83 protein-coding genes, 1 other RNA gene, 2 pseudogenes and 1 riboswitch (2 of these 87 running past the window's edge) are annotated in these 114,797 nt (G+C 74.0%); of the genes and pseudogenes, 46 read left to right on the top strand and 40 right to left on the bottom strand.

Annotated elements, in window-relative coordinates; all coding sequences use genetic code 11:
• On the bottom strand, positions 1–1,028 hold the 5' portion of the coding sequence (gene metH / locus WMF24_RS31155) for a methionine synthase (protein ID WP_437731055.1). Its footprint begins 2,725 nt before the window's first position; 1,028 of the gene's 3,753 nt are visible here — the first part of the coding sequence; the start codon lies at positions 1,026–1,028; its stop codon lies beyond the left edge, outside the window.
• Positions 1,025–2,098 (bottom strand): metalloregulator ArsR/SmtB family transcription factor, encoded by a 1,074-nt coding sequence (locus WMF24_RS31150; protein ID WP_437731054.1) that lies wholly within the window; start codon positions 2,096–2,098, stop codon positions 1,025–1,027. Before WMF24_RS31150 ends, metH begins: the two co-directional genes overlap by 4 nt.
• A gap of 432 nt (positions 2,099–2,530) precedes the next feature.
• Between WMF24_RS31150 and erpA the strand changes: the two genes are divergently transcribed.
• Both erpA and WMF24_RS31140 read left to right on the top strand, forming a co-directional pair.
• The gene (gene erpA, locus WMF24_RS31145; protein ID WP_012238498.1) at positions 2,531–2,854 is read left to right on the top strand and encodes an iron-sulfur cluster insertion protein ErpA; all 324 of its coding nucleotides are present in this window, start codon (positions 2,531–2,533) and stop codon (positions 2,852–2,854) included.
• 447 nt (positions 2,855–3,301) lie between these two features.
• Positions 3,302–4,153 carry a sigma-70 family RNA polymerase sigma factor gene (locus WMF24_RS31140; protein ID WP_061609350.1) on the top strand — a complete coding sequence of 284 codons (852 nt, stop codon included), beginning with the start codon at positions 3,302–3,304 and terminating at the stop codon, positions 4,151–4,153.
• Between the two features lie 66 nt (positions 4,154–4,219).
• On the opposite strand, the gene rnpB is transcribed toward WMF24_RS31140, so the two are convergent.
• Positions 4,220–4,684: RNase P RNA component class A (rnpB, locus tag WMF24_RS31135), an RNA gene on the bottom strand.
• 646 nt (positions 4,685–5,330) lie between these two features.
• Entirely contained in the window at positions 5,331–6,194 is an 864-nt protein-coding gene (proC, locus tag WMF24_RS31130) for a pyrroline-5-carboxylate reductase (protein WP_437731053.1), read from the bottom strand.
• A gap of 302 nt (positions 6,195–6,496) precedes the next feature.
• On the opposite strand from proC, the gene WMF24_RS31125 reads away from it, so the two are divergent.
• Positions 6,497–7,975 carry a Do family serine endopeptidase gene (locus tag WMF24_RS31125; protein WP_437731052.1) on the top strand — a complete coding sequence of 493 codons (1,479 nt, stop codon included), beginning with the start codon at positions 6,497–6,499 and terminating at the stop codon, positions 7,973–7,975.
• A gap of 51 nt (positions 7,976–8,026) precedes the next feature.
• On the opposite strand, the gene WMF24_RS31120 is transcribed toward WMF24_RS31125, so the two are convergent.
• Positions 8,027–9,283, bottom strand: coding sequence for a lysylphosphatidylglycerol synthase transmembrane domain-containing protein (locus tag WMF24_RS31120; RefSeq protein ID WP_437731051.1), 1,257 nt, complete (start codon positions 9,281–9,283; stop codon positions 8,027–8,029).
• Positions 9,284–9,654: 371 nt separating this feature from the next.
• Here WMF24_RS31120 and WMF24_RS31115 point away from each other — a divergent pair, with 371 nt between their 5' ends.
• Together WMF24_RS31115 and WMF24_RS31110 are read left to right on the top strand one after the other, a co-directional pair.
• On the top strand, positions 9,655–10,779 hold the full coding sequence (locus WMF24_RS31115; RefSeq protein ID WP_437731050.1) for a 6-phosphofructokinase: 1,125 nt from the start codon (positions 9,655–9,657) through the stop codon (positions 10,777–10,779).
• Between the two features lie 207 nt (positions 10,780–10,986).
• A complete protein-coding gene (locus WMF24_RS31110; RefSeq protein ID WP_437731049.1) occupies positions 10,987–14,301 on the top strand; it encodes a response regulator in 3,315 nt (1,104 codons plus the stop codon).
• A gap of 167 nt (positions 14,302–14,468) precedes the next feature.
• Here the strand turns inward: WMF24_RS31110 and WMF24_RS31105 are convergent, their stop codons facing one another.
• Together WMF24_RS31105 and WMF24_RS31100 are read right to left on the bottom strand one after the other, a co-directional pair.
• Positions 14,469–14,933: a cytidine deaminase gene (locus WMF24_RS31105; RefSeq protein ID WP_437731048.1), complete on the bottom strand. Its 465-nt coding sequence runs from the start codon at positions 14,931–14,933 to the stop codon at positions 14,469–14,471.
• Complete coding sequence (locus WMF24_RS31100) at positions 14,930–15,781, bottom strand: purine-nucleoside phosphorylase (RefSeq protein WP_437731047.1); 852 nt, start codon at positions 15,779–15,781, stop codon at positions 14,930–14,932. The genes WMF24_RS31105 and WMF24_RS31100 overlap by 4 nt, the downstream gene beginning before the upstream one ends.
• Positions 15,782–15,882: 101 nt before the next feature.
• Between WMF24_RS31100 and WMF24_RS31095 the strand changes: the two genes are divergently transcribed.
• The 3 genes from WMF24_RS31095 (at position 15,883) to WMF24_RS31085 (ending at position 18,972) form a co-directional block, all read left to right on the top strand.
• A complete protein-coding gene (locus tag WMF24_RS31095; RefSeq protein WP_437731046.1) occupies positions 15,883–16,269 on the top strand; it encodes a hypothetical protein in 387 nt (128 codons plus the stop codon).
• Between the two features lie 436 nt (positions 16,270–16,705).
• Positions 16,706–17,647, top strand: a complete 942-nt coding sequence (locus WMF24_RS31090) for an RNA polymerase sigma factor (protein WP_437731045.1) — start codon at positions 16,706–16,708, stop codon at positions 17,645–17,647.
• Positions 17,644–18,972, top strand: a complete 1,329-nt coding sequence (locus WMF24_RS31085; RefSeq protein WP_437731044.1) for a FecR family protein — start codon at positions 17,644–17,646, stop codon at positions 18,970–18,972. Before WMF24_RS31090 ends, WMF24_RS31085 begins: the two co-directional genes overlap by 4 nt.
• A gap of 43 nt (positions 18,973–19,015) precedes the next feature.
• On the opposite strand, the gene WMF24_RS31080 is transcribed toward WMF24_RS31085, so the two are convergent.
• Positions 19,016–19,321 (bottom strand): PilZ domain-containing protein, encoded by a 306-nt coding sequence (locus WMF24_RS31080; RefSeq protein ID WP_437731043.1) that lies wholly within the window; start codon positions 19,319–19,321, stop codon positions 19,016–19,018.
• Between the two features lie 73 nt (positions 19,322–19,394).
• On the opposite strand from WMF24_RS31080, the gene WMF24_RS31075 reads away from it, so the two are divergent.
• Positions 19,395–20,540 carry a hypothetical protein gene (locus WMF24_RS31075; RefSeq protein ID WP_437731042.1) on the top strand — a complete coding sequence of 382 codons (1,146 nt, stop codon included), beginning with the start codon at positions 19,395–19,397 and terminating at the stop codon, positions 20,538–20,540.
• Between the two features lie 177 nt (positions 20,541–20,717).
• On the opposite strand, the gene WMF24_RS31070 is transcribed toward WMF24_RS31075, so the two are convergent.
• The 3 genes from WMF24_RS31070 to WMF24_RS31060 all read right to left on the bottom strand — a co-directional run bounded on the left by WMF24_RS31070 (position 20,718) and on the right by WMF24_RS31060 (position 24,168).
• Positions 20,718–21,281: a hemerythrin domain-containing protein gene (locus tag WMF24_RS31070; protein WP_437731041.1), complete on the bottom strand. Its 564-nt coding sequence runs from the start codon at positions 21,279–21,281 to the stop codon at positions 20,718–20,720.
• A 179-nt stretch (positions 21,282–21,460) separates the two neighbouring features.
• On the bottom strand, positions 21,461–23,704 hold the full coding sequence (locus WMF24_RS31065) for a hypothetical protein (protein ID WP_437731040.1): 2,244 nt from the start codon (positions 23,702–23,704) through the stop codon (positions 21,461–21,463).
• A 59-nt stretch (positions 23,705–23,763) separates the two neighbouring features.
• The gene (locus WMF24_RS31060) at positions 23,764–24,168 is read right to left on the bottom strand and encodes a PilZ domain-containing protein (protein WP_437731039.1); all 405 of its coding nucleotides are present in this window, start codon (positions 24,166–24,168) and stop codon (positions 23,764–23,766) included.
• A 48-nt stretch (positions 24,169–24,216) separates the two neighbouring features.
• Between WMF24_RS31060 and WMF24_RS31055 the strand changes: the two genes are divergently transcribed.
• The 3 genes from WMF24_RS31055 to WMF24_RS31045 all read left to right on the top strand — a co-directional run bounded on the left by WMF24_RS31055 (position 24,217) and on the right by WMF24_RS31045 (position 28,056).
• Complete coding sequence (locus WMF24_RS31055) at positions 24,217–25,956, top strand: class I adenylate-forming enzyme family protein (RefSeq protein WP_437731038.1); 1,740 nt, start codon at positions 24,217–24,219, stop codon at positions 25,954–25,956.
• 52 nt (positions 25,957–26,008) lie between these two features.
• Positions 26,009–27,109, top strand: coding sequence for a molecular chaperone DnaJ (dnaJ, locus tag WMF24_RS31050; RefSeq protein WP_437731037.1), 1,101 nt, complete (start codon positions 26,009–26,011; stop codon positions 27,107–27,109).
• A 101-nt stretch (positions 27,110–27,210) separates the two neighbouring features.
• On the top strand, positions 27,211–28,056 hold the full coding sequence (locus tag WMF24_RS31045) for a pyruvate, water dikinase regulatory protein (RefSeq protein ID WP_437731036.1): 846 nt from the start codon (positions 27,211–27,213) through the stop codon (positions 28,054–28,056).
• A 245-nt stretch (positions 28,057–28,301) separates the two neighbouring features.
• Here the strand turns inward: WMF24_RS31045 and WMF24_RS31040 are convergent, their stop codons facing one another.
• Positions 28,302–29,222, bottom strand: coding sequence for an MBL fold metallo-hydrolase (locus WMF24_RS31040; protein ID WP_437731035.1), 921 nt, complete (start codon positions 29,220–29,222; stop codon positions 28,302–28,304).
• A gap of 34 nt (positions 29,223–29,256) precedes the next feature.
• Positions 29,257–30,117, bottom strand: a complete 861-nt coding sequence (larE, locus tag WMF24_RS31035) for an ATP-dependent sacrificial sulfur transferase LarE (RefSeq protein ID WP_437731034.1) — start codon at positions 30,115–30,117, stop codon at positions 29,257–29,259.
• A gap of 166 nt (positions 30,118–30,283) precedes the next feature.
• On the opposite strand from larE, the gene WMF24_RS31030 reads away from it, so the two are divergent.
• Positions 30,284–31,099, top strand: a complete 816-nt coding sequence (locus tag WMF24_RS31030; protein WP_437731033.1) for an OmpA family protein — start codon at positions 30,284–30,286, stop codon at positions 31,097–31,099.
• Positions 31,100–31,207: 108 nt separating this feature from the next.
• Here the strand turns inward: WMF24_RS31030 and WMF24_RS31025 are convergent, their stop codons facing one another.
• Entirely contained in the window at positions 31,208–33,655 is a 2,448-nt protein-coding gene (locus WMF24_RS31025) for a fused MFS/spermidine synthase (RefSeq protein WP_437731032.1), read from the bottom strand.
• Between the two features lie 218 nt (positions 33,656–33,873).
• Between WMF24_RS31025 and WMF24_RS31020 the strand changes: the two genes are divergently transcribed.
• The 3 genes from WMF24_RS31020 to WMF24_RS31010 are packed head-to-tail and all read left to right on the top strand — an operon-like array spanning position 33,874 to position 37,495.
• Positions 33,874–35,472, top strand: a complete 1,599-nt coding sequence (locus tag WMF24_RS31020) for an ABC transporter ATP-binding protein (RefSeq protein WP_437731031.1) — start codon at positions 33,874–33,876, stop codon at positions 35,470–35,472.
• The gene (locus WMF24_RS31015) at positions 35,469–36,596 is read left to right on the top strand and encodes an ABC transporter permease (RefSeq protein WP_437731030.1); all 1,128 of its coding nucleotides are present in this window, start codon (positions 35,469–35,471) and stop codon (positions 36,594–36,596) included. The genes WMF24_RS31020 and WMF24_RS31015 overlap by 4 nt, the downstream gene beginning before the upstream one ends.
• The gene (locus WMF24_RS31010) at positions 36,593–37,495 is read left to right on the top strand and encodes an ABC transporter permease subunit (RefSeq protein WP_437731029.1); all 903 of its coding nucleotides are present in this window, start codon (positions 36,593–36,595) and stop codon (positions 37,493–37,495) included. Before WMF24_RS31015 ends, WMF24_RS31010 begins: the two co-directional genes overlap by 4 nt.
• A 34-nt stretch (positions 37,496–37,529) precedes the next feature.
• Here WMF24_RS31010 and WMF24_RS31005 read toward each other — a convergent pair whose 3' ends face one another.
• Positions 37,530–38,126 carry a Uma2 family endonuclease gene (locus WMF24_RS31005; protein ID WP_437731028.1) on the bottom strand — a complete coding sequence of 199 codons (597 nt, stop codon included), beginning with the start codon at positions 38,124–38,126 and terminating at the stop codon, positions 37,530–37,532.
• Between the two features lie 66 nt (positions 38,127–38,192).
• Complete coding sequence (locus WMF24_RS31000) at positions 38,193–38,723, bottom strand: hypothetical protein (RefSeq protein WP_437731027.1); 531 nt, start codon at positions 38,721–38,723, stop codon at positions 38,193–38,195.
• Between the two features lie 107 nt (positions 38,724–38,830).
• Between WMF24_RS31000 and WMF24_RS30995 the strand changes: the two genes are divergently transcribed.
• Positions 38,831–40,087: a M14 family metallopeptidase gene (locus WMF24_RS30995; RefSeq protein ID WP_437731026.1), complete on the top strand. Its 1,257-nt coding sequence runs from the start codon at positions 38,831–38,833 to the stop codon at positions 40,085–40,087.
• Between the two features lie 63 nt (positions 40,088–40,150).
• Here WMF24_RS30995 and WMF24_RS30990 read toward each other — a convergent pair whose 3' ends face one another.
• From WMF24_RS30990 to WMF24_RS30980, 3 genes are all read right to left on the bottom strand, one after another.
• Positions 40,151–41,362: an MFS transporter gene (locus WMF24_RS30990; protein ID WP_437731025.1), complete on the bottom strand. Its 1,212-nt coding sequence runs from the start codon at positions 41,360–41,362 to the stop codon at positions 40,151–40,153.
• Positions 41,363–41,672: 310 nt separating this feature from the next.
• Positions 41,673–42,266, bottom strand: a complete 594-nt coding sequence (locus WMF24_RS30985) for an N-acetyltransferase family protein (RefSeq protein ID WP_437731024.1) — start codon at positions 42,264–42,266, stop codon at positions 41,673–41,675.
• 259 nt (positions 42,267–42,525) lie between these two features.
• Positions 42,526–47,514 (bottom strand): hypothetical protein, encoded by a 4,989-nt coding sequence (locus WMF24_RS30980; protein ID WP_437731023.1) that lies wholly within the window; start codon positions 47,512–47,514, stop codon positions 42,526–42,528.
• Positions 47,515–48,077: 563 nt separating this feature from the next.
• On the opposite strand from WMF24_RS30980, the gene WMF24_RS30975 reads away from it, so the two are divergent.
• A complete protein-coding gene (locus WMF24_RS30975; protein ID WP_437731022.1) occupies positions 48,078–50,183 on the top strand; it encodes a protein kinase domain-containing protein in 2,106 nt (701 codons plus the stop codon).
• 15 nt (positions 50,184–50,198) lie between these two features.
• Here WMF24_RS30975 and WMF24_RS30970 read toward each other — a convergent pair whose 3' ends face one another.
• Positions 50,199–51,308, bottom strand: coding sequence for a THUMP domain-containing class I SAM-dependent RNA methyltransferase (locus tag WMF24_RS30970; protein ID WP_437731021.1), 1,110 nt, complete (start codon positions 51,306–51,308; stop codon positions 50,199–50,201).
• A 315-nt stretch (positions 51,309–51,623) separates the two neighbouring features.
• Here WMF24_RS30970 and WMF24_RS30965 point away from each other — a divergent pair, with 315 nt between their 5' ends.
• From WMF24_RS30965 to WMF24_RS30935, 7 genes are all read left to right on the top strand, one after another.
• Complete coding sequence (locus tag WMF24_RS30965; RefSeq protein WP_437731020.1) at positions 51,624–51,977, top strand: SPW repeat domain-containing protein; 354 nt, start codon at positions 51,624–51,626, stop codon at positions 51,975–51,977.
• 155 nt (positions 51,978–52,132) lie between these two features.
• Complete coding sequence (locus tag WMF24_RS30960; RefSeq protein WP_437731019.1) at positions 52,133–52,873, top strand: pyridoxine 5'-phosphate synthase; 741 nt, start codon at positions 52,133–52,135, stop codon at positions 52,871–52,873.
• Positions 52,874–53,451: 578 nt separating this feature from the next.
• Positions 53,452–53,518: riboswitch (guanidine-III (ykkC-III) riboswitch) on the top strand.
• 22 nt (positions 53,519–53,540) lie between these two features.
• Positions 53,541–53,858 carry a quaternary ammonium compound efflux SMR transporter SugE gene (gene sugE, locus WMF24_RS30955; RefSeq protein WP_437731018.1) on the top strand — a complete coding sequence of 106 codons (318 nt, stop codon included), beginning with the start codon at positions 53,541–53,543 and terminating at the stop codon, positions 53,856–53,858.
• A gap of 87 nt (positions 53,859–53,945) precedes the next feature.
• Positions 53,946–54,971 (top strand): dipeptidase, encoded by a 1,026-nt coding sequence (locus WMF24_RS30950; protein ID WP_437731017.1) that lies wholly within the window; start codon positions 53,946–53,948, stop codon positions 54,969–54,971.
• 81 nt (positions 54,972–55,052) lie between these two features.
• Positions 55,053–55,817, top strand: coding sequence for a class I SAM-dependent methyltransferase (locus WMF24_RS30945; RefSeq protein WP_437731016.1), 765 nt, complete (start codon positions 55,053–55,055; stop codon positions 55,815–55,817).
• Positions 55,818–55,943: 126 nt separating this feature from the next.
• Entirely contained in the window at positions 55,944–57,200 is a 1,257-nt protein-coding gene (locus tag WMF24_RS30940) for an NAD(P)/FAD-dependent oxidoreductase (protein ID WP_437731015.1), read from the top strand.
• A gap of 14 nt (positions 57,201–57,214) precedes the next feature.
• A complete protein-coding gene (locus WMF24_RS30935) occupies positions 57,215–58,861 on the top strand; it encodes a protein kinase domain-containing protein (RefSeq protein WP_437731014.1) in 1,647 nt (548 codons plus the stop codon).
• A 222-nt stretch (positions 58,862–59,083) separates the two neighbouring features.
• Here WMF24_RS30935 and WMF24_RS30930 read toward each other — a convergent pair whose 3' ends face one another.
• From WMF24_RS30930 to WMF24_RS30920, 3 genes are read right to left on the bottom strand one after another with little or no spacing between them, the layout of a single operon-like run.
• Positions 59,084–59,941 carry a hypothetical protein gene (locus tag WMF24_RS30930; RefSeq protein ID WP_437731013.1) on the bottom strand — a complete coding sequence of 286 codons (858 nt, stop codon included), beginning with the start codon at positions 59,939–59,941 and terminating at the stop codon, positions 59,084–59,086.
• Positions 59,938–60,858, bottom strand: a complete 921-nt coding sequence (locus WMF24_RS30925; RefSeq protein ID WP_437731012.1) for a hypothetical protein — start codon at positions 60,856–60,858, stop codon at positions 59,938–59,940. Before WMF24_RS30925 ends, WMF24_RS30930 begins: the two co-directional genes overlap by 4 nt.
• Before the next feature lie 48 nt (positions 60,859–60,906).
• Entirely contained in the window at positions 60,907–63,075 is a 2,169-nt protein-coding gene (locus WMF24_RS30920; RefSeq protein ID WP_437731011.1) for a TonB-dependent receptor, read from the bottom strand.
• Between the two features lie 286 nt (positions 63,076–63,361).
• Here WMF24_RS30920 and WMF24_RS30915 point away from each other — a divergent pair, with 286 nt between their 5' ends.
• From WMF24_RS30915 to WMF24_RS30905, 3 genes are read left to right on the top strand one after another with little or no spacing between them, the layout of a single operon-like run.
• The gene (locus WMF24_RS30915; protein ID WP_437731010.1) at positions 63,362–64,306 is read left to right on the top strand and encodes an MbnP family copper-binding protein; all 945 of its coding nucleotides are present in this window, start codon (positions 63,362–63,364) and stop codon (positions 64,304–64,306) included.
• Positions 64,307–64,311: 5 nt separating this feature from the next.
• A complete protein-coding gene (locus WMF24_RS30910) occupies positions 64,312–65,571 on the top strand; it encodes an MbnH family di-heme enzyme (protein ID WP_437731009.1) in 1,260 nt (419 codons plus the stop codon).
• A gap of 11 nt (positions 65,572–65,582) precedes the next feature.
• Positions 65,583–66,254, top strand: coding sequence for a hypothetical protein (locus tag WMF24_RS30905; RefSeq protein ID WP_437731008.1), 672 nt, complete (start codon positions 65,583–65,585; stop codon positions 66,252–66,254).
• Positions 66,255–66,331: 77 nt separating this feature from the next.
• On the opposite strand, the gene WMF24_RS30900 is transcribed toward WMF24_RS30905, so the two are convergent.
• Complete coding sequence (locus WMF24_RS30900; RefSeq protein WP_437731007.1) at positions 66,332–67,321, bottom strand: hypothetical protein; 990 nt, start codon at positions 67,319–67,321, stop codon at positions 66,332–66,334.
• Between the two features lie 165 nt (positions 67,322–67,486).
• Here WMF24_RS30900 and WMF24_RS30895 point away from each other — a divergent pair, with 165 nt between their 5' ends.
• From WMF24_RS30895 to WMF24_RS30875, 5 genes are read left to right on the top strand one after another with little or no spacing between them, the layout of a single operon-like run.
• Positions 67,487–68,077, top strand: a complete 591-nt coding sequence (locus WMF24_RS30895) for a hypothetical protein (protein WP_437731006.1) — start codon at positions 67,487–67,489, stop codon at positions 68,075–68,077.
• Between the two features lie 54 nt (positions 68,078–68,131).
• Positions 68,132–69,910 (top strand): OmpA family protein, encoded by a 1,779-nt coding sequence (locus WMF24_RS30890; RefSeq protein WP_437731005.1) that lies wholly within the window; start codon positions 68,132–68,134, stop codon positions 69,908–69,910.
• A gap of 3 nt (positions 69,911–69,913) precedes the next feature.
• Positions 69,914–70,435: a Rab family GTPase gene (locus tag WMF24_RS30885; RefSeq protein WP_437731004.1), complete on the top strand. Its 522-nt coding sequence runs from the start codon at positions 69,914–69,916 to the stop codon at positions 70,433–70,435.
• Positions 70,435–71,601: a sensor histidine kinase gene (locus tag WMF24_RS30880; RefSeq protein WP_437731003.1), complete on the top strand. Its 1,167-nt coding sequence runs from the start codon at positions 70,435–70,437 to the stop codon at positions 71,599–71,601. Before WMF24_RS30885 ends, WMF24_RS30880 begins: the two co-directional genes overlap by 1 nt.
• A gap of 4 nt (positions 71,602–71,605) precedes the next feature.
• Positions 71,606–72,364 carry a response regulator gene (locus WMF24_RS30875; RefSeq protein ID WP_437731002.1) on the top strand — a complete coding sequence of 253 codons (759 nt, stop codon included), beginning with the start codon at positions 71,606–71,608 and terminating at the stop codon, positions 72,362–72,364.
• A gap of 108 nt (positions 72,365–72,472) precedes the next feature.
• Here WMF24_RS30875 and WMF24_RS30870 read toward each other — a convergent pair whose 3' ends face one another.
• The 8 genes from WMF24_RS30870 to WMF24_RS30835 all read right to left on the bottom strand — a co-directional run bounded on the left by WMF24_RS30870 (position 72,473) and on the right by WMF24_RS30835 (position 88,420).
• On the bottom strand, positions 72,473–73,207 hold the full coding sequence (locus WMF24_RS30870) for a high-affinity nickel-transport family protein (RefSeq protein WP_437731001.1): 735 nt from the start codon (positions 73,205–73,207) through the stop codon (positions 72,473–72,475).
• Between the two features lie 331 nt (positions 73,208–73,538).
• Positions 73,539–73,874, bottom strand: coding sequence for a hypothetical protein (locus WMF24_RS30865; RefSeq protein WP_437731000.1), 336 nt, complete (start codon positions 73,872–73,874; stop codon positions 73,539–73,541).
• A 60-nt stretch (positions 73,875–73,934) separates the two neighbouring features.
• Positions 73,935–76,655: a vWA domain-containing protein gene (locus tag WMF24_RS30860; RefSeq protein ID WP_437730999.1), complete on the bottom strand. Its 2,721-nt coding sequence runs from the start codon at positions 76,653–76,655 to the stop codon at positions 73,935–73,937.
• Positions 76,656–76,956: 301 nt separating this feature from the next.
• A complete protein-coding gene (locus tag WMF24_RS30855) occupies positions 76,957–80,601 on the bottom strand; it encodes a S8 family serine peptidase (protein WP_437730998.1) in 3,645 nt (1,214 codons plus the stop codon).
• Positions 80,602–80,784: 183 nt separating this feature from the next.
• Positions 80,785–82,314: a hypothetical protein gene (locus WMF24_RS30850; RefSeq protein WP_437730997.1), complete on the bottom strand. Its 1,530-nt coding sequence runs from the start codon at positions 82,312–82,314 to the stop codon at positions 80,785–80,787.
• An 8-nt stretch (positions 82,315–82,322) separates the two neighbouring features.
• Entirely contained in the window at positions 82,323–85,055 is a 2,733-nt protein-coding gene (locus tag WMF24_RS30845) for a TonB-dependent receptor domain-containing protein (protein ID WP_437730996.1), read from the bottom strand.
• Positions 85,056–85,162: 107 nt separating this feature from the next.
• Complete coding sequence (locus WMF24_RS30840) at positions 85,163–86,884, bottom strand: serine/threonine protein kinase (protein ID WP_437730995.1); 1,722 nt, start codon at positions 86,882–86,884, stop codon at positions 85,163–85,165.
• A 369-nt stretch (positions 86,885–87,253) separates the two neighbouring features.
• Positions 87,254–88,420 carry a hypothetical protein gene (locus tag WMF24_RS30835; RefSeq protein WP_437730994.1) on the bottom strand — a complete coding sequence of 389 codons (1,167 nt, stop codon included), beginning with the start codon at positions 88,418–88,420 and terminating at the stop codon, positions 87,254–87,256.
• 388 nt (positions 88,421–88,808) lie between these two features.
• On the opposite strand from WMF24_RS30835, the gene WMF24_RS30830 reads away from it, so the two are divergent.
• From WMF24_RS30830 to WMF24_RS30820, 3 genes are read left to right on the top strand one after another with little or no spacing between them, the layout of a single operon-like run.
• Positions 88,809–90,494: a protein kinase domain-containing protein gene (locus WMF24_RS30830; RefSeq protein WP_437630815.1), complete on the top strand. Its 1,686-nt coding sequence runs from the start codon at positions 88,809–88,811 to the stop codon at positions 90,492–90,494.
• 15 nt (positions 90,495–90,509) lie between these two features.
• Positions 90,510–91,142 carry a hypothetical protein gene (locus tag WMF24_RS30825; RefSeq protein ID WP_437730993.1) on the top strand — a complete coding sequence of 211 codons (633 nt, stop codon included), beginning with the start codon at positions 90,510–90,512 and terminating at the stop codon, positions 91,140–91,142.
• Between the two features lie 12 nt (positions 91,143–91,154).
• Positions 91,155–92,966, top strand: a complete 1,812-nt coding sequence (locus tag WMF24_RS30820; protein ID WP_437730992.1) for a hypothetical protein — start codon at positions 91,155–91,157, stop codon at positions 92,964–92,966.
• Here the strand turns inward: WMF24_RS30820 and WMF24_RS30815 are convergent.
• Entirely contained in the window at positions 92,923–93,942 is a 1,020-nt protein-coding gene (locus tag WMF24_RS30815; RefSeq protein WP_437730991.1) for an FG-GAP repeat domain-containing protein, read from the bottom strand. The two genes, WMF24_RS30820 and WMF24_RS30815, sit on opposite strands and share 44 nt — an antisense overlap.
• 61 nt (positions 93,943–94,003) lie before the next feature.
• Between WMF24_RS30815 and WMF24_RS30810 the strand changes: the two genes are divergently transcribed.
• From WMF24_RS30810 to rbfA, 7 genes are all read left to right on the top strand, one after another.
• On the top strand, positions 94,004–95,188 hold the full coding sequence (locus tag WMF24_RS30810) for a phosphoglycerate dehydrogenase (protein ID WP_437730990.1): 1,185 nt from the start codon (positions 94,004–94,006) through the stop codon (positions 95,186–95,188).
• A 335-nt stretch (positions 95,189–95,523) separates the two neighbouring features.
• Entirely contained in the window at positions 95,524–96,129 is a 606-nt protein-coding gene (rimP, locus tag WMF24_RS30805) for a ribosome maturation factor RimP (protein WP_437730989.1), read from the top strand.
• Positions 96,130–96,159: 30 nt separating this feature from the next.
• A complete protein-coding gene (gene nusA / locus WMF24_RS30800; RefSeq protein WP_437730988.1) occupies positions 96,160–97,803 on the top strand; it encodes a transcription termination factor NusA in 1,644 nt (547 codons plus the stop codon).
• 32 nt (positions 97,804–97,835) lie between these two features.
• Complete coding sequence (locus WMF24_RS30795; RefSeq protein ID WP_437730987.1) at positions 97,836–98,828, top strand: DUF448 domain-containing protein; 993 nt, start codon at positions 97,836–97,838, stop codon at positions 98,826–98,828.
• A 15-nt stretch (positions 98,829–98,843) separates the two neighbouring features.
• Positions 98,844–102,026 (top strand): translation initiation factor IF-2, encoded by a 3,183-nt coding sequence (infB, locus tag WMF24_RS30790; RefSeq protein ID WP_437730986.1) that lies wholly within the window; start codon positions 98,844–98,846, stop codon positions 102,024–102,026.
• Positions 102,027–102,035: 9 nt separating this feature from the next.
• The gene (locus WMF24_RS30785) at positions 102,036–102,431 is read left to right on the top strand and encodes a DUF503 domain-containing protein (RefSeq protein ID WP_437730985.1); all 396 of its coding nucleotides are present in this window, start codon (positions 102,036–102,038) and stop codon (positions 102,429–102,431) included.
• Positions 102,428–102,802, top strand: coding sequence for a 30S ribosome-binding factor RbfA (gene rbfA, locus WMF24_RS30780; protein ID WP_437730984.1), 375 nt, complete (start codon positions 102,428–102,430; stop codon positions 102,800–102,802). Before WMF24_RS30785 ends, rbfA begins: the two co-directional genes overlap by 4 nt.
• 286 nt (positions 102,803–103,088) lie before the next feature.
• Here rbfA and aat read toward each other — a convergent pair whose 3' ends face one another.
• From aat to WMF24_RS30760, 4 genes are all read right to left on the bottom strand, one after another.
• Positions 103,089–103,811, bottom strand: a complete 723-nt coding sequence (gene aat / locus WMF24_RS30775) for a leucyl/phenylalanyl-tRNA--protein transferase (RefSeq protein ID WP_437730983.1) — start codon at positions 103,809–103,811, stop codon at positions 103,089–103,091.
• 62 nt (positions 103,812–103,873) lie between these two features.
• Entirely contained in the window at positions 103,874–104,875 is a 1,002-nt protein-coding gene (locus WMF24_RS30770) for a glycosyltransferase (RefSeq protein ID WP_437730982.1), read from the bottom strand.
• 165 nt (positions 104,876–105,040) lie between these two features.
• Positions 105,041–105,805 carry a hypothetical protein gene (locus tag WMF24_RS30765; protein ID WP_437730981.1) on the bottom strand — a complete coding sequence of 255 codons (765 nt, stop codon included), beginning with the start codon at positions 105,803–105,805 and terminating at the stop codon, positions 105,041–105,043.
• 87 nt (positions 105,806–105,892) lie between these two features.
• A complete protein-coding gene (locus WMF24_RS30760) occupies positions 105,893–108,823 on the bottom strand; it encodes a carboxypeptidase regulatory-like domain-containing protein (protein WP_437730980.1) in 2,931 nt (976 codons plus the stop codon).
• Positions 108,824–109,164: 341 nt separating this feature from the next.
• Between WMF24_RS30760 and WMF24_RS30755 the strand changes: the two are divergent.
• From WMF24_RS30755 to WMF24_RS30745, 3 genes and pseudogenes are all read left to right on the top strand, one after another.
• Positions 109,165–110,169 (top strand): annotated as a pseudogene (locus tag WMF24_RS30755) (sigma-54-dependent transcriptional regulator); the annotation flags it as partial.
• A 348-nt stretch (positions 110,170–110,517) separates the two neighbouring features.
• Positions 110,518–110,661: pseudogene (locus WMF24_RS30750) on the top strand (hypothetical protein); the annotation flags it as partial.
• Positions 110,658–111,656 carry an ATP-binding cassette domain-containing protein gene (locus tag WMF24_RS30745; protein WP_437730979.1) on the top strand — a complete coding sequence of 333 codons (999 nt, stop codon included), beginning with the start codon at positions 110,658–110,660 and terminating at the stop codon, positions 111,654–111,656. The pseudogene WMF24_RS30750 and the gene WMF24_RS30745, both read left to right, overlap by 4 nt.
• 36 nt (positions 111,657–111,692) lie before the next feature.
• Here WMF24_RS30745 and glmM read toward each other — a convergent pair whose 3' ends face one another.
• The 3 genes from glmM to WMF24_RS30730 form a co-directional block, all read right to left on the bottom strand.
• On the bottom strand, positions 111,693–113,135 hold the full coding sequence (glmM, locus tag WMF24_RS30740) for a phosphoglucosamine mutase (RefSeq protein ID WP_437730978.1): 1,443 nt from the start codon (positions 113,133–113,135) through the stop codon (positions 111,693–111,695).
• Positions 113,136–113,282: 147 nt separating this feature from the next.
• Positions 113,283–114,338 carry an SDR family NAD(P)-dependent oxidoreductase gene (locus tag WMF24_RS30735; RefSeq protein WP_437730977.1) on the bottom strand — a complete coding sequence of 352 codons (1,056 nt, stop codon included), beginning with the start codon at positions 114,336–114,338 and terminating at the stop codon, positions 113,283–113,285.
• Between the two features lie 165 nt (positions 114,339–114,503).
• Positions 114,504–114,797, bottom strand: partial view of a bifunctional folylpolyglutamate synthase/dihydrofolate synthase gene (locus WMF24_RS30730; protein WP_437730976.1) — the end only. 1,023 nt of this gene lie beyond the right edge of the window; the window shows 294 of its 1,317 coding nt (coding positions 1,024–1,317); its start codon lies beyond the right edge, outside the window — the gene reads right to left on this strand; the stop codon is at positions 114,504–114,506.

Below are 114,797 nucleotides of genomic sequence, written 5' to 3'. Positions count from 1 at the left end.
CCGAAGCCGTCGCGCTCCGTGGGCACCGGCCGCGGCCTGAGCCGCGCCGTCGCCCGGGCGATCGCGCGGATGTGGTCCGGCGTCGTCCCGCAGCAGCCGCCCACGATGTTCACGAGCCCGCCCTCCGCGAACTCCGCGAGCAGCCGCGACGTCGTCTCCGGGAGCTCGTCGTACTCGCCGAACGCGTTCGGCAGGCCCGCGTTCGGGTAGCAGCTCACCCGCGCCCGCGCGAGCTTGGCGAGGTCCACGAGGTAGGGCCGCATGTCGGCCGCGCCGAGGGCGCAGTTGAGGCCGACGCTGAGCGGCTTCGCGTGCTCCACGCTCGTCCAGAACGCGTCGATCGTCTGGCCGGCGAGCGTCCTGCCGCTCCGGTCGGTGATCGTCACGCTGAGCATGACGGGCAGGCGCCGCCCCTTCTCCGCGAAGATCTCCTCCATCGCGACGAGGCACGCCTTCATGTTCAGCGTGTCGAGGAACGTCTCCGCGAGGAGCACGTCGACCCCGCCGTCGACGAGCCCGCGCACCTGCTCGGCGAACGCGCGCCGCAGCTCGTCGAACGTGACAGCGCGGAACGACGGGTCGCTCACGCTCGGCGAGATCGACAGCGTCTTCGGCGTCGGCCCCATCGACCCCGCGACGAAGCGCGGCTTGTCGGGCGTGCGCGCCGTCCACGCGTCGGCCGCCTTCCGCGCGACCTGCGCGGCCGTCAGGTTGATCTCGTAGGCGAGCGACTCCAGCCGGTAGTCCGCCTGGGCGATCGAGGTGCCCGTGAAGGTGTTCGTCTCGATGATGTCGGCGCCGGCCTCGAGGTACGCGCCGTGGATCTCCGAGATGACGTCCGGCCTCGTCAGCACGAGCAGATCGCTGTTGCCCTTGAGGTCGATCGCGTGGTCGCGGAAGCGCTCGCCGCGGTAGTCGGCCTCGCCCAGACGGTAGCGCTGGATCATCGTGCCCATCGCCCCGTCGAGGCACAGGATCCGGCTGTCGAGGATCTCTTCGATGCGCGCGGGGCGTTCGCTTCCGTTCATGGCTCTGCTCTTCTCCTGGGCTTCTTTACCGTGGGGGCTGCGGCCGCGGCGCCGCCGTTCTGCGGGGCGGGCTGCGCGGCCCGGGATTCCTTGTCGCCGGCCTCGCGGGCCTGCGTGGAGCGCGTGGCCGCGGCCACACCCTTCTTGCTTGCGTGGACCGAGATCACCTCGAAGTGAGGCGGGCGCTTCTCGCGCGAGGTCACGTCGCACGCGTCCACGTCGAGGCCCGCGTCCGCGAGCATGGCCTCGAGCTCGCGCGGCTCGAAGCCGAAACGCACGTGGCTGTACGTGACCGCCGCGAGCTCGTGCCGGTGCGTCTTCAGCGTCACGCCCGCGAGCGCGCCGCCCGGCCTGAGCACGCGGGCGGCCTCCGCGAGCGCGCGGGCGGGCGAGCGGGCGAAGGTCAGGCAGTTCATCAGCATCACCTGGTCGAACGACGCCGCCTCGAACGGCAGCTCGTGCATGTCGCCGCGCGCGAAGCGGACGTTGCCGAGCCGCTCGAGCCGCCGCCGGGCCGCCTCGATCACGGTCTCGCTCGCGTCGAGGCACGTCATGGTGCGGCACCGCGGCGCGACGAGCTCGGCTAGCGCGCCGTCGCCGGAGGCCACGTCGAGCACGTCGCCGAGCGACATCAGCCCGAGCAGCCCGCGCAGCGACGCCTCCCACGTCCGCCCCGGCGAGTAGTGCCGTTCCATGCGCCCGGCCACCGAGTCGGCCCAGCTCGCCCCGCCGGCGCGCGCCCGCACGACCTCGCGGACGCGCTCGCGGTCCTGCTCGATCAGCGGGTCTTCCGTCGTCGCCTCGAGCACCGCCCAGACCCGCCGCGCCTCCTCGGGCATCGCGCCGCGGCTCAGCGTGTAGAAGGACGACGCCCCGTCGCGCCGGTCCTTGACGAGGCCGGCCTCCCGCAGCTTGCCGAGGTGCGTGGAGACCCGGGACTGCGCGAGCTGCGTGACGTCGGTGATCTCGGCGACCGTCAGCTCCTCGCGGCCGAGCAGCGCCAGCAGGCGGACGCGGGTGGGGTCGCCGAGGAGTCGGAGGAGCTCGGTGGTGGCGCTGAGATCGGGCAACGGATATCTCCCAATCCGGATGAGCGGATGGCAGCCTGGCGGTCCCGTCGCCGGGCGTCAAGGGCTGCCTGTGGGCCGGCGTGATCGGCCGCCTCTGCCGTGAGCGAGCCGCCTCGTCGGGCGGCGCCCGGTCCCACACGGCCTCGCCGGTCCGATCGCCGGACCCTCGCTCCCCGACGAGCCTCTCGGCAGCGCCCGACCCCGGGCTTTCAGCGCGCCGGACGGCCGATCCGGGCGGTGCCGTACTCCGCTCGGGCTGAGGCACTGGCGGACATCGCTGGCGGTGCGTATCTTTGGCTAGCCCTGAGCACCCCACCCCAGGGCACGGCCGGCCGGGCTCACGCAGGGTCGACCTTCGACCCGCGGAGTGAGCGCCCCTCGGGAAAGAACCCGCTGACCCCCGCCGGACAAAGCACGCAGAGGAGATTCAGGATGATCACGATCACGCAGAAGGCAGCCGAGAAGGTGATGGAGATCGCGACGGCGGAGGAACTGCTGGGGCAGGGGCTGCGCCTGCGCGTCGTGGGCGGCGGGTGCGCGGGCTTCTCGTACGACCTCTACTTCGAGGACAAGCCCACGGAGTTCGACGAGGAGTTCGAGGACCGAGGAATCAAGCTCTACATCGACCCGTTGAGCTTCCAGTACCTGGACGGCACCGAGATCGACTACGTGGAGGGCCTCCACGGCTCGGGCTTCAAGTTCAGCAACCCGTCGGTGAAGAGCACCTGCGGTTGCGGCTCGTCGTTCTCCGTCTGATCCGGCGCTCGCCGGTTCCTCCGGTTCCGTTCGTTCCCCTGGGACCTCGCTTCCGTCCTGGCTCGCTCCGGCCTTTGCCGGAGCGGCCGACGTGAGATGCACACGGGCAGCCTGAGCGCTTCCGCCCGGAGCATCCGGATCTTCCCGGCTCTCTAGCCCATCCTTTTTGCCTCGGTGCTCGCGCGGGCGAGCCTGGGCCCCCGTGCGCCAAGGGTTCCCAGCCACGGTGTACAAGCTGCCCGCCCGGGGCGGCATGCCAACTGCATCGCAGTCTTGGTGGGCTGCTCCCTTCTGAATCTCGAACCAACCGCGCCGTCGGCAAGTGCCGGCGGGGCGATCAACGCGATCGAGGTCCGTCGCAAGGCGGCCTCGAGAGCAGGAGTCGAGGTCCGGCGCAGGCCGGCCTCATCAATTGAACCGGGGTCTTCGGACCTCGAAGGAAACCCTGTGCAAACGTCCCGAGATCAGGCCAGCGCGGTTTCGCGCTACATCACGCATGTTCGGCAGATCCCGGAGCTGTCGCGCGAGGAAGAGGTCGAGCTCGCTCGACGGTGGCGGGACCACGGCGACGAGCAGGCCGCGGCCGCGCTCGCGCTCGCGAACCTGAGGCATGTTGTCTCGATCGCGATCAGCTACCGGCGTTACGGAATTCCGCTCTCCGACCTCATCGCCGAGGGGAACTTCGGGATCGTCCACGCGATCCGCAAGTACGACCCCGATCGTGGAAATCGCTTCGTGACCTACGCGGCCTACTGGATCCGGGCGTACATCCTGAACCACGTCATCCACTCCTGGAGCCTCGTGGGCGTGGGCTCGGGTCCGCTCCGCTCGAAGATGTTCTTCCGGCTGCGGCGGGAGCGGGCGCGCATCGCCGGCCTCGTGGGCGAGGGGGAGGAGGGCGACCGCCTGCTGGCCGAGAAGTTCGGCGCGCCCGCGGAGAAGGTGCTGGAGATGGCCCACCGGCTGGAGGCCCGGGACGTCTCGCTCGACACGAAGGTGTTCGAGGACGGCGCCCGGTCGCTCGTCGACACGCTGCCGGCGGACGACCAGGACCAGGAGGAGCGCTTCTCCCGCGCCGAGGAGGGGGCGCTGCTCCGCGAGCGGCTCACCCAGGCGGTGGAGAACCTCGACCCGCGCGAGCGGTACATCGTCGAGACCCGGATGATGGCGGATCCGGAGGAAGAGCTGTCGCTCGCGGAGATCGGGCGCCGCCTTGGCGTGTCGCGCGAGCGGGCGCGGCAGCTCGAGGCGCGCGCCAAGAAGAAGCTGCGCGACCGACTCCAGCCGCTGGCGGCGTAGCGCCTTGCCACACGTGAGCGCCGGCCGAGCACAAAAGCACGGAGCCCCGCCGGGGCGGGGCTCCGTGGTCGCAGGGGACGTAAGCCGAGTTCTGTCGCGCGGGGGGTCGCCCCCCTCGCGCTGGCGATCATTCCTCTAGGGCGCGCGTCGCCACGCGCCTCAAGCAGCCAACCCGGAGGCCTGGGGCGGGCAGCCCTTGCCGCGACGGCTGTCGCCGCCGCGGACGCCTCCCTACGCGGCCTTGCTCCAGGTGGGGTTTGCCGTGCCGCCCTTGTTGCCAAGGGCGCGGTGGGCTCTTACCCCGCCGTTTCACCCTTGCCGCGCGGCGCGCCGGCGGCGGCTCGGAGCGCTGCCCTCGCGGGCAGGAGGCTCCTCGCCCTCGCGAGGCGCGCGGCGCGGCGGTCTGTTCTCTGTGGCACTTTCCTCGAGATCGCTCTCACCGGGCGTTACCCGGCACCCTGCCCTGCGGAGCTCGGACTTTCCTCCCGCGCCCGGGTTTCCCCGGCCGCCGGCGATCGCCTGTCCCGCTGCGACGTCGCGAACATAGCGAAGCGCTGGCCGATCGCCAACACCTCCGCGCGGGCGCGGCGCTGCGCTGGCGCGCGCTACGCCGGCCCGCGGGCGCTCGCTGCCGGCGAGCGGCGCGAGCGGGCGGTGTGCGACGGAGGCCGAAGAGGCGGCCTCCGGGGTGGAGCATCCCGCCGGCCCTGCCGGCCTCATGGCGCTGGAGCGGTCTCCCTCTCGTGGCGTTCTGTGACACCTGTGGCAATTCGCCCGGCCACGCACCGAGTGAATCACGCAGCGCACGACCCTCGTTCGGGCTCCTGGCGGACCTGCGGTATCGTCCCCGACGTCACTGGCGCCGTGTCGGACGCACGCGTCCCTGCCTCAGCGCTCCTCCGCGCTTCGCCTCACCGGCGACAAGGCATCTCTCCGTCAGGCCGAGAACCGGTATCGTGCCATGCGCCACGCGCTGTTCGGTTCATGCCGCCTGGCGGCGGCGAATTGCGCTCATGCCAGCTAGAATAAGGATCCGGTTGAGCGAGCGAGAGATGAACCGTCAAGACGCGAAGGACGCCAAGAAGAAGACAATGGCTTGGCGTCTTTGACGTCTTTGGCGTCTTGGCGGTTCCAAGTTCTGCTCGTTTGAGGCGGGTTCAACCCGTTTGTTGCTCTGTCAGCCGCCGCCGCGGCGGAGCTTCTGCGCCATCTGGGCGCCCAGCTCGGCGGAGCGGTTGGACGCGGCCTCGACCGCGTCGATCAGCGTGCGCCGGAGGCCGCCCGCCTCCAGCGTGTGGAGGCCGGCGATCGCCGTGCCGCCGGGGCTCGTCACCATGTCCTTCAGGCGGCCGGGGTGCTCGCCGGTCTCGAGCTGGAGCTTCGCGGCGCCGTAGACCGTCTGCGCCGCGAGCAGCAGCGCCGCGTCGCGGCCGAGGCCGACCTTCACGCCGCCGTCGGCAAGCGCCTCGATCATCAGCATGACGTACGCGGGGCCGCTGCCGGAGAGGCCGGTCACCGCGTCGAGCAGCGACTCGTCGAGCACGACCACGCGGCCGACCGCCTGGAACAGGGTCCGCGCGATCTCGACGTCGTCGCCCGTCGCGTGGCTCCCGGCGGAGATCGCCGTGGCGCCGGCGAGCGCGATGGCGGCGGTGTTCGGCATGCTGCGGATGACGCGCGCGCCCTCCGGCAGGCGCGCCTCGATCGCGTCGATCGGCACGCCGGCCGCGACCGAGATGACGACGTCGTTGCCGCCGAGCCCCGCCGCGATCGGGGCGAGGACGCGATCGACGATCTGCGGCTTGACGGCGATGACCAGGACGTCGGCCCACCGACAGAGCGCGTCGTTGTCCTGGGTCGTCTCGATGCCGTAGCGCTCGTGCAGGTACGCGAGCCGATCGCTCTTGAGATCGCTCGCCCGGACCTGCCCCGCGCCCACGGCGCCCCCCTGGAGCAGGCCTCGGATGAGCGCCTCTGCCATGTTCCCACCGCCAAGAAACCCGATCTTGCGCTCTCGCAACAGGCCCTCGTCGCTCCGCATCGCTCGCCTCCAGCGGCCATCCGCAGCGCGCACCCTAGCAGCCCTGCCGAGCTCGCGGCTCAAATCTCGACAGGCTGCCCTCCGCGGGCCGCGCCGCCGTGGACGGCGGGCCTGCGCGCCGGCGCGGGCCTGCGCGCCGGCGCGCGCGACGCCCGTCGCCCGGACGCGCCGGCGCGCGACGCTTGCTCGCCCGCCCTTGTCAGCAGGCCCCGGGACGTTATCTCTGCGGCGGAATGAACGCCGCGCGTCCCCTGTTCGCCGACGCAAGGACGGGGCCCCTTCGACTGCCCGACGGAGATTCCATGATTCAAGCCGTTTCCTCTCGCTCTCGCGCTTCGGTCGTCGCGCTGCTCTCGATGGCGGCGCTCTCGCTCGGCGGGTGCGGTCAACAGGCTCACGCCACGCCGCCCTCCACCCAGGCCGCCGCCGTCGCGGCGCCCGACGCTGCGCCGCCCGTGTCGACCGTGACGCTCCCGCCCGCGCCGGTGCCGGCCACCTTCGACGTCGCCGCGCTGTCCGAGCGGGTCCGGCCCATGGTCGTCAACATCACGACGACCCACGAGTCCGTGGGCCGCGAGGGGCTCGACCCCTTCGAGTTCTTCTTCGGCCCCCAGGGCGGCCGCGGCATGCCGCGCGGCCAGCGGCCCCCGCAGACGGCCCTCGGCACCGGCTTCATCATCGATCCGAGCGGCTATGTCGTGACGAACGAGCACGTCATCCACGACGCGTCCGGCGTCCGCGTCCGGCTCGCCGACGAGCGGGAGTTCGAGGCCGAGGTCGTCGGCCGCGACCCCAAGCTGGATCTCGCGCTCCTGCGGCTGAAGGGCGCGAGCGGCCTGCCCGTGGCGCCGCTCGGATCGAGCGAGCAGCTCCGGGTCGGCGAGCACGTGCTCGCGGTCGGAAACCCGTTCGGGCTCGGCCACACGGTCACGCTCGGCATCGTGAGCGCCAAGGCGCGCGCGATCGGCGCGGGGCCCTACGACGACTTCATCCAGACCGACGCCTCGATCAACCCGGGCAACAGCGGCGGGCCGCTGTTCAACTGGCGGGGCGAGGTCGTCGGCATCAACACCGCGATCCGCGCCGGCGCCAACGGCATCGGGTTCGCGATCCCGATCGACGCGCTGAAGGACGTGCTCCCGCAGCTCCGCGAGAAGGGGTACGTCGAGCGCGGCAAGCTCGGCCTGCTGTTCCAGCCCGTCACGCGCGATCTCGCCGCGGCGCTCAAGCTGGGCGCGCCGCGGGGCGCGCTCGTGGCCGAGCTCGAGCCGGGCGGCGCCGCCGCGCGCGCGGGCATCAAGCCGGGCGACGTGATCGTCGACGTCAACGGCGTCCCGATCCACCACGCCGAGGAGCTCCGGCGCAACGTCGCGCGCCACGCGCCCGGCTCCGAGATCAAGGTGACCGTCGTGCGCGCCGAGAAGCGGCACGAGATCGTGGCCAGGCTCGACGCGCTCCAGGACGAGGAGGGCGACGCGGCGAGCCGCCCGCGGCCGACCCAGGGCGCCCGCCCCGATCGGCAGCAGAGCGCCGAGAAGCTCGGCATCCAGGTCTCCGACGCGGCCGGCGGCGGGGTGCGCGTCGACGGGTTCGCGTCGGGCAGCGACAAGCAGGAGATCCAGGTGGGCGACGTGATCCTCGAGGTGAACGGCACCCCCGTGAAGGACGTCGCCGGGCTCCGCGCGGCGATCGGCAAGCTCAAGGACGGGTCGGTCGCCCTCCTCAAGGTGCGGCGCGGCAAGGTCGTCCAGTTCGCCGCCGTGCCCATCCACGCGCGCTGATCCCGCCCCGCGCCGCCGGCCTCCGCGGCCGGCGCGCTCCGCCTTCCCGCGTCATCCCACGCCTCGCCGCCTGCCGGCGTTCTCCTCCGGGCGCCCGGCGCCGCGCGCATCCTCCGCTTCCGCGCGCGCCGCTTCCGCGCGCGCCGCCTCTTCGAGCGCGCGCTTCTCCGCCTCGGTCTGCTTCACGCGCTCCTCGAGCACGTCGGTGCCGAGGTAGCGGAAGACGTAGACGCCCCCGACGAACATGCAGAGGAACAGCGTGAGCACGCGCCAGAGCACGACGTACGGCACGACGAACGCGCCCTGCACCCAGGGCGACATGAGCGCGTTCGAGCCGAGCTCGGCGACGCCGCTCGCGCCGGGCGTCGGGCTCATGTAGAGCGCGAAGTTGAGCAGCGCCTGGATCAGGATCACCTGGAAGATCGGCGGCCCCACCGAGACGAAGGTCGACGGCGTGGTCGGAATACCGAGCCCGAGCAGGATGAAGTAGGCGACCGCGAACCGCGAGCAGAAGAAGCCGAACGTCAGCAGCAGCGCGGCGGCGTAGGCGCGCTTGCCGCGGCGCATGTAGATGCGGAAGCCCTGGTGGAACTCGTCCACGCTCCGCAGCAGGCGCGCGGTCGTGCTGCCGGGCGCGGCGAGCGCGGCGTCGGCGCGGGCCCGCAGCCGCGGCACGCGCCGGGCGCCCAGCAGGGCGGCGCGCAAGAGCCTCCCGAGCGGCACCGAGAGCGCGCGGACGATCGCCTTGAGGAGCGGCGGGTACGCCGCCGCGGCGATCAGCGCGACGAGCGCCGCGCCGAACATGACGACGGTGAACAGCAGCAGCCACTCGATCTGCTGGCCCCCTTGCACCACGAGCATCCCGCTGTACCGCAGCGCGAAGATGGCCGCGGCGGTGAGCAGGAAGAACGTGACCGTGCACGACGCGGTGAGCAGCGAGGCCGTGGCCACGTCGACGAGCCGCATGCCGCCGTGCACGAGCACCGCGGCCTGCGAGGGCGCTGCGCCGGCCTGGCCCGGGGTGACCCCGGCGCAGAACATCAGCACGAACTCGGACGTCACCGCGGTGCGGACGCGGAGCTCGGGCCAGAGCACGCGCCCGAGGGACCAGATCCTGAGCCCCCCGAACACGCCCTCCTGCAGCGCCAGCACGGCGCCGACGAGCAGCCAGCCCGGCCGCACGTGCGCGAGCCCGGCGGCGAGGCTCGCCTGCTCGTCGTGGATCTCGCTGTAGAGCACGTAGGCGAACGACGCGAGCGTCAGCGTGACGATGAGCTGGATGCCTCGGATCAGGGTGGCGCGGTTCATACGGGGGCGCGCGGTCGGGGCGATCGCGGGCGACCGCGCGCGCATGCCCCCCTATACCCCGCGGCGGCGCTCGCGACCGTCACGCCGGCAGCCCTCCGGTGCGCGACCCCCGGGGCGGCCCCGGCGGCAGGACGCCCACGTGCGCCTCGCGGGGGCGACGTGCGAGTGCGAAGGTCGCTTCGCGGCGGCGCGCTCGCGTCGCCAGAGTCGCTCGCGTCGCTCGCGTCTGCTGCGCTCCGGCGCGCCGCGTGTATCGCGGCTCATCGTGGCGAAGCGCGATCGTCGCGGCCCCGCGCTTTTTCGCGGCAGCGGCGCGCGGCGAGGAGATGGCTATTGCGTCGCCGGGGAGGGCTCGCAATGCTGCGCGCCTCATGGCGGCACGCAAGATCGCAATCAGCACGGGCGGAGGTGACGCGCCCGGGCTCAACGCTGTCATCCGGGCGGCCACGCTCGGCGCGCTCGAGCGCGGCTGGGAGGTCTGGGGCATCCGGCAGGGGTATCGCGGGTTGCTCGACGACTCTCCGGACGGGCTCATCCGGCTCGATCGCGAGCGCGTCCGGGGCATCGCGCACCTCGGGGGCACCATCCTGGGCACCGCGAACCGCGGCGATCCGTTCCACTACCCGATGCCGGGCGAGCACGGGCTCGTGCCGCGCGACAGGTCCGACGACCTCGTGCGGCGCTTCCGCGAGCGCGGGTTCGAGGCGCTGATCGCGGTGGGCGGCGACGGCTCGATGCGGATCGCGAACGAGCTCCTCCTGCGCGGGCTGCCGCGCGTCATCGGCGTGCCGAAGACGATCGACAACGACGTCTGCTGCACCGACATCACGTTCGGCTTCGACACGGCCGTCTCCATCGCGACCGAGGCGCTCGATCGGCTGCACACCACGACCGAGGCGCACGAGCGGATCATGGTCGTCGAGGTGATGGGGCGGCACGCGGGCTGGATCGCGCTCAACGCCGGGATCGCCGGCGGCGCCGACGCGATCCTGATCCCGGAGATCCCGTTCCGGTACGACGCGATCGCCGAGAAGATCCGCCTCCGCGAGTCGCGCGGCCGGCGCTTCTCCATCGTCGTGGCGGCGGAGGGGGCGTACTCGGAGGGCGGAGAGCTGACCATCAAGGACGCGGGCGACGCCTTCCGCCGCACCGCCGTCCTCGGGGGCGTGGCCGAGCGCGTCGCGAAGGAGCTCGCGGCCCGCACCGGCAAGGAGGCGCGCTCCATGGTGCTCGGCCACCTGCAGCGGGGCGGCGGGCCGACGACGGCGGACCGCTTGCTCGCGCTCCGCTTCGGCGCGGCCGCGGCGCGCTGCCTCGTCGAGGACTGCGGGAGCGGGATGGTCGCGCTGCGCGCGAACCGGATCGAGCTCGTCCCCCTCGCGGAGGTCGCCGGCAAGACGAAGACCGTGCCGCTCGACTCGGACACGGTCGTCACGGCCCGTGAGATCGGCCTGTGCTTCGGCGACGAGCCGCCCGGCCATTTCGCCGAGAGGTGATCCGCGAGCGCGCGCGTCGCGCCGCTGCCGCCGTCGTCCCCGCAAAACCCCCTCGGCCCGTCCGGTAGCGCACCTCGGACGGGGACCTCATCGCACCTCGCGTCATCGGCCGGACGGCCTGGGCGGCGCGACAAGCCTCGTGTTTGACACTCGTCGACGGGGGCCGATATCTTGGGTTCCCCTCCGAACCCGCGCACACCCCGGAACATGACGAAAGTCCTCGTATTTGAGAGCGATCCGGCGTTCGCCGGGGAGCTCCGCACGGAACTGGGCCGCCTCGGCTGCACCGTCCAGGTGGTCGATGACGGCAACGTCGGCTTGCAGGTCGCGGCGGCCGATCGCCCCGACCTCATCCTGCTGTCGATCGAGCTGCCGCGCATGAACGGCTTCTCGGTCTGCAACAAGCTCAAGAAGGACGCGCAGCTCAAGGACGTCCCGCTCGTCATCATGTCGAGCGAGTCGAGCGAGGAGACGTTCGAGCAGCACCGGAAGCTCAGGACGCGCGCGGAGGACTACATCCACAAGCCGATCGCGTTCGGCGAGCTCCTCGAGCACATCCGCAACTATGTCCCGCTCGACGGGGACGAAGCCGAGGCCGATCCGATCATGATCGACGAGGCCGAGGTGCTCGAGGCCGACATCGACGAGGACTCGGGGGACCCGACCATCATCACGGCGACCGTCGGCGCGAACGGCGCGCGAGGGAGCGGCGCGCCGCCGCCCCCACCGCCTGCGCGGCCGCCGTCCGCCGCGCCGCCGGCGCCGTCCGTCGCGCCGCCGGCGCCGTCCGTCGCGCCGCCGGCGCCGTCCGCCGCGCCGCCGGCGCCGTCCGTCGCGCCGCCGGCGCGGCCGCCGTCCGCCGCACCGCCGTCCGCCGCCAGGGAGCCGCGCCTCCGCGCGTCGAGCCCGCCGAGGCCTCTTCAGGGGACACCGGCGAGGTCGGAGCCCCCCAAGCCGGACGAGGACATCGAGGAGTTCATCGGCGGCGCGTTCACCCGGCTGATCCGCGACGAGGAGGAGCAGCGGACCGACGACGATCGGACGAAGGCCAGGTCCTCGGTCGTCCCGTCGACGCGGACGCCGGTGTCCACCGGGACGTCCCTGCCTGCTTCGGTGCCTCCGCCCGTGAGCTCGTCGCCGGTCGCCGCGTACCGCGCGCCGGTCTCGGAGCGCGGGGCGGCGTACCGCGCGCCGGTCTCGGAGCGCGGGGCGGCGTACCGCGCGCCGGTCTCGGAGCGCGGGGCGGCGTACCGCGCGCCCACCTCCGAGCCGGGGCGGATGACCCCTGCGCCGCCGGCGCCGCGCTCCGACGCCGATGCGGGCGAGATCGAGCGCCTTCGCGCCGAGCTGGACAGGTCCAAGGGCGAGATCGTCCGCCTCACCAAGGAGGTGGCCGCCGCGCGCGCGACCTCGATCCGCCTCGAGGGCGAGCTCTCCACGGCGAACGACGGCAGCCAGGAGGCGGCGCGCCTGCGGCGCGAGGTCGACGAGCTCAGGGCGAAGCTCGCGGCCGGCGGCACCGCCAGCAGGCCCGGCGGCGTGTCGAGCCGCGACTTCCTCGATCTGCGCGAGGCGCTGAACAAGAAGGACAAGGAGATCCTCGCCCTCCGCGACCAGATGTCGCGCAAGGACAAGGAGCTCCTCGAGCTCCGCGACCAGACGCTGTCGCTCGAGCGCGAGAAGGCCGATCAGGTCGACAAGATCCTCGAGCTCGAGCGCGCGAACGAGGATCTCGACGGGCAGGTCGCGTCGCTGCGCGCCGACAAGGACCTGGCGGCGAAGCGCGCCGACGATTTCAAGGCCCGCGCCGACAAGCTCCAGGGCCAGGTCGCCGCGCGCGACGCGGAGCTGTCGGCGGCGCGGCAGGCGCTGATGGCCGCGGAGGCCGCGCACACGGAGGCGCTCCGTGCCGCGGCGGACGAGAGGTCCCAGGCGATCGCCGCGGCCGAGGCGTCGGCGCAGCGCGACGTCGAGGAGCGCACGCAGGCCGAGCGGGAGCGGTTCGAGCAGGCGACCGCGGCGCACCGCGCGGAGATCGACCGGCTGAACGCCGAGCACGCCGCGCGTGCGGAGCAGCAGGCCGCGGAGCACCGCGCGGCCGTCGACCGGCTCGCCGGCGAGCACGCCGCGGCGATCGAGCGGCTGAGGGCCGAGTCGGCGGCGATCGCGGACGGCCTGCGGGCCGAGCACGCCGCGGCGCTGGACGCGCTGAAGGCAGAGCACGCCGCGGCGTCCGAGGCGGCGCGGCGTGAGCAGGAGGCCGCCGTCGAGGCGCTCCGGCGCGACAACGCCGCCGAGGTGGAGCGGCGCGACCGGGAGCACGCGTCCGCGCTGGAGGGCCTGCGGGCCGAGCACGCCGCGGCGCTGGACGCGGCGCGGGCCGAGCACGCCGCCGCGGTCGAGCGGCAGCAGGCGGAGCACGCGGCCGCGCTGCAGGCGGTGCGCGCCGAGCAGGTCGCCGCGAGCGAGCGGCAGCAGGCCGAGCACGCGGCGGCCGTCGAGGCGCTGCGGGGCGAGCACGCGGCGGCCGTCGAGGCGCTGCGGGGCGAGCACGCGGCGGCCGTCGAGGCGCTGCGGGGCGAGCACGCGGCGGCCGTCGAGGCGCTGCGGGGCGAGCACGCGGCGGCGACCGAGGCGCTGCGGAGCGAGCACGCGGGCGAGATCGAGCGGCGCGATCGCGATCACGTGAGCGCGCTGGACGGCCTCCGGGCCGAGCACGCGCGCGCCGTCGAGGCGCAGGCAGAGGAGCACGCGCGGGCGATCGAGCGTCAGTCCGCGGAGCACGCGGCGGTGGCCGCGCGCCAGGCGGAGGAGCACGCGCGGGCCATCGAGGCCGCGCGGGAGGACTTCGCGTCGCGGCTCGCGGCCCGCGAGCGCGAGCTCATCGAGGAGCGGGAGCAGGCCGTGCGCGCCGCCGAGCAGGCCCACGCGGCGCGGGTGGCCGAGCTCGAGGCGCGCGCCGCCGACCGGCAGGCCCAGGCCGAGGCGGCGCACGCGCAGGCGCTCGCCGACGCCCGCGCGGCGCACCAGGCCGAGCTCGCCGAGCGGGAGGCCGCCTGGGCGGCGCAGCGGCACGAGCTGGACGAGATCGCCCGGGGGGTCTCGACCGAGCTCGGGCAGGCGCGCAACCAGGTGGCGCACCTCGAGGCCCGCGTGCACGAGCTCGAGCAGCAGCTCGAGCAGCGCGCCGGCGAGCTCGCCGCCCGCGGCGAGGAGCGCGATCGCCTGCTGAGCGAGCTCGCCGAGCGGTCCCGCGCGCTCGACGAGGCGCGGGGCCGGCTCACCGAGGCCGAGCAGCGCGAGAGCGAGCTCGGCGCGCAGCTCTCGCACCGGACCGAGGAGCGCGACGCCCTGCGGCTGCACGGCGAGCAGCTCACCGAGCAGCTCGCCGCGGAGCGCGCCCGCCTCCAGAAGGCGCGCGCCAGGTGGGGCGACGACCGCGTCTCGCTGGAGCGCGCGCGCGAGGCGCTCGCCGCCGCGCTGTCCCAGATCGAGCAGGCCGAGGCGCTGTCGACCGAGTGAGCGCATGAGCCCGGCGGCGCTCCCCGGAAGGGCGTCGGGGGCGGTCAGCGCGAGAGCGCTGCCGCCCCGAAGAAGGCGTTGGCGGTCAGCGCGAGAGCGCTGCCGCCCCGAAGAAGGCGCTGGCGGTCAGCGCGAGAGCGCTGCCGCCCCGAAGAAGGCGCTGGCGGTCAGCGCGAGAGCGCTGCCGCCCCGAACGCCTCCGGGAGGAGCGCCGCCAGCGAGGTGATCCGCGGCGGCACGCCGGCGTCTCCGGCGGCGATGAGGCGGATCGGGAGATCCGCGGCGAACTCGGCGAGCGTCTGCCGGCACATGCCGCACGGGCTCCCGAGGACGGGCCCGCTCGTGGCGACGGTGAGCGCGATCGGATCGCGCTCGCCGGCGGCGACCATCTGCACGATGGCCGAGCGCTCCGCGCAGATGGCGAGCCCGTACGAGGCGTTCTCGACGTTGCAGCCGGCGAACACGCGGCCGGAGCGCACGAGGATCGCCGCGCCAACCCAGTAGCCCGAGTACGGCGCGTGCGCCCGCTCGCGGACCGCGAGGGCCGCCCGGTCGAGCGCATCCCAGTCGATCGCCGGCGCCGCGTCGGCCGCGGCGGGCGCCTCACCAGCGCCGTGCGGGGGGCGGCTCACGACGCCCCGCTCCCGGCCGCGACCTCGGCGCCCGCGCGGCGGACCCACGCCGAGAGCAGCGCCGTGAACCGGGCGCGCGCCTGCCTGGCGGTCTCCTCGACCTCCTTGTGATCGAGCTCCCGCTGGGTGAGCCCCGCCGCGAGGTTCGTGATGCACGAGACGGCCGCGGCGGGCACGCTCATGTGCCGCAGCGCGATGATCTCCGGCACCGTGCTCATCCCGACCGCGTCGGCCCCGAGCGCGCGCAGCATCCGGATCTCCGCGGGCGTCTCGTAGGTCGGACCGAGCAGCCCGGCGTAGACCCCCTCGCGCAGGCGGACGCCGGTCTCGCCCGCCGCCGCCCTCGCGAGCTCGAGCAACCGTGGATCGTGGGCGTACGTCATGTCGGGGAAGCGCTTGCCGAGCGCGTCGTCGTTCGGCCCGACGAGCGGGTTCGTCCCCATCAGGTTCAGGTGGTCGACGATCAACATGAGGTCGCCGGCGGCGAAGCTGTCATTGATGCCGCCGGCCGCGTTGGTCAGGAGCACGGCGCGGCAGCCGAGCCGCGCGAGCACGCGCACGCCGAAGACGACCTTCGCGAGCGGGTGCCCCTCGTAGAGGTGCGCGCGCCCCTGGAGGCAGGCGACGGGCACCTCGCCGACGCGGCCGGCGCACAGGAAGCCGGCGTGCCCCGCGACCGCCGGCCGCGGCATGCCGGGGATCGCCGCGTAGGGCACCTTCACGAGGTCCGAGAGCTCGTCGGCCCAGCCGCCGAGCCCTGACCCCAGCACCACACCGACGCGTGGAAGTACCGGAATTTGTTGGCGAATGAGGCGAGCAGCCTCGTCGAGCTCGGGGAGGATGGTCACCTCGCCAAGCTACCCCAGGGCGACGCGGGGGGTAAACGTCGCAGATGCACGGCTGGAACGCTCGTGGTAGGGTCGCCGCCCTTTCGGGGCAAGTGACGACGATGGGCACCAAGATCGAAGATTTCTTGAAGGAAAAGAAGATCGACCCGCGCCGCGTTCTCGCGGCATCGGCGAAGATCGAGCGGCTTCAGCCCGAGGATCGGGCGATCCGCCTGACCAAGCGGCTGGCGCGCGGCAGTGAGGACGCCGCGAAGAAGAAGGACGCTGCCGGCGCCAAGAAGCCGCGCAGCGGCCGTCCGGTGACGGACCGCACGCTGAGCGCCGCGCTGCAGGGCAAGCCGATCAGCGGCCCCGCGAAGACGCGCCTGCTGCGCGCGATCAACCGGGTCCTCGAGCAGAAGAAGCAGGAGAAGGTCGACCTGACGGCGATCTTCGACCTGCCGAAGAAGGGCGGCGCTGCGGCCGAGGGCGCCGAGGCCGCGGGCTGAGCCGACCGGACGATCCCGGACGGCACGTTCGAGCGCTGTGAATCCCCGGCTCGAGCGCGCGCTGGCCTGAGGCCGGAGCGGGCTCGAGCCGGGTCCTTTTTCCGGGGCTGAACCCGGCGCTATGCGCGATCCCGGCGACGGGAGCCCAGCTCGAGCAGATCGGCGGCGACGAGGGCCACGGTCAGCGACACGGCGATGAAGATCATGCGCCGAAGGTCGCGCCGATGTGCCACAAGGAACAACTTTTGTGCGTTTCCTGGCGCGACCGCCGCCCTGGCGAGGTCCGGGCGGCGCACGTTCGTGCGGCGGCGCCTGGATGATCCGGCGGCCCGGGGAACCGGATGAATGATCCGGCGGCCCGGGGAACCGGATGAATGATCCGGCGGCCCGGGGAACCGGATGAATGATCCGGCGGCCCGGCGCACCAGAGGTCTTCGTGCACTCCGTGGCGATCGAGACAGGGGCGTTGTGGGCGCACCTCTCGCGGTCGTTCTTCCCCCTCGCCTGGGGCGCGCCGGGTGGCCCTGGCGACGACCTGCCCGCCAGCGCCGCCGCGGTCGTCCGGGTCGCGCTCGACGCCGTGTTCGCGGGCGACGATCTCCTGCGCCGTCCCGTGATGGCCGTCCCGCCATCGAGCTCCATGAGCGCGGAGCGGGCGGGTAGGCTTCCGCCCGTGACCGAGCCCGACGACGTCGGCGAGTGGATCCGCCGCTTCCAGAGCGGCGACCCCACGGCCTTCGCCGAGATCTTCCGCCGTTACCGCCGCGACGTCGCGCGGCTCGTCTTCAGGATGCTGGGGCCGACCGCCGACGCCGAGGACGTGATCCAGGAGGTGTTCATCCAGGTGCACCGCAGCCTGGGCGACTTCCGGGGGAAATCGAAGTTCACGACGTGGCTCCACCGGGTGACGGTCAACGCCGTGCTGATGGCCCGACGCGCGGCGCGCAGCCGGCCGGTGTTCACCGGTGAGCCGAACGCGGATCACGAGGTCGACCACGGCATGCTCCCGGACGAGGACGCCGCGCGCGCCCGCAGGATCGACGCCTTCCGGAGGGTGCTGGAGCGCCTGCCCGAGAAGAAGCGGATCGTCTACGTCCTGCACGAGCTCGAGGGCATCGCGCCGACCGAGATCGCGGAGATCGTCGGCGCGCCGGTCCTGACGGTGCGGACGCGGCTGTTCTATGCCCGCCGCGAGATCGAGGAGATGATGCGCGGCGAGCCCGCGCTCGCCCAGCTCGCCGCCGAGCTGGCCGAGAGCGGCGCGGGGAAGGCGGACGGCGCCGGCGCGGCGGCGGCCCGCGCGCCAGTGTCTGTGGGGGGCGAAGCTGCGGGGTACCCCGCGGCGGATCGAGCGGCTGTCGACACGGAGGACATGTGAGCGGCGCAAAGCAGTACGAGCGGGCACGCGAGCACATGGAGCAGCTGCTCCGCGCCGAGGAGCCTCCGGAGCCACGCTGGGACGCCATCGAGCGCGAGCTGTTCGCGCGGATCGACAAGCCCGCGCCGGTCCGCCGCGCCGCGCCGCCCCAGCGCTCGCCGCTCGGGCGCGCGCTCGGGTTCGCCGCGGCCGCGGCGGCCATCGCGTTCGCGATCCTCGCGGCCGGGCGCTCCGCCCCGCCGGTCGCGGTGACGTCGGCGCCGCCGCGCGCCCGCGACCTCGCGGAGATCCCGCGGGCGCCCGGGGCCGCGGACGACCTGGACTTCCGCGCCCTCCGGCCCGGCGACTCCATCGAGACCGCGGCCCACGCGGTCTCCTTCGCCGACGTCGGCTCGGTGCGCTGGACGCTCCTGCCGAACAGCCGCGCCGTGGTGCGCGCCGTCGGCGCGGCCGGGATCGGCCACGTGATCGCGCTCGATCGAGGCTCGGTGCGCGCCGACGTCGTCACGCGCGCGCCCGAGGAGGGGCTCGTCGAGGCGTTCGCCGTCGAGGTCGACGGCACCCGCGTCGCGGTGCACGGCACGCTCTTCACGGTGACCCGCCTGGACGGGCGCGTGGAGGTCGACGTGGAGCACGGCACCGTCGCTGTCGGCCCGGCGGCGTACCGCGGCGCGACCACCGCGCGCCTCCTCGTCGGCCCGTCGCGCGGCACCTTCTCGCTCGACGGCGGCCGCGACGCCCGCCTGCTCCAGCGCCCTGCGGAGCAGGACAGCGCCCCCGCCGTCGCGTCCCCGGCGCCCGCGGGGCCGCCGGCTCCGCCCCCACCGGGGCCCGCCGGCGCGCATCCGCCGAGCGGATCTGCTGCGGTGGCGGCGGTCGCCGCGCAGGAAGCCGAGCCCCGAGCGCCCGCCGCGTCGTCGGTCGCCGAGCCGATCGCGCCGCCGCCCGCCGAACCGGCGCCGGCCGCCGCGGAGCCGGCCGCCGCGGAGTCGGCCGCCGCGGAGCCGGCCGCTGCGGAGCCGGCCGCTGCGGAGCCGGCGGCCGAGGCGCGGCAGGCGTCACCGCCGCCCGCGCTCACGCCCGCCTCGGTGCAGTCCCTCCTGTCGAGCTGTTTCGCGCGCGAGACCGCGGGCGGCCCGTCATCGATCCGCAGGTCGATCGTCTCGACGCTGCGCATCGCCGTGCGCCCCGACGGCAGCGTCGCCAGCGTGCGCTTCGATCCGCCGCTCCGTCCTGCGCTGCAGGCGTGCGCGGAGGGCCTCTACCGGGGGCGTTTCGCGGAGGGCCCGCGGCAGATCGAGATCCCGCTGACCATCGACGACTGAGCGCGGAGGGCCGCGTTACACAGCGCCGGCCGACGCGCCGAGATCAGCGCGAGCCGAGCAGCTCGGTCAGCGCGTGGGTCTCCCGCGCGCCCATGACCCCGAACTGCACCCCCATGCCTTCGGGGGTGGTCCACCGCACGATCGAAGAGATCACCGCAGGCTGCTTCAGGCCCGACAGGGACAGGAGCACCTCGATGCGCGCTCCGAAGGGGGCCGGCGAGGCGGTCTCGATGAACATCCCGCCGAGGCTGATGTCGCGGCATCTCGCATCGACGCGCGGGCCGTCGCCGATCCGGAATGCGATCGACAGCTCGACGGGCTTGCGCGGGTGCTTTCGGTGATCTTGCACATTCCTCCTTGGCCGGCTGCGCGGCGCTGACGTGGCGCGCGTGGGGTATTCTGAAGCGCAGAGGAGACGATCAATGTCGCGAGCCGAGAGCGTCGCTGTCAAGCGCCGGGAGCCGCGCGCGGCCCTGTCGATCGCGCCGCGCGCGCCGCGCTCGCCGCGTGATTGCGCACCCGCGCGCACCGATGGGGCCGCGCGCCGCGGATGGAAGCGGCACCTCGAGGGCTGGGAGCCGGGGCTCGTGGCCGTCTTCATCGCGGGCACCGCGGCGATCCTCGCGGTGCCCCGCCCGGTCGAGCCCGCCGAGCTGCCGTTGCCGCTCGCCGACGCGCGCGCGCTCGCTCGCTCGCGCGACGCGGACGTCGCGCGCGCCCGCGAGGCCGAGCGGCTCGGGCTCGACGCCGAGGTGCGCGCGCTCGGCTCCGCGATCCGCGCGTTCGGGCTCGTGGACGCCGACGCGGATCACACCGAGGCCGAGCTCCTCGCCGCGCGCAAGCGCGTGCTCGACGCCGTCGGCCCCGCGCTCGCCCAGGGCGAAGAGGCGGTGCTCCGGCTGCGCGCCTACCAGATGAGCTCGTTCGTCCGCGAGGTGCGTCGCTTCGAGGCGACGGGCGAGGAGTCCGACGAGCTCCGCGAGCTCGGCGGCAACTTCCTCGGGCTGCTCCGTCGCAGCGCCTGGATCGGGCGAGGGGAGGCGACGCCGCGCGGCGGCGCGGAGGCGCGCCGCGTCGCCATGGATGGCACCGTGCTCGGGGTGCTCTTCAAGAAGCGCTGGGGCGCGATCTCGGGCATCGAGCGAGGCCCCTTCGATCTCTCGCTCGACGAGGAGCGCGCGCTGTTCAAGTTCCTGCTCTCGCATCCCGTCGGCGCTCCGCGAGGCGCGCAGGACCTCGCGGCGCCCGCCGCCGGGGACGCGGCGGCGCGCCATGAGCCGGCGGCCGAGCCGGGGCCGCGCTCGCCCGCCGCGGCGCTCCGCGCGGCCGAGGCGCGGCGCGCGAAGGAGCAGTACCGCCTGAAGAAGATCGACGAGCTCGCCGCGCTCGACCCGTCCTATCCCGGGCACCTCGCCCGCGGCGTCGCGCTCTATCGGCTGGGGAGGTTCGCGCAGTCGGCGGACGCGTTCCGCAGCCACCTGGACCAGCACCCGGACGGGGCGCACACGCTGCGCGCGCAGAACTACCTGCGCGCGGCGATCGAGCGCGCGCGCGAGGAGCAGCTCTAGAGCGACAAACGGGTTGAACCCGCCGGAAACGAGCAGAACTTCGAACCGCCAAGACGCCAAGCCATTGTCTTCTTCTTGGCGTCCTTGGCGTCTTGGCGGTGGATTTTCTCGCTCGCTCAACGTGATTGATCTTTGTTCGAGCGCCGGATGCGACGCTGGGGTCCGGCGCAGAGGGCGCTACGGGCCCCGGCGCATCCCGCCAGGGCGGTAAGGGCGCCCGCTGATCCCCTTGGCCGGGTTGCCGTGCCCGCCGCGCCCGCGGCGCGTCTCCATCTCGTGCATGATCCCCTGCATCGCCGAGGGCTGCAGGAACCGGCGCGCGGCCGGGAAGATCTCCTGCTCCTCGCAGGTCACGTGGCGGTGGTACGCCGCGCGCAGGTCGTCGACGAGCTGGGGGAGCACCTCGGCCGCCCCGGCGCCGCCGTCCCGCTCGATCGCGGCGCGCAGCTCGTTGATGGCGCGCTGCTGCGCCTTGTGCTCCTGCCGGAGGCGTTCGAGCGTCGGCGCGAGCGCCTCGAGCACCGCGAGCCGCGGGAAGAGCGAGCGCTCCTCGTCCTCCTGGTGCCGGCTGATCGATCGCTCGAAGTAGGCCACGACGCTCGAGAGCCCCTCGAGCGCGGCGGCGCGCCCGCGAGGATCGCTGAGCGCGCGCGCGGCGCGCGCGATGTCGTTCAGGTTCTCCTCGAGGCTCCGGTGAGCGGCGGCGAGCTTCTCGAGCGGATCGTTCCGGTCATCGGGCATCAGGCGATGATCGGGCAAGAACGCGTGGGCGTGGGGACTTTTCTTCCCGGGACAGGCCCCGCGACGCCGCTCGCCGGCGGTGATCCTCCGACCCTCGCGTCATCTACCCAGCGCGGCGGACGACATCGCACCTCTCGCTCCGCCCGTCCGGCGCGCCGCCGGGTCGGCGACGCGCGGCGCTAGGGCAGGCTCGCGTTGCGGGGGACGTCGAGGTGCAGCTCGGGGGCCAGCATCTCGCGCGCGAGGTGCACCTCGAGCAGGTCGATGACGGGGCTCTTCGACACCGCCCGGAGCCGCTCGTCAGCGCTCGCGTCGCCGGCCGCCTTCCTGGCCATGGCCGTGTAAAATTGCGCCTCGACGCGTTGCGCCGCGCTCTGGGCGAGCTTGCCGAGATCCGCGTCGCTGATCCGGCCGTTCGCCCACGAGGCGAGCCTCCCCGTCCAGGTGGCGCGGCCCACCGAGCCTTCGAGCGCGTGGCCCGCGGTGCCGTCGGTCGCGACGCCGAGGGTCCGCTCCAGCAAGAGGACCCAGAGCCCGCCGTAGACGAGCTCGTCCTCGCCCACGTGCTCCTCGAGGCCGCGCTTCAGCGCCCGCCGCGCGCTGGGGAGGTCGCGCTGGACGAGCGCGCGCCCCACGGCGTCGAGCATCGCGGCGCCGAGCTCCGGCGGCTCGGCGGCCACCAGGGCGAACGCGCGCTCGTAGGCCCGGACCGCGCCCTTCTCGTCGCCGTAGCCGTCGAGGATGCGCCCGAGCAGCCGCTCGACGCGCGCCTTCGCGCCGGGATCCCGCGCGCGCTGCCGGGCGTCGAGCGCGGCGGCGAGCGCCGCGTCGAGCGACTCCTTGGCCCGCTCCTGCGTGCCCGCGTCGCGGTGGAGCTCGAAGGCGAGCAGGTGCGCCTGGATGACCTCGAGCGGCGAGGTGCGCGCGTCCGGCGCGCCCAGCGCCCGCCGCACGTCCTCCAGCGCGGCCTGGTGCTCGCCCGCCTGCCGCTCGGCCATCGCGAGCACCGTGAGCCCGTTGACCGTCGGCTCGGCCGCCGTCGCCGCGCGGAGCAGCGGCAGCGCGGCGGGGAGGTTGCCGGCGCGCAGCTCGAGCGACGCCATGAGCGACCGGACGCGCGCGCCCGAGGGGTCGAGCGCGGCGCCGCCGCGCGCCGCCCGATCGGCGAGCACGAGCAGCGGGGCCGCGGCGCTGTACGTGCGCCGGGCGGCCTCGAAGTCGTCGCTCGACGCCTCCACGGAGAGCGCGCTCAGCACGAGCCCCAGCGCGGACCCGAGCGCGCCGGGGGTCGGCCGATCGCCGAGCGCGCCGGCGAGGAGGAGCGGCGTCGCCTCGGACATGCCGAGGCGGATCATCACCTGCGAGAGGAGCGTGGCGCTGTCGTAGCTCAGCGGATCGCGGCGGTAGGCCTCGAGGGCCGTGCCCCAGACGGCGCCGTCGAGCAGGTCCTGCGAGATCCCCGTCTCGGCGTCGCGCTCCTGCGTCTCGTGGTGCGCGAAGGCCGCGGCGAGCGCCTGCCACGAGGCCGCGTCGTCGTCGGTCGCCGCCGCCTTGAGCCGCTCGTGGAGGCCGGGCGGGATCACCCGGCGCGCGCTCGTGCGGTCGATCTGCTCGATCGCGCCCTTGGCGTCCCCGTAGCGGAGGAACAGCGCGGCCATGCTCGCGCCGCCCGACTCCAGCGCGCGCGCGGCCTCGACCGCCTCCTCGCGCTCCGGCCGCTTCCCGCCTTGCCGGTACTCGATGTTGAACTCGATCGCCCGGTCGATCCACGCCGCCGTGGCGGCGGCGGCGCGCTGGAGCGACTCCGGGCGGCTGTCGATGAGGGCGCGCGCGACCGCCGCGCGCTGCTCCGTGCCGAGCTGCTCGAGCGGCCCGCCGGTGCGCGTGTCCTTCATCCAGCGCTCGAGCGCTGCGAGGTGCTCGTCGACCTCGGCGCGGGCCCGGCTGCCGCTCGGCAGCGCGGCGGCGCGGAGCTCCATCAGCGCGCGCACCCGCCCCTCGTCGCCGCGCGGGCTCAGCCGCTCGATCGCGCCGGCCAGCGCGCGCTCGCCCACCGCGTCGATCATCTCGGCGTGGCCCTCGCCGGGGCGGACGAGGTACAGCGCGCCGAGCACGCTGTCGAGGCCCCGCTCCTGCTGTCCGGCGTGGAAGCGCGCCGCGGCGTGCGCGAGCTGCCGGCGGACCACGCCGATCAGCAGGCCGGTGCGCTGCGGGCTCGGCTTGCCGTCGCGCACGATCGTGTAGAGGCTGCCGGAGAAATCGGCGTCGCGGACCTCGACCGCCGCGGCGCGACCCTCGGCCCCCGGCGGCCCTTTCGCCCCAGGCGATCCGGACGCCGCGCAGGCGATTGGGGAGATCGCGAGGGCGAGCGCGGCGAGCCCTCGAGCGAGACGGCGCCGGGGGAGCAAGGTCGGCAGCGACATTGCGGGGCAGTGTACACGGGTGACGCGTGAGCGCACCCCCCGGCGCTCCGCCTGCGGCGCTACCGCGAGCCCTCGCCGACCCTGCGGCCGAGCAGCTTGGACGCGAGCGTCTCGCCGAGCTCGCTCAGCATGAGCTGCTCGACGACCGACTCGGTCGCGGCGCGCTCCGCCTCGCTCGCGTACTGGAACTCGATGCCCATCCCCGCCGGGGCGTCCTCCGTCGCCTCGGCGGGCGTCACGATCCACTTCACCCGGCCGCGGAGGCGGAGCGGCTCGGCCAGGTTGCGGATCGAGAGGGCGAACACGAACTCGGTGCCGATCGCGAGCGGGCGATCGGTGCGGATGAACGTCCCGCCCTTCGAGATGTTGCGGGTGTAGTCGGCGAAGAACGTGTTGAGTCGCTTGTACTCCACGCTCAGCTCGATGGCGGCGCGCTGCGCTGAGCGGCGGTCAGTCTCCGTCACAAGGCCACCCTATCACGGCGCGCGCGAGCCAGAGTAAAGTCGCCGGCCATGGATCTCGGTGGTGCCAGGGACGCGCTCGCGCGCGGGCGGAGGAGGCTCGGCGCGCTCACGGACGGGGCGCTCGTCGCCGGGCGGGCGGTGACGCAGACAGGGGCCCTCGCCGCGCTGCGTTGGCCGGGGCTCAAGGTCCTCGCGCGCGAGCTCGCGCGCGGCAGGGCGAACCCGTCGCTCCTGTTCCGGTACCACGCCGAGAACAGCCCGCACCGGATCGCCGTGATCGAGCCGTCGAGCCTCGCGCGCCGCGGGGCCGAGGGCGGCGCGGCGGCCCCGGCCGAGGATCGGGTCTACTCGTTCTTCGCGCTGAACGAGATCATCGATCGGCTGGGCTACGCGCTCGACCGGCGCGGCGTCGGCCCGGGCACGACCGCGCTGCTCGCCGTCAAGAACCGCCCCGAGTTCGTGATGCTCCAGGTCGCGCTCGCCCGCGTCGGCGCGTCCGTCGTGACGGCCTCGTGGCGGTCGACCCCCGCGGAGCTCTCGTACATCGCCGGCCACTCCGGGGCGCGCCTGCTCGTGTTCGACGCCGACATCGCCGACGTTGTCCGCGAGGCCGCGCCGCGGCTCGAAGGCATCCCGCCCGAGGGCATGATCGCGGTCGGCGAGGGCGCGCCGGGCTTCGCGCGCCTCGACGAGCTGCTCGCGGAGCGCGGGGCCGCGCCGGATCGGAGCGAGCGCGCGGCCGTCGTGATGTACACGTCCGGCACGACCGGCAAGCCGAAGGGCGCGGTGCGCAACTTCGGCGGCGGGATCGCCGTGTCGGCCCTCGGGGCGATCGGCGCGACGCCGATGCGCGTCGGCGACGTGCACCTCGCCGTGTGCCCGCTCTACCACCTCACGGCGTTCGGCTTCGTGAACCTGTCGCTCATCCTCGGCGCGACGATCGTGATCCTCCCGGAGTTCGAGCCCGAGCTCTTCCTCGAGGCGATCCAGCGCTACCGCGTGACCACCACGGCGGTCGTCCCGACGATGCTCCATCGGGTGCTCGAGCTCGGCGAGGCGCGCGTCCGCGCGGTCGACACGTCGTCGCTCACCGCGATCTTCACGGGCGGCGCGCCGCTGCCGCCGGCGCTCGCGGCGGAGGCGATGGGGGTGCTCGGCGACAAGCTCTACAACTTCTACGGCGCGACGGAGACGGGCATCGTGACGATCGCGGGGCCCGAAGATCTGCGCGCGTCGCCGGGCACCATCGGGCGCCCCGTCGCGGGCAGCGAGCTGATGCTCGTCGGCGACGACGGGAAGCCGTGCCGGGACGGCGAGGTGGGCGAGCTCTACGTGAGGAGCCCCCTGCTCATCACCGGCTACCACCGCGATCCCGACGCCGCGCGCGCGTCGTCGCTGCACGGCTACTTCTCGGTCGGCGACCTCGCGCGCCGCGACGCGCGCGGCTGCTACCACATCGAGGGCCGCAAGCGGGACCTGATCATCTCGGGGGGCCTGAACGTGTACCCCGCCGAGGTGGAGGCGGTCCTCCACGATCACCCGGCGGTCGCCGAGGCCGCCGTGGTGGGCGTCCCCGATCGCGCGTGGGGGGAGCGCGTGCGCGCGTTCGTCGCCCTGCGCCCCGGGGCGGCCGCGAGCGAGGACGACATCAAGGCGCACTGCCGCGCGCAGCTCGCGGGCCCGAAGATCCCGCGCGAGGTCGTCTTCGTCGACGCGCTCCCGCGCAACCCGACGGGCAAGGTGATGAAGCGCGACCTCGCCGGACCCGAGGCGAAACCCGCGGGATGAGCGCCCCGGTAGCCGCTGTCCCGGGGGCGCGATCGATGCTATCTCGCTCGTCGTGCGGGATCCGTACGAAGTTCTGGGCGTCGAGCGTTCCTCGACGCAGGATGAAATCAAGAGCGCGTTCCGGCGGCTCGCCGCGCAGCACCACCCCGACAAGAACCCGGGTGATCAGGGGGCGCACGTCCGCTTCAAGGAGCTGAACGCGGCCTACCAGATCCTGAGCGATCCGCAGAAGCGCGCGGCGTTCGACAGGTTCGGCCCCGCCGCCGTCGGCGCCGCCGGCGGCTCGGGCTTCCAGGGCGTGCCCTTCGACATGCAGGACCTGAACCTCGACGCCATCTTCGGCGACCTGCTCGGCGCCCTCGGCATCCGGGTGGGCGACCGCGGGACGCTGCAGAAAGAGGTGCGGATCTCCTTCGAGGAGGCGGCGTTCGGCTGCACGAAGCAGATCACCTACGACCGCGTCGAGCCGTGCGGCGACTGCGCCGGCTCGGGCTCCGCGCCCGGCGCGTCGACCGAGCGGTGCGCGGCGTGCGCGGGCCGCGGCCGCGTCCGGATGCAACAGGGGATGTTCCCGATCGCGATCGAGCGGCCCTGCGGGCGGTGCCGCGGCACGGGCCGGATCGTGACCGATCCGTGCAAGACGTGCCGCGGCGCGGGCCTCGCGGCGAAGCAGAAGACGATCGAGGTGACGATCCCCCCGGGCGTGGAGAACGGCGCGACCCGGCTCGTGGAGCGCGGCGGCAACGCCGTGCGCGCCGATCGCGGGCCGGGCGACCTCGAGCTCACGATCCGCGTCTCGCCGCACGACTTCTTCCGCCGCGTCGGCGACGACGTCGTGTGCGCCGTGCCGATCTCGTTCGCGCGCGCGGCGCTCGGCGGCGAGCTGGAGATCCCGACGCTCGACGGCAAGGGCCGGCTGCGGATCCCCCCGGGCACGCAGCCCGGCTCGGTGCTGCGCATCAAGGGCAAGGGCATACCGCGCCGCGTCGTCGGCGGGCGCGGCGACCAGCTCGTCGAGGTGAGCGTCGAGGTGCCGACGCAGCTCACCGCGTCGCAGAAGGAGCTCATCTCCCAGCTCGCGAAGGAGCTCGGCGAGAACGTGCCGCCGCAGCAGGCCACCTTCATGGACAAGCTGAAGGGGCTGTTTGGTTGACCTGCCGCGCGGCCGCGGGCGATCCTCCAGATCCCGCTGAACGCCGAGGCACGAGCCCTGCCTCGGGCGCCTGAGCCGAGATGGCGACGGAGGCATCGGACATGGACAAGCCGAAGTTCATCGACGTCCTGAGCGACTCGACGGGAGAGACGGCGGAGAAGGCCGTCCGCGCCGCGCTGCTCCAGTACCCGGACGCCGGGGTGCAGATCCGCCTCCACACGCGGGTGCGCACGCCGGAGATCGCGCGGCCCGTGCTCGAGCGCGCGGCCAGGGAGGGCGCGCTCGTCGTGTTCACCGTGGTGAGCCCCGAGCTGCGCGAGTTCGTTCACGCCTCCACGGCCGAGCTGAACATCGAGGCGATCGATCTGATCGGGTCGCTGATCGTCCGGCTCGGCACCTTCCTCGACCGGGAGCCGATCAACCTGCCGAGCGCGATGCTGCCGCTGAGCGAGGAGTACTTCCGGCGGATCGAGGCGGTCGAGTTCGCGGTCAAGAGCGACGACGGCAAGGAGCCGCGGAACTTCAAGAAGGCGGACATCGTCCTGGTCGGCGTCTCCCGCACGTCGAAGACGCCGCTGTCGACGCTGCTCGCGCAGCGCGGCCTCAAGGTCGCGAACTACCCCCTGGTGCTCGGCGTGCCCCCGCCGGCCGAGCTGATGGAGGCCCCCCAGGACAGGATCGTGGGCCTCACCATCGGCATCGACCAGCTCTGCGCGATCCGGCAGGCGCGCCTGCGCCAGCTCGGGATGCCCGCGGAGACGAACTACGCGATGCGCGAGCACGTCCGGCAGGAGCTCGACTACGCGCGCCGGCTCTTCGACGCGCACCCGGACTGGCCGGTCGTCGACGTCACGGGGCGCGCGATCGAGGAGACGGCGGTGATCATCCTCGAGCACATGAAGGAGCGCGACGAGCGCGCGAAGGCGGCGCGCGCGACGCTGATGTGAGGCCGCGCCGCCGAGCGGGACGCGCGGCCGCGCCGCACGGCGCGCAGACACGGAGACGGCGTGTCCAGATGGGCGGGGGGCGTGTCCAGATGGGCGGGGGGCGTGTCCAGATGGGCGGGGGCGTGTCCAGATGGGCGGGGGGCGTGCCCAGATGGGCGGGGGGCGTGTCCAGATGGGCGGGGGGCGTGTCCAGATGGGCGGGGGGCGTGTCCAGATGGACGTGCGCCGGTCGCCGCCGCGCCCGGTCAGCGGGTGAGCGCCCGCGTCTCGCCCACGTCGAGGATCCAGAGCGCGTCGTCCGGGAGACCGCGCCCCTGCCAGCCGGCGCGCGCGCGCTCCGGCGGCTCGCCGGGAGGCTCGTCCGTCAGCCGGTAGGTGCCCCAGTGCATCGCCACGAGGCGGCGCGCGCCGAGCAGGAGGCTCGCCTCGATCGCCTCCTCCGGGCACATGTGCTGGGGCTGCATGAACCAGCGCGGGTCGTAGGCGCCGATCGGCAGCATCGCCCAGTCGATCGCGCCGGCGCGCCGGCCGATCTCCGCGAAGCCGTCGAAGAACGCGGTGTCGCCCGAGTGATAGGCGGTGCCCTCGTCGGCGCGCATCAGGTAGCCGCCCCAGAGCGCGTCGTTCCGGTCCCAGGGGAAGCGCATCGACCAGTGGCGCGCAGGGACCAGCGTGATCTCGACCCCGCCGACCGTGGTGACGCCCCACCAGTCGAGCTCGACGATCCGCTGCGCGCCCGCCTTGCGGAGGACCGCCTCGTGGCCGACGGGCGCGATGTAGAGCGGCGCGCCGCCGAGCCGGGACAACGTCCACGTGTCGAGGTGGTCGCGGTGGTTGTGGGTGATCAGGACCGCGTCGATGGGCGGCAGCTCGCCGAGCGGGATGCCCGGCGGCGCGAGGCGACGCAGCGGCCCGGGCCCGTCGCGGTAGACGGGGTCGATGAGCAGCCGCGCGCCGCCCAGCGTCACCAGGAAGGAGGCGTGGCCGATCCAGGTGAGCGACGGCGCGGCGCCCGCGACGAGCGCGCGGTCGTGGGGGCGCGCTGGTGTCGTGAACCCCCCGGGATCCTTGCGGTTCTTGCCGGCGATGGCGTCGACGACCTTCCAGCGGAGGATGTCGGCCGGGCCGCGGCGCGGCTGCGTCGCGAGGTGATCGAAGCGTCCCATGAGCGGCGATCGTACCTGCCGGGCGCGCCGCCGGTCAGCTCACGATCTTGAGGGCGCGGCCGACGAGGACCTCGTTGTGGCTGCCGGTCCTGTAGCCGCCGAGGTCGAGCGTGACGTAACGGAAGCCGTGCCGCTTGCCGGCGGCCACGATCTCGGCGCGGATCGGCGGATCGGCGGCGCGCGCGAGCTCGCCCGCGTCGAGCTCGATGCGCGCGAGGTCGTCGTGGTAGCGGACGCGGACCTGGCGGAACCCGAGGCCGCGCAGGGCGGCCTCGAAGCCGCCGATCTGCGCGAGCCGCTCGCGCGTGACGCTGGTCCCGTAGGGGATGCGGCTGGAGAGGCACGCGGCGGCCGGCTTGTCCCAGATGGGCAGGCCGACGCGCGCCGCGCCGGCGCGCACGTCGGCCTTGCTGAAGCCGAGCTCGACGAGGGGGCTCAGCACGCCCGCCTCCCGCGCCGCCTCAAGGCCGGGGCGGTAGTCGCCGAGGTCGTCGGTGTTCGTGCCGTTCAGGATCGCCGCGAGGCCCCACTCGGACCGCTTGTGCGCGGCGATCCGGTAGAGCTCGCTCTTGCAATGGAAGCAGCGGTCGGGGTTGTTCGCCACGTAGCGCGGGTCGTCGATCTCGGACGACTCGACGAGCCGGTGGTCGGCGCCGATCAGGCGGGCGATCGCCGTCGCCTCTTCCCTCTCCGCCGGCGCGAGGCTCGGCGAGACAGCGGTCATCCCGACGGCGCTCGGGCCGAGCTCCTGGTGGGCGACCGCGAGGACGAAGGCGCTGTCGACCCCGCCGGAGTAGCAGACGAGGACGGAGCCGAGCTCGCGGAGGCGATCGCGGAGCCGGGCGAGCTTGAGGTCGATGGGCGAGCCCTCGGGGGCGGGCGACGACGCGGGCATGGCGACGGTTCCTTTACCACACGCCGCCTGGCGCGCCGGTCGGCCCCTCGCCCGCGGGCCCCCGCGGTCCGCTCCCGTGGGGGGCCGTCTGGTTCCGCCTGCTTCCGGGGGCTTCCGCCAGGTTACTTGCGGTTCGAGCGCGGGTTCTGACACGCTGCAGGGCGAGATGGACTCGAAGAGGAAGCAGGCAGGACGCACCGCCCTGCCGTTCGCTGTCGCGGCGGCGCTCGCGGTCGCCGCGCACGCTGGCCAGGGGTGCGGAGACAACCGGCTGCCGCCGCGGGACCTGCCGCGCGCCGACGAGCAGCGCCCGCTCCCGCGCTGGTACCCCGAGAAGCCCTGGTCGGAGCAGGGCGGGGAGAGCCAGGTCTACATCGAGGGCAAGATCGTCTTCGACACGAACAAGGCGGTGATCCGGCCGGGCAGCGAGAAGACGCTGGAGACGCTGCTCCAGTTCCTCAAGGAGCACCCCGAGGTGACGCGGCTGCGGATCGAGGGGCACACCGACGCGCAGGCGAGCGAGGAGCTCAACCAGGACCTCAGCGCGAAGCGCGCCCTCGCGGTCGCCGACTGGCTCGTCGATCGCGGGATCGACAACCTCCGGCTGATCGCGGTCGGCTTCGGCGAGTCGCGCCCGCTCGGGCCCAACGAGATCGCGGCAGGGCGCAGCGAGAACCGCCGGGTCGAGTTCCACGTGGCCGAGGTGAACGGGCGCCCCTTCCTCGGGCAGGATCCGTACGCGGGCGGCCTCGCGCTGGAGGTGCTGAGCCTGGAGGAGCGCAAGCTGCGCGCGGAGCAGGCCGCGCTGCCGAAGGCGCCGCCGCCCCGCAGGGGCTTCGTGGCGACGGGCGACGAGATCAGGCCGGTGCAGGTCAAGCCGCGCGCCGAGCCGGGGCCCGAGGGCCAGCCCCCGGCGCCGAGCGCGCCGGCCAGCGACGGCGCGCCCGCGAAGGGCGGCGCGTCGCCCGCCGGCGGGGGCTGAGCGCCCTCAAGGCGCGGGCGCCGGCGGGGGCTGAGCGCCCTCAGGGCGCGGGCGCCGGCGGGGGCCGAGCGCCCTCAGGGCGCGGGCGCCGGCGGGGGCCGAGCGCCCTCAGGGCGCGAGGTGCCGCGCGCGCGGCGACCGCGTGCGGTACCGATCCAGGAGCGCGAGCGTCGCCTCGAGCGAGGCGCCGTAGGGGAGCACGTTGCCCTTCGGCGTGGCGTACTCGAGGTAGAGGTTGTCGTCCGTGGACACGATCGGCCCGCCGTCCTCGGCCGCGTCGGCGATGAGCCTGTCGAGGTCCTCGCCGGAGGCGACGAGGTCGTCGAAGAGGTCCGCGAGCCGCGCGCCGGCGAGCGTCGCCTGGAGCGCCGGGCGCGCGGCGAGCGCGTCGAGGCGCGCCTCCGAGGCGACGAGCGGCGCGCCGCTGGCGACCAGGATGCCCTGCGCGCCGCCGACGAACAGCGCGACGTGCGGGAAGGCGCTGCGCATCGTCCGCACCACGACGGCGAGCTCGCGCCGCCGGATGTGGTGGAGCTGCACCCACTGCTGGAGGACGCCGCCCTCGGCGAGCCGGGACCGGGCGAGCTCGTAGAACTCGCGGCTGTAGAGGCTCGCCGCGCCCGCGAACCAGACGCTGGTGAGCTCGATCGCGATGAGGTCGTAGCGGCGCTGCGCGACGAGCAGCTCGTTCCGGCCGTCGTTCAGCGACAGGCGCACGCGGGGGTCGTCGAGCGCGTTCAGGCTCGGGCCCGCGAAGAAGCGACGAGAGGCCTCGACGATGGCGGGCGAGATCTCGGCGACGTCGATGCGCTCGAAGGGGTAGGCGGCGATGGTGCCGGTCGTCGTGCCGGTGCCGAGGCCGATGACGAGCGCGGCGCGCGGGTCGCGGACGAAGAGCGACGGGAAGTGCGCGAACCGCCGCTGCGCCGTCATCTCGGGGCCGTCGTCGCCCTGGAACTTGCCGTTCGTGTACATGGTCGTGACGCCGTCGCGGTGCGCGACCGTGGTGACGCCGCCGTGCACGTCCTCGCGCACGAAATCGATGCGATCGGGGCGCGGGCCCATGGCGAAGTAGACGTTCGCGCCGCTCGTGAGGCGCGCCATGTCCCAGCGGGGCGAGAGCGCGGCGAGCGCGGCCGCGGCGCCGGCGATGGCGAGGGCGCGGGGGAGCTCGGCGCGCGCGCGCGTGGCGGCCACGACGGCGGTGAGGGCGAAGGCGAGCGCGATCGCGAGCAGGGCGCGCTCCGACCCGAGCGCCGGCAGGATCAGGTAGCCGGTGACGATGGAGCCGGCGATCGTGCCGAGGGTGTTCGCGGAGGTGAGCCGGCCGACGCGCGCGGCCACGTCGGCGTGCGCGGCGGCGCGCGCGAGGAGCAGGGGGAAGGTGGTGCCCATGCACAGCGTGGGCAGCGCGAGGATCGCGAGCGCGGCGAGCGCGCGGCACGCCTCGCGGCCGGCCCAGCTGTCGACGTGCTTGCCGGCGAAGGCGAAGAGGCGCGGGAGCTGGTCCCAGAGCGGGATGGTGGCCGCGAGCGAGAGGGCCGTGGAGACGAGCCCGCGCCAGAGCGCGCCCTCGCCGTGGCGGCGCGCGAGGGCCGTCGAGCGCGCGGCGCCGGCCGCGAGGCAGACGAGGAAGACGGCCAGCATCAGCCCGAAGGCGTAGGCGCTGTTGCCGATGAGCAGGGCGAGCAGGTGCGTCTCGACCACCTCGGCGGCGAAGACGAGGAACCCCGAGGCGAACGCGAGCGGGAGCAGGAACGACGGCTCGGCGCGGCCGGCGAGGGCGGGGACAAGGGCGGCCGGGGAGCGCGCTTCATCCGGAGAGCGCGCCTCGGGGGAGCGCGCCGGCGCGGCGTCGGCGGACACGTCGGGCGCGGCGACGGCGGAGGCGCCGGGCGCGGCCGCCGGGCCGCGGAGGCCGGCGGCGATCGCGACGGCGCCGAGGGCGAGGTTGGCGATCGCCGCGGACCAGAGCGCGCCGCGGATGCCGAGGTGCGGGAGGACGACGTAGGCGCCCGCGAGCGCGCCGGCGGCGCCGCCGGCCGTGTTGATGGCGTAGAGCGCGGCGAGGCGGCGCGCGGCGTCCTGGTCCCTGGGGGGCGCGCCGCCGTCCGGCGCGGGGCCGGCGCGGAGGATGCGCGAGAGCACCGGGAGCGTGGCGCCCATCGCGACCGTGGGGACGACGACGACGAGGGCCGTCAGCGCGGCGCGCGCCGCGGTGAGCAGCGCCAGCGAGTCGGGCGCGGCGCGGGCGACGGCCACGTAGGCCGAGGTCAGCGCCTCGAACAGGAACGGCGACACGGCGCAGATGGCGCCGACGATCACCTCGAGCGCGCCGTAGACGACGAGCGGGCGGCGGGCGGAAGCGGCGTGGCGGCCGCCGAGGTGCGCGCCGAGGGCGAGGCCGCCCATGAAGGCGGCGAGGACCGTGCTCACGGCATAGGCGGTGGCGCCGAAGACGTAGGCGAGCAGCTTGGAGAAGGCGACCTCGTAGAGGAGGCCGGTGGCGCCGGAGACGAAGAACAGGGCGACCACGAGCGGGAAGCGGGAGCGCACGGGCGCGCACGCTAGTACAGGCGCGGCAGGAGGAGGCACGTCGGCGACGCGAGCGGCGACCGAGGTGCCGTCCCCGGCGGCGCCCCTCGGGCCACCCCCGAGCCGCAAGGAGCGCCGGCGCGACTGGCGCCACGCCAGGGCGGGCCGCTTATCCAGGGCGTGATCGCCAAGCGTCGCCCCGCCGTCGCGCCGCCGCGCTCGCCCTGGAGCCCCGATCCATGACCGGGCCGCCGGCCTCGGGGGCCAGCGCGCCCGGCGTCCCCGGCGCGGTGATCGAGCTCGACGGCGTGAGCCGCCGCTACGGCGCGCACATCGCCGTGCGCGGCGCCTCGCTCCGCCTCGCGCCCGGGGCGATCCACGCGATCGTCGGCGAGAACGGCGCCGGCAAATCGACGCTCCTCAAGCTCTCGGCCGGCGTGATCGCGCCCGACGCGGGGGTCGTCCGCGTCGACGGCGATCCGCTCCGGCCGGCCACGCCCGCCGAGGCCGCCCGCCGCGGCGTGGGCATGGTCCACCAGCACTTCATGCTGATCGGGAGCTTCCGCGCCCTCGAGAACCTCGTGCTCGGCTGCGAGCCCGTGCGCCGCGGCGGGCGCCTCGACCTCGCGGTCGCGCGGGCCCGCGCCGGCGCGCTGATGCAGGCCGCGGGGCTCTCCATCCCGCTCGACGCCGTGACGTCGGCGCTCACCGTGGGCGAGCGGCAGCGGCTCGAGATCCTGCGGGTGCTCTACCGGGGGGCCCGGGCGATCCTGCTCGACGAGCCGACGGCCGTGCTCTCGCCGCTGGAGGCCGACGAGCTCTACGCGACGCTCCGGCGCCTCGCGCGCGAGGGGCGCACGGTCGCGGTCGTGACCCACCGGCTCGACGAGGTGGTCCGGTTCGCGGACCACGTCACGGTGATGCGCCGCGGGCAAATAGCGCTGTCCCGACCCGCGGCGGGCCGGCGCGCGGAGACGGAGCGCGATCTGACCCGCGCGATCATGGGCGGCGAGCCGCCGCCCGACGTCGAGCGGCCGCGGCTCGCCGAGGGCGCGCCCGCGGTGCTCGAGGTCGCCGGGCTGACCGTGGACGGCGCCGGCGGGCGGCGCCTGCTCGACGGCGTGACGTTCGCGGTGCGCGCGGGGGAGATCGCCGGCGTCGCGGGCGTCGAGGGAAACGGGCAGCGCGAGCTCGTGCGCGCCCTCGCCGGGATGGAGCCGGGCGCGGCAGGTCGCGTCGCCGTCGGCGGGGTCGATGTCTCGTCGTGGGACGTGCGCGCGCGCCGGGCGTGCCTCGGCGTCGTGCACGAGGACCGCCACGCCGAGGGCCTGCTCCCGGGCGCCTCGGTCGGCGACAACCTCGTCCTCGGCGACCTCGGCGACCTGCCGCGCGGCGCCAGCGGCCGCGCCGCCGAGGCGGCTCTCGTCGCGCGCCGCGTCGATCGCTTCCGCGTCGAGCCGCCCGATCCGGCCCGCCTCGCCGGCGAGCTCTCCGGCGGGAACCAGCAGAAGATCGTCGTCGCGCGCGCGCTCGACCGCATCGCGCCGGCGGCGCCCGCGCAGGGCGCGCCGACGCGGGCGCCGCGCCGGGCGGCCGCGATCCTCGCGCAGCCGACCCGGGGCGTCGACGTCGGCGCCGCCGCGGTGATCCACGGCGCCATCGCCGAGGCGGCGAGGGCGGGGCTCGCGATCCTCGTGATCAGCGCGGATCTCGGCGAGCTCCGGCGGCTCTGCCACCGGCTGCTCGTGATGCGCCAGGGCAGGATCGTCGCGAGCCTGCCGCCCGGGTGCTCCGACGAGCGGATCGGGCGCGCGATGCTCGGCCTGGAGGCCGCGTGAGCGCGGCGCGCGAGCCGACCGGGCCCGCGCGCTGGCTGCGCTGGCTGCGCGGGCTGCGCCAGCTGCGCGGGCTGCGCGGGCTGCGCGGGCTGCAGGAAGCCGCCCTGCCGGCGGCGCTCGTGCTCGGCGGCATCCTCCTCGCCCTGAACCTCATCTCGTTCGGCTTCGGCCAGGCGCCCGCCTCGGTGCTGCGCCTCGCCTTCGAGGGCACGTGGGGCACCCCGTACGGCGTGGGGCAGGTGCTCTTCAAGGCGACCCCGCTCCTCTTCACCGGGCTCGCCTTTTCCATCGCGCTCCGCGCCGGCCTCTTCAACATCGGCGCCGAGGGGCAGGTCGCGATGGCGAGCCTCGCGGGCGCCGTCGTCGCCGCCGAGCTCCCGCCGGGCACGCCGTGGCCCGTCGCCGTCCCGGCGTCGATCGCGTGCGCCATGGCCACCGGCGCCGCCGTCGCGCTCGTCCCGGCGCTCCTGCGCGCGCGCCTCGGCGCCCACGAGATCATCAGCGGGATCATGATGAACCGCGTCGTCGACGTGCTCGCGCCGTGGCTGCTCGCGTCGGCCCTCGGCGCGGCCGCGATGCGCACCGCGGACGCCATCCCGGCGGCCACGCTGCCGCGGCTCGACCGCTTCGTCCCGGCCCTGCGCGGCAGCGCCGCGAGCGTCGCCTTCGTCCTCGCGGTGGCGCTCGCGTTCGCGGCGCACCGCGCGCTGTCGCGGAGCCGCGCGGGCCGCGAGATGCGCTTCGTGGGGCTCGGCGCCGAGGCCGCGCGCGCGGAGGGCGTCGACGTGCCGCGCCGGCGCCTCGCGGCGATGCTCGCCTCGGGCGCCGTGGCCGGCGCCGCCATGACCGCGACGACGCTCGGCTACAAGGGGTACTACGAGCTCGGCCTCGGCGCGGGCGCCGGCTTCTCCGGGATCCCGGTCGCGCTGCTCGGCCGCGGGACGCCGCTCGGGCTCGTGCTCGCGGCCGTGCTCTTCGGCACCCTCGAGCAGGCCGGCCTCGCCGTGAACGCGCGCGTCCCGAAGGAGGCGATGGACGTGCTCGAGGCGCTGGCCATCGTCCTCGTCGCCGCCGCGGCGGGCAGCCGCGAGCGGGCGCGCCTCCCCGGGGCGGCGCCGTCGTGAGCCCGCCGGCGCTCGTGACGCTCGCGGAGACGCTGCGGATCGCCGCGCCGTACGCCTGCGCGGCGATCGGCGGCGTCTGGGCGGAGCGCGCGGGCGTCGTCCAGATCGGCCTGGAGGGGGTGCTGCTCGCCAGCGCGTTCGCCTCGGTGGCGGTCGCCCACGCGACGGGCAGCGCGGCGGCCGGCCTCGCCGCCGCCATCGCCGCGGGCGCCGCCCTCTCGCTCGGCCACGCCCTGCTCGTCGAGCGCGCCGGCGTGCACGCCGTCGTCAGCGGCATCGCGCTCAACCTGCTCGCCTACGCGGGCACGCGCCTGCTCCTGCGCGGCCTCTACGACAGCGCCTCGAGCTCGCCCGCCATCGATGGCTTCCGCGCAGGCCCGACCGGGAAGAGCGGCGCGGCGCTGCTCGCGCGCGTGCTCCTGGATCCGGTCGCCCTCGCGGCGGCGCTCGCGATCGCGGCCACGCCGCTTCTGCTCGCGCGCACCCGCTTCGGGCTCCGCGTGCGCGCCGCGGGCGAGGACGCCGTCGCCGCCGCCGCGGCGGGCGTCCCGGTGACCCGCGTCCGCTGCGCCGCGCTCGCGCTGTCCGGCGCGATCTGCGCGCTCGGCGGCGCGCACCTCGCCTACGACCAGCACCGCTTCGACGCCGGCATGTCGAGCGGCCGCGGCTTCATCGCGCTCGCGGCCGTCGTCGTGAGCGGCCTGCGCGCCGGCCGCGCGGCGCTCGCGTGCCTCGCGTTCGGCGCGCTGGAGGCGCTCCAGATCGCGCTCCAGCCCGCGGCGCGCGGGGCGTCGCGCGCGGGCGACCTCGTGCAGCTCCTGCCGTACGTCGCGACGCTCGCGGCCCTGGGGCTCGCGGCGCGGCGCGCCCGCCGGCCCGGCGCTCGCGCCGCGCCGTGACCTCGTCGGTCGCCTCGCCCCGCGGCGCGGATCGTCAAGGATCCGCGCCCTTCTCCGGCGCGACGCCGTGCCACCACTCGGCGAGATCGATCTCGATCGCGTCGAACGGCGCCGCGCGCACCTTCTCGTCCGCGCCGTGGATGCCGAGCTCCATCCACCGGCCCTCGACGTGCTCTGCGACGAGGAGCGTCCGGTCGCGGGGGTCGACGTACCAGATGTGCGGGACGCCGATCCGGATGTAGAAGCGGCGCTTGACGATCTGGTCGTAGCTCGCGGTGGTCGGCGACAGGATCTCGCAGACCCAGTCCGGCACGAGGGTGATGGGGCCCTTGACGGGGAGCGACGGGAGCCGTTCCCGGCGGAAGCCCGCGACGTCGGGCGACACCTCCGGCGCGCCGGGGAGCTGGATGCTCGGCTCGGGGAGGATCCACCAGCCGCCCGGGCCGCCGCGCCCTCGCTGGAACGGGTTCGTCAGGTCGGTCGTGATCAGCCCCTCCACGCTCGCGTGCGGCGCGCGCGGGCGAGGGAAGGCGTAGAGCGTGTCGTCGAGGATCTCGCCGCGCCAGGTCGGCGGCAGCGCCTCCAGGTCGGCGAGCGTGGCCGGACGGACGAGCCGAGGTGCGAGTTCCATGGGGGCAGCGACATCGTACCGCAGGAGGGAGGGGGACGCTTCGCGGGCGAGCCCCTCGCCGCCCCGTCACCATCCAAGCCGCTGCAGCCGCTCCCGCGCCCCCTTCACCCCGAAGATCGTCTCCTCGCCGGGCGGCACCACGGGCGCGAGCAGCACCGCCGCGAGGATCGCGGTCACCAGCAGCGGCGCGCGCGCGTCGTCGCCGGCGACCTGCGGCTCGCGCACCTGCCACGCGCGCCGCGCCCGCCCGAGCAGCGCGTCGAACCCGCGCCCGCCGATCGCCCGCACCCCCGCCGCGGCCGCCGCCCGGACCAGGGGCGCGCGATCGAGCGGCACCGTCAGCACGAGCACGCGGGTGGGCGCGCCGCCCGCGCGCGCGACGTCGACCTCGACGGCGTCGGCCATCGGCGTGGCCCCCGACGGATACGCCTTCTTCTGCACGAGCGTGAGCTCCGCCCGGAAGAAGACGCGCGCCTGGTGCGCCCACCGGTGCTCGTCGATCCGCGCCTCGGGCTCCGGCGACAGCAGCGACCAGCCCTCGCTCGGCGGCTGCAGATCGATCCGTCCTTCCGCCCACCCATTGCCGTCGAATTCCATGCGTGCGCCCGCTGCCACGGTAATCCGGAGCGGACCCGGGCGCGATCGCGCGAAGGCGCGACCGGCGCTCCGTGATCCATGTCATCTAGGGTAAAGGTTAGTCCCGCATGCCGAAGTCCGATCAGGGGCCGGAAGAGCAAGGCCGGGCCGCCCTGAAGGCGGCCCTGTTCGTACATCGCCGCGCCCCCCTCTCGCGCCTGCTCGCCCGCCGCGGGCTCGGCCCTTACCGCGGGTACGGCGAGCTGCTCGAGGCGCTCGACCGGCTCGCCGACCGCGGGGCGCAGCTCTCCCTGATCGGGCGGTCGGTCCGAGGCGAGCCGCTGCTCGCCGTCCAGCTCGGCGCAACCGGGGCGGCCGGCGCGGGCGGCTACCGGGAGGGCCCGGCCCCCGCGGCGCTGCCCGGCCAGCAGGGGGGGAGCTCCCGGGGCGGAGGGAGCCCTCCGCGCGCGGCGAGCCGTCCACACGGGGGGACCCAGCTGAACGGCGCGCCGGTCGCCGGGGCGCACCTCGGCCTCGGCGCGCAGGTCGGCGCGGACGAGCCGGCGCCGGACGACGCCGCCCCGGCGCAGCCGGACGAGCCCGCCGGGCCGATCGCGCGGCGCGGCCCCGGCGGCGCGGGGCGCGAGCGCGCGCGGACGACCGTGATCCTCTCCGGGATCCACCCGCTCGAGTGGATCGGCGTCGAGACCACCCTCGCGCTGCTCGAGCGCCTCGCGGCCGAGGACCTCGGCGGGCGGTCCATCTTCGCCGTCCCGATCGTGAACCCCGACGGGCTCCTCCGCGTCGAGATGAACCTCCGCGCCGGGCGCCACCGGTACGTGCGCGGCAACGCCCGCGGCGTCGACCTCAACCGGAACTTCGACGCCGGGTGGTACGAGCGCGGCCTCGTGCAGCGCCTCATCGGGCTCGTCTCGTCGCCCGGCAGCCGCCCCGCGAGCGAGCCGGAGGTCGAGGCGATCGCGCACGCGCTGTCCTCGCGCCGCATCGATCGCGCCCTGTCGCTGCACAGCGCCGGCGGCGCCGTGCTGTACCCGCCGGCGCACAGCCTCTGGCCCGTCGCCGACGCCGCCGAGCACCGCGCCTTCGCCCTGCGCGTCGCGCGCGCCGCGGACCGCAGGCCGTACCGCGCCATGTCGTACGTCCGCTTCGCCTGGGGCATCCGCAAGGCGGGGCTCGAGATCGACTGGCTCCACGACCGCCACGGGGCGCTGTCGCTCCTCGTCGAGTGCTCGCGCGGCAAGCTCGGCCTGCGCCCGTCGCGCCTCGTCGAGCCGTTCGCCTGGTACAACCCCCGCAAGCTCGACGACGCCGCGCCGCAGCTCGTCGAGTCCGTCCTGCCCTTCGTGAAGGGCGCGCGGGCCTGAGCGCGCCCTTCGTGGAGGCCGCGCGGGCCTGAGCGCGCCCTCCACGAAGGGCGCGCGGGCCGCTCAGAGCTCGGCCGGCTTGGCGACGGGGATCTTCTGCGTGCCGAGGAAGACGCCGACGGCGGCGAAGGTCGCGGCCATCAGGCCGTACGCCGCGAGCGCCCGGTGCTCGATCAGCCAGCCGGCGCCGATGGGGCCGACGATCTGCGAGATGCTCGCCAGCGACTGGCTCACGCCGAGCGCCGCGCCCTGCTCGTCGCGGCCGACGCTCTGGGTGAGCAGCGTGGTGATGGCCGGCCGCACGACCGCCGAGCCGAACGCCCCGAGCGCCACGAGCAGCAGCAGCGTGGGCAGCGCGTACGCCGCGCCCAGAAGGCCGTAGCCGAGCACCATCGTGCCGAAGCCGATCACCGCGAGCCGTTGCTCGCCGTACCGCTTCGCCAGCCGGCCGATCGCGCCGCCCTGGATGCTCCCGCCGATGAGGCCCGAGAAGGCGAAGAGGTAGCCCGTCTCCTTGACGCCGAACGCGAAGCGCCGCTCGAGGAAGAGCGCGAGGCCGCCGATGAGCGTCGAGAACGAGAGGGAGAAGGCGAAGAACTCGAGGAGCCGGCGGCGCGGGAGCGGCCGGTCGAAGAAGCGGCGGAAGGCGGCCCCGCGTCCGACGCGGCCGTCAGGCGACGGCCGGGCAGCCCCGGCCTCCGCCGCCTCGGCCGGGGCCGCCGCCGCGATCGGCTTGCTGGGAAGCAGCGTGGCCGTCAGGACGATCGACGTCAGCGACAGCGCCGCCGCGGCGAAGGCCGGGGCGCCGTAGCCGAACCGGCTCGCGAGCTCCCCCGTGACGGCCGGGCCGAGAAGGAACCCCGCGCCGAAGGCGATGCCGATCAGGCCGAACGCCCGCGTGCGCTCCTCCGGGCGGGTCACGTCGCTGATGTAGGCCTGCGCGATCGTCAGGTTCCCGGCCGTGAGGCCGTCGATGATCCTCCCGAGGAAGAGCATCCCGAGCGAGCTCGCCGAGCCGAGCACGAGGAACCCGAAGAACGTGCCGGTCTGGCTCGCGAGCAGCGTCGGCTTGCGGCCCACCCGGTCGGAGATCCGCCCGAGGATCGGCCCCGAGATGAGCTGGCAGACCGCGTAGCTCGCCGCGAGCACGCCGACGACGAGCTCGCTGGCGCCGAAGTGCTCCGCGTAGAAGGGGAGCAGCGGCAGGACGAGCGTGAGGCCGAGCACGTCGACGAAGACGGTCAGGAAAATCGGCAGGAGCGGCGAGCGGCGCATGGGGGGTCTCGGGGGCGATGGACTGCGGTGAGGGTCGCGGGCGATCCGCGCGGCGATGGACGGCGCGGCGGACGGGCGCCCGGACGGCGGTGTCCTCATGACCCATCTGCGCGGCGGAGTGTACCCTCCAGCGCGCCCGGGGGGCGCTGCCCGCCCTTCGGGGGCCGGCCCGGGGGCGCTCGCGCGGCGGCGCGGCGCTCACCCCGGCCCCGCGTGCCCTGGCTGACGCGCGCCAGGGCCTGCGCCGCCTGCCCTGGCTGCGCCGCCTGCCCTGGCTGCCCCGCTTACCGCGCCTGCGCGGCCTGCGCGCCTACCGCGATGGTCCCGTCGCGCGCGGCCCTGGCGCGTGGAGCGCGAGCGTCATCTGGATCTCGTCCAGGATGGCGCCGTCGACCCTGAACGCGTCGTCGCGGGTGCCGGCCGGGACGAAGCCCATGCGCGTGTAGAGCCGCACGGCGCGCTCGTTGTTGGAGAAGACGCCGAGGTCGAGGTAGGCGAGGCCCGCCCTGTCGCGGGCCCAGGCGATCGCCGTCTCGAGGAGGCGCCGGCCGTGGCCCTGCCCGGTGTAGGGGCCGAGGATGCCCATCGCGACGACGGCGCGGTGGCTCTCCGACCGCACGCGGCCGCCGCGCAGCTCGATGTGCCCGACGACGCGCGCCCGCGGCTCGCTGGACAGGAGCAGCCAGGCCCGGCCCCAGAGCGGCTCGTCGAGCGGCTTGTTCCAGCGCTCGCGCGCGCTCTGCTCGACGTCGTCGGGCGAGAGCGACGTCGCGACGGCGAAATGAGGCGCGCCGTTCCGGCCGGACTCGGCCACGTGCTCGATGAGGTACGCCATGAAGGCGCGCGCGTCCGAGCGCTGCGCCGGAACGATGGCAGGGACGGGGAGGGGAGGAGAGGGATCCATTCCGTGGCGCGCCGGGCCGCGGGCAGCGTAATGCCGCCGCTGCGCGCGTGCGACTGGAAGGGCGGCGGCGCGGGCGACGCTCGGCGCTGGCGCCCGGGCCGGCGGTCGGCGGCAGACGGCCGCGACGGCCCAGCGTGGAGCGCGCCCCGCGGGCAGGCGTCCGCGCGCTCAGGTCGGTGGCGCTGGGAGGGGAGAGGAGGGGGCGGAGAGGAAGGGGCGGGGGCCCCGGCGCGGGGCCCCCGGCGCAGCGAGGCGCGGATCAGTCGGGGTACACGCCGAGCTGGTCAGGCGAGGCGAGGCCGAGCTGGGCCATCATCTGGAGCATGTAGTCGGGCACCGACTTGTAGCCCTTCAGCTCGTACGCGTAGTGGTTCTTGTAGAGGGTGAGCTGCGTGCAGTTCGGGTTGATGTTCTGATCGCACGGCGGCACGTCCTTCAGCGCGCCGACCGGGGGCACGTCCTTGATCGCGGGATCCGGGACGATGATCGCGACGCCATCCGGGTGGTAGGTGACCATCGCGCGGCCGTACTTGTTGAAGCCCTTGCCGTACGCGGCGACGTACGCGGGATCGGCGGGGATGCTGGGGATGCTGCCGTCCGGTGCCAGCTCGCCGGGCTCCAACCTGCCGACGTACCGCTCCGTGTCGAGCTGGTAGCCCTTCGCCGTGAGGAAGTTGGCGTACTCGAGCACGCGGGCCGCGATGCCCTTCTGCACCCACTTGCCGCCGGAGGCCTCGCAGGACGCCCGGTCCGCGCCGCTCCCGAAGAGGCACTCCATGCCGTACGTGCGGGCGTAGTAGATCTGCCCGGACGTCGGGTCCTGCCACTCGATGCGCTGCTCGATCCCGGGCTCCGCGTCGTTGCCGAGCCGGTAGATGCGCATCATGTCCACCCAGTTCGTCTTGCCGTTCGCGGGGATGTACGCGAGCGTCCAGGCGATCAGGAACTTCTGCACCTCCCAGCCGACCTGCGGGTCGACGGCGACGGTCCGGCTCACGGTCTCCGGGTTGAAGTCTCCGCCGATGTAGTTCGTGCAGAGGTTCTTGCCGTCGCTCGGGAAGCAGACCTGCGGCCCCTCGTTCGGCCACCAGCTCACCCAGCCCATCGGGCGTGCCGGGAACTCCTTCGCCAGCGGGTCGGGATCCGTGCTCTCCGCGTCGAGCAGCGGGAAGCCGTTCTCGTCGGCCTCCAGGCGCGGCGCGAGCAGCGAGCGGTCGCCGGTGAGCGCGTTGGCGAGCAGGCGGCGGTACCCCTCGGGCAGCACGTCGGCCATGCCGACCGCGCGGAACCGCGCGTCGTAGAAGTCGCGGCGGGAGCTGCTCACGAACCGGTCCTCCGACTCGGAGAGGAGGATCGCCGCGTTGATCTTGTCGTAATAGCTGCCCGCGTTGATGGTGTAGTCGGTGTCGAAGTCGCCGTTCGAGTCCGAGTTCGCGTTCTCGAGCGGGTGACCGCCGAACCCGACGTCCTTCAGGTAGCCGGTCGAGCCGTTCGGGATCTGCACCAGCACGGGGCTGTTCTTCGTGCCGCCGAAGGAGCCGAAGTCGGTGCCGGCGCCGTAGTCGTCGCCGTCCTTGTTCGAGCGCAGGACCGGGTCGTTGAACAGCGGGTCGCGCAGGTAGTGCGGCCCCTCCTCCGGGCGCGAGAGCTGCCTGGTGAAGTGGTCGAACGCCACCGTCGCGGCCACGACGTTCTCCTCCAGGCCGCCCTCGATGAGGAGCGGCCACAGCGTGTCGAACGACAGGCCCTGGTTCGTCGCGAGATCCTGGTAGATCGTCCCGAAGAACCCGATGCCGCCGGCGATGCCGAGCAGCTTCTCGCTGTAGCGGGCGTACGAGCGATCCGCCGCGCTGCGGACGCTGAACGTCGTGCGGCCGCGCCGGAAGTTGTCGAAGATGTGCCTGTTCTCCTGCTGGGTGATCAGGAACATCAGCTGCTCGTACGGGTCGGCGCCGTTGTCGTGCCGGAAGACCGAGACGTTGCCGGTGTCGGCCCAGTTGTCGCTCGCGAACGCGTACGGGACGCGGACGCGCCTCTGCTGGTCGACCGCCGGGCCGCCGCGGAAGCTCGCGAGCGAGGTCTCGCCGTCCTGCGGCTTGCGCAGCTTGCGCCACGCCACGTAGTCGACCGGCTGCTGGCGGCAGCGCTTCGTCTCGCCGTCGACGGTGACGATGCCGCCGTCGATGACCTGGTGCCACTTGCCGTCGATCGCCTCGTTCCAGTGCGCGGGCGGGCCCGCCTGCACGTCGTAGCAGTCGCGGATGACCTCGTACTGCGACTGGAGCTGGGAGTAGTGGAAGTCCGTGACGCTGTCGTCGCCCCTGGAGAACGTCCCGTACTTGATGCCCGCCAGCCCGCCGAAGGTGTCGGTCGCCGCGAGGAGCGCGCCGCCGATCTTGCCGCCGGCCTGGTAGTTGCGCTCGCCGTTGTCGTAGACGCTCACCGTGTCGCCGTAGAAGAAGCGCGCGGCGGCGAAGTCGTAGACGCCGAGGCCGACGAGGTCCTGCGAGACGTCGCCCGGGTAGTCCATGACCGTGGAGTGCTGGAACATCCAGATCATGTTCTTCTGCTCTTCGTCCGTCAGCGCGTCGAAGTAGCGGGGGCCGACGCACTCCGCCGGGTCCTCGCCCGCGTTCCCCTCGCACTGCGCCCTGATCTTCCCGTTCCTCGTCCTGAGCTGCCAGTACTGGGGCCGGAAGAAGAGCGAGGCGTAGGTGCTCACGAAGTTGTGCCGGAGGCCGATCGAGTGCCCCATCTCGTGCGCGATGACCGCGTACTGGTAACGGCGCTGGATGTACTTGAACATCCGCTCGTAGCGCTCCCGCTTCTCCGCGGACGTCTCGTTGTCGCCGACGGGGAACTTCTCGCGGAGCGCCTCGGCGAGGCCGGTCATCGCCGAGGCCTCGGGGGCCTCGTGCAGGATGCAGGCGCCGCGCTCGGCGAGCGCGTTGTCGTGCAGGCGGCGGAGCTCCGACTGCACCTTCGGGTTGTTCATCGCGAACGGCGACGCGGCGGCGGCGATCGGGCCCTCGACCGGCAGGCCGGCGGGGATGCCCGCGCGCTGGAGCATCGCCGGGTTCATGAGCTCGGCCTCGGCGAGGGTGCCGCGGGCGGCCTTCATGCGCGCGCCGACGACCGCCTGGTGCGGCGAGGGGATGTCGCCCCGCACCGCGACGTCGGCCACCTGGGCCTTCATCGGCTTGATGAGCGCCTTGATCTCCGGGGAGACGCCGTGCGCGACGAGCTCCTTGTACTGCTCGGGGTCGAGCTTCGTGGCGCTCGCGAGCCGCGACGTGACCTCCTGCTTCGTCATCGTGGGCCCCTGGCCGCCGCCCGAGATGCGGCTCGCCTGCGCCCAGTCGCGGATGTACTTGCCCTCGGTGATCTCCGAGCTCGGGAGCTCGCCGTTGATGTAGCGGACGAGGTCGAGGAGCCCCTGCGCCGCGGAGTCGGTGACGTGGCTCCAGATGTTGATGCTGGCGGCCACCTTCTCGCCCGTCACCGGGTCGTCGGCGTCGACCATGATGCCCCACGCCGAGGGGGTCTGCGGCTTGTCGATGATGAGGACGCTGTGGTAGCGGAGGTCGCCGAGCCGCGGCGAGAGCCCCTCCTCGCCGCAGGCGGGGTGGTCGCTCGAGACGACGGGGTTGTGGCAGAGCACGATCACCGGCGGCTGCGTCACGACGGCGCCGATGGCGAGCGTCGCCTGGTCGTTGCCGCGCCGCTCGGAGAGCTCGGCCGCGGCCGCCTTGGCCGCGTCGTCGCACGCCGGCGCGTCCCAGCCGCTCTCGCGGCGGCACGCGTTCAGCTCGCGCGAGATCGCGATCGCCTCGTCGATGTCGTCCTGCTGGCCCTTCCACATCGGGAACCGCGCGTCGCAGTCCGCGGCGCCGGTCATCCTGCACTCGGCGAGGCGCGCCGTCTGGATCGACGTCTTCATCGCGAGATCCCACTCCTCGGCGGCCCAGTTGGTCGCCTCGAAGAGGTCCTCCGACGTGTTGCCGCCGATGTACCAGGGGATGGTGACGGCCTCGCGCTGCGCGTAGGGCAGCGTGCACTTCTGCTTGAAGACGTCGCACTGCGAGCCCGGGCCGGCCGCGGCGCACTCGTCGGCGGTGCCGTCGTTGTCCTCGTCGCGGTTCGGGTCGGCGGTCACGTCGCCGGAGGCGTAGGTCGTCTCGCGGGTCGCGCAGGCGATCGCGCCCTCCATCGTCTCCGGGCTCGTGTAGTAGTGGCTGCGCTTCCAGAGGTTGTAGCGGGCCGCGAAGCGCCGCCACTGGTTGTCCACGATGCCGTAGTTGCGCTCGTAGCCGTAGCGGTAGTCGAAGTTGAAGATGCCGAACGCCTGGAACCGGACGCCGTCGAAGTCGACCGGCTCGTAATCGGTGTCGACCACCTTCTTGAACGACTGCCGGATCTTGAGCTCGATCGGGTTGCAGTTGCCGTACGGGTCGGTGCCGCCGGCGAAGTCGCCCGGGAGCATGCAGGCCGGGAACTTGTCGATGCCCCAGCCGAGGCTCGAGAGGTCGATCATCGCCGGCGTGGCGAACGCCTTCGTCGTGACGTCGAAGTAGCCGGTCTCCGGATCGAGGTGCGGCGCGTCCTCGTTGGTCTCGTCGTCGGTCTCGCTGACGTGGTAGGCGAGCGGCTCGTACTCGATGCCGCCGTAGAGGCCGAGCTGCGAGAGGGTGTCGAAGTTGTAGGCGTCGGTGGCGAGGTTGCGCGACCAGTCGACGCGGATGTACGGGCGCTTGTACCAGGGCAGGTCGGTCGTGTTCTCGACGACGACGTTCGCCTTCTCGCCCGTGGCCGGGTTGTAGTCGTTCTTGATCTCGAAGTGCGACTTGATCGCGTAGCTCGCGACGATCTGGCCGTCGTTCGTCGTCTTCTTCGTGAGGCCGCTATAGTTGTTGCCCTTGCCGTCGGTCCCCTCGATGCGCTCGTAGGCGAGCCGGGCATTGAGCTGGTTCTCGGTGATCTCCCACTTGATGCGGGAGACGGGCTGGGCGTAGGTCGACGTGAAGAGCCCATCCTGGGCGGCGCCGTAGCCGACGTCGATGACCGTACCCCGCATGTAGAACTCGGGGTCGTCGGCGATGTCCTCCAGGCTGTCCCCGACGAAGAAGGACTTGGGGAGCACGTCCCTCTGCACCCGGTTGATATCGTCCCGCTCCTGGGCGCAGCCCGCGCCCACGACGGTCGTTGCGACGGTGCCGAGGAGCACCGCACGCCTTAAAATTCGATTCATCAACGATCCTCCGAAGCTGCCTGTCGAGATCGATGCGCAAGCCGGCCCTTCGCGACGCACGCGGCGCGACGCGAGGCATTTCCCCCCAGGCAAGAACGCTGCCAACGTGCTTCCAGCGTTCGAGTCCGTGCCCTTTCGATAAGTTAAGCACCTGTCGCACATTTGCACCGGGGGTGGCGTTAAAGAGTTAACTGCTGCCTGTCGAGCCTGCGACGGCGGCGTGTGCGGGGTAACGGCGCTCGGGCGGTGGCGCTGCGAGGTCGGGCGGCGGTCTGGACGGCCGGCGCGCGCCCGCGGGCGGCAGCGCCGTTCCTGCGCCGCGGCGGCGGCGCTGCTGTGCCCGGAGCGCGCCGCTGCCCGGCCCGACAAGTCGTCCGCTGTCACGTTCTTTGATATGGTCGCCGCGTGCACTCCCCCTCGCATCGAGCGCGCGGGTCGCGCAGGCGCGCGGACACCCCTGGCGGTGCGTTGCTGCGCGGGCGGCGCGGCGGCCGGGGAGCGAGCGAGCGGTACGGGCCCCCGCGGCGGAGCGGGCGGGGCGAGCGGCGGCGGGTGCCGGGCGCATGAGGCACGAGGCTCTCCTCGGCCGCAAGGTGGCCGGGCGGTTCACGATCACCCGCTTCCTCGGCGAGGGCGGGATGGCGAGCGTCTTCGTCGCCGAGCGCGACGCCGAGCCCCGCCGGGTGGCGATCAAGATCATGAACCCGGAGCTCACGGCGGACCGCGCGTTCGTCCGGCGCTTCCAGCGCGAGGCGAAGGCGGCGGCGCGGGTCAAGCACCCGAACTCCGTCAAGATCTTCGAGTACGGCGTCGAGGGCTCCCTCAGCTACATCGTCATGGAGCTGCTCGCGGGGGACGACCTCTACACGCTCCTCGAGCGGCACGGCGCGCTCGGCCAGGCGAGGGCGGTCCGCATCCTCTCGGAGGTGTGCGAGGCGCTCGCCGTCGCCCACGAGATGGGCGTCGTTCACCGCGACCTCAAGCCCGAGAACATCATGGTGGTGGCCGACCCCACCCACCCCCAGGGCGAGCGCGTGAAGGTGCTCGACTTCGGCATCGCCAAGATCCTCGACACCGCCGCGTCCGGCGACGAGCCCGAGCTCAACAACGAGCCGCGCTCCGTCGTCACGCGCGCGGGGACGTTCATCGGTACACCGGCCTACATGGCCCCCGAGCAGTGCGGTCTGCTGCCCGTCGATCAGCGGGTGGACCTGTACACGTGCGGGGTGCTGCTGTTCCAGCTCGTCACGGGGCGGCTGCCGTTCGAGGGGGAGACGCCGCTCCACACGGCGACGCTCCACATCCATGCGCCGGTGCCGGCGCCGAGGAGCTTCGCGCCGGGGATCGACCCGCGCCTCGAGGCGCTGATCGTGAAGGCGCTCGCCAAGCAACCGGAGGACAGGCACCAGACGGCGCGCGAGCTCGGCTACGGGCTGCGGGTCCTCCTCGCCGATCTGCCCGACACCGCGGTGGGGCTGGGGCCGATCTCGCGCCGGCAGCCGAGCTCGCTGTTCTCGCGGGACGCGCCGCCGGGATGGACGCCGCAGTCCTCGTTTCCGCCGCTGACGTCGCTGCCGAGCTCGACGTCGGTGCCTGTCTCCGCGCCCGCGCCGAGGCCGGAGGTCTCGATCGAGTCGGCCCGCACGCTCGTCTCGGGAGCGCCGGGCCCCGAGGCAGGGCCCCCGCCGGCGGTGCTGCTCAACGCGCCCCCCTCGGAGTTCCCGCCGACGCTCGATCCGACGCGGATGCAAGCGCCGGCGGGCGCCGAGCCGCAGCGCTGGGCGGGGGAGTCGGTGCCGGAGATCTCGCTGCAGCTCCCGTCCTGGACCCACGGCCCCAGCGAGGCGCTGCTCGCGGGCAACGGGCTGGCGTCGCCAGGCGCGTCCGACGACGCGGGCGAGGACGACAGCACGCTGACGATGGTCCGCCAGGACGAGCTGCGCGCTCCGCCGAAGGTCCGCGTCCACACGGCGGCGTACGACGACGGGGACGAGCTCGACATCACGCCGCCGGGCCGCGACGTGAAGGCGACGCTCCGCTCCGCGGAGGACTTCGGGCTCGGCACGCCGGAGAAGCGGGCCGAGGTCGGCCTCGTGCGCGTCGACTCCGCGCCGGCCGTCCCGCCGGTGACGCCGCAGAGCCCGCAGTTCGACGCCGGCGCGGCGGCCGCGTGGGACAGGCGGCCCGGGCGCGTCGCCAACAACACGCTGCGGCTCGTGTCGTCGCACGGGCCGGCGGAGAGCCAGCTCCCCACGGTGCAGCCAGGAGAGCTCCAGGCGGCGCACGGGTTCGGCGCGGCGCCCGAGTTCGGCGCGGCGCCCGAGCTCCGCGCGGCGCCCGAGTTCGGCGCGCCGCCGGGCTTCGGCGCGGCCAGCGCGGGGGGCGCCGTGGCGGCGATCCGGCCGCGCCCTGCCGCCGCCGCTGCGTCGGCGCCGGCCACGCCGGGCTCGCTGCCGCTCGAGCTCGACGCGACCCTCGCGGAGCAGCGCGCGGCGCTCGAGCGCCGCGCGACCGTGCCCGACACGTTCGTCGTGCCCCAGGCGCCGCCCGCGTCGCCGCCGGCGCGGGAGCCGAGCTGGCTCGCGGGAAAGCGCGGGCTGATCATCGGCTTCGTCGCCGGCATGCTCATCACGGCGACGGCGATGTTCCTGCTGATGCGCCTGCTCTGAGCCGCGCCGCGCGCCTCAGGGGATGTCGTACGTGAGCAGGCGGCACTCGATCGGGCCGTTGAACACGGTGAGCGAGCGCTCCGGCCGGCGGCGCATCGCGCGCTCGATCTCCTCGGTGCCGGCGAGGATGGCGACGCGGTGGCCCGCGAGCCGCGAGAGCGCGGCGGCCATGTCGCGGTAGAGGGCGGCCGTCCCCGGGAGGCGCTCGCCGTAGGGCGGGTTGGTCAGCACGTGGCCCGGCGGCGTGGTCGGGGCGAGCGCGGTGATCGGCTGGCAGCGCACGTCGATCTGCACGCCGGCCATCCGGGCGTTGCCGCGGGTGATCTCGGCGGCGCTGGGGTCGATGTCGGCGGCGACGATCGGCGGGCCGTCGGGCCGGATCCGCGCGCGGGCGGCGTCGCGGAGCGCGCTCGTGCGCTGCGCGGCGGCCTGATCGTGGCAGGCCCAGCGCTCGAAGCCGAAGCGCTGCGCGCGCAGGCCGGGGGCGATGTCGCGCGCCCAGAGCGCGGCCTCGAGGGCGATCGTGCCGGCGCCGCACATCGGGTCGACGAGCGGGCGGGCGCGGTCCCAGCCGGAGAGGCGGAGCAGGGCGGCGGCGAGGGTCTCCTTGAGCGGCGCCCCGCCGATGTGCGTGCGGTAGCCGCGGCGGTGGAGCGAGGCGCCGCCGAGGTCCGCGTAGAGCGTCGCCCTGTCGCGGACGAGGTGGACGAAGAGGGCGAGGTCGGGGTCGTCGAGGTCGACGGACGGGCGGGCGCCGACGCGGCGCCGGATCTGGTCGACGATCGCGTCCTTCGTCCGCTGGGCGATGAACTGGGTGTGGGTCAGCGCGCTCGAGCGGCAGGAGGCGCGGACGGCGAGCGTGTGGACCGGGCTCAGGTAAGGGGCCCAGTCGACGCCGGAGACGCCCTCGTAGAGCGCGTCCCCGCTCGGCGCGTCGAAGGCGGCGAGCTCCGCGAGCACGCGCACGGCGGTGCGGAGCTCGATGCAGGCGCGGAAGCCCTCGTCCGGGGCGCCGGAGAAGTGGACCCCGCCGCGATCGGCGCGGACGCCGCGGAAGCGGAGCTCGCGGAGCTCGTCGCGGAGGGCGGGCTCGGTGCCTTTGGCGGCGGTCGCGAAGAAGTCCATGGCGCCGGGGCTTGTAGCCGATCGATCGCGCGGCGGCCCTCACGAACGCGTCCGGCGGCCGCGCGTCGCGAGCGCGCGCGGCCGCCGCCGTCGCCGCCGCGCGACGCGACGATGGAGGGCCAGATCCTCCGCGGGCCGGCGGCGCGTGAGCTCGGCCGGCGCCGCGCGGCGGGGCGCGGCCGTGGCACTGGATTCGCATGGATGACGGAGCAGCGGCGCCCGCGCGCGGTACGCGGCGAGCGGGCGGCCTGGCGAGGGGGCGAGGGCGTTGCCCGGCGGAGATCGCCGGCACGGCCATGTCGAGGAGGGGAGACCATGCGGCGGCATCCGATGACGGCGGCGAGCGGCATCAACATCGCGTTCGGGATCTGGTTGTTCATCTCCGCCTTCCTCTGGCGGCACAGCCAGGGGCAGTTCACGAACACCTGGGTGGTGGGCGCGCTCTGCGTGCTCTTTGCCCTGCTCGCGATCTGGGCGCCGAAGGCGCGCTACCTCAACACGATCCTGGCGATCTGGCTCTTCGTCAGCGCCTGGGCCATCCCGGCGGTGTCGATGGGGACGGTGTGGAACAACGTGCTCGTCTCGATCGTCATGCTCGTCGTTTCGCTCCTCCCCACCCTGCCGGCGGAGCGCGGGGTGCGGGGCCCGGGGGCCGCGCCGCGCCTGTAGGGGCGCGCGGGGCGCGGCGCCGGCTCCGGGCCGGCGTCGCGCTGCCGGCAGGTCGCGCCGCTCTGGCCGGCCCGCGGCGCGTGTTCGCCTCGCGGCGGCGATCGTGTATAGCGGCGTCGCGAGCGCCGCGCGCAAGCCCGCGAGAGGATGTCCCGATGAAGCTCAGCGTCAACGTGAACAAGATCGCGCTCCTGCGGAACTCGAGGGGCCACGACGCGCCCAACGTCCTCTCGTTCGCGCAGAAGATCGTGGGTTACGGGGCGCACGGCATCACGATCCACCCGAGGGCCGACCGGCGGCACATCACGCCGGACGACGCGCGGGCGGTGACTCGCCACATCACCACGGTGGAGACGAACTTCGAGGGCGACATCCGCGAGGAGTTCCTCGATCTCACGCTCGAGCTCCGGCCGACGCAGTGCACGCTGGTCCCTGTCTCGCCGGGGGAGCTCACCTCGCACCGCGGCTGGGACGTCGTGAAGTGGCGGTTCCTCCTCCAGCCGGTGGTGAAGCGGCTCAAGGACGAGGGGATCCGGACGAGCCTCTTCGTCGAGGCCGACCCGTCGGTGGTGCCGGTGGTCGCGGAGATCGGGGCCGATCGCATCGAGATCTACACGGGCCCTTATGCGCAGGCGTTCGACCGCGGAGATCACCGCGCGGAGCTCGACAAGATCGTCGCGACGGTGAGGGCCGCGGTGGACGCGGGGGTCGGGATCAACGCGGGGCACGACCTCACCGTGGACAACCTCGGGCCGCTCGTGCGCGAGGCGCCGCAGATCCAGGAGGCGTCGATCGGCCACCACCTCGTGGCGCACGCGCTGGAGGTCGGCATGCAGCGGTCGGTGGCCGACTACCTCCTGGCCGTCGAGGGGCGGTACAAGCCGCCCGCGCGCTAGAGCAACAAACGGGTTGAACCCGCCTGAAACGAGCAGAACTTCGAACCGCCAAGACGCCAAAGACGCCAAGACATTGTCTTCTTCTTGGCGCCCTTGGCGCCTTGGCGGTTCATTTCTCGCTCGCTCAACGTGCTCGTTGTTCCAGGGGGCCTTGCCGTCGATCCGGAGAGGATGAATCGCTCTCCTCTCTCGTCTTGGGACTCCTGGCGTCCTGGTGTTCAACTTCACTGCTCGAGGACAATCGCTCGTCGCGCATCGGCGGCGAGCGGTTGCTTCGATGCTCTCGTGTCCTGACGCTGTCGCATGGATTGGACTCGGTAGATCGCCATCGAGGACTACATCAACGAGCTCGCCAGCGCGCTGATCCGCGACGCAGAAGCCAACCTCGCGATGGACGAGGACGAGCAGCGCGCGCCGGCGGAATGACGGGAGACAAGGCACGGGAATCGGTCGACAGGAGCTGCGCTGTCCAGGGGAGCCGGCCGATGGGGCCGATGACGGCAGCGGCGGCCGTCCGGCCGGTCGCGCCCCGCGGTGGGCGGATCTTTGCGCTGACGACCTCTCCTGCTAGGTTGCCGGCGGCGCCTCGGCGAGGGGCGCCCCGGACGAGACGCGCCGTACCCGGTCAGGACAAGACGACGCGACCACATCACAAGGAGATGTCGTCATGTCCTGGCTGGTGTTGCTCCTGGCGGGCCTGCTCGAGGTTTGCTGGGCCGTCGGGCTCAAGTACACACAGGGTTTCACGCGCCCGCTGCCGACCACGCTCACCATCGGCGCGATCATCGCGAGCCTGGTCCTGCTCGAGTACGCCTCGCGCACCCTGCCCATCGGCACGGCCTACGCCGTCTGGGTCGGCATCGGCGCGTTCGGGGCGGCCGTTGCGGGTATCTTCCTGTTCGGCGAGCCGGCCACGCCCGCGCGGCTCGGCTTCCTCGCGCTGCTCGTCGTGGCCATCCTCGGCCTGAAGCTCTCGAGCCACTGAGCGTCCACTGAGCGTCCACTGAGCGTCCACCGCAGAGCCGCGGCGAGCCCGCGGCCGACCGCCCCCGGCTGGACTACCCTCGTCCTCATGCACGGAACCCCTGAAGCCCGCGCCCTTCACGCGCAGTTCCCCGCCATCGATCTCCACGCCGACAGCCTCATGTGGTCGCGCTGGGTCGGCTACGATCTGCACGAGCGCCACGAGCCGCCGCTGCCGCTGGCGGCCCTCGGCGGGCACGTCGACGTCCCCCGGCTCGTCGAGGGCGGCGTCGGCGCGCAGTTCTTCGGGCTCGTCTCGCTGCCGATCGGGCAGCGGCGCGGCCTCGCCGCCGTCATCGACGAGCAGATCGACCTCCTCGAGCAGGCCGTGCGCGCGCAGCCAGGCCGCCTCGTCAAGGCGCTGACCGCGGAGGACGTCGAGGCGGCGAGGGCCCGCGGCGCGGTCGCGGCCCTGCTCGGCGTCGAGGGCGCCCACGCGCTCGAGGGCGAGCTCGACACGCTCGAGCGCTTCGCCCGGCGCGGCGTGCGCTACCTCGGGCTCTGCCACTTCACGGCCAACGAGGCGTGCTTCCCCGCCTACGGCAGCGGCCGCAACGACGGCGCGGGCCTCACCCCCTTCGGCCGCGACGTCGTGCGCCGCGCCGAGGACCTCGGCGTCATCGTCGACCTCGCGCACATCAACCGCGCGGGCTTCCTCGAGGCCTGCGCCCTCGCGCGCCGGCCGCCGGTCGTCAGCCACACCGGCGTCGCCGGCGCGTTCGAGCACTGGCGCAACATCGATGACGACCAGCTCCGCGCCGTGGCCGACCGCGGCGGGTGCGCCGGGATCATCTTCTGTCCGCTCTACCTCGGAGGTAACGGGCTCGAGCCCGTCGTCAGGCACCTGCGCCACATCATCAACGTTGCCGGCGAGGACACCCCGGCGCTCGGATCCGATTGGGACGGCTTCATCATCCCGACACGCGATCTCCGCGACGCCGCGCACCTTCCGCTCTTGACGGATGCGCTGCTCGCAGCGGGGTTGAGCGAGCGCGTCATTGCCAAGGTGCTTCGGGGAAACGTGATGCGCATTTTGCGCGACAACCCGCTTCCACAAGGGCGTGCGGTTGCGTAGCCTGTGCCTCAAGGGGGCAGTCGGGGTGGGTGGTCCCTCCGGCGCTGCTCGAGGTCTCTCCACGCCGAGAGGAAGCAGCTCATGACTCTCCATCGCCTCGCCGCGCAGGGCTACGCGACTGCAGCCGACGCCTACGAGAAAGGGCGCCCCGATTACCCGCGCGGCGCGATCGAGCTGCTGCTCGACACGCTCCGCATCGACGCCTCGAGCACCGTGCTCGATCTCGGCGCGGGGACGGGCAAGCTCACGCGGCTCCTGGCGCCGACGGGCGCGCGGCTCCTCGCGCTCGAGCCGGTGGAGGGGATGCGCCGCAAGCTCAGCCAGATGGTCCCGTCCGCCACGCTGCTCGACGGCGTCGCCGAGGCCATCCCCCTGCCCGACGCGTCGGTCGACGCCGCGGTCGCCGCGCAGTCGTTCCACTGGTTCCACGGCGATCTCGCCCTGGCCGAGATCCACCGCGTGCTCCGGCCGAAGCGGCGCCTCGCGCTGCTCTTCAACCTGCGCGACGAGCGCGTCGACTGGGTCGCCCGCATCTCCCGCATCCTCGACCGCCACGGCCGGGACGCGCCGACCCACAGGATCGGCGCGTGGCGCCGGACGTTCTTCGAGAGCCGCCTGTTCGCGCCGCTCGGCGAGCACGAGCTCACCCACGCGCAGGAACTCGACCTCGACGGGCTCCTCGAGCGCGTCGCCTCGATCAGCTACATCGCCGCGCTCCCGCTCCAGGAGCGGTACGCGGTCCTGAACGAGGTCCGCGACCTGGCGGCGACCCACCCGGACCTCGCGGGCAAGAGCGCGTTCCTCTTCCCGTACCGCACGCTCGTTGCGTCGTACGAGCGGCGCTGAGCCGCCCGCGGGCGGGCCGAGCGGCGCTGAGCCGCCCGCGGGCGGGCCGAGCGGCGCTGAGCCGCCCGCGGGCGGGCCGAGCGGCGGCGAGCCCGCGGCGGATGCGCCGTGCTAGAGCGGCGCCGCATGTCGGCGAACGAGGTCGTGATCGTCGGCGGCGGGCCGGCGGGCATGAGCACGGCGATCTTCCTCGTGCACCATCGCCCGGCCCTCGCCGACAGGATCGTGGTGCTCGAAAAGGAGCGCTACCCGAGGGACAAGTGCTGCGCGGGCGGGCTCGGCGGGCGCGCGGACAGGACGCTCGCGGCCGCCGGGGTGACGATCGACGTGCCCTCGGTCCCGGTGAACGGCGTCAGCGCGGCGTTCCAGTCCGGCGAGCTCGCGCTGCGCGAGGGGCACATCGGCCGCGTGATCCGGCGCGTCGAGTTCGACCGTGCGCTCGCGGGCGCCGCGCGGGCGCGGGGCGTCCGGATCGTCGAGGGGGCGCGGGTCACGGCCGCCGCGCTGGGCCCGCGCGGCGCGCAGGTCGAGAGCTCGGCCGGGGCCTTCGCCGGCCGGGTCGTCGTGGGCGCCGACGGCGTCGGCAGCGTCGTGCGCCGCGCGATGGGGCTGCCGTTCGGCCGGCTGCGCGCGCAGGCCGTCGAGGTCGACACCGAGCCCGTCGCGGCCGACCGGGCGCGGGATCTCCTGCACTTCGAGATGCGGGATCGCTCGTTCCCCGGCTATCTCTGGGATTTCCCCACGGTCGTCGGCGGGCGCGAGCTCGTCTGCCGGGGCGCGTACGTGCTGCACGAGGGCGCGCTCGACGGCGGGCGCGCGGCGGGCGAGGCGCCCGACGCCGAGCGCGTCCTGCGCCGCAGGCTCGAGGCGCTCGGCCTCGACCCGGGCCGCTACAGGCGCAAGCGCTTCGCCGAGCGCGGGCTCGACCGGGCGGCCGCGATCGCGCGGCCCGCGGCGCTGCTCGTCGGCGAGGCGGCGGGCATCGATCCGATGCTCGGCGAAGGGATCGCCCAGGCGATCGCGTACGGCGCGCTCGCGGGCGCGTACCTCGCCGAGAAGCTCGAGGCCGGTGATCTCCGCTTCGACGACTGGGGCCGGCGCGTGGAGCGGTCGCTCTTCGGCCTCGACATCCGCTTCCGGCGCCGGGTGATGCGCGCCTTCTACGGCGCGCCGCGGGAGCGCGTGGAGCGCTACCTCCTCGACGAGCCGTCGTTCCTGCGCTTCGGCATGCGCCACTTCGCCGGCAGACCCCAGCCCGCGCCGGACGCGCTGCGCGCCGCGGCGACGGGCGCGCTCGTGGTGGGACGGATCGGGATCGATCGCCTGCTCGCGTCGCTCCCGGCGCGCGGCGCGCGCGAGCATCGCCCCCGGGGGCGAGCGTGATAGCATCGGCCGCCATGATCGCGCCGTTCCAGCCGGCGGTCGGGATGCTCTTCGGCGAGTTCCGGATCGTGCGGCCCCTCAGCGCCGGAGGCATGGGCGCCGTGTACGTCGCCGAGCAGGCGAGCACCGGCAAGCTGCGGGCCCTCAAGCTGATGCACCCCCAGCTCTGCGCCGACGCCCGGCTGCGCGAGCGCTTCGAGCAGGAGGCGCGCGTCGGCGCCTTGGTGGAGAGCGAGCACGTCGTGCAGGTGATCGGCGCCGGCATTGACCAGGCGAGCGGCGTGCCGTGGATCGCGATGGAGCTGCTCGACGGGGAGGACCTCTCGGTGCGGATGCGGCGCTGCGGGCTGTTCTCGCCGCAGGACACGCACGAGATCTTCCGGCAGCTCTGCCACGCGCTCGGCGCGGCCCACCGGGCGGGCGTCGTGCACCGGGACATCAAGCCGCAGAACATCTTCCTCGCGAAGAGGAACAGCGCGACGGCGCCGTGGTCGGTCAAGGTGCTCGACTTCGGCATCGCGCGGGTCGCGGCGGAGGCGAACACGATGGCGACCGCGTCGCTCGGCACGCCCCTCTGGATGGCGCCCGAGCAGACGGAGGCGCGCGGGCAGATCGGGCCGGCGACCGACGTGTGGGCGCTCGGGCTCATCGCGTTCGCGATGCTCACGGGGCGGATGTACTGGCGCGCCGCGAACGACCCGATGGGGACGGCGATGCCCGTGCTGCTCCGCGAGATCCTGATCGAGCCGCTCGACCCGGCGTCGGTGCGCGCGATGGCGCTCGGGCGGGCGGGCTGCGTCGTACACCCGTTCGACGCCTGGTTCGCGCGCTGCGTCGCGCGCGACCCGGCGCAGCGCTTCCCGACCGCGCAGGAGGCGTTCGACGCGCTCGGGCCCGCGCTCTTCGCCGACCCGCACCTCGCGCGCGCCCCCATCTCGGTGGCGCCGCCCATCTCCGCGGGGCGGGCGCGGCCTGCCGCGTCCGTCCCGCCGGGCAGCGCGCCGGCCTCGGCGAGCAGCGCGCCGGCGGAGGGGCCCCGCAGGCGGACCTCCTGGGGGCCGGTGCTCCTCGCGTGCGGCCTGCTCGGCGGCGCCACGGCGGCGGCGATCGCGTACGCGGCCGGCCGCGCGCCGGACGAGGTCGCCGTCGCGCAGCGCCTGCCCGCGACGGCGCTCCCCGCGGTGGTCAGCGCGGGGCGCGGCGACGACGCGCGCGCCGCGGCGGCGGCGAGCGCCGAGGAGAAGGCGCCGGCGCCTCCCCACAACCCGATGCCGCTGGTCCTGTCCAAGGCGCCGCGCCCGTCGCGCGAGGGCAACGCGCCGGCGGCGGCGTCGGCCGCGGCGCAGTCGGCCGCGGCGCAGTCGGCCGCGGCGCCGCAGGCGGCCGCGGCGCGGCCGTTCGATCACGCCGCGGCCCACGCGGCGCTGCAGCGCAAGGGGGCGACCGCGCGCGTCCACTGCAAGGGCAAGGCGGGGCCGAAGGCGGTGTCCGCGCGGGTGTTCTTCAACCCCACGGGCGGCGTGCAGCGCATCAGCCTCGATCCGATGGTCGCGATGACGCAGGCCGGGACGTGCGTGCAGATGCTGCTCGGCTCCGCCCGGGTGCCGGCGTTCGACGGCACCGAGCTTCAGGAGGTCTCGACGACGGTCGCGATCGAGTGATCGCGCCGGCCGGGCGGAAGCCGTCGCGGATCGGGGGCGCCGGCGCGGATCGGGCGCGGACGGGTGGTGCGGTACTCACCGCAGACAGCGCCGCAGAGGATCGAACCGCCAAGAACGCCAAGAACGCAAAATCATTGAGATTTTTGGCGTCTTGGCGCCTTGGCGGTTCCCCAAGTCCCGCACTTGCGGCCAGAGTGCCGCACTACCCGCGGACGGCGCCCGTCACGGATCGACGGAGACGCACTCGCCCTCGCCGCGGAAGTGCCCGAGCGTGCGCGAGAGGGCCGCGACGAAGGCCCCGAGATCGTCGATGTCCCCGGCGCTGCCGGTCCCGTAGGGGCCCTCGTCGATCGCGACGAGGCGCACCGCCGCGAGCTCCTCCAGGGTGACGGCCCCGTCGTCGTCGGCGTCCGCGGCGGCGATGGGCGCGAAGCGGCGCGCCGCCGTCGCGGCCTGGAGGTCGTCGTAGAAGAAGTGGTCGCCGTGGATCGTGAGCTCCACGGTGTCGGTGCCGCCGTTCGTGACGAGGACGCCGTCGGTCTCCTTGCCGGCCCGCTCGCCCGCGCAGTCGGCGTACCTCGTCGCGCGCGCGAAGGTCCAGTCGAGGCGCTTCTCGACGTCGCCCTTGCGCGCCGTCGCCTCGATGTGCACCGACGCGCCCGCCTCGATCAGGAGCGCCTTGTCCGCCTCCGTCGCCCCCTCGAGCGCGGTGTCCGCGTCCGCGGGGCCGATCTCGTAGGAGACGCGCTCCCACGGCCTCGCCTCGAGGTCGTCGAACGTCACGACCGGCTTCGGGCCCGGCTTCGTGTGGTCGAACAGGATCGAGCCCTGCATGCGCGCCCCGACGTTCCCGTCGCGGTCGGCGACGGTCACGTTCCGGAGGACGAACAGGAACTTCTGGTACTGGACGCTCCAGCCGTCCTCGAGATCGGCGGCCGGGATCTCCTGCTCGATGTACTCCTCGCCCCACGTGGTGAACTCCACGCGCCCGACCCCCGCCGCGCCGTCGTCGCCGCAGCCGGCGAGCGCCGCCGCGGCGAGCGACAGCGCCGCCGCGCGCCTTGCTCCGCTGATCCTCATCGCTGATCGTCCTCCGATGTCTCCGCGTCGTCCGCCTGGTCCGGAGAGCCGGGGGCGAACGAGAAGGCGTACGCGGTCCCCTTCTTCAGCCCGCGCGTGAAGCCGCGCTGCGCCTGGCTCCCCGTCGCGAGCTCGACCGGCTCGCCGTCCTCGCTCGCGGCCACCTCCTCGAAGTCGACCTGATCGAGCCAGACCGAGGGCTTCACGACGAGCGTGACGACGCCGGGCCCGTCGAGGAAGGCCTCGTCGAAGGCGCACCCCTCCACCGCCGGCTCGCCGGTCGCGGCGTCGGCGACGTCCGCGGCGCCGGCGCGGGCGCGGAACACCCGCGCGAGATCGCCCTTCTCGGCGCGGCCCTCGACCGCGACGACGCGCCCGTCGAGCGCCGCGGCGAGCGGGCCGGCGGGGGGCGCGCCGAACGTGAAGCGCGCGGACCGCACGGCCCCGCTCACCGCGTCCGCGTCCGCGAGCGCGGTCGCGCCGCGCAGCAGGTCGACCGAGGTGCGCTCGGCCATCTGACCCCTCGCCTCGCCGGCCGTGTAGTGCCCCGGGTGGGCGTGCGCCTCGGGCACCACCCACCGGACGAGCCGATCGAGCGGCGAGGCGGCGCCGCCGCGGCCCGGCGCCCCGCCGTGCGCGGTGAGCGGGGCGCCCTCGAAGTAGTGGAGCGACCCGACCGACAGGTGCGCCCTCGACAGCGTGATGGTCCAGCCGAGCGCGGTGGTGAACGGCTCGACCGAGGCCGCGTCGGCGGCGACCTGCGTGGCGAGCGTGAGGCGCTTGCCGCTCGTCGCGTCGCCGTCGCCCGTGCCGCACCCGGCGGCGAGCGCGCCCGCGGCGAGCGCCGCGGCGAGGCGCCCCGGGGCGCCGCGCGCGGCGCGCCGCCGGGATCTGTCCTGTGCCGTGAACGATGTCATCGAGGGACCTCTGCCGATGTGCTCAGTCGGTGGGATAGGTTGATGCGATCAGTCGATGTAGAGAGAGAGCGACGCGAAGACGCTGCGCGGGGCGCCGACCGTCACGTGGCGCGCGGGCAGCAGGTCGGGCGCCGCGCCCCGGTCGAAGCGCGACGGGTAGACGAACTCGCCGTCGAACCAGTCCGCGTCGAGGAGGTTGTAGACGTCGACGCCGAGCTCGACGCGGTGGTAGCGGAGGCGCGCTGTCGCGTCGGTGAGGAGCGCGTCGTGACCGATCTCCCCGAAGGGCAGGGGCCGGCGGTGGAGCAGCGTGGCGCCGGCGCCGGCGTGGGCCTCGAGGCGCCGGCCGAAGAGCGCGCCGAGGCGCGGCGTCACCGCGAGGTCGGCGCGCGCGACGACCTGCGGCACGAACGGCAGCAGGTCGCCCGCGGCGTTTCGCCCGCCGGCGGCGGTGAAGGCGGCGCGGGTGTACGTCAGGCCGACGCTCGACACGAGCCACGGCGCGGGGCGCGCGACGGCGTCGAGGGCGACGCCGGTGCGGGCCGTGGCGGGCACGGGCTCGTTGCGGCCGGTCGCCTCGTCGAAGACGAGGTCCTCGCCGAGGCGCGCGTGGAACAGCGCCGCGGACGCCCGCACGCGCTCGTCCGCGTAGCGGAGCCCCGCCTCGGCGGAGAGCGCGCGCGTGAACGGCGCCCGCTCGCCGTCGCCGAGGCTGCGCGCCTGGGGCGAGCGGAACCCCTGGCCCACGCTCGCGAGCGCGTGGAGCCCCGGGAGCAGCACGACGTCGACGGTGCCCTTGCCGCCCACGTGGACGCCCTGCGCGCTGCGGGCCGCGGCGCCCTCGCGCGCGCCGTCGAGGACCTGGTACGCGAGCCCGTCGGCGCGCAGCCCGCCGCGCACCTCGACCCGCCGCGCCGGCCGGATCGACGCGTCGAGGTAGCCGGCGATGTCGGTGGCGCGCACCCGCGCGTCGACGAGCGTGGCGGTCGGCCGGTCGTCGACGGCGGCGAGGCGGCGCTGCGACTGCTCGATCCAGTCGCTGCGCGCGACGACCCCCGCCTCGAGCGCGTCGCGGTCCGAGAGCAGCGGGAACCGGAGGCGGTACGACGCGGTGGCGCCCACGGTGATCGCCTCGTTGCGCTGCTCGGTGGCGTCGCCGGAGGCCGGATCCTCGAGGTAGCCGGTGAAGTTCGAGCGCAGCCGGAGCGCGCGCAGCACGACGAACGGCGCGAGCGACAGGCCCTCGCCGGGCGCGTCGCCGGCGGCGCGCAGGTCGAGGACGAGCTGCGCGCGCGACGAGTCGCCGCCCTGGTCCGGGTCGTACGAGGCGAAGCGGTCGACCTTGCCCGCCTCGATGTCGTCGAGGCGCAGGACGCCGGCGGAGCCGAAGCGCGCGGCGAACGCCGACGCCATCACGCGCGCGCTGAGCCCGGAGGCCGGCTGGTAGACGCCCTGCGCGATGAACGACGTGCGGCTCGCGGCGCGGGCGGGTCCGAAGCCGTCGCTCTCGTACGCCTCGAAGGCGGCGAACGTCGCCTCGTCGGCGCGCCCGGGGTGGTAGGCGAGGAAGAGCCGGCGCGCGTCGGCCGAGCCGGCGCCGGCGGCGACGGTGATCCCCGGCTCGTCGTAGCCGAGCTCGAAGCGCACGGAGCCGGCGACGGCGAAGTCGCCCTGGCGGGGGTCGTATGATCCGGGCTGGGCGCGGAGCTCGCGGATCACCTCGGGCATGACGAAGTGGAGGTCGGCGTAGCCCTGCCCGTGGACATTGGAGACCTCGTTGACCGGCGCGCCGGCGACCCAGATCTCGAGGTCCTGCCCGTGGACCGCGTCGAAGCCGCGGAAGAAGATCTGGTGCGCCTTGCCCTCGCCGCTGTGCTGGGTCGCGAAGACGCCCGGCACGAGCTGCAGCACGTCGCTCGCGGTGCGGTGCGGCGCCGCCTTCACCTCCGCCCGTTCCCGCACCGTCTCCGAGGCGCTGCGCGGCGGCCGCGCGCCCTGGACGACGACCTCGGCGGGCGCGCCCGCCGAGGTATCGCCGCCCCCCGGCGCGGCGGCGGGCGTCCCTGGCCCCTCGGCGGCGGGTCTCCCTCGAGCGTCGGCGGCCGGCGTCCCTGGGGTGTCGTCGGCGGGCGACGCGGCCATGTCGTCGGCGCGCGCCGCCGCAGCGGCCGTGGTGATAAGCAGCGGCGCGAGCGCCGCGCGCAGGGGGCGGGTCATCCAGACGGGCCGGACCGTAGCACGATCTTTTTATTTCGTGCTACGGTCCGGAAACGTCCGTTCGCCTGCGGCGAGGTGGCGCGCCCTCCAGGCGACGGGCGCGCGGCGCCCACGGCGCCCCTGCCCAGGCGGCCGGGCGCGGCACCGGCAAGTCGAGCGCTCTTTTTCGACGTCGACCGACTCGCGCTCTGGAGTGCACAGCGATGGCGATCGCGACAACATGTCGCATTCAGCTTGGTTGCGACGCGGCCTATCGTGGCGCGTGTCGTTCCCCAGGAGGGCTTTCATGAAATCCAGTCTTCGTGCATCACGACTCTTGCTTCCGCTGGTCGGCGCGGCGCTCTCGCTCATCGCGTGCGGCGGCGAGAGCGGGACGGATCCTGTCGACGCCGCGACGACCTCGACGGGCACCGGCGGCGGCGGGAGCGGCGGCACCGGCGCTGCCGGCGGCGAAGGCGGCGGTGACGGAACAATTCCTGTCGAGTTGAAGTTCGAAGGCCGCGTCGCCGACGCCGTGTTCTCCTGCGAGGAATCGTACGCTGTCGGCACCTCGCAGACCGAGGTGAGGCTCAACGATTTCCGCGTGTACATTCACGATGTCCGCCTGCGCCGGGCCGACGGCGAGCTGGTGCCGGTGGCGCTCGAGCAGGACGGGCGGTGGCAGCACCAGGACGTCGTGCTCCTCGATTTCGAGGACAGGTCGGGGAGCTGCGCCAACGGGACGCAGGAGACGAACTCGCTGGTGCGCGGGGCGGTCCCGGCCGGGGAGTACGACGGCCTGTCGTTCAAGGTGGGCCTCCCGCCCGAGCTGAACCACGGCGATGCGTCGTCGGCGCCGTCGCCGCTCAACCTGTCGGGCCTGTTCTGGAGCTGGACCGCCGGGTACAAGTTCCTTCGCATCGACAGCATCGCCGAGGCGGACCAGGGCGCCTTCATCGTGCATGTCGGCAGCACCGGCTGCGCCAACGGCGCGGACGGCGAGGTGACGTGCGACCGCCCCAACATCGCCGAGGTCGTCCTCGATGGCGTCGACCCGCTCACGACGACGGTGCTCGTCGACTATGCGTCGCTCGTGATGGACAGCGATGTCGGGGCTGCCGAGGGCGCTCACGGCGGCTGCATGTCCGAGCCGGACAACGCCGCCTGTGAGCCGGTGTTCACCCGGCTCGGCATCGATCTCACCGATGGCTCGGCGCACCCCGAGCGTCAGGCGTTCTTCAGGGTAGAGTAGTGGCCATGCCGATGTCTGCTCTGGGGAGCGCTCTGCGCTGCTTTGCTTCTTCCACGGCCCTCGCCGCGCTTGCGGCCCTCTCCTGCGGTTGCGGCGACGGCGTGGACGCGCCGCCGGGGGCCGGGTCGGCAGGGGAGGGCGCCGGCGGCGAGGGCGGCGGCGGGGGCGACGGCGGTGGGGGCGGCGGCGGGAGCCAGGACGCCTATGTCTGGGGGCTTCCGCCGGGCTACCCGGTGCCGAAGGTGCCGGAGGACAACCCGATGTCGGCGGTGAAGGTCGAGCTCGGCCGGCGGCTGTTCTACGACAGGCGCCTGTCCGGCAACGGCACGTACTCCTGCGGCTCATGCCATCTGCAGGAGCTCGCGTTCACCGACGGCCTCGCGAGCGCCATGGGGTCGACAGGCCAGATGCACTCGCGCGGCTCGATGAGCCTGGCCAACGTCGCGTACCTGACGACGCTGACGTGGGGGAATCCGCTCATCGACTCGCTCGAGGAGCAGGCGCTCTCCCCCATGTTCGGCGAGACCCCTGTCGAGCTCGGGCTCGCGGGCATGGAAGAGGAGCTGTTCCAGCGGCTCCGGGACGAGCCGCTGTACCAGGAGCTCTTCCCCCAGGCCTTCCCTGGCGACGAGGATCCCATCCGGCTCGCGAACATCACGAGGGCGATCGCGGCGTTCGAGCGGTCGCTGATCTCGTATCGCTCGCCGTACGACCGGTATCGCTACGACGGCGACCCCTCGGGGATGTCGGAGTCGGCGCTGCGCGGCATGGATCTCTTCTTCTCCGAGAAGCTCGAGTGCTTCCACTGCCACGGCGGATTCAACCTGTCGGACTCGGTGCAGCACGACGGGACCACCTTCACGGAGGTGATGTTCCACAACACCGGCCTCTACAACATCGGCGGGACCGGGGCGTATCCCCAGGGCAACGCCGGTGTCTACGATGTCTCGGGCGTCGCGTCGGACATGGGCCGGTTCCGGGCGCCCACGCTGCGCAACATCGCGCTCACGGCGCCGTACATGCACGACGGCAGCGTCGCGACGCTCGAGGAGGTGCTCGATCACTACGCCTCGGGAGGGCGTACGATCGACGACGGGCCCAACGCGGGTGTCGGGAGCGAGAACAGGTTCAAGAGCGAGCTCATCAGGGGGTTCGATCTCACGGCAGAGGAGAAAGCGGACGTGATCGCCTTTTTGCAGAGCCTGACGGACGATGAATTTCTGACGGACCCGCGCCACGCGGATCCGTGGGCGGAGGCGCCGTGAGGAGGCCCTCGATGCGACGCGCGCTGCTCGTCCCCGCGCTGGCGGCGCTCGTGTCGGCCGCGATGTACGCCGGGGCGTGCGGCCACAGCCACGACGACGGCGACACGTCGAGCGGGCCGTCCGCGGGGCCGGAGCTCGACGACGTCATCTACGAGGGGGGCGCGACCGACGAGGCGCTGATCGTGCTGCTCGGGGCGGAGCCGAAGGACGAGCCCTCGCAGCGGACGGTGTTCGACGCGCCCGAGGACGGCGCGACGCTCCCCGGCGACGCCGCGCCGGAGCTGGCCTTCCGCATCGCCGGCGGAGCGCAGGGCGCGGCGCCGGCGCTCCGGCGCGCGGCGGGCGACGCGCCGGCAGCGCAGGAGCCCGCCGCGGCGGGGTCGCCCGTCTGGGCGGAGCTCGGCGCGCTCCTCGGTCCGGCGCGCGCGGCGCGGGCCCACGGGACGCCGGTCAACGGGCGCGCGTACTTCCTCGTCTTCTCGACCCCGGAGCGCGCGGGGCTGCTCCGGGTGTTCACGACGAAGCTGAGCTACACGCCGGACGCCGCGGCCTGGGACAAGCTCCGCGCCGCCGGGGGGCCGATCACCGTCGACGTGACCAACGCGATGTTCGAGAACAACCGCATCGTGCAGGGCGGCGGGCCGTTCGCGGGCGAGCCGGTCACGTTCTCCGTCGAGCCCTGAGGACCATCCCGCGCGAGCGCGCGGCGAACCCGATCATCGCGCGCTCGCCGCGTCTCCTGACCCGTCGGGGAACCCGATCATCGCGCGCTCGCCGCGCCTCCTGACCCGCCGGGGAAGATGAGCGCGTACGAGCCGGGCGCAGGGGTGAAGAGCACCGCCTTGTCCCGGTGCTCCTCCCGGTCGAGATGGGGATACCACGGCAGCGCCCGCCAGGACTCCGAGTCCTTGATGAACTCGCGCACGATGAGATCGAGCTCCACGTACTTCCCGCCGGTCGCCGCGGAGAGCTCCGGGCCGAAGCTCCAGCGCTCGCGCCCCGGGCGCGGGGCGACGTCGTTGTGCAGCGCCCCGCCGTAGGCGATCACCATCTTGCCCGCGGCGCCCTCGCGGCCGAGCAGCGCCTTCGCCTTGGCCGCGGTCAGACGCGCGATCATCTCGAGCATGGCGGTCACCGCGTCCGGCCCCGCGCGCACGACGGCGTCGTATTCCTCGCAGGAGGGCACCAGCAGGTGCGGCGTGATCCCGAGCCGCTTCGCCTCGTGGCCGAGCGCGAGGAACTCGCCCTGGTTGCTCGCGGACTGGGCCTGGGTGACCGCCTTCTGCTCCTTCTCTACGCGCGCCACCTGCTCCTTGTTGCAGCGCGGGTCCGCCGCCCAGAGCTCGACGACGAGGTCGGAGGCGCGGCCGGCGAGCGCCGGAAGGAAGAGCTCCGTGAAGCGCCGGGTCGCGGACGGGACGCCCTCGGCGCCCTGCTGGGCGTGCGACTCGCCCACCGCGAGGACGCGCGGGCCGCTCTGCAGGACATGGGCGAAGGCCTGGGCCGGGGTGTCGAACGCGAGGCAGCCCAGCGCGCCGCAGGGCGCCTGCGCCGGGGGGGCCGGGGAAGCAGGGGACGCCGGGGAAGCCGGGGAAGGAGCGGCCTGCGGGGCGGGCGGCGGCGCCGCGGAGGGCGCGGTGGGCCCGACGGCGGCGGAGCTCGCGGCGGCGGGCGCGCCGGCGCCGGCAGGGGCGTTGCCGCAGGCCGCGAGGAGGGCCGTGGCCGCCACGAGCGTTCGCGGGGTTCGCATGGGGGCATCTTAGCGATCGCCGCCGCCCCCTGCGCGCAGCGCCGCCCCGGAGCAGCCGAGCGGCGCCGGGACCCGCGCCGCGGCGAGCCCCGGCGCCCCGCGGAGGGCTACCAGCGGCCGTGGCGCCGACCCATGTAGCGCGCGACGGAGAGGGGGATCGTCACCATGACCACGAGGACGGGCGGGCGGACGGAGCACGAGGCGAGCGCTGCGTACGCGGAGTCCGCGATAACCAACAGCCTGGAGCAGGTCCGCGACATCCTGTGCGGCGCCCAGCTCCGGGAGCTCGCTCGCCGGCTCTCGCATACGGACGCCCAGCTCGCCGCCCAGGCGGAGGAGCTCCGGAGCGAGGCGCGACGGCGGCTCGACGTGCTGGAGGCGCACGTGCGCAGGGAGATCGAGGCGCTCGGCGCGACGGTCGAGGCCCACCGCGCGGCCGGCGCCGGCGCGCTCGGCAGCCTCGCGCGCGAGTCGCGGGACGCGCTCGACGCGTTCGAGCAGCGGATCCAGCGGCTGGAAGATCTCGTGGCGCGCGCGCACCGCGAGCTCAGGCAGCAGCTCCTGGAGCAATCGAAATCGTTCCTCGACGAGACGCGGCGCACGCGCGACGAGCTGAGCGCCACGATCGAGCGCGAGCTCGCCGCCGCCTGGACCGACAGCGCAGACGCGGCCTCGCCGGACTCGCCGGCGCGCGAGGGGGCCGCGGAGTCGGAGCGGTACCCGAAGCCGGAGCACCGCTCCGACGAGGCCGCCTGAGGCGCCGGCGCCGCTCCGGAGAGCGGCGCGGGCGCGGAGGTCCGGAGACGATCGATGGGACAGCCGAGAGCGCGCCGCGGCACCCCCCCGCCCTCGAAGACGATCGAAGACCTCCGCCCCCTGCTCGTGGGCCCCGAGCAGCGCCGGATCCGGCAGATCGAGGAGCGGCTGGACCAGTCCATGGCCGACATGGTCGCGGAGGTGCTGCCCGAGGCCGTGATCGAGAGCCGCAAGAAGGGCGAGGCGCTCTCGTGGGCCCTGGATCCGATCCTCACCGGCGCGATCCACGAGAGCGTACGCAGGGACCCGGGGGCGTTCGCGGACGCGATCTCCCCCGCCATGGGGCCGGCCATCCGCAAGGCCGTCGCCTGCGCGCTCCGGGCGATGCTCCAGCGCCTCAACGAGGCGCTCGCCCAGGGCCTGTCCTGGGAGAGCCTGCGCTGGCGGATCGAGGCGCGGCGCACGGGGCGCCCGTTCGCAGAGGTGGTGCTGCTCCGCTCGATGGTCTACCGGACCGAGCAGATCTTCCTTGTCCACCGCGGGACGGGGATCGTCCTCGAGCACGTCTGCGTCGACGACATCCCCGTCAGGGATCCCGATCAGGTCTCGGCGATGCTCACCGCCATCGACGCGTTCGCGCACGACGCGTTCCGCACCGACGCGCGGCTGGAGCGCTTCCGCGTGGGCGATCTCGCGGGGTGGGTCGAGCATGGCCCGTCGGCCCTCCTCGTCGCGATCGTGCGCGGGGTGGCGCCGCACGACTACGAGATCACCCTGCGCGAGACGCTGGAGCGCGTCCACCTCGACTGCGGCGGCGAGCTCGCCGGCTTCCGCGGCGATCGGGCGCCGTTCTCCGGCTGCCGCGATCTGCTCGCCCGCTGCCTGCGCGAGCAGCGCAGATCGGCCCCGCGCCGGGGCCGGGCCGCGCTCGTGGCGGCCGCGTCGCTGATCGCGATCGCCGCGGTCGTCCTCGGCCTCCGGATGCGCGCCGCGTGGCAGGATGAGCGCCGCTTCGCGGGCTGCGTCGAGGCGCTGCGGCGCGAGCCCGGCCTGCTTTTGACCGCGGCCGAGCGGCGCGCGGGCGAGTATGCGTTCACGGGCCTGCGCGACCCGCTCGCCGCGGACCCGAGGGCGGTGATCGAGCGCGGCGGCCCCGTGGGACGGGCGGTCACGCTGCGCTTCGAGCCCTTCTATTCTCTCCATCCGCAGATCGTCGAGCGCCGGCTGGAGCACGCGCTGCGGCCGCCGCCCGGGGTCTCGCTCTCGCTCCGCGACGGCGTGCTCGAGGCCAGCGGGGTCGCGCCCGAGCGCTGGATCGAGCGCGCGCGGTGGTCGGCGGCCGTGCTCCCCGGCGTGGCGCGGTTCGACGGCGGGCGCCTCCTCGCGCAGGAGTCGATCGACGGGGCGCGCGCCGCGGCGAGAGCCCTGGAGGGGATCGAGCTCCTCTTCGACAGGGGCGCCGCCCGGCTCGCCGCCGGGCAGCGCGCGCGCCTCGACGAGGTAGCGGCCGCGGCAGCGCGGCTGATCGCGCTCGCGCGCGAGGCGGGCATGACCGCCGACATCCGCGCGATCGGCTATGCGGACCCGGTCGGCTCGGCCGCGTCGAACCAGGCGCTTAGCCTGGCCCGCGCAGAGCACGTCGCGTCCGAGCTCATCGCGCGCGGCGTCCCGCCGGACCGGCTGCGAGCGAGCGGCGCGGGCCTGCGGCGCGAGGTCTTGCCCCCGTCCTGCGCGAGGGAGGCGGCCGGGGTCGGGTGCGCTCCCGGCGCGGATGAGCGGCGCGCGCGCAGCGTGATCTTCCTTGTGGACCTGCACGCGGCGCGCAAAGAGTGAGTCATGGGGGAGAAACGCAAGGTCTGCGTGCTGGGCGCCACCGGCGTGGGCAAGACAAGCCTCGTCGCCCGGTTCGCGCGCAGCATCTTCTCCGAGTCGTACCGGACGACCATCGGCGTGACGATCGAGACGCGGCGCGTGCGATGCGATGACCGCGAGCTCGATCTCATCCTCTGGGATCTGTCCGGAGAGGACGAGTTCCAGGACGTCCAGATAGCGTACGTTCGCGGCTCCGCGGGCTTCCTCATCGTCATCGACGGCACGCGGCGCCCCACGGTGGAGACGGGGATCCGCCTCCACGCCGCCGCGCGGGCCGTCGCGGGGGAGCTCCCGTCCGTCATCGTCCTGAACAAGGCCGATCTCACGGCAGCGTGGGAGATCGACGAGGCCGCCGAGGCCCGGCTGAGGCGGGCGGGGCTCCTGGTCACCAGGACGAGCGCCAAGACCGGCGCCGGGGTCGAGGGCGCCTTCGGCGCGCTCGCGCGCGCGATGCTCGCGAGCGAGGTGCCGCTGTGGCGGGGGTGATGGCCGTGGACACATCGCTCCTGGCAGCGCTCGACAAGCTCGTCCTCGAGCGCCTTCACGACGGCACCTTCATCCTGCGCGGCGAGCCGCCGCCCTGGTTCCTCCGGCTCGGGATCGCGCCGCCGTGGCGCGAGACGCCGCTCCGGATCGACAGCGCGCTGCCGTTCCTGGAGGTGTTCCTCCCGGAGGCGGAGCGGGCCTGGTCCGCGGAATCGGACGCGGACGCGGGAGGGAGCTCGAGCGTGCAATCCGACTGCTGGACGCAGATGACCGAGGACGACGAGGCCCTGCACCTCGAGGCGACGGCGCTCTGCGTTGGCCCCGCGCGGCTGCTCGTCATCACCCGGAACGACGCGCTGTTTCACGAGCGCCGCCGCGTCCTCCAGCGGGCGCGCGAGCTGCGCCTCGTGCACGAGGCGCTGTCGCGCGAGGTCGAGCGGAAGGACCTCCTCGTCCACTGCATCGTCCACGACCTCTCCGGACCGCTGAACAGCCTCCTCGGCGCCCTGTCCCTGCTAGAGGAGCAGCCGCTCCCGGAGAAGAGCGCGGGGCTCGCCGGGATCGCGCTGAAGGCCGCCCTGCGGCAGCGCGAGCTCATCCGGGAGATCCTCGACACCTTCGCCGCGGAAGCGACCGCGCCGGGCGGCCCTGGCGACGACCTCGCCGAGGTGGCGGACCTGCGCGTCACCGTCGCCCAGGTCGTCGAGGCGCTGCTGCCCATGGCGTGCAGCCGGGGCGTTCGCCTGGAGGGGCCGCCGACACCCGAGGACGGGCGGCCGTGGAGCGTCGTCGGCGAGGAGCGCAGGCTGGCGCGCGTGATCTCGAACCTCGTCGAGAACGCGCTCCGCTTCACGGCGGCGCGCACGTCGGTGCGCGTCGCCTTGCACGACGAGCCCGGGTGGGCCCGCGTGACGGTGGACGACGAGGGCCCTGGCGTCTCGCCCGCCGTCGCGCCGCGCCTGTTCCAGAAGTTCGCGCGTGGCAGCGACCCGGGGGCGGGCAGCGGCCTCGGGCTCTACGGCGCCCGCATCGCGGTGGAGCGGTGGGGCGGGGCGATCGGGTACGAGGCCCGGCCCGGAGGGGGGGCGCGGTTCTGGCTGCGGCTGCGGCGCGCCGGCGCGGCGACGACGGGCGCAGGCGCCCAGGGACAGACGCGAAGGGAGTGATGCCATGGCCAAGCTCTTGCTGGTCGACGATGATGCGGGGACGCTCGCGTGGATGGCCGAGGCGCTGGAGGGCGCGTCGTACGACGTCCGGACGGTGCGCAGCGGGAGCGCGGCGCTGGAGCTGCTGAGGACCTGGACGCCGGACCTCATCCTCACCGACTTCCTGATGCCCGAGATGGACGGCTTCGCCTTCAACCGCCTCGTGCAGTCGCGCGAGCGGGTGCCCGTGATGCTCGTCTCCGTCGTCAACAAGCCGGCGGAGGCGATCCTGCGGGGGGTGGCCGGCTACGTGCGCAAGCCCGTCACCGCGGCGGAGCTACGCGTCGCCGTCGAGCGGGTGCTCGGCGCCGTCGAGGGGGTCGCCATCCTCGTCGTGGACGACGACGCGAACATCCGCGAGTGCTACCGGATGATCCTGGAGCCGCGCTTCACCGTGCTCGAGGCCGAGAACGGGCGCGAGGCCCTCGCGTTGCTCGCGCACGAGGCCGTTGCGCTGGCCATCGTGGACGTCCACATGCCCGTCATGAACGGGGTGGAGCTCATCCGCGCGATGCGCGACGACGCGAGGTTCTGCACGATCCCGGTCGTCGTGCAGACGAGCGACCGGGTCGCGGCGCGCGCGCCCGTCTGGACCGACCTGCACGTGGCGCAGACGATCCTGAAGGACGAGTTCATGGACTGGCTCATGGACCAGATCGACGCGCACATCGCGCCGGCTCCGTCGCGCGAGGCCGAGCGCGCGTGGTCGACAGCGAGCCGGTAGGCGGCGGCGGGCGATCCGATGGAGGGGGCGGGGGACGGGACGAGGTGGGGAGACGGGACGAGGCGCTCGGGCGCCGGCGCGGCGCGCCGGGCGCGGGTCGGCAGGCGCTCAGCCCGGCGTCCACTGCGGGTTGGCCGTGAACAGGCCGGACCCGATGCTGATGTCGTACGCCAGGAACAGGCCGAAGCCCACGCTGAGGAGTCCCGCGACCGCGGCGAACGCGTAATGCATCCGGCTGAATCGCGCGGGCGTGAGCGCGAACGGCACCGCGAGCGCCCCGGTGATCAGCATCATGCCGGCGATCGTGCCCGCGCCGAACAGCGCGATGTAGCCGACGCCCCACCGCGGGTCGCCCACCGTGGTGAGCACGAGGAGCGCCACGGCGGCCGAGCCCGCGAGCCCGTGGACCATGCCGATGAGCAGCGGCCGGAGGCTCAGGTAGACGCGCGACCCCGCGAACCTGCGGTCCGCCCAGCCGAGGTCGTGCCGGTGGCCGTCGCGGTGCTCCGCCGCGTGCGCCGGCGGCTCGCTGCGCCGGACGGCCCGGTAGATCCGGGTGAGGTGATAGCCCCCGAGGCCGATGAGCATCAGCGCGACAGCGAGCTCCATCGCCAGGCCGACGTGCGGCGGCACCACGAGCCCGAAGAGCAGGATGGCGCCGCCGATCAGCATCAGCGTGATCGTGTGGCCGAGGCCCCACATCGCGCCGATCAGCAGCGCCGTGCCCAGGCTCCGCACCCGGCTCACGACCGTCGCCACCGCGATCACGTGGTCCGCGTCGGTCGCATGGCGCATGCCGAGGGAGAACCCGAGGAGCAACAGCGGAAACGCCGAGGCCATCATGCCCGGTCTCGTAGCACGTACCGCGCACCCCGTGCTACGCCGGCGTACGGTAATCCCGGCGCTCCCAGCCCGAGCTCGCGTCGGCCGGGCACGGCCAGCCGCCATCCGCTCGCTTGGTCGGGAGGCCTCTCTGGCCAGCTCACCGCAGCGCTCCGGAGACTCCTTATCAGCGCGCACGCGAAGGCGCGCTCAGCCATGATCGCGACACCCGCGGCCGATCTCCGATGTGCGCGCCTTCCAGCGCAGATGCGCGCGCTTTCCAGCGCGCCTCGACGAATGCAGAATTCTTGTACCAGCGCCGGCGAACGGCGGTGCTGCTCAGCGCAGCATGTCAGTTGGCGTTGTCTCGACTCAGCGCGTCGATGGCCTGCTGCATCCAGATCGCGTCTTCTTCAGCCTGCTTCAAGCCATGCATCATCTGCGCGCGCAGCGTCCCGCTGGTCTCGCGGATCCCGCGCCGAAACACGTCCGCCGCGCGCTCATGGACGACCTTGAGCCAGGGGGCCAGGAGGCGCCTGTCGAGCGGGCCTGGGGCGTCCAGGACGGTGATGCAGGCATCGATGGCCTCGCGCATGGCACGGGATTCGAGCGCGTCGGCGAAGGCGGAGAACTGGAGAAGCGACTCCCGCAGCGCCGCGCGACCGGTCGATGAGACTCTCTCTGTCATGGCCGTGCTCAGCGTACCACCTGACCGAGGCCTCCGCCCGTGCGCGCGGCGCGATCGCGATCATCGAAGGTGGGATCGCCCCGCCGTTTCCAGGAGCATCGCGAGCACGAGCGGATCGCCGAGGCCGAGCTCTGCGCCGATGTGAGCGCGGAGGCGCGCCAGGCGTGCAGCGTCCTCCAGGAACAGCGGTTCGTTCAGCCGGGCAGCGGCCTCGTGAAGGATGCCCTCGCGCTCGGCGAGGAGCGCCGCGGCGCCGCTGCGGTCGCCGTGTCCGACGCGGGCAGCGGCCTCGGCGAGCGACTCGCCCGCGGCGAAGCCCTGGAGAGTCCGCGCCACCGAGGCGTCGACGGACGCCGCGCTCGCCGCGTCGCTGTCGGCGTGGCGCACCTCGATCGGGATCTCCTCGATCACGTTCTTCCTGGAGATGCGGTCCTTGTACCTGAGCTCGACGGTGGCGACGGTGCGCCTCCCCGCGCCCGGACCGGCGCTCAGCTTGATCAGCAGGGCGTGCCGGTCATCCCGCGCGAACACCGGCATGAAGAAGCGCATGCCGCCCGCGGCGTCCTCGCGGCGGTCGGCCGCGATCCGGTCCCGCCCGAGCGCGGCGACGTCCGCCGCGATCTCCTGGGCGCGCACGCGGGGCGCCTCGGCGTCGCTCAGCCGGCGCGAGCCGTAAACGCGGAGCAGGTCGACGCCGCGCTTGAGGCGCACGCGCACCTCGACGGCGGTCGCGACGGGATCGAGGCGCCTGTCGAGCTCGGTCGCGAGCGCCGGCGCGATCTGCTCGGGGTCGCGCAGGTAGTAGTAGCCGCCGGCCCCGTCGCTCGCGATCGCGCTCATGAGCTGGCTGTCGTAGTCGTCGCCGAGCCCGAGCGCGCTCGTCTGGATGCCGCGCTGGAAGGCGTCGAGCGCGAGGCGCGCGAGCCGATCGCCGTGCTTGACGCCGCTCGTCGCGCGCCCGTCGGAGACGAGCAGCACGACGCGCACGGCGTCCTCGGGGATGCCCGGCCGGCTCGCCTGGGCGTAGCCGAGCGACAGCCCCGCGCCGATGTTCGTGCCGCCGCCCTCGCGGAGCCCGTCGATGGCGTGGCGGATCGCGGCGCGGCGCGCGCCCACGGGGCCGTCCTCGATCACCACCTCGGCGTCGCTGGAGAACGCGGTGAGCGAGAAGTCGTCCGTGGGCGCGAGGCGGTCGACGAGCGCCTGCGCCGCGCGGCGGGCGCTCTCGATCGGCGCGCCGGCCATGGATCCGCTCGTATCGAGGACGAGGTGCACCGAGAGGCGCGGCCGCGCGGGCGCCGCCGCCCCGGTGGAGCGGAGCGCGAGGCGCAGGTGGAACGCGCCGCCGCCCGGGGCGAGCGCGGCGCGCTCCAGGTCGGCGCACAGGCCGAGCGCCTTTCCCGGATCGAGCGCGATCTCCGGGGCGTAGCGGGCGCCGACGTCGCCGACGAGCGCGCGCTCTCCCGCGGGCACGACGCCGCGCGCGACGGCGGCCTCGAACGCGGCGAGGTGGCCGCCCCCGGGCCGGTAGGTGGTGGCGAAGCGGCCGTTCGGATCGAGCGGCGCCTCGGCCTCGGGCGCGTACGGGTGGGCGGCGACGCCCGGCGCGCCCGGCGCGGGGGCGGCCCCGAGGGCGCCGTCGAGGCGGCCGTGGCCGCTGCCGAGCCCCTTGCCGGTTCCGGCGCCGGTGCCGTGCCCGATCGTCCCGATGGAGCTGAGCCCCAGCCCCTCGCCGCTTCCGTACCCCACGAGGGGGAAGCCGGCTTCACCCTCGGCCGCGGGCGCGATGGGCTGGCCCCAGAGCTGGCCCCGCGCTGACGGCGGCGCGCTCGGCTCGCCGCCGGCCCCCGCGTGGAGCAGGCCGATCATCCCGAACTCCGCGGCGTCGCGCAGCGCCTCCTGCGGGGGCGCGAGCGGCGCCGGGCGATCGCTCGGGCCGGCCACCCCCCACCTGTTTCCGGTGGCCATCGCGCGCGCGGGCGGGCCGCCCATGGCCCCCTCCTCGCCCCTGGCCCTCGCCCCCGCGCCGCCCTCCTTCGCGTCCGCGTTCGGCTCGCCTTCCTCCTCGGCCGACGCGCGCAGCTCGCGCTCGTCCGCGGACGCGAGGTACCGCTGCACGAGCGCGAGCTGGTCGGCGCTCATGCCGGAGGACGGGTCGACGGCGGGCGGCGCCCAGAGTGCGAGCGCGCCGAGGAGCCCGAGGTGCAGGGCCGCCGACGCGGCGTGCAGGGCGAGGCTCTTGCGGCTCGGGAGCGAGCGGCGCGCGCGCTCGCCCGCGGCGGCGTCCGCGCCGACCTGGATGCGGACGCCCGCGAGCTCGACGTCCACGCGGGCGTGCGCGGGGAGGGGGACGAGCACCGCGCCGGGGGCGTCCGGCCGCGTCGCGCCGGCGTGCCGCGCGCGCGCCTCGGCGGCGGACAGGGGCGCGCCGCCGAGCGCGAGCGTCCCGGTCGCGGCGCCGGGCAGGACGAAGCGGACGCGCCCGGCGCCGTCGACCTCGAGGAGGGGCGCGCGGCGCGCGCCGAGCACGCGCCCGGGGAGGAAGCCATCGCACGGGCGGCCGTCGTCGCGCCGCTCGCCGACGTCGAACGCGCGCGGCGGCGTCAGGTGCTGGACGGAGAGGACGGTCGCGCCCCAGGAGATGAGGATCTCCACGGAGCGCACCGCCGTCTCGGCGGCCCCGCCGGTCGTCGCCGCGCCGGGTTCCCCCGGAGCGGCGGTGTTCGCGTCGGCCGTTGCCGCGGCGCCGCCTTCGGCGTCCGCTCTGTTCGCGCTGGGCATGGATCTCCCCTGTGCGCCGCGCGGAGCGGCGCGCTCACGTCGCCAGAAATTCGGAGGAGGGCGCGTCGACCTGCGCCCTCGCGGCGAGGCGCTCCGACCGCGCTGGCCGGCTATCCCTCGCGCAGGGAGAGACAGCGGCTCCGCGGCGAGGTTCCGGCGGCTTTGATGTCCCGGGTTTGCCCGTGAGATCCTCCAGGGGGGCAAGCTCCTTGAACGCACGAGCCCACGTCATCCGGAGCCGCCTCGCAGGGGCGGCGGCTTCGCGTTCGGAACAGGCATCTCCCCGTCCGCTCCTGACCCGTCACGCCCGCCGCTGCCTCCGCCACAGCGCCGCCGCCCCGACAAGCGCCGCCCCCAGCGCCGCCCCCGCGCCGCGGTCGCCCCCGCCCTGAGGCTCCCCCGGCGTCGCGCAGGCGCAGCCGCCGCTCGGCCGCAGGAACGCCGTCTCCTGCTGCGGCGCCTCGCACAGGTCGACGGTGAGCGGCCGCGCCGCCGTCCTCCCGCCCCCCTGCTCCAGCGGCGTCCCGAGGTTCCCCGTGTTCCGGTTGTCGTGGTGGAAGCTCTCCCAGACGACGAGCGCGTCCGTCGTCGCCTCCGTGTGCCAGGCGAAGAGCCACCCGTCGCGCGTGCCCACCGCGACCTCGAGCGTCCCGTCGCCGTCGATGTCGCCAACGGCGGGCGTCGTCGCGATCGACTGGCCCGTGAACTTCGGGAACCCGCGCGGTTCCCGGCCGCACCCGTCGAACGCGTGAAGGAAGTAGCCGCTCGATCCGGTCAGCACCTCGGGGTAGCCGTCGCCGTTCAGGTCGACGACCGCCTGGCTGTTCCCGATCGTGTGGTCCTCGAGGACGAACGGGGCGCGCGGCAGCATCGCGCCCGACCTGCCGCTCCAGATCCCGAGCAGGTGCGGCCCGAGGCGCCCGGCCCCCTCGGCGCGCGCGGGGTTCGCCGCCGTCGCCTCCGCGGCGCCCGCGGCGATGACGTCGGGGGTGCCATCCTGATCGACGTCGCCGAGCGCAGGCTGCGAGAGCAGCGGGATCATCGTCCTGGCCCCGGAGGCCGGCGAGAGCGGGCCGAACCTCGGATCGAGCCCGGCCGGCGCGCCCCCCTGCGCCTGCGGCAGCGCGCCCGCGGGCGTCGCCAGCAGGTCCTCCTGCGCGCCGGGCGACGCCGGGAGCAGGAGCGGCGGCGCGCCGTTGCCCTGAACGACGCCCGTCAGCGTGCCGTCGATCTCCCCGACGACGCCCGACGCCGCGATCCCCTCCGCCGCGAGCGGCGCCAGCGCGACCGACGGCATCGTCACGGGCCACCCCGCCAGCACGGGCCCGGACGGCGCGGCCGTCCCGCGCGCGTCGAGCACGTAGACCGCCCCGGCCTCGCCGTCCTCGCCGAGCTGCTCGGTCGATCCGACGAGCAGGTCCGGCAGCCCGTCGCCGTTGAAGTCGGCGACGGCCGGCGTCGCGAGGACGCGGCTCCGCGCCGGCTCCGCGGCGAGCGGGCCCGCGTAGTGCACCTCCACCGGCCAGCCGCCCAGCGGCGCGCCGCCGTCGTCGAACGCGTGGACCTTGCCGTCGAACGCCGCCTGGATCACGTCGAGCCGGCCGTCGCCGTCGAGATCCGCGAGCACCGGTGAGGCGGCGGCCCCCCGCGCGATCCGCGCGCGCTCGGACATGCACGGCGCGTCCGCCGGCGCCGCGGCGTCGGCGGGGCACGAGGGGATCTCGGGCAGCCGCACCGGCCACCCGCGCCTGTCCTCGCCGTTCGCGCCGACCACGTAGATCGTGCCCGGCCAGGTCGAGAACGCGATCTCCTGCGCGCCGTCGCCGTCGAGATCCGCGATCGCGGGCGCTCCCAGGATCGGCTCGCGGCCGAGCGGCCATTGCACCTCGCCGTACGCCGGGGCTCGCCGGTAGAAAGGCGCGGTCGAGGACGGCGCGGGCTCGGCCAGGCCGTCGACGAGGCGCGTCAGGAAAGGGAACCCGGGCAGATCCGTCGGCCCCTTCGGCGTCACCTTCAGCACGTGCAGCTCCCCGCCGGCCGTCGGGTAGACGAGCTCGCGGACGCCGTCGCCGTCGATGTCGGCCATCTTCGGGCTGCCCTCGCCGCTGTCGCCGATGCGGCGGGGGAACCCCTCGACCAGCGTCGGATCACTGGCGACATGGATCGTGCGCCGCGCCTCGACCTCGACCTTGTCGATGGAGCCGCCGTAGCGGGCGACGGCGCGGACGCGCACCGTGATCGCGCGATCGTTCTCTCCGCGGGGGCTGTCGGGGTCGAGCGCGGGGGGCGCCGCGATGGTGCGCACGTCGAGCGAGGCGAGCGGGCCCTGGCTGCCGGCGACGACGGTCGGCGCGACGTGCGTCTCCCGGTGCAGCAGCTTGAACTCCGCCTCGAGCGGCTGCACGCCCGGGGCCCACTCGACCGTGTAGTCGTACGCGCTCGCCCGCCTCGCCGAGATGGTGCCCTCGATGGGCACCGGCCCCTGGACCTGATCCTTGTAGAGCACCTCGAACCACCGCGGCCCCGTGAGGTCGATCGCGGGCGGCACGCGCCCCTCGAAGAGCGCCTCGACGGCGCGGTTCGCGTTGACGCGGCCGTGGCCGAACCGCTGATCGAACCTCGGCTGCGACCAGCGGTACGGCGAGCCCTGCTCCCGCGACTCCGGCACGTCGACGTCGTCGGCGTTCGCGATGAGCAGCCCCTGCACCTCTGCAGGCGCGAGGGTCACCCCGCGCTGCAGGGCGGCGGCGTGGAGCAGCCCCGCCACGCCGGCGAGCCCCGCGGTCGCGTCGCTGGCGCAGCCCGGGCTCGACACGGCGAGCAGGTTGTTGCCGCCGAAGCTCGAGCACGGCGAGGCGTCGAGGAACGTCGTCGACGCCGTGACGCTCTGGCCGTCGAAGCGGACGGCGCTCACGGGCAGCGCGTGGTTGCTCGTCGCGGGGACGCTGTGGTGGCGCGAGCCCTGGTTGCCCATCGACGCGACGACGAGCGTCCCCTTCGCGTGGGCGTGGTCGAGCGCCGCCTGGAGGAAGCGGGTGTTGTCGACCGCGGTCACCGGGCACTGCACGACCTCGGCGCGGCGGTCGGCCGCGTAGAGGAGCGCCTTCGCGAGGTCCTGCGCGTCCGCCACGTGGCTGTCGCCGACGCGGAGCGGGATGATCCTGCAGCGAGGGCAGACCCCCGCGCCGCCGAGCTGGTTGTTCGTCTGCGCGGCCGCTGTCTTCGCGCCCTCGGTGCCGTGGCCGTTGCGGGTGTCGTCGAACGGGTCGTTGTCGTTCTTGAAGAAGTCCCAGCCCGCGATGTCGTCCGTGTAGCCGTTCCGATCGTCGTCGCTCCCGTCCGAGAAGTGCAGGAGGAGGTCTCCGGCGTCGAGCCGGCCGTTGCCGTTCCTGTCGCCCCTCGGCCGCCCCTCGGACGGCTCGGGCCTGAGCGAGGGCGTGTCCTTGTAGTCCGACACGGAGAGGATCCCGTCGCCGTTGCAGTCGAAGCCCGCGAGCTCGCCGTCGCCGCCGCACGCCGACCCGTCCGCGTGCTGCGGCTTTTTGTGGGCCCCGAGCTCACCCGGGTTGAGCCACACTTTCTCGAGGAGATCCCCGTCTCCCCAGAGGATCCCCGAGTCGGCGACGGCGATCCTCACGCGCGGGTCCCCCTGCGTGAGCCGCCACGCGAGATCGATCGACATGCCGGCGGCGGACTCCTCAGGACGGGGGCGGAAGCGCCCGGTCGGGGTCGGGAGGAACGAGTAGAAGCTCCACTGCCCGCTCTGCGTGGCCGACAGGCCGTAGGCGGGGTCGTTCGGCCAGCTCGCCGGATCGGCCATGTCCGACGCGTCGGCCGAGGCGGGCGGCGGCCAGTCGCCGGACGCGTCGGACGGGACCAGCGCGCCCGCCGCGGCGCCGCCGAGCGCCCCCAGGAAAGCAAGCGAGGGAAAGCGAGTGCAGCGCATGCCGCGACCCTACCATCGGTCCGCGCGCGCGAGGCAACCGGCGCTTTCAGCAGGAAATCGGCGGCTTCCGCGCGCCGCGCGCGCCCGCACCGCGGAGGTCTCTGCGCCGCGATCGATGGGGCGCGCCGCCGCTCGGGCGGCCGCTCGCGCCGCCGTTCGGGCGGCCGCTCGCGCCGGCGCCGCTCAGGGCGCGCAGAGCGCCGGCGTGGGGTGCTCGGCGCAGTACGCCGGGTCGCCCGGGGGGCCGATGCGCAGCACCGCGTCCTGCGACTCGAGGCGCGGCCGCGCGCCGCAGACGTCGGGCGACGTCGCGGGCTCCGACGGCGCGCACACGCCGGCCTCGTTGGGCACGGTCCAGGCCTGGCCGGTGCCGTGGACGAGGCTCAGCGCGTAGCGCCCCTCCGGCAGGCAGCCGTACGCGATCGTGATCGCGCGCCCGAACTGCCGCGAGAGCGCCTCCTCGACGTCGTCGACGCTCCCCTCGGGGATGATGTCGTTGCCCTCGCTGTCCTGCGCGCGGCTGATCACCAGCACGCCCCCCCGCGCCGGATCGGTCGGGTGCATGCACAGCGCGGCGGGCCGGACGCCGACGATCGCGCTCTCCTTCGGCTCGTCCAGCGGCTCCGCGCCGAGCAGCGCCGTCGTGGCGAGGTCCTCGTAGATCGTGAGCCCCTGGAGGAGCACCGCGGGCGCGGCCTGGCTGGCCAGCCTGTCGTCGCCCTCGAGCTTCGAGAACACCGCCACCGGGAAGAGCGCCGGGATCAGCGCCGAGTCGGGGACGTGGTCGTCCCCGTCGATCTCGCCGTCGCCGTTCACGTCCTGCCGCGCGTACGTGAGGGTCGGCGCGGCCTCGCCGCCCACCGGCAGCGACAGCGGGGGCGCCGCCGCGCTCGCGACCTCGTTCTGGGGCACCCCCGCCGCGAGCCGCAGCCGCAGGAGCGACGCCTCGGTGCCCGCGGCATCCCCGGGGCTGAACACGTCGAGCTGGAAGTCGGAGGCCATGACCACCTCGCCCGCGCCCTGCGCGACGCCGGACGGCGGCGCGAGCACCTCGGCGACGTGGAACACCGGCCGCTCCAGCGGCAGCGGCAGGCCGAGGGTGACCGCGATGCCGCTGACGCGCGCGCCCGTCGCCGGGATCGGCGCGGCCAGCGTGACCTCGCGGTACCGCGGGGCCGCGCCCCCGAGCACCTCGGCCGCGTTCTCGAGCGCGCCGCCGGCCACGTCGCCCCGGCTCGGCAGGTTGCTGATGGTGAAGGTGGGGTCAAAATTTCCGTCGTGGTCGTAAAATCCGCGGACCTGGTAGGTGCCGGCGGGCAGCGGCGACATCCTCCAGGTGGCGCTCACGGTCACGGGCGGGTCGTCCGGCGCGGGGCAGCGGAGCGCGCCGTCGGGCGCGTGGTCGAGCGCCGCGCCGAGGCCGCCGAACAGCTCGTCGCCGGGGATCACGTCGATGCTCGCGGCCGAGGTGCCGAGCCCCTCGGGCGGCGGCAGGAGGCGCGTGTCGAAGCCGAGCACGATCGCGGCCCCGACGACGCGGCCGTCCTTCGTGCAGGGCCTCGGGCCGGAGTACGTCACCGTGCCCTCGAGCACCCCGGCGGGGCCGCTCTGTTCCGGCAGCGGGATGAAGACGTCCGCGTCCTCGCAGCCGGGGAGGGCCGCGAGGAGCGCGCCGAGCAGGAGGGAGCCGGTGCGGAGGCTGGGTCCGAGCATGGGGGTGCCTAGAGGGAGTACCGGAAGAAGCCCATGAAGCGCCGGCCGATGCGGTTGCCGAACGGGTGCATCTGCAGCGGCTGATCGGCGAGCCCGTCGAGCGCGTTGAAGACGGTCGCGGAGATCTCGGCGCGGTTGTCGAGGAAGCGGTAGCCGAGGCGCGCGTTGAGCAGCGTGTACGCGGGCAGCGGGTAGATGCTCGTCGCGATGACCGTCCCCGCCGGGACCTGCTCGGCCCACGCCTGCGCCGACTGGTAGTGGAACGTGACCTCGCCGTCGACGCCGACCGGGGTGCGGACCTGGACGCCCGCGTTCACCTTGTGCTGGCTCGTGCGCCTGTCCTCGAGGGCGTTGCACCTGTCCGGGCGCTGCTGCTCCGACAGGTTGAGCGCGTAGTTGGCGAAGACGTCGAGCCCCTCGACCGGGTAGACGCGGCCGCCGAGCTCGCCGCCGACGACGTGGTAGACGTCGCACTGGTTCTCGAAGCCGCCGAGGCCGGAGGTGTAGCGCCCCGTCTCCGGGTTCAGCCCCCCGATCCCCTGCGCGCGCTGCGAGAGCGTCGTGCGCTGCGGCTCGGACAGCACGATGAGGTCGCTCACGCGGTTGTAGTACGCGGTGACCTCGAACTCGAAGTAATCGCTCTGCTGGTTCAGGTAGCTCGCCTCGGCGGTGATGATCTGCTCCGGATCGATGATGAAGCCGGACCTGACCGGCGGCCTCGTCGTCGAGAGCATCTCGAGCCCCGGCAGCGCGAGCTGGATCGGCAGGTCGACGTACGCCTCGAGCGCCGTGGGCGAGCGGAACGCGGTCGAGCCGGAGAGGCGGATCGCCTGGCGATCGGTCGGCTTGACGATGAACGAGCCGCGCGGCGACGGGATGAGCCGCTCCAGGTAAGGCACGTAGTCGAGCCGCCCCGACGCGACCAGCGTGACGCGCTCCCCGAGCTTCATCGAGTCCTGGAGGAACACCGAGCCGTGGTGCTCGATCGGCATGTCGTCGTCGAGGTAGCTCCACGAGCTCGCCTTGAGCCGGTAGCCGAGGCCGATGTGGAAGTCGTGTACGACGGACGCGGGCGCCCGGAGCGTCTTCACGAACTCGAGCTCGGCGTTCGCGACGTGCTGCTGCGGCCGCCCCGCGTACAGGGTGTGCCCGAGGTACGCGGCGTTGAGCAGCGAGTACCCGTCGAGGTGCGTGTAGTACGTCCGCGCGTTGACGTTCTCGCTGCGGTACGCGACCGTGACGTCGGCGTTCGTGACCTCCAGGTTGTAGTCGTTGAACGGGCCGATGCCGTAGACGTCGAGCTCGCTCCTCGCGTACCCGGCGCCCACGTCGAGCTCGCGGCGCGGCCCGAGCCGCTGCGAGGCGCGCAGGTCGATCCGGACGTTCTGCGCGCCGAGATCCTGGCTCTGGCCGCTCGTCTCGAGGTCGATGCGGTCGTCCGCGACCTCGCGCGTCCACCGCGGGTAGCGGGTGTAGCCCGCGGAGAGGCGGTACGCGAAGTCTCCCTCCCGCGCGGTGGCCCACACCGAGCCGTAGCCCTGCTGGTGGTCGCCGTAGCCCGCGCGGAAGCCGCTCTTCCCGGCGCCGGGCCGGATCGTGATGATGTTGACGATGCCGGCGAAGGCGTCGGCGCCGTAGAGCGCGGAGCCCGGGCCGCGCACCACCTCGATGCGCTCGATCTGGTCGACGTCGATCGAGAGCGCCTCCCAGAACGTCGAGCCGAGCACGTCGTTCTTCACCGTGCGCCCGTCGACGAGGACGAGGAGCTTGTTCGCGAGGCGGCTGTTGAAGCCGCGCATCGAGACGTTCTCGTCGCCGCCCGTGATCTGCATGACGTCCATGCCCGCGACGCGCCGGAGCAGCTCGGGGATGCGGGTCATCCCGGAGAGCCGGATGTCCTGGCGGGTCACGATGGTCGTCGAGTTCGGCGAGTCGAGCGGGCTCTGGGCGCCGCGCGACGCGGTGATCACGGTCTCCTGGTAGACGTCCTCGGTGCGGGCCGCGCCGACGAGCCCCGCGGTGTCGGCCGGGGCCGCCCCGCGCCCCGGCGCCGGCCTCGCGGCCGGGCCCCCTGCGCCGCCCGGGCCCCCTGCGCCGCCCGGGCCCCCTGCGCCGCCCGGGGCCTCTGCGCTGCCCGGGCCCTGCGCGCCGCCTGCGGCGGGCTGCCCCGCGGAGGCCTCGGCCTGCGCGTCGCCCGGCGCGGGCCGCTGCGGGCCGGGCTGCTGCGGCGCGGGGGTCGCCGGCGGCTGGGATTCGGGCGTCGCCGCGGCGCGCTGCGCGGCGAGGCGCTGCTCGAGCTGCGCCACGATCCGGGTCACCTGCTCGCGGTCCGGGGCGTCGCTCGCGATGTACTCGCGGTAGGCGGCGATCGCCTGCTCGATGTTGCCGGCCTCCGCGTGGGCGCGCGCGATGTTGAAGACGACGTTCGGGTGCGGGAGGATCTCGTTGGCCTTCTGGAGCTGCCGGATCCCCTCGTCGTACTGCTTCTGGGCGATGAGCTCCATGCCTGCCCGGAAGTGGAGGCGCGCCTCGGTGCGGGCGTCGGCGAGCGCGCCGCGCGCGGCGGTCATCGCGCCGAGGAGGACGGCGCCGGCGCAGAGCCTCCGCGCGAGCGCCGCCCGCGCCGCGCGCGTCTCCCCGGCGCGCTGCAGCGCCGCGCCGGCGCAGGAGGCGCCGTTCGTCGGGGGGAGCGCCGGGCCGCCGTCGCGGCGGCCGTGCGAGAAGGAATCGGAAGACGACATGGGTTCGCCCTGTCCTCAGCGGGGCCGGGGATGGCGGCGACCCGCGCTTGCCAACGCGAGAGCGCCGCCGACTCTACCAGAGCGGCCGGCGCGCGTCCGCGCGCTCGTCAGTAGGGATTGCTCTTGTACGGCGCGCTCTTCGCGCCGTTCGCGACGTTCGCCCTGGGCTTGCTCGAGGTCCCCGTCGTCGAGATCGCGGCCGGGTCGAGCTTCGCGCGCACCCGCTCCTCGGCGCTGGAGACGCGCACCGTCGCGGGCTTGTAGCCCTTCATCTCGAAGACGAGCTCGTGCTCCGCCGCGAGCGCGGCCGCGGATCCTCGCCACACGATCTCGCACGGCGTCTCGGCGCAGAGCTCCTTGTTGCCTTCCCAGACGGCCGCCCCGGACGGCGCGCTCTCGACGAGCAGCGTGCGCGCGGTCGGCGTGGGCGGCGTCGCGGGCGCCGTCGCTGCGGGCGCCGCCCCCGCGGCCGCGGTCTCCGCGGGCGGCGCGCTCCCCGCGACCGGCTCGCGCGCCGGCGCGCGCGACGTCACGACGGCCGCGACGCCGACGCCGGCCGCGAGCACCGCGGCGATCGCCCACGGGACGAGCTTCCGGCCCGGGCCCGCGCCGGGCTGGTTCGCGGAGAGCCCGTCGAGGGGCGGCGCCGGGCGCGGCCCCATCGAGTCCGTGATCGAGGGGGCGACGAAGGCGGGCGCCGCCGGCGCCCTGAGCGCGCTGTCCGTGGCGAGCGGGCCCGTGATCATCGGGGGCGCGCTCGTGGGCGGCGACGAGTTCGGCGTCGAGAGGCCCGGGAAATCGCTCGTCAACGTCGGATACGAGGAGGGCACCGACGGGTACGACGGCGCGGACGGGCGGTGGCTCGCCATCGCGGTCCGCGCGGGCAGCGTCTCGCCCGTGTCGCGCGTGGAGATGCCGCCCGCGGTGAACTTGAGCGCGGCGACGAGCTCGTTCATCGAGGAGAAGCGCTGCGCCGGGTCCTTCTCGAGGCAGCGATAGACGATCCCCTCCATCGTCTGCGAGATGGAGAGCTGCGGGTTGTACGCCTGCATGGGCGGGACCGGGTCGCTCACGTGCGACATGAGCGTCCCCACGCTCGCGCCCTTGTCGAACGGCACGTGGCCCGACAGCATCTCGTACATCATCACGCCGAGCGCGTAGATATCGGTGCGCGCGGACACCTCGCTTCCCGTGATCTGCTCGGGCGCCATGTACTTCGGCGAGCCCATGAACAGGCCTTGTTGGGTGAGGTTCTCGCCGCTCTCGGTGTCCTTGACGAGCCCGAAGTCGAGCACCTTCACGTGGTCGTGCTCGTCCTCGTGATCGACGAGCAGCACGTTGCCCGGCTTGAGGTCGCGGTGCACGACGCCGAGCCCGTGCGCCTCGCGGAGCGACCGGCAGATCTGGCGGGCGATGTGCGCGGCGCGCGCCTCGGGGAACGGCCCTTCCTCGCGGAGCACGCGGTGGAGGGTCTTCCCCTCGATGTACTCCATCGCGATGTAATAGATATCGTCGTCGCTGTGGCCGTAGTCGAACACGGTGACCGTGTTCGGGTGCGTGAGCTTCGCCGCGGTCGACGCCTCGAGGAAGAAGCGACGGTGGAACTCGGGATCGTGATCGCCGTCGTACTTCGGGCTCAGCACCTTGAGCGCGCAGATGCGGCCGAGCGGCGCCTGCTCGGCCCTGTACACCTTCCCCATGCCGCCGCGCGCGATGACGCTGACGATCTTGAAGCGGCCGTTGACGACACGCCCCAGCAGCGGGTCCGGCGCGGCAGCCCTCGAGATCCTCGAGCTGCCGGTTACCTCTCCGTGTCGGCCATCAGGCATGTCGTGCCTCTCCTCGGGCAGCGTGAGGAGGTGAAGATTGGACGCACAGCAGCCGCCTCGGAAGCAGTGTGACTGAGGCGACTCTGATGTGTCAATCTGCAGTGCCACGATACGCGCATGAAATGCGTGGAGTCGTGTGCGCTGCACTCCGGACGGTCGATGAGCGCGGTGATGACCGTGGGGCGCTGAGCGACGGCGCTCCGTCGCGTACGTGGCTGTCACGTGACCCGCGTGAAACACAGCACGACGCGCGCCGTCCGGGTGAGCTGCATCGCGCCGTGGGCGGGAGTGGATCGTGGACGGACGCACGGGCGCCGTGGACGGGCGCCGGGGCGGTCGAGGAGCGCCGGCGTGGCGCGCGCGGGCGGCTCAGCGGCGGACGACGACCGCGAACAGGAAGCCTCCGCCCGGCAGGGGGCCGCCGATCCAGAGGCGGTTCGCCTCGTCGGCGACGAGCGAGAGCGACGTGTTCGCCGTCGCGAGCGCCAGGAGCGGCGCCGGGGCTCCGTCGGGTTGCACGCGACCGCCGTCGTCGCGGAAGGCGACGGCGACCGGCGCGAGGGCCTCGTAGGTCGCGGGGTCGGTCGGCTGGAAGACGAGGACGCCGGGTGCGCCCTGCTCGGGCGCGAGGGCCGCCAGGCTCATGCCGCCGCCCGGCAGCGTGAAGAGGACGTCGCCCTCCGTCGGCCCGGCGCCGCGCGCGATCGCGCCGGCGGCGAAGCCGCGCGCCTGCTGCGAGCCGTCCGCGGACGGGAGCACGGCGAACGCGTTGCCGCGCCGGTCCGCAGCGACGGGGCCGGAGCTGTCGCCCCACGCCGCGACGGCGGCGGGCTCCTCGCAGTCCGCGTCGCCCTCCGGCACGAGACGGGCGTCCTGCCCCGCCGCGCCGCAGCTCTCCGCCGCGTAGAGGCCGCTCGCGCCCGCGGCGGGATCGCCGAGCGGCGACCGCCCGGTATGGAGCAGCCGCCCCTCCACGGCGGCGGCCGCGAAGAACCCGTTCACCTCGTAGCGCTGCGCCACCGCGCGATCCTCGAGCAGGATCAGCTCCCCGAGCGTGTCGGGGAACGCGCTCGTCCACGAGATCGCCGTCCAGTCGAAGAACGGCAGGTCCACCGCCTGCCCGCCGAGGAACGCGCCATCAGGGACGCCGGCCTCGACCTCCGCCCGCGCCGCGGTGAGCGCGCCGCTCGCCCCGTCCGGCGGCGTGAGCCGCACGATCTCGGCCGCGCCGCCCGCGCGGCTCCGCACGAACATCGGTCCGCCGTGCCGCCCCCACGTCACCGAAGCGAAGCCGACGTCCTCGTCGGTCTGGTAGGCGGCGACGGCGCACCACGCCGGGTCGGCAAGCGAGAAGAGCGCGTCGTGGGATCGCGCGTCCAGGCACCCGGCGCCGTCCGCGCCGACGTCGCCGCCCGCCGACGCGCCGGCGCTCCCGTCCGTATCGTCGCCGCAGCCCATCGCGAGCGTCGCCGCCGCGCAGAGCGCCGCCGCGGCGAGGCTCGTTCTTCCCTGTTGGATCCAGCCGTCCCAGCGCATCGCTGCCTCCGAGGATCCGCGGCGCTGCGGTCTTTGATCGCGCCCGTCGTGGGCTCCGGACCCATCGTGGGCCGCGCCGGGCGCGCGGCTCCACGGGGTCGCTGGCCCGGCGCACCTCGCGGCGCCAGCGCCGGCGCGCGCGGCCGTCAGCGCCGGGCTGGCGGAGCCGCGTAAACAAATTGGCGGCCATCGTCAAGAGATCCCGACGACCTGGACGTCCGGAAGGACGATCTCGGCCCAAACCCGCGGCGGGGCGGCCGGCACCGTCATTTGTCCTGCCTGTCCCCCCAGAACGACCGTTGCGCTCCACGTTCAGATGGACGACGCTTTGCGCCGCAACCGGTGTCGGGCACGCTCCGGTTCGCGCTCCTTTTATCCACCGCGGGCCGTGACCAAGACACCCCCCCCTCCCATCACTGCCGGAACGGTCATCAACGATCGTTACGACATCCGTCAGAGCCTCGGTAAAGGCGGCATGGGCGAGGTCTTCCTGGCCTTCGATCGCTCGACCCAGCAGACCGTGGCGCTCAAGGTGGTCCGCGAGGAGTCGCGCATGCCGGGCGACGACGAGGCGCTCCGCCAGGAGCTCCTCCTCGCGCGCTCGGTCGGCCACCCCAACGTCTGCCGCGTGCACGACCTCGCGCCGAGCCCGTGGGGCCCCATCCTCGTGATGGAGCAGATCCCCGGGCAGACGCTCCACACGCACATCCGCAAGCGCAAGGCCCAGGGCGGCTACACGGCGGACGAGTTCCGCAAGATCGCGAGCGAGGTCTGCAACGGCCTCGCGGCGATCCACGCGCAGGGCCTCGTGCACGGCGACCTCAAGCCCGGCAACGTGATGGTCTCCGAGGGCCGCGCGGTCATCCTCGACTTCGGCTTCGCGCAGGAGCGCGCGCGCGCCTCGGCGCGCCGCCCCGGCGCGCCCCCCGACGGCGGCACGCCGAACTACATGTCTCCCGAGCGGCTGCGCAACGGCGGCGCGAGCCCCGAGGACGACGTGTACGCCATGGCGCTCACGCTCTGGGAGATGTGGACCTGCCGCGTCCCTGAGCCCGGCTACAAGCCGCGGCTCAAGACGATGAAGCAGCAGATCATGTTCGACGTGCCGGCGGGCCTGTCGATCGACGAGGTGCGGCAGATCTTCCGCGGCCTCAACGAGGACCCGTCGATGCGGCCGCAGGCGCGGCACATGCGCTTCTTCAACCCGTCGCAGCTCACGACGAGCCCGATCCAGCTCCCGCGCGAGCGCCTCGATCCCGGCCCGCCGCCCGGCGGCGCGCTGAAGCTGAACTTCACCCCCGGGGCGCAGTCGCTGCTCGTGACGTACGCGACGAACGCGCCGGAGATCGTCGGCACGCTGCTCCCGCTGCACGACACGAAGCTCGCGCTCGGCCGGCGCAGCGATCAGAGCCTGTGCGTGCCCGAGGCGACCGTCTCGGGGGCGCACGCGCTGCTCAAGTGGCAGACGGGCTCGTGGCTCATCGAGGATCAGGGCAGCACGAACGGCACGTACGCGGACTTCAACTACGAGCGCAAGTCGCAGGTCTCGCTGCTGCACGGCGGCGAGGTGCAGGTCGGCGAGTGCCGGATGAAGCTCGTGACGTTCGGCCCGGACTCGCCGCAGCACCGGCGCGCGAAGCAGTACCTCGCGAAGCGCGACGGCCTCACCGGCCTGCTCGTGCGCGAGCACCTCATGAAGGCGATCGACGAGGACGGCCTGTTCGCCGACTGGGCCGAGGTGCCGATGCAGGTCGCGCGCTACGAGCTGCGCGGGCCGAACCGCCAGGTGAGCGAGCGCCCGACCATCCTCGAGATGCTCGCCCTGCGGAAGGCGGCGCAGCGGGTGATCGATCTGACCGAGATGCTCCTCCTGAGCCTCACGCCCGCCGTCGCGGGCCGGACGGGGCCGCTCAAGTTCGTCGTGTCGATCGTCGGTCCGAGCATCGACGAGGCGCGCCACGTCGTCGAGCAGGTGGTCGCGCAGGTGCAGGGGATGCTCCCCGAGACGCTCGAGCTCGGCGCGACGCTGGTGAAGGGCGAGCCCGGGCGCCCGGCGCGGACGCTCATCGATTGAACCCGAACGCGTCCGATGAACAGCCGGCCTCCGTTCCCTTCCAGCCCGCCGTCTCAGCCCTCGCCGTACCGTTACCTCGGTCGCGGCGGCAGCGAGCGCCCCGTGCGGCTGCAGATCATCATCGCGCTCGTCGCCGGGCTCATCGTCGTGGCGGTGCCGCTCTACCTCTGGCGCCGCCCGCGGCCCGAGTCGATCCCGTCGGCGGACGCCGCGACGGCGGACGCCGGCGCCTACGTGTTCGACGCGGGGGCGCTCGCGGACGCGGGCGTGCCGGAGGGCGTCACGCTGTCGCCGTTCACCACGATCCGCTGCGAGAACCCTGGCCCGGGCCGCACGCCGCCCGAGCGCTGCGATCACGTCACCTTCTTCGAGGACGCCCTCTCGCGCGCGATCCGCGATAACGTCCAGTGCGCGCCGACCGGCCCGACGAGCATCACGGTGAGCTTCGTCCTCGACATGGACTTCCGGCGCAAGCGGACCAACCTCTACGTGGGCAAGTCGACGACGGTGAGCCGCGCGAAGACGAAGGAGCTGCTCCGCTGCGTGAAGCGGGCGATGCCGACGCCCGACTGGGGGACGATCCCGCACCAGTACGTGAAGTACAAGATCAACGTCATGGCGACCTACCCTGCCAGCGAGTCCTTCTGAGGCGCGCGGGCCTTGCGTCGCGCATCGATCGTGCTGGTGCGCTGCGCGCTCGCGCTCTCCGGCGCGCTCCTCGCGGGCTCGGCGGGCGCCCAGCAGCGCGCGCCGGCCGCGGCCCCTGAGCCCGCGGGCTACTCGAGCTACGAGCGCGCCACGCTCGAGCGCGCCCTCGCGCGCCTCGGCGCGACCCTCGACCCTGCCCCCGAGGGCAAGATCGTCGAGGGGATCGACGTCGTCCCGTTCGAGGTGATCGAGGACCGCGACCCGGCGCCCGGCTTCCTGAACTGGTTCCACGCCCTCTCCAGGCCGTACGTCATCCGGCGCGAGGTGCTGCTCTCGGTCGGCCGCCCCTACGAGCAGGCGCTCGCCGACGAGTCGGCGCGCCTCCTCCGCGCCCTGAGCCAGCTCTCGCTCGTCCTCGTCTTCGCCGTGCGGGGCAGCGCGCCGGACCGGGTGCGGGTCGCCGTGGCCACGAAGGACGTCTGGAGCCTGCGCCTCAACTCGAACTACCGCTTCGCCGGCGGCGAGCTCGAGTACCTGTTCCTGCAGCCCGCCGAGACGAACCTGTTCGGCGTCCACCACACCATCGCGGCGCAGCTCGCGCTCGATCCCGGCGCGCTCTCGCTCGGCCTCGCCTACGCGATGCCGCGCGTCGGGGGCAGCCGCGTGCGGCTGCGGACCCAGCTGAACGCGATCGTCGGCCGCGAGACCGGCGCGCTCGAGGGCTCCAGCGGGGAGTTCGTGTACGGCCAGCCGCTCTACGCGACGGAGGCGGAGTGGGCCTGGGAGGCCGAGGTCACCTGGCGCGACGAGGTGACCCGCCGCTTCATCGGCACGCGGCTCGCCACGTTCGACGCCGCGGCGACGCCGGGGGACGACGCCATCCCTCACCGCTACCGGAGCGATCTCCTGGTCGGCAGCTACACCGTCACGCGCAGCTTCGGCGGCCGCGGCGCGGCGCGGTCCTCGGGCGTGAAGCACGACGTCTCGGTGGGCATCGAGGCGAGCCGCAAGGTCTACCGCGTGGACGAGCGCGCGGGCTTCGCTCCATCCGCGCTCGCCGAGTTCGAGCGGCGCGAGATGCCGGTGAGCGACACCCGCATCGCGCCCGTGCTCAAGTACTCGACGTACTCGACCCGCTTCTCGCGCGTGCTCGACTTCAACACGCTCGCCCTCCAGGAGGACTACCGGCTGGGCCACGAGCTCACGGTCGCGATCTACCCGGTCACGACCGCGCTCAACTCGACGCGGACCTTCCTCGGCGTGTCCGCCGCGGCGGCGTACACCGTCCCGCTCGGCGACGGCCTCGCGCGCGCGGTGGTCGAGGCGGTCACGGAGCTCGACCGGTCGCAGATCTTCGACGCCTACATCGAGGCGCGGGCGCGCGTGCACACGCCGAGCTTCGGGATCGGGCGGCTCGTGTTCGACGTGCGGCTCTACGACCGCTACCGGAACTACCTCAACCGGCGGTGGCAGCTCGGCGGCGACACGCGGCTCCGCGGCTACCCGACGGGGGCGTTCATCGGCGAGGACGTGCTCTCCGCGAACCTGGAGCTCCGCACCCGCCCCCTCGAGATCTGGTCGTGCCAGATCGCGGGCGCGGCCTTCTTCGACGCCGGCGACGCCTTCGACGGCTACGACGATCTGCGCCTCAAGCAGTCGGCCGGCTTCGGGATACGGGCGCTCTTCCCGCAGCTCAACCGCATCGTCATGCGCGCCGACTGGGGCTTCCCGCTCACGCGCGGCACCAGGGAGCCCGACGCGCTCCCGGGCGACATCGTCCTCACCTTCGGTCAGGCGTTTCCGATGCTCCCTGCGGACGAGTAGGCGCCCCGCCCGGCCCGCGGGGGCCTTCCCTCGTCGGCGCGCCCGCCGCGTCGGGCGGCGCGGCCACGCTCGCCACCCGGGCGCGGTGGGCCGCGAACGCCGGCTGGAGGGCGGGCGGCACCGGCTCCCGGTCGAGCGCCGCGAGCGTCTCCTTCTCCGGCCTGCCCGCGAGTAGCGCGTGCCAGGCCTGCTCGATCGCGCGCCGCACGCGCGCCGCGTCGTCCTTCGGCGCCTCCTGCCGCTTGCCGTCCCGACCGCGATCGTCCGCCCCCGCGCGCGCCGTATGGAACGCCTGGGCAGCGCTGCCGCGGTTCGTGTAGCGGTCGCCCTCGAAGCCCGCGACGTCGACGAGCTCCGGTGCGATGGGATCGCCCTCCCGCACGGGCGCCCGTCCGGCAAGCTCGAGTATTCCGTCCTGGTCGATATCCAGCGCGAACCGCGGCGGCACCGCGAGCTCGACGGTGTACCGGGCCGTGCCGAACGGCTGCACGGCCCAGATCTCCAGCTCGCCGGCCTCGTTGCTGAGCACGACGTCCGGCGCGCCGTCGCGGTTGAGATCGGTCCCGGACCGGAACACCCCGAGCTGCTCCGCGCCCTCCGGCGTCGCGCCGGGCACGAGCGACGGCACGAGCCGGGTCGCCTGGCTCCGGTCCACGCGGCCGCTGTCGAGGGGCCCGGCCGCCATGATCACGCCGCGCGGCGTCGCCGCCCGCACGGCGGAGGTGCGGCGCCCGAGCGTGTCGGTGCCGGCGTAGCCGCGCAGCACCACCTCCCCCCCGCCGCGCGGGAGCGCGCCGCGGAGCTCGACCTCCAGCTCGAGCCCGAGCTCGGCGGCCTCCACATCGATGGCGCGCAGATGCGCGTCGAGGTCCGGGGGCGCGACGTACGCGCCGAGCGGCGGCGTGCGCGCGGCGCCCCAGGGAGAGACCTGATGATCGCTGGTGCAGGAGGGGCTCGAGAGGAGCAGAACGCCCATCGTCAGCGTGAGCTTTTCTGTTACCGTTCGCTTCCTCATGCGCCTGCTAGTCGCCGATAAAATGGATCTCTCGGCTCTGGAAGAGCTCAAGGTACTCGGGATCCAGATCGAGTCCCGGCCGGAGCTGACAAGGGACACGCTCCCGGCGGCCCTGGACGGGATCGGCATCCTCGTCGTTCGTTCGACGGAGGTCACGGCGAAGGCGATCGAGGCTGGACGGCAGCTCAACCTGATCGTGCGGGCCGGGGTCGGCGTGGGCACGATCGACGTCGCGGCCGCGAGCGCGCGCGGCGTCTACGTGGCCAACTGCCCCGGCAAGAACGCCACCGCTGTCGCGGAGCTGACGATGGGGTTCATCCTCGCGCTCGACCGCCGCCTCGTCGATGCCACGTCCGATCTCCGGGCCGGTCGCTGGGAGAAGGCGAAGTACTCGGTGGCGCGGGGCCTGTACGGCCGGCGGATCGGGATCGCGGGGCTCGGCGCGATCGGCCGCGAGGTGCTGCTGCGCGCCCGCGCGTTCGGCCTCGAGCCGCACGCGTGGTCGCGCTCGCTGACGCCGGGGCGCGCCGCCAAGCTGGACGTCAGCTACGCCCGGACGCTGGAGGATCTGGCGGCCCGCTCGGACATCTTCACCATCCACCTGACCGCGACCCCGCAGACGCGCGGCATCGTCGGCCGGAGCGTCCTCGAGGCGCTCCCCGACGGCGCCATCGTCGTGAACGCCGCGCGCCCCGAGGTGCTGGACTACGCCGCGCTCGAGGAGCTCATCCCGCGCAAGGGGCTGCGGGTCGGCCTCGACGTCTTCGCCAGCGAGCCCGACAGGCCCACGGCGCCCTTCGAGTCGCACCTCCTCGAGCGAGGGCTCGTCTACGGGACGCCGCACATCGGCGCGCAGACCGAGCAGGCCCAGCGCGCCGTCGCCCTCGAGACGGCCCGGATCATCCGCGCCTTCCTGACGGAGGAGGAGATCCCCAACGTGGTCAACATCTGCGCGACCTCGCCCGCTCGCTACGCGGTCGTCATCCGGATGCTGGACAAGGTCGGCGTCCTCGCGAACACCCTGAGCGTCGTGAAACGGCACGGGATCAACATCGAGGAGATCTCGAGTACCGTCTTCGAGGGGGCCACTGCCACCTGCACGAAGATGCGGGTCTCCGGCCGGCCGAGCGAAGCCTGCCTCAAGGAGATCGCGGCGTTCGAGGAGGTGCTCCACGTGGATATCGTCGCGCTGCCTAACCTCGCATGACCGCATGACCTCGTGACCCTGACGCAGCCGCTGTGAGGCGCATCGCCGTCGTCCGGCGCGGCGCGGCTGGGTGAGGCGCGGCGCGGCGCGCGGACGAGCTGGCGGGGGAGTTTCCCGGCCGTGCAGGGGCGGTTTGCCCGTATCCCCCCTTGCATGAAGGCCCGCATTCGACTAGGTTGTCCGCCGACAACTAGGCGGATCCGCTGAGCCGGGTTCCCAGTTCGGGAATCGGCTCTTTTTTTTTGGCGCAGGGGCGCCGGGCACCGTCGCTCGGCATCTGTGGCGCTGAAAAGTCCCGGATTCCCCAGGGTGACGTCTCTCACATGCCGGAACCGATGGAGCCTTCGACCAGAGCCACGTTCGATCTCGGTCGCGTCCGCGACGCGGTCGCGCCGGTGCTCGCCTCGCACGGGGTGACGCTCGTCGATCTCGAGTGGACGACCGAGCGGGCGGGCTGGACGTTGCGGCTCACGATCGAGCGCGAGGGGACGGCCGATGCGGGCGGCGGCGTCACGCTGGAGGACTGCGCGGATGTGTCGCGCGACGTCTCATCGGTCCTCGACGTCGAGGATCTCATCGCCAATCATTACAACCTCGAGGTCAGCTCTCCAGGCCTCGATCGGCGGCTGCGCACGGAGGCCGAGTTCGCCCGCTTCCGCGGTCGGACGGCGAAGGTGAAGCTGTCGCGCCCCGCGCCGGACGGCCAGCGGCTGCTCCGGGGCGAGCTCCTGGAGGCCCCGGAGGGGCGGGTCGCGGTCCTGGTCGACGGCAAGCGGATCGAGGTCCCGTTTTCGGATGTCGTGGAGGCGCGCCTCGTCTTCGAGCTCGCGTCGCAGCCCAAGCCCAAGAAGGGGCAGCGGCAGGGCAAGGACGCCGCCAAGGGGTCGGCTCCTCGGCCGGCCTCACAGCGGAGCGAGCGCGGCTCCGAGAAGCGCAAGTAGAGAGAAGAAAGATCAGGAGACAGGGACGTCATGGCAACGATGGCAGCGATGCCGACCTCGGAGACGAGCCTCGGCAGCATCCTCGATCAGGTCGCGAAGGAGAAGGGGATCGACAAGAAGATCCTTGTCGAGACGATCGAGGCCGCGATCTTGAAGGCCGCGCAGAGCGTCTTCGGCCCGACCCGCGAGCTCGAGGCGCGCTTCAACGAGGACACCGGGCAGATCGACCTCTTCCAGTACATGACCGTGGTCGAGGCCGTGACGGAGCCGGAGCGCGAGATCTCCATCGCCGACGTGAACAAGCTCAAGCTGGACGCGACCCTGGGCGAGGAGCTCGGCTTCCAGGTCTTCTGGCGCCCCGAGGACGCGGAGAAGGCGCGCGATCAGGACAAGGAGTACGGCGACATCCTGAAGCTCAAGCACGGCCGCACGACCTTCGGGCGCATCGCCGCGCAGACGGCGAAGCAGGTCCTCCTGCAGCGCGTGCGCGACGCCGAGCGCGATCTCATCTTCAACGAGTACAAGGACCGCAAGGGTGAGCTCATCCGCGGCATCGTCCGGCGGTTCGAGAAGGGCAACAACATCATCGTCGACATCGGCCGCACCGAGGGCGTGCTCACGTTCCGCGAGCAGACGCCGCGCGAGACGTACCGGCCCGGGGACCGCATCGTCGCGTACGTGAAGGACATCGATCGCGAGGCGCGCGGGCCGCAGGTCATCCTGTCCCGCTCCGACCCGCGCCTCGTCGAGAAGCTCTTCGAGGCCGAGGTCCCCGAGATCTACGAGGGCATCGTTCGCATCGTGTCGGTCGCCCGCGAGCCGGGCGCCCGCTCGAAGATCGCCGTGACCAGCCGCGACGCGGACGTCGACCCGGTGGGCGCGTGCGTCGGCATGAAGGGCTCGCGCGTGCAGGCCGTCGTCCAGGAGCTCCGCGGCGAGAAGATCGACATCGTGCCGTTCGACCGCGATCCGGCGCGCTACGTCATCGCCGCGATCCAGCCCGCCGAGGTGCACAAGGTGATCGTCGACGAGGCGGACGGGCGCATGGAGCTCGTCGTCCCCGACGAGAAGCTGTCGCTCGCGATCGGGCGCAAGGGCCAGAACGTGCGGCTCGCGGCGCAGCTCACGAACTGGAAGCTCGACATCATCAGCGAGACGAAGTTCAAGCAGATGGAGGAGGAGGCGATCTCCGCCCTCCAGCAGATCGACGTCGTGACGGATCAGATCGCGAAGTCGATGTACCGGCTCGGCTTCCGCGCGCTGGAGGAGGTGAGCGAGGCGTCCGTCGAGGAGCTCGCCGCCATCCCGGGCCTCGGCGGCGCCGAGGCCGCCGAGCGGATCAAGGCGCAGGCGGACACGACGATGGAGCGGCTCCGGCAGGAGCGCATCCGCTCCGCGAGCTCGCGCACCGAGCCGCTCACCGACCGCGAGCGGCTGATGTTCATCCGCGGCGTGGGCGACCGGACCGTGGTGCTGCTGGAGGAGGCCGGGTACCGCAGCGTGGAGGACGTGCTGCGGGAGGACGAGGACCGCCTGGCGATCCGGACGGGGCTCGGCATCAAGAAGGCGCGCGCGATCAAGCAGGGCGCTCGGGATTTCGTTGAAAGCGAGCAGAAGGTGCTCGATGCAGCGCGGGCGGATGTTCGCCGCGCAGCGGAGGCGAGGCACGCGTAGGCTGTGCCCAGGGGACGAGGATGGAAGCAGCGGTGAGCAGACAGAGCGACGCGGGTGAGCGCGAGCCCTCCGAGAAGGGGCGCGTGCGCACGTGCGTCGGCTGCGGGGAGCGCGTCGGCGTCGATGACGCCCGCGGCGTTCGTCCGCTCGTCCGGCTCATCCTCGGCCCCGGCGGCGTGATCGCGGTGGATCCAGGCGACGGTGGCTTCGGGCGCGGCGCGCACGTGCACCCGCGGAGGGACTGCCTGGCGGCTGCGGTCACCCGGGGCCTCGCGCGCGCCGCGAAGGGGCGTGTCCACGCGATCGTGGGCAGCGTGGGCCCGGGCGCGGAGGGCGCCGGCGATCAGGCCGCGCCCGGCGCGGAACCGTTGACGGCCGCCTCGCTGGCGCGGGCGATCCGGGAGGCGACGGAGCGCCGGATCCAGGGGCTCGTCCGCTCCGCGGTTCGCTCGCAGCACGCGGCGATCGGGGCCGATGCGGTCGTGGGGTCGTGCGCGCGGGGTGAGGCCGCGCTCGTGATTGTCGCGTGCGACGCGGCGGCGGGCGCGGATCTGCCCGAGGTCCAGAGGGCGATCGCCGAGGGGCGCGCCGTCGCGTGGGGCAGCAAGCAGGCGCTCGGCGCCCTCGCGGGCGGCCCGCGCGAGCGCGGCGTGGCGGTGATGGCCATCTCGTCCGCGTCGATCGCGGCCGCCGTCGCGAGCGCCGTGCACGTGGTGGATACCTGCGCCCGGATCGAGCGGGGCGAAGATGCTGCCGAGGGCGGGCGCGGAAGCGCCGGTCGAAGGGGGCGGCCGGCGCGTCCTGCGTCCGCGCGATCGGACAAGAGCGCGCGGCCTGCTGGCGGCGAGGCGCCGTCCGCGCCAGAGAATGGGGACGGTCGGCTTCTTGCTACTGCGCCGGGGACCGGGGAAGGCGGCGCGGTCGGGGGCAGGGGGGTGGTGTCCGGTTCTGCCGGACGCGCCTCGACGGTGGACAGAGTGGCCGCAAATCGTCGCCCGCGCGGATGGGTGAGGCGGATTGGTTAACGTGGAGCGAGGTGCATGAGCAAAGTCCGGGTCTACGAGGTCGCCAAGCAGCTGAACATGGACCAGAAGACGCTGGTCGCGCTCTTCCAGTCCATGGGTATAGGCGACGTGCGCAATCACATGAGCGCCGTCGAGTCCGACGTCGTCGAGCGGGTTAAGCGGCACCTCGAGCGGCAGAAGTCGCCTGAGGTGGTGGAGGAGCGGATCCGCCCGACGGTCGTCAAGCGCCGCGCGCGGCCCGGGGCGGAGCCCGAGCCGGCCGAGGCGCCCGTGCGCGCTGCGCCGGAGCCGGCACCTTCCCGGCCCGCGGCTGCGCCTGCCCCCATGGCTCCTCCGCCCGAGCGCGCTGATCAGGAAGAAGCGCAGGCTCGTCGCCCCGCTCCGCCGCCGCCCACCGCTCCTGCTGCGACGCCCCCGGCGCCCGCTCCCGAGCCGGCGGTGGCTGCGAGCCCGCGTGAGCCCGCGCCGGCCCCCGCCCCCAGCGCGCCCGCTCCCGCAGCGCCGGCCGCCCCGGTCGCCGCTGCTCCGGCGGCGCCGCCCCCCGCGGCTGCTCCCGCAGCGCCGCCGGCGGCGGCTGCTCCGGCAGCGCCGCCCCCCGCGGCTGCCGCGCCCGCGGAGCCCGCGCCTGCCGCGACGCCCGCGCCTGCCGAGGCGAAGGTGGCCCCGCCCGAGGCGAAGCCTGCGGCCCCGGCTGCAGCGACGCCGCCCGTGACCGCCGCTGCGGCGCCCGCGGAGCCCGCGCCCACCCCGGCGCCGGCAGCTGCGCCCGCTCCGGCGCAGGCGGCCGCGCCTGCGGCGCCCGTCGCGCCCGCGCCCACCCCGGCGCCGGCAGCTGCTGCACCTGCAGCAGCTGTCGCTGCGCCCGCGCCGGCCCCGGCGCAGGCGGCTGCGCCCGCGCGGCCGACGCCCGCGCCTGCGGCGCCCGCGCAGGGGCGGCCGCAGTCCGCGGCTCCCGCGCAGGGCCGGCCGCAGTCCACGGCTCCCGCGCCGGCCCCGGCGCAGGCGTCGTCCCGGCCGGCGTCCGCCGCGCCGCAGCGGCCCGGTGCGCCCTCGGCGCCGGCGACCGCGTCCCGGCCGACGTCGCCGCCCGCGGCGCCCACGGCCAAGCCGGAGGAGGCGGCGGCCGGCTCGTCGGCGCAGCAGGCGCCGCGCCGCCCGTCCTCGCCGCCGAAGACCGGCATCGAGGTGTGGCAGGGTCGCCCCGGCGTCACGATGCCCGCTGCCCGCACCGGCCCGCCGGCGCGGCGCACGACGTACGACCCGCGCGCCAACGCCCAGCAGGCGCGCCCGGGTGGCCCCAGCTTCGGGCCGGGCGGCCGGTCCATGCCCGGCGGCCGGAACACTCGCCCGGGGACCTTCGGGCGGCAGCGCCCCGGAGGCGGCGGGCTCCCGCGCAAGCCGGTCCAGGTCTCCACGCAGGAGATGGCCTCGCACAAGAAGGTCATCAAGATCGAGGAGCAGGTCACCCTCCAGCAGCTCGCCGCGAAGATGAGCCTGAAGGCGACCGACGTGCTCATGCGGCTCCTGTCGATGGGCATGACGGGCGTGAACATCAACAGCACGCTCGACGCCGACACCGCGAAGATCCTCGCGAGCGAGTTCGGCTGGAGCGTCGAGGACGTGGCCGTCAGCGAGCAGGACACGCTGACCGCGGCCATGCAGGCCGGTGTCGACGCCGACGAGGACGTCGAGATCCGCCCGCCGATCGTCACCGTCATGGGCCACGTCGACCACGGCAAGACGTCGCTGCTCGACCGGATCCGGAAGGCCGCCGTCGCCGAGGGCGAGGCGGGCGGGATCACCCAGCACATCGGCGCTTACCGCGTCGAGACGCCCCGCGGCACGATCGCCTTCCTCGACACGCCGGGCCACGAGGCGTTCACGGCCATGCGCGCCCGCGGCGCCTCGCTCACGGACATCGTGATCCTGGTGGTCGCGGCCGACGACGGCGTGATGCCCCAGACCAAGGAGGCGATCTCGCACGCCCAGGCGGCGAAGGTGCCGATCATCGTCGCGGTCAACAAGATCGACAAGCCGGGCGCCGATCCGGACAAGATCAAGCGCGACCTCGCCTCGCTCGGGCTTCAGCCCGAGGAATGGGGCGGCGACACGATGTTCTCCCACGTGTCGGCGAAGATGGGGACGGGCATCGACCAGCTCCTCGAGTCGGTCCTGCTCCTCGCCGAGGTCCAGGATCTGCGCGCCAACCCGAAGAAGCGCGCCAGCGGCACCGTCATCGAGGCCCTGCTCGATCGCGGCCGCGGCCCGGTCGCGCGCGTCATGATCCAGGACGGCACGCTCCGCACGGGCGACATCCTCCTGGCCGGCGCCGCGTGGGGCAAGGTCCGGGCGATGACCGACGAGCTCGGTCGCTCCGTCGCCGAGGCCGGCCCTGCGACGCCCGTCGAGGTCCTCGGCCTCAACGAGGTGCCGAGCGCGGGCGATCCCGTCCACGCCGTGAAGGACGGCAAGACCGCGGAGGAGATCGCCGAGACCCGCCGCAAGAAGGCGTCGAAGACGCTCATCCCGCAGGACTCGCGCGTCTCGCTCGAGTCGATCACGAAGAACCTGCAGGAGGCCGATCAGCTCGAGCTCAAGCTGATCATCAAGGGTGACGTGCAGGGCTCGGTCGAGGCGATCACCCACGCGCTGGCGAAGCTCTCGACCGAGAAGGTGAAGGTCACCATCGTGAACGGCGCCGTCGGCGGCATCACCGAGGGCGACGTCAACCTGGCGGTCGCGTCGAAGGCGATCATCGTCGGCTTCAACGTCCGGCCGGCAGGCAAGGCGGGCGCGCTGGCCGAGAACGAGGGCGTGGAGATCCGGCTCTACAACATCATCTACAACGCCGTCGACGACATCCGAAGCGCGATGGAGGGGCTCCTCCCCGCGACGAAGGTGGAGAAGGTCCTCGGCCGCGCCGAGGTCCGCCAGGTCTTCAAGATCACGAAGGCGGGCATCGTGGCCGGATCCATGGTCATCAGCGGCTCGGTCAAGCGCACCGCCGAGGCGCGCCTCATCCGGGAAAACGTCGTTGTCTGGACGGGGCGCCTCTCGGGGCTGCGCCGCTTCAAGGACGACGCGAAGGAGGTGGTCGAGGGGTTCGAGTGCGGTATCTCGCTCGACGGCTACTCGGACATCAAGGAGCGCGACATCATCGAGAGCTTCGAGATCGAAGAGGTCAAGACGAAGCTCTGAGTTTCCTGAATGTTCGTCGGCGTCCTCCGTCTCCGCCTCGATATCGTCGGGGCCCGCTCCCTCAAGGACAAGCGCAGCGTGGTGCGCTCCTTGAAGGAGCGGGCGCAGAGCCGCATGCGCGTGTCCATCGCCGAGGTCGGCGTGCTCGACGACCCGAGGCGGGCGACGCTCGGCGTCGCGGTCGTCTCGAACTCGGCGGCGATGTGCGACAGGGTCCTCGCGGACGTGGCCGCGATGGCAGGGTCGCTGCCCCACGCCGTCCTCACCGATCGGGCGACCGAAATCGTGCCGTTCGGTGAGGGAGGGGCAGGGGTGGAGGGCGGCATCGAGCAGGCGCTCGACCGCGGTGATGAGGATCTGGGAGCGGCCTCGGACAGGTTCGAGGACGCTGAGGACGACGAATGAGCGGCACGGTGAAGCGGGCGACGCGGGTCGCCGAACGGCTCCGCGAGGATCTGTCCAGCCTGCTCCGGGAGATGCGCGATCCGCGGCTCGCCGGTGTGATCGTATCGCGCGTGGAGCTCACGGACGATCTGCAGAGCGCGAAGGTCCACGTGCGCCACGAGTTCGGCGCGGAGGACGCGGCGTCGCGCCGCGCGCTGCTCAAGGGGCTGGAGGCGGCGGCGGGCCGGCTGCGCAGGGACGTCGCCCGCACCATGGGGCTGCGCGTCGTGCCGACGCTGCGCTTCTTCTACGACGAGGCGCCCGACGCCCAGCGGCGGATCGAGGAGCTCCTGCGAGAGATCAAGGACGAAACGGGCGGCGAGCGCTCCTAGCGCCGAGCGCTCCTGGCGGCGAGCGCTCGTGGCGGCGAGCGCTCGTGGCGGCAAGCGCTCCTGGCGCCGAGCGCTCGCCGCCACGAGCGCTCGTGGCGGCGAGCGCTCGTGGCGGCGAGCGCTCGTGGCGGCGAGCGCTCGTGGCGGCGAGCGCTCGTGGCGGCGAGCGCTCGTGGCGGCGAGCGCTCGTGGCGGCGAGCGCTCGTGGCGGCGAGCGCTCCTGGGCACCGCGCCTTCCGGGGGCCGGCGGCCGAGCGCGGTCCCGACGCCCCGCGATCGGGCGCGATCACCGGGGGATGAGCCGGTCGATCGCCTGCGCGGGCTCCAGGTCGAAGCGCCACGGCCCCATCTTCGTCGGGGCGTCGAGCGCCGTCTTCAGGGCGCGGAGGAAGTCGCGCCGCGGCCACTCCACGGCGCCGAAGCGTTCGAGGTGGTCCGTGTACACCTGGCAGTCCACGAGCGCGAAGTCCCAGGCCACGAGGTTCCCGAGGAGCGTCGCGAACGCGATCTTCGAGGCGTCGGGCGCGCGCGCGAACATCGACTCGCCGAAGAACATCCGCCCCAGCGACACGCCGTAGAGGCCGCCGACGAGCTCGCCGTTCGACCAGCTCTCGATGCTGTGCGCGACCCCGGCGGCGTGCAGCGCGGTGTACCCGGCGATGAGCTCGTCGGTGATCCACGTGCCGCTCTGGCCCGGCCGCGGCGTCTCGCTGCAGGCCCGCATGACGTCCGTGAACGCCGTGTCGGTCCGCACCTCGATCCCGCCCCGCCGGATCCGCTTGCGCAGCGAGTGCGGGATGTGCGCCTCGCGCGGCGGCAGGACGAAGCGCGGATCCGGAGAGAACCAGAGCAGCGGCAATCCCTCGTGCGGCCACGGGAAGATGCCCCGGCGATAGCCGGCCAGGAGCCGCTCCGGCGAGGCCTCGCCGCCCACGGCCACGATCCCTGCCGGGGTCGCGCGCTCGGGCGGGGGGAAGTCGAGCTTGCTCGTGAGCACCGGGACGCGCATCGCTTGGGATCGAATCCTCCCATCAGCGGGGGCGCTTGCAAAGAGCCGCGCGGCGCGCGCGTTCAGGAGGCGCACACATAATCGGAGCCCTCGACGAAGCCGCGCGCCCCGAGGTGACCGCGGATGAGCGCGCGCGCCCCCCGCGCCCCCACGGCGACCACGATCGTCTGCCGGCCGCGCTCCAGCCGAGACGGGTCGACGATCGGCGCGCCCTGCGCGGTCCGACCGATCTTGCGCGGATCGATGTCCACGAACTGCGCCGTCGGAACGCCGTTCCGGGCGAGCGCCCTGGCCAGCCGCCGGCCTGTCTTGCCCGCGCCCCACACCGCCACGGGTCGCGCAGAGCCCAGCTTCCGCGCGAGGTAGTGCGCCTTGGCCTCGAGGAAGCGCTCGATCGCGTACCGCGGATCCGCGAACGTGGCGCGGCCCTCGCGGTGCCGCCAGCGCAGGCCGAGCTCCGGGATCTTCGCCATCGGCACGCCCGCGGCGTCGAGGCGCAGCCACAGGTCGTAGTCCTCGGCCCACGGGGCTTCGCGGAACCCGCCGACCTGCTCCAGCGCGCTCCGCCGCAGCATCACGGACGGGTGGCAGAGGGGGGACTCCACGAACATCTCCCGCGCGTGATCCTCGGGCGTGATGATCGAGTTCAGCCAGTCCACGTAGCGCAGCATGCCCTCGCCGACCGGCCCGGCAGCGAACGCCTCGACGCGCGCGCCGACGACGCCGAGCCGCGGATCGCGCCGGAGCGCCTCGGTCTGCCGCGCGAGGCGCCCGCCGACCGAGATGTCGTCGCCGTCCATGCGCGCGAGGAGCTCGCCCCGCGCTGACGCCACCGCGCGGCAGAGCGCCCGCGCGATCCCCACGCCGCCCGTCGCGATCGGGACGACCCGGCTGTCGCGCTGCGCGATGCGCGCGACCCGGGACGGGCCGGCGTCGGTCGAGCCGTCGTCCACGGCGACGACCTCGAGGTCGACCTCGCGCTCGGCGAGCACGCTCTCCAGCGCCTCCTCGATCGTCTCCTCCGCCTGCCGGTACGGGAGCAAGACGGAGACGAGCGGCGCCACGCCGGGACCATGGCGGCGCGCCGGCGCAGCGTCCAGGAGAAGGGGCTCCCGCCTGCGTCATAGATCGCGGCCCCGCCGGACGCGAACGCGAGGTGCCGGCCCGCGCCTCGCTCGTCGAGGAGCGCCCTCGTCCCCTCGTCGACGCAACGAGCGGGCGCGCGGAGCCTAGCGCTTCTTGAAGTCGCCGAGGTGCGTGACGTACCAGCGGCCCTGCCAGGAGATGACCGTGTGGACGTCGATCGTCGCCGGCTTCCCGTCGATCTCGTACTTCAGCTTGCCGTGCAGCGAGCGGTAATAGCCGATCTTGTTGACCTCGTCGCCCGGCGGTACCCACTTCGGCCTGGAGCCGACCTCGAAGCCGACGAACCGCGCGGCCTCCCAGCTCCTCCGCTTCCGGTGCATCGCCTTGACGTCGTTGAGGTAGGCGGCGTGCAGGTTGTCCCAGTACTTTCCGGGGTCCTTCACGTCCTTGAGCGGGATGAACGGCTCCTTCGGGAACCAGAACGGCTCGGCCAGCGCCGGGTCGTTCTTCACGATGGCGTCGAACAGCCCGCTGGCCCGCGCGGTGAGCTCCTCGCTCTCGAGCGGCGGCAAGATCTTGTTGTCCGGCGCGTAGGCCGCGGCGCCGGCGTCGGCGCTCGCGAGGGGCGCCGGTCCCGGGTGGAGGGCCCCGTCGGCGGCCGCTGCCTCGGCGCCCGTGCGCGCGCCTCCGTCCTGCGAGCGCTCCGTCGGCCCTGCGTCCTGCGAGGGCGGCGCCGACGAGGCCTTGGCCGCGCCGGCGCCCGACGTCGCTGCCGCTGTGGCCGCCCCCGGCGAGGCGCCGGCCGCGGTCGGCTGGGCGCTCTCGGCCGGACGGGCGTCCGGCGCGGGCGTTGGTGCCGCGCAGCCCATCACCACGGCGACAGCGCCCACGACGATTGGCTTCATCATGGGCGTGCCCCTATCGCGGCGCCCTGGCGTCGACAAGCGACGCCGGGGGCGCGGGCGCGACCGGTCCGCCCGACGGGCGGACGCCGCTCACTTCTCCAGGATGATGAACTGCACGCGCCGGTTCTTTGCCTTGTTCGCCGGCGTGACGTTCGGCGCGACCGGTCGATCCTGCCCGTAGCCCTTCGCGGCCAGCCGCGAGCCGTCCACGCCGGCCCTGATCAGCCAGGCTCGCACCGAGTTCGCGCGCGCCTCGCTGAGCGTCTGGTTGTGCTCCCGGCCGCCCGTGTTGTCGGTGTGCCCCTGGATCTCGACCTTGCGGATGTTCGGGTTCCGCTGGAGCACGTCCGCGATCTCCTCCATCAGCGCGTTCGAGTCGCCAAGGATCTTCGCCGAGTCGGTCTCGAAGTGGATCTGCTTCGAGATCTTGATCTCGTTGCCCTGCACCTTCACGAGCGAGACCTTCGGCCGCTTGTTCACCGTGAGCTGCGCGCGCGTGTCCTCGCTGGTCCGGACGTCGGCCTGGTTGACGTGGTTCATGTAGCCCTGCGCCTCGACCTTGAGCGTCACCGCGCCAGCCGGCAGATCCGGGACGCGGAAGGCGCCGCTCGCGTCGGTCGTCGCCGTCTGCTCTCGCCCCGCCGCGTCGACGAGCCGGACCGTCGCGCCTGCGACCGCATCCCCGCTCTCCGCGTCCTTCACTGTCCCGACGACGTTGCCCGTCTTGGGCAGCGCCTCGAGCGAGCAGTCGACGTCGACGAACGTCGTCCCCTGCGGCTGCGCCGGGCTCGGCGCAGCGCCGGGCAGCCCCGGTTGCGCACCGAACGGACCGGTCTGCCCGGGCTGCGGACCGAACGCGCCGGGCTGCGGACCGAACGGATCGGGCTGCCCGGGCTGCGGGCCGAAGGGCCCAGGCTGGGGGCCGAAGGCGCCGGGCTGCCCCGGTTGCGGACCGAAGGCGCCGGGCTGCCCCGGTTGCGGACCGAAGGGACCCGGCTGAGCGCCGAAGGGCCCCGGCTGAGCGCCGAAGGGCCCCGGCTGAGCGCCGAAGGCGCCGGGCTGCCCGGGCTGCGGGCCGAACGCCCCGAGCTGCCCAGGCGCTGCCCCGCCGGCGGCGACCGTCGCCTGGCACGTGCCCGGCTTGTAGCCGTTCGCGCGGATGTTGAACGTGTACGTCCCCGGCTCGAGGTGCCGCGTGAGGAAGCGGCCGTCCGACCCTGTCGCGTACGGCGGCTGCGGGGCGCCCTCGACCGTGACGATCGCGTCCGCCACCGCCGCGTCGGGCCTGTTCTGCTCGTGAACGAACCCGCGCACGAAGGTCTGCGGCGCCGGCACGAGCTGCGGCGGCTCCCGGACGATCTGCGGCGCGGGGGCCGGCGGCGGCTCCTTCTGCTTCGTGTCGTACGCGTAGCCGATCCCGAGGTAGAGCGTCCACGGCGCCTGCGGCGCGACCTCCTCGATGAACACGGAGGTCGCCGACAGCCCGAGGTCGAACGCCGCGTGCCCGGACAGCCCGCGGAACGCCTTCTCGAACGGCGTCACGCGCACGCCGAGCGACAGCCGCGACGGCGCCGCCGAGTAGCCCGGACCGCCCTGGTTCTGCGGATCGGGCGACGCGAAGTCGTCGAGCCCGAGGCAGACGTCGCCGCGCGACACGCGGCTCGTGTGGCACTCGTAGCCCTGCCGGTTCACCGGGATGTCGAGCGTGTACTCGAGGTACGGCTGCACCTTGGGCAGCGGCATCTCCACGCCGATGTGCGTCTGGAAGAAGTCGACCCGGTTGATGCCGAGCCCGAACCGCTCGATGCGCGAGATCGGCTGCCGATCGCGGCCGTCCGTGAACGCCAGCGCCCGCTGCTTCTCGACCTCCTCGACGAGCACGCCGGAGTTGTCGAGCTTGTAGCCGAGGTTCAGGTTGACCCGCAGCGGGAACCCCTTGCCCTGAGGCTTGCGGAGATCGAGCGTCGCGAGCCCGCGGAAGACGGCGCTCGTGCCGCCGCCGGCCAGGCCGACGTCGCCCGTCCCGTTCAGCAGGAGGAGCTGCGCCTCGCCGCCGAAGCTGAACGGCTTGCCGATCTTCGTCGGCGTGAACGCCTTCACGCCGAACGTCGTGTCGCCGAGCACCTGCAGCAGCCGGGGGCGGCCTTGATCGTTCGCGTTCGCGAACGTCCGGATCGCCGCGTAGCCCTCGAGGAAGGGCAGGGGGGTCGCGTTCAGCGCGAAGAACGCGCCCACGTGGCTCGCCGAGTCCTCCAGCGCGTCGGGGCCGCAGGTGATCGGCTGGCCCGCGGGCGTCGATTCCGTCGGGTCGCAGAGGAAGCCGCTCGTCGAGAACCAGTCGAGCATGAAGGACACCCGGAAGGTGCCCGGCGCGCCGGAGCCCGCGGTCGACGTCCGCAGGAGGCCGGTCGAGCCCCAGAGGTTCGGCTGCGCGGTGAGCGACAGCGCGCGCTCCTGCTCGTCCCACGCCGTGGACGAGGGCGCCGTCGCGCTGGCCCGCGCGCCCTGAGCGCCCACGGATGCCTCCGCGCCGAACGTGAAGCCCGCGTCCGGCGCCGGCTGGCCCGGAGCCGTCCCGGGCTGCGGCGCACCCGGCTGGGGCCCGAACTGCGGCGGGGGACCGCCCGGGAATCCCGGCTGCGGCGCGCCCGGCTGGGGCCCGAACTGCGGCGGGGGGCCGCCCGGGAACCCCGGCTGCGGCGCGCCCGGCTGGGGCCCGAACTGCGGCGGGGGACCGCCCGGGAACCCCGGCTGCGGCCCGAACTGGGGCGCGTCTCCTGGAGCGCCCGGCTGCGGCCCGAAGGGGCCGGGTTGCGCGGGAGGAGGCTCGGTCCCGAACGGCCGAGGCGGCGCCGGCTGTCCTGGGAGCGGCTGCGGTCCGAAGGGAGGTTGCGGTCCGAAGGGAGGCTGCGGCTGCTGCGCCTCGGCGGCGCCCGCGAGCGTGAGACAGCCGACGAGCGGCAGCGCCGTGAGCGCAGCGCGCCGGGGCCTGTCGGCGAACACCTTCCGAAGCGTATGCATCGAGCCTCATCCGCGAGGTCGATCAAGGAAACGCCCGCCAATCGGGACGGCAAAGACCTCGCGCGCGGCCCGTTGTACCACTGCGGGCGGCACACGAAACAGCGGTTTTCGTCGACGGCAGATTCGCGACAAGCCGCGCCGCACGGCTCAATAAGTGCGGCCTCACCGCGCCGAGGCCCGGTCGTCGGCGCGCTGCCGAGGCCCGGTCGTCGCTGCCTTCTCGAGCGCGGCGCGCGCGCCGTCCGTCGAGCGGTGTGCGCGCCGCGCTGCCGTACGGGCGACCTGGTCGCAAACGTGCTCGGCCGCGGCGCCTTGCGGATGGCGGTGCTCACCGGACGCGGATGGGGGGCTCCCCGGGCGAGGCAGAGCCACCGTCCAATTCAGCGGGCGCGCATGCTAGGAAAGCCACCATGGCATCCCGCGGGCGTATCCTGATCGTCGACGACGAGGCCAACGCGCGCGCGGCGCTCTCCGAGATCCTGCGCGAGGAGGGGTACACCACCGAGACCGCGGCGGACGGCTTCAAGGCGCTCGGCAAGCTCGAGGAGTTCGCGCCCGATGTGGTCCTGACCGACCTGAAGATGCCGGGGCTCGACGGCATCCGGATGATGGAGAAGGCGCAGCTCGCGCTGCCGGACGCGACGTTCGTCGTGATGACGGCGTTCGGCACCATCTCGAGCGCCGTCGAGGCGGTGAAGAAGGGCGCGTACAACTACCTGACGAAGCCGCTCGATTTCTCGGTGCTCGCGGTCGTCGTCGAGCGCGCGGTGGAGCGCGCGAAGCTGCTCCAGGAGAACTCGCGGCTGCGGGAGCGGCTCCGCGAGCGCAACGCGTTCGGCCATGTGATCGCGAGCCACCCGAGCATGGTGAAGCTCGTCCGGCTCGTCGAGCAGGTGGCGCCGAGCCGCGCGAGCGTGTTGATCGTGGGCGAGACGGGCACAGGCAAGGAGCTCATCGCCGAGATGATCCACCGCGCGAGCCCGCGGGCGAAGGCGCCGCTCGTGCGGCTGAACTGCGCCGCCCTGAGCGAGTCGCTCCTCGAGAGCGAGCTGTTCGGCCACGAGCGCGGCGCCTTCACCGGCGCGGTCGGCCGCCGCGAGGGCCGCTTCGAGCAGGCGAACGGCGGCACCCTGTTCCTGGACGAGGTGAGCGAGATCCCGCTCGCCACGCAGGTGAAGCTGCTGCGCTTCCTGCAGGAGCGGACCTTCGAGCGGGTCGGCGGCAACGAGACCCTCAAGGTCGACGTGCGGATCCTCGCCGCGTCGAACCGCGACCTGCGCCAGCGCATCGCCGAGGGCCTGTTCCGGGAGGACCTCTACTATCGGCTCAACGTCGTCACCCTGGAGATCCCGCCGCTCCGCGAGCGCCGGAGCGACATCCCCGAGCTCGCGACGTTCTTCCTGGGCCGCTATGCGCAGGAGAACGGCAAGCGCATCGAGGGCTTCACGGACGAGGCGCTGTCGGCGCTGACGAGCTACTCGTTCCCCGGCAACGTGCGCGAGCTGGAGAACGCGATCGAGCGCGCGGCGGTGCTCTGCGACGGCCCGCGGATCGAGCTCCGGCACCTGCCGGCGCAGATGTCGTCCGAGCCGGCGGAGGCGTCCGACGCGATGCCGCGCATCCCCGGGAGCACCATCTACGACCTGGAGCGCTACGCGATCCTGCGCACGCTCGAGGCGTGCAAGGGCTCGACCTCGAAGGCGGCGACGATCCTCGGGATCAGCCCGCGCAAGATCCAGTACAAGCTGCACGAGTACAGCGCGGCGAACGCGCGCGGCCGGGCGCGCGCTGGCGACGGCGCGGCCGGCGAGCAGCCGGAAGGGGAGGAGGGCGCATGAGCAGCGGGGCGGAGCCTCTCGTCGAGCCGCTCGAAGAGCGCGCGGCGCCAGTCCGCTCCGGCGAGGCGGATGGCGAGCTGCTGATCGACGTGCGTGGCCTTCGGAAGACGTTCCGGGTGGGCTTCCTGCGCCGCAAGGCGGTCGAGGCGGTCAAGGGGGTGAGCTTCGGCGTGCGCCGCGGCGAGATCTTCGGCTTCCTCGGCCCGAACGGGGCCGGCAAGACGACGACGATCAAGATGCTGACGGGCCTCATCTCCCCGACCGGCGGCGAGGCGTACCTGTTCGGCGCGCGCGTCCCGTCGCCCGAGGCGCGCCGCAAGATCGGATTTTTGCCAGAAAATCCGTATGTTTACCCCTACCTGACCCCGCGCGAGTTCGTCGAGCTTTGCGGCCGCCTGTCCGGGATGCGCGGCGCCGCGTTGCGCAGGCGGACGATGGAGGTGCTCGATCAGGTGAAGATCGCGTACGCGGCGGATCGTCAGGTGCGCCGGCTGTCGAAGGGGATGCTGCAGCGCACCGGGCTTGCCGCCGCGCTCGTCGCCGATCCGGAGATGCTGATCCTGGACGAGCCGATGAGCGGCCTCGACCCGGTGGGTCGCAAGGAGGTGCGCGATCTCATCTTTGCGGAGCGCGACCAGGGGCGGACGATCTTCTTCTCGACGCACATCCTGAGCGACGTCGAGGCGATGTGCGATCGCGTGACGATCCTGCGCGAGGGCCAGGCGGTGGTGAGCGGCGCGATCCGACAGCTCCTGCGGGGCGACGTGCTGCGCACCGACGTCATGCTGGCCGCCGCGAGCCCGGACCTGCTCGCGGAGCTCGGCGCGATGGGCTTCGCGACCTCGCTCCGCGGCGACGTCGCGGTGGTCGACGTGGAGGGCGAGGCGCGCGTGCGCGAGGTGCTCCAGAGGGCCCTCGCGGCGGGCGCGCAGGTGGTCGAGGTGACGCCGCGCCGCGAGACGCTCGAGGACCTCTTCATGCGCCGGGCGTTGTGATCAACCCCCTGGCCGACGCCCGCCGCGCGGTCCTCGCTACGCCGTGGCCCCCGCCACGTCCTGCTTGGCCGCCTCGATGATCTCGAGCGCGTACGCCTCGATGGTCGTCGCGTCCTCCCCCTCGACCATGACGCGCAGCTTCGGCTCGGTGCCGCTCCAGCGCACGAGGATGCGCCCCTTGTCCCCGAGCGTCTTCTCGATGCGATCCACGGTGAGCCGCGTCCGCTGCATGCTGTCGAGCGGCATGCGCGTCGTGAACGTCGCGTTCTCCAGCACCTGAGGCACCCGTTGCATCGCCTTCGAGGCGAGCTCGCTCAGCGGCTTGTCCTCCTCCGCCATGATCGCCAGCACCTGCAGCGCCGCCACGATGCCGTCCCCGGTGGTCGCGTGGTCCAGGAAGATGAGGTGCCCCGACTGCTCCCCGCCGAACGAGTACCCCCCGTTCCGCATCGCCTCCACGACGTAGCGGTCCCCGACCGCCGTCCGTACGACGTGACCGTTGTGCGCCTTGAGCGCGCGCTCGAGGCCGAGGTTCGACATCACCGTGGTCACGATGGTGTTCCGCGGCAGCTTGCCCGTCCGCAGCATCCGCAGCGCGCAGAGCGCCATGATCGCGTCGCCGTCCACGACCTGGCCGCGCTCGTCGACCATGATCACCCGGTCCGCGTCGCCGTCGAGCGCGATGCCGATGGCCGCCCCGCGCTTCAGCACCTCGGCCTTCACGTGCTCCGGGTGCAGCGCGCCCGTCTCGCGGTTGATGTTGCGGCCGTTCGGCTTCACGCCGAGCGCGGTCACGTGCGCGCCGAGCTCGGTGAACACCGCGGGCGCAACGCGGTAGGCCGCCCCGTGCGCCGCGTCGACGACGATCTTCACGCCGTCGAGCGACAGCGCGGTGGGGAACGTGCTCTTGCAGAACACGACGTACCGCCCCCGCGCGTCGTCGAGCTTCACCGCGCTGCCGATCGCCGCCCCCACCACGCGGGCCTCGTCGAGCTCGTGGCTCTCCATGAGCCGCTCGATCTCCTCCTCCTCCGCGTCGGGCAGCTTGTAGCCGTCGGGCCCGAAGATCTTGATCCCGTTGTCCTGGTACGGGTTGTGGCTCGCGCTGATCACGACCCCGGCGTCGGCCCGCATGCTCTGCGTGAGCTGCGCGACGGCGGGCGTCGGGATCGGCCCGCTCAGCATCACGCGCCCGCCCATGGCGCACACGCCGGACGCGATCGCGGTCTCGAGCATGTAGCCGGACAGCCGCGTGTCCTTCCCGATCACCACCCGCACCTGCCGGGACTTCCCGTGGCTCGCGACGAACGCGATCGCGCGGCCGAGCCGCAGCGCCATCTCCGGCGTCATCGGCGGCTGGTTCGCCACGCCGCGCACCCCGTCGGTGCCGAAGAGCTTGCGGCCTGCGGACTGCTTCTGCGGTTCGCCCGTCGCCGACGGAGCGCTCTCCCTATGATCCTTCTTGGTGTGCTTCGGCACGGTCCCTCTCTGTGGTTTTGCGCTGAGGAGACCACCCTTAGCAACCTTTGCCAAGACAGCCTACGGGCAATCGCCGGCGCGGGACGCGGGACCGCGGCGCGCGCTCGTCGCGCCTCGGTCCCGCGCCTCACCGCGCGTCATCGCGCCTCACCGCGCTGCTTCCGGCGGCGCCTCGTTGTTGCGCCGCGCCGCCTCGTTGCTCAGGTGCAGCAGCACCGACCTCTGCGCCGGCGTGCGCAGGTCCCTCCCCCGCGTCGTGCCCTCGACGCCGCGCGGCGCCGGCAGGAGCGCGTTGACGAGCCCCATGAGCCGCACCGTCGCCTGGGGCGCCAACCCGTGCGCCCAGCTCAGGACGTGCGCCGACAGGCCGAGCTTCACCTCGGGCCGCCCCTCGCGCGCCGCCGCCACCACCCGCCGCGCCGCGCGCCGCGCGTCGATCGTCGCGACCGGGATCGACGAGGCCAGGCCGAACCACCCGAACTCGCGCTGCTGGTTGCCTCCGAACTCGGCGTTGTAGATCGACCCGGTGCGCATCGGCCCGGGGATCACCGTCGTGACGCGCGGGCCGTCCGCGCTCCCGTGGGAGAGCTCGGCCTGGAGGCTCTCCGAGAAGCCCATCATCGCGAACTTCGACGCGTTGTACCCGACCAGGTGCGGCACGGCGACGCGCCCCCCGATCGACACGACGTTCACGATGCGCGCCGCGCGCCCCTGCTTCTCGAGGTGCGGCAGCGCGCTCAACGTCGTGTACACAGCGCTCCAGTAGTTCGAGCGCATCGCCTCCTCGATCTCCTCCACGCCGGTGTCCTGCATCGGCGCGACCTGGATCACGCCGGCGTTGTTGACGAGCACGTCGATCCGGCCGAACGCGCGCGCCGTGCCGTCGATGAACGCCTCGGCCGCGGCCCGGTCGCCGAGGTCGCAGGCCATCGCGTACACCTCGATGCCGAGCGCCCGCAGCCGCTGCTCGGCCCGGTCGAGCGCCCCGGCGTCGCGCCCGGTGATCGCCACGCGCGCGCCGTGCCGGCCGAACTCCTCGGCCAGGAGCAGCCCGAGGCCGCGAGACCCGCCCGTGACGACGACGACCCGCCCGCGCAGGTCGAGCCGCCGCAGGGCGCGGAACGCCGTCCGCGCGAGCGCGGCCGCCCCGAGGGCTGCCGCTGGGAAGAGCACCGGTGATCGCCGCTTCTTGGTGAATGCCATGGCGCCGGAGCCGGCATCGCCCGTGCCAGCCCGCGCGCGCCGGCGGTGAGCGATGCGCCTGCACACGCGCGCTCCCGCGGCGCTCGCCCGCGGCGCTCGCGTGCGCGCCGACGCCGCGCCCGCACGCCGGTCAGCGCTCGCGCGCCGGTCAGCGCTCGCGCCCGCTCAGAGCGTCACGACCGGATCCGGCGCGATGCCGAGCAGCGCCGACCGTACCTCGCCGACCAGGTAGATCGAGCCGGCCACGACGACGAGCCCGCCCGGCGCGGCGCCCTCGATCGCCCGCGCCACCGCCGCGCCAGGGTCGCCGATCGGCTCGCCCGGCGCGACCTGGCGCAGCGCCTCGAGCGGGGCGGCCGCGCGGCCCTGCGGCGTCACGTAGAACCGACGCTGCGCGCGCGGGGCGAGCATCTGTAGCATTTCGCCCCACCCCTTGTCGGCCATCGCCCCGAACACGAG

The organism is Sorangium sp. So ce1335, from assembly GCF_051521615.1.
Lineage (GTDB): Bacteria > Myxococcota_A > Polyangia > Polyangiales > Polyangiaceae > Sorangium.
This window is presented reverse-complemented; position numbering and strand designations above follow the sequence as displayed.

What these genes read in the sequence shown, in the direction of transcription:
- erpA (WP_012238498.1), top strand. Translation starts at nt 2,531, where the DNA reads ATGATCACGATCACGCAGAAGGCAGCCGAGAAGGTGATGGAGATCGCG.
- proC (WP_437731053.1), bottom strand. Translation starts at nt 6,194, where the DNA reads ATGCGGAGCGACGAGGGCCTGTTGCGAGAGCGCAAGATCGGGTTTCTT.
- WMF24_RS31125 (WP_437731052.1), top strand. Translation starts at nt 6,497, where the DNA reads ATGATTCAAGCCGTTTCCTCTCGCTCTCGCGCTTCGGTCGTCGCGCTG.
- WMF24_RS31120 (WP_437731051.1), bottom strand. Translation starts at nt 9,283, where the DNA reads ATGAACCGCGCCACCCTGATCCGAGGCATCCAGCTCATCGTCACGCTG.
- WMF24_RS31115 (WP_437731050.1), top strand. Translation starts at nt 9,655, where the DNA reads ATGGCGGCACGCAAGATCGCAATCAGCACGGGCGGAGGTGACGCGCCC.
- WMF24_RS31110 (WP_437731049.1), top strand. Translation starts at nt 10,987, where the DNA reads ATGACGAAAGTCCTCGTATTTGAGAGCGATCCGGCGTTCGCCGGGGAG.
- WMF24_RS31095 (WP_437731046.1), top strand. Translation starts at nt 15,883, where the DNA reads ATGGGCACCAAGATCGAAGATTTCTTGAAGGAAAAGAAGATCGACCCG.
- WMF24_RS31075 (WP_437731042.1), top strand. Translation starts at nt 19,395, where the DNA reads ATGTCGCGAGCCGAGAGCGTCGCTGTCAAGCGCCGGGAGCCGCGCGCG.
- WMF24_RS31070 (WP_437731041.1), bottom strand. Translation starts at nt 21,281, where the DNA reads ATGCCCGATGACCGGAACGATCCGCTCGAGAAGCTCGCCGCCGCTCAC.
- WMF24_RS31065 (WP_437731040.1), bottom strand. Translation starts at nt 23,704, where the DNA reads ATGTCGCTGCCGACCTTGCTCCCCCGGCGCCGTCTCGCTCGAGGGCTC.
- WMF24_RS31055 (WP_437731038.1), top strand. Translation starts at nt 24,217, where the DNA reads ATGGATCTCGGTGGTGCCAGGGACGCGCTCGCGCGCGGGCGGAGGAGG.
- WMF24_RS31045 (WP_437731036.1), top strand. Translation starts at nt 27,211, where the DNA reads ATGGACAAGCCGAAGTTCATCGACGTCCTGAGCGACTCGACGGGAGAG.
- WMF24_RS31040 (WP_437731035.1), bottom strand. Translation starts at nt 29,222, where the DNA reads ATGGGACGCTTCGATCACCTCGCGACGCAGCCGCGCCGCGGCCCGGCC.
- larE (WP_437731034.1), bottom strand. Translation starts at nt 30,117, where the DNA reads ATGCCCGCGTCGTCGCCCGCCCCCGAGGGCTCGCCCATCGACCTCAAG.
- WMF24_RS31030 (WP_437731033.1), top strand. Translation starts at nt 30,284, where the DNA reads ATGGACTCGAAGAGGAAGCAGGCAGGACGCACCGCCCTGCCGTTCGCT.
- WMF24_RS31020 (WP_437731031.1), top strand. Translation starts at nt 33,874, where the DNA reads ATGACCGGGCCGCCGGCCTCGGGGGCCAGCGCGCCCGGCGTCCCCGGC.
- WMF24_RS31005 (WP_437731028.1), bottom strand. Translation starts at nt 38,126, where the DNA reads ATGGAACTCGCACCTCGGCTCGTCCGTCCGGCCACGCTCGCCGACCTG.
- WMF24_RS31000 (WP_437731027.1), bottom strand. Translation starts at nt 38,723, where the DNA reads ATGGAATTCGACGGCAATGGGTGGGCGGAAGGACGGATCGATCTGCAG.
- WMF24_RS30995 (WP_437731026.1), top strand. Translation starts at nt 38,831, where the DNA reads ATGCCGAAGTCCGATCAGGGGCCGGAAGAGCAAGGCCGGGCCGCCCTG.
- WMF24_RS30990 (WP_437731025.1), bottom strand. Translation starts at nt 41,362, where the DNA reads ATGCGCCGCTCGCCGCTCCTGCCGATTTTCCTGACCGTCTTCGTCGAC.
- WMF24_RS30985 (WP_437731024.1), bottom strand. Translation starts at nt 42,266, where the DNA reads ATGGATCCCTCTCCTCCCCTCCCCGTCCCTGCCATCGTTCCGGCGCAG.
- WMF24_RS30980 (WP_437731023.1), bottom strand. Translation starts at nt 47,514, where the DNA reads ATGAATCGAATTTTAAGGCGTGCGGTGCTCCTCGGCACCGTCGCAACG.
- WMF24_RS30975 (WP_437731022.1), top strand. Translation starts at nt 48,078, where the DNA reads ATGAGGCACGAGGCTCTCCTCGGCCGCAAGGTGGCCGGGCGGTTCACG.
- WMF24_RS30970 (WP_437731021.1), bottom strand. Translation starts at nt 51,308, where the DNA reads ATGGACTTCTTCGCGACCGCCGCCAAAGGCACCGAGCCCGCCCTCCGC.
- WMF24_RS30965 (WP_437731020.1), top strand. Translation starts at nt 51,624, where the DNA reads ATGCGGCGGCATCCGATGACGGCGGCGAGCGGCATCAACATCGCGTTC.
- WMF24_RS30960 (WP_437731019.1), top strand. Translation starts at nt 52,133, where the DNA reads ATGAAGCTCAGCGTCAACGTGAACAAGATCGCGCTCCTGCGGAACTCG.
- sugE (WP_437731018.1), top strand. Translation starts at nt 53,541, where the DNA reads ATGTCCTGGCTGGTGTTGCTCCTGGCGGGCCTGCTCGAGGTTTGCTGG.
- WMF24_RS30950 (WP_437731017.1), top strand. Translation starts at nt 53,946, where the DNA reads ATGCACGGAACCCCTGAAGCCCGCGCCCTTCACGCGCAGTTCCCCGCC.
- WMF24_RS30945 (WP_437731016.1), top strand. Translation starts at nt 55,053, where the DNA reads ATGACTCTCCATCGCCTCGCCGCGCAGGGCTACGCGACTGCAGCCGAC.
- WMF24_RS30940 (WP_437731015.1), top strand. Translation starts at nt 55,944, where the DNA reads ATGTCGGCGAACGAGGTCGTGATCGTCGGCGGCGGGCCGGCGGGCATG.
- WMF24_RS30935 (WP_437731014.1), top strand. Translation starts at nt 57,215, where the DNA reads ATGATCGCGCCGTTCCAGCCGGCGGTCGGGATGCTCTTCGGCGAGTTC.
- WMF24_RS30930 (WP_437731013.1), bottom strand. Translation starts at nt 59,941, where the DNA reads ATGAGGATCAGCGGAGCAAGGCGCGCGGCGGCGCTGTCGCTCGCCGCG.
- WMF24_RS30925 (WP_437731012.1), bottom strand. Translation starts at nt 60,858, where the DNA reads ATGACATCGTTCACGGCACAGGACAGATCCCGGCGGCGCGCCGCGCGC.
- WMF24_RS30920 (WP_437731011.1), bottom strand. Translation starts at nt 63,075, where the DNA reads ATGACCCGCCCCCTGCGCGCGGCGCTCGCGCCGCTGCTTATCACCACG.
- WMF24_RS30915 (WP_437731010.1), top strand. Translation starts at nt 63,362, where the DNA reads ATGAAATCCAGTCTTCGTGCATCACGACTCTTGCTTCCGCTGGTCGGC.
- WMF24_RS30910 (WP_437731009.1), top strand. Translation starts at nt 64,312, where the DNA reads ATGCCGATGTCTGCTCTGGGGAGCGCTCTGCGCTGCTTTGCTTCTTCC.
- WMF24_RS30905 (WP_437731008.1), top strand. Translation starts at nt 65,583, where the DNA reads ATGCGACGCGCGCTGCTCGTCCCCGCGCTGGCGGCGCTCGTGTCGGCC.
- WMF24_RS30900 (WP_437731007.1), bottom strand. Translation starts at nt 67,321, where the DNA reads ATGCGAACCCCGCGAACGCTCGTGGCGGCCACGGCCCTCCTCGCGGCC.
- WMF24_RS30895 (WP_437731006.1), top strand. Translation starts at nt 67,487, where the DNA reads ATGACCACGAGGACGGGCGGGCGGACGGAGCACGAGGCGAGCGCTGCG.
- WMF24_RS30890 (WP_437731005.1), top strand. Translation starts at nt 68,132, where the DNA reads ATGGGACAGCCGAGAGCGCGCCGCGGCACCCCCCCGCCCTCGAAGACG.
- WMF24_RS30885 (WP_437731004.1), top strand. Translation starts at nt 69,914, where the DNA reads ATGGGGGAGAAACGCAAGGTCTGCGTGCTGGGCGCCACCGGCGTGGGC.
- WMF24_RS30880 (WP_437731003.1), top strand. Translation starts at nt 70,435, where the DNA reads ATGGCCGTGGACACATCGCTCCTGGCAGCGCTCGACAAGCTCGTCCTC.
- WMF24_RS30875 (WP_437731002.1), top strand. Translation starts at nt 71,606, where the DNA reads ATGGCCAAGCTCTTGCTGGTCGACGATGATGCGGGGACGCTCGCGTGG.
- WMF24_RS30870 (WP_437731001.1), bottom strand. Translation starts at nt 73,207, where the DNA reads ATGATGGCCTCGGCGTTTCCGCTGTTGCTCCTCGGGTTCTCCCTCGGC.
- WMF24_RS30865 (WP_437731000.1), bottom strand. Translation starts at nt 73,874, where the DNA reads ATGACAGAGAGAGTCTCATCGACCGGTCGCGCGGCGCTGCGGGAGTCG.
- WMF24_RS30860 (WP_437730999.1), bottom strand. Translation starts at nt 76,655, where the DNA reads ATGCCCAGCGCGAACAGAGCGGACGCCGAAGGCGGCGCCGCGGCAACG.
- WMF24_RS30855 (WP_437730998.1), bottom strand. Translation starts at nt 80,601, where the DNA reads ATGCGCTGCACTCGCTTTCCCTCGCTTGCTTTCCTGGGGGCGCTCGGC.
- WMF24_RS30850 (WP_437730997.1), bottom strand. Translation starts at nt 82,314, where the DNA reads ATGCTCGGACCCAGCCTCCGCACCGGCTCCCTCCTGCTCGGCGCGCTC.
- WMF24_RS30845 (WP_437730996.1), bottom strand. Translation starts at nt 85,055, where the DNA reads ATGTCGTCTTCCGATTCCTTCTCGCACGGCCGCCGCGACGGCGGCCCG.
- WMF24_RS30840 (WP_437730995.1), bottom strand. Translation starts at nt 86,884, where the DNA reads ATGCCTGATGGCCGACACGGAGAGGTAACCGGCAGCTCGAGGATCTCG.
- WMF24_RS30835 (WP_437730994.1), bottom strand. Translation starts at nt 88,420, where the DNA reads ATGCGCTGGGACGGCTGGATCCAACAGGGAAGAACGAGCCTCGCCGCG.
- WMF24_RS30825 (WP_437730993.1), top strand. Translation starts at nt 90,510, where the DNA reads ATGAACAGCCGGCCTCCGTTCCCTTCCAGCCCGCCGTCTCAGCCCTCG.
- WMF24_RS30815 (WP_437730991.1), bottom strand. Translation starts at nt 93,942, where the DNA reads ATGGGCGTTCTGCTCCTCTCGAGCCCCTCCTGCACCAGCGATCATCAG.
- WMF24_RS30810 (WP_437730990.1), top strand. Translation starts at nt 94,004, where the DNA reads ATGGATCTCTCGGCTCTGGAAGAGCTCAAGGTACTCGGGATCCAGATC.
- rimP (WP_437730989.1), top strand. Translation starts at nt 95,524, where the DNA reads ATGGAGCCTTCGACCAGAGCCACGTTCGATCTCGGTCGCGTCCGCGAC.
- nusA (WP_437730988.1), top strand. Translation starts at nt 96,160, where the DNA reads ATGGCAACGATGGCAGCGATGCCGACCTCGGAGACGAGCCTCGGCAGC.
- infB (WP_437730986.1), top strand. Translation starts at nt 98,844, where the DNA reads ATGAGCAAAGTCCGGGTCTACGAGGTCGCCAAGCAGCTGAACATGGAC.
- WMF24_RS30785 (WP_437730985.1), top strand. Translation starts at nt 102,036, where the DNA reads ATGTTCGTCGGCGTCCTCCGTCTCCGCCTCGATATCGTCGGGGCCCGC.
- rbfA (WP_437730984.1), top strand. Translation starts at nt 102,428, where the DNA reads ATGAGCGGCACGGTGAAGCGGGCGACGCGGGTCGCCGAACGGCTCCGC.
- aat (WP_437730983.1), bottom strand. Translation starts at nt 103,811, where the DNA reads ATGCGCGTCCCGGTGCTCACGAGCAAGCTCGACTTCCCCCCGCCCGAG.
- WMF24_RS30765 (WP_437730981.1), bottom strand. Translation starts at nt 105,805, where the DNA reads ATGATGAAGCCAATCGTCGTGGGCGCTGTCGCCGTGGTGATGGGCTGC.
- WMF24_RS30760 (WP_437730980.1), bottom strand. Translation starts at nt 108,823, where the DNA reads ATGCATACGCTTCGGAAGGTGTTCGCCGACAGGCCCCGGCGCGCTGCG.
- WMF24_RS30745 (WP_437730979.1), top strand. Translation starts at nt 110,658, where the DNA reads ATGAGCAGCGGGGCGGAGCCTCTCGTCGAGCCGCTCGAAGAGCGCGCG.
- WMF24_RS30735 (WP_437730977.1), bottom strand. Translation starts at nt 114,338, where the DNA reads ATGGCATTCACCAAGAAGCGGCGATCACCGGTGCTCTTCCCAGCGGCA.